Origin of the sequence: Nonomuraea sp. NPDC049758 (genome assembly GCF_040674635.1) — a bacterium.
Classification (GTDB): domain Bacteria; phylum Actinomycetota; class Actinomycetes; order Streptosporangiales; family Streptosporangiaceae; genus Nonomuraea.
This window is the reverse complement of sequence record NZ_JBFAMZ010000014.1, coordinates 170,809-278,674: the sequence shown is the minus strand read 5'-3', so window position 1 is coordinate 278,674 and position 107,866 is coordinate 170,809. Positions and strand designations below refer to the sequence as shown.

At 71.9% G+C, this 107,866-nt stretch carries 117 protein-coding genes and 11 tRNA genes (2 of these 128 running past the window's edge); 67 read left to right on the top strand and 61 right to left on the bottom strand.

Annotated features, from left to right (window positions below; all coding sequences use genetic code 11):
• Window positions 1-129 carry the start of a LysR family transcriptional regulator gene (locus AB0J46_RS33300; RefSeq protein ID WP_364338113.1) on the bottom strand. It extends 789 nt beyond the left edge of the window, so the window shows 129 of its 918 coding nt (coding positions 1-129); its start codon is at window positions 127-129; its stop codon lies off the left edge, out of view.
• 21 nt (window positions 130-150) lie between these two features.
• Between AB0J46_RS33300 and AB0J46_RS33295 the strand changes: the two genes are divergently transcribed.
• Complete coding sequence (locus tag AB0J46_RS33295; protein ID WP_364338112.1) at window positions 151-1,344, top strand: Rid family hydrolase; 1,194 nt, start codon at window positions 151-153, stop codon at window positions 1,342-1,344.
• Window positions 1,345-1,354: 10 nt separating this feature from the next.
• Here AB0J46_RS33295 and hutH read toward each other — a convergent pair whose 3' ends face one another.
• Genes hutH through AB0J46_RS33280 form a run of 3 tightly spaced genes read right to left on the bottom strand, consistent with a single transcriptional unit; the run spans window position 1,355 to window position 4,224 of the window.
• Window positions 1,355-2,905 (bottom strand): histidine ammonia-lyase, encoded by a 1,551-nt coding sequence (gene hutH, locus AB0J46_RS33290; RefSeq protein WP_358002038.1) that lies wholly within the window; start codon window positions 2,903-2,905, stop codon window positions 1,355-1,357.
• Window positions 2,906-2,920: 15 nt separating this feature from the next.
• Entirely contained in the window at window positions 2,921-3,628 is a 708-nt protein-coding gene (locus AB0J46_RS33285) for a helix-turn-helix transcriptional regulator (protein WP_364338111.1), read from the bottom strand.
• Between the two features lie 44 nt (window positions 3,629-3,672).
• The gene (locus AB0J46_RS33280; RefSeq protein WP_364338110.1) at window positions 3,673-4,224 is read right to left on the bottom strand and encodes a hemerythrin domain-containing protein; all 552 of its coding nucleotides are present in this window, start codon (window positions 4,222-4,224) and stop codon (window positions 3,673-3,675) included.
• 112 nt (window positions 4,225-4,336) lie between these two features.
• Here AB0J46_RS33280 and AB0J46_RS33275 point away from each other — a divergent pair, with 112 nt between their 5' ends.
• From AB0J46_RS33275 to AB0J46_RS33225, 11 genes are all read left to right on the top strand, one after another.
• A complete protein-coding gene (locus tag AB0J46_RS33275; RefSeq protein WP_364338108.1) occupies window positions 4,337-5,536 on the top strand; it encodes a hypothetical protein in 1,200 nt (399 codons plus the stop codon).
• A gap of 182 nt (window positions 5,537-5,718) precedes the next feature.
• Window positions 5,719-5,790 (top strand) — tRNA-Gly (locus AB0J46_RS33270).
• 15 nt (window positions 5,791-5,805) lie between these two features.
• Window positions 5,806-5,876, top strand: a tRNA-Cys gene (locus tag AB0J46_RS33265).
• A gap of 7 nt (window positions 5,877-5,883) precedes the next feature.
• A tRNA-Val gene (locus tag AB0J46_RS33260) sits at window positions 5,884-5,958 on the top strand.
• 246 nt (window positions 5,959-6,204) lie between these two features.
• Complete coding sequence (locus AB0J46_RS33255) at window positions 6,205-6,435, top strand: hypothetical protein (RefSeq protein WP_364338107.1); 231 nt, start codon at window positions 6,205-6,207, stop codon at window positions 6,433-6,435.
• On the top strand, window positions 6,410-6,928 hold the full coding sequence (locus AB0J46_RS33250) for a DUF6879 family protein (RefSeq protein WP_364338106.1): 519 nt from the start codon (window positions 6,410-6,412) through the stop codon (window positions 6,926-6,928). The genes AB0J46_RS33255 and AB0J46_RS33250 overlap by 26 nt, the downstream gene beginning before the upstream one ends.
• Before the next feature lie 47 nt (window positions 6,929-6,975).
• A complete protein-coding gene (locus AB0J46_RS33245) occupies window positions 6,976-7,773 on the top strand; it encodes a helix-turn-helix transcriptional regulator (RefSeq protein WP_364338105.1) in 798 nt (265 codons plus the stop codon).
• 59 nt (window positions 7,774-7,832) lie between these two features.
• Window positions 7,833-8,234 (top strand): hypothetical protein, encoded by a 402-nt coding sequence (locus AB0J46_RS33240; protein WP_364338104.1) that lies wholly within the window; start codon window positions 7,833-7,835, stop codon window positions 8,232-8,234.
• Window positions 8,231-8,863 (top strand): hypothetical protein, encoded by a 633-nt coding sequence (locus AB0J46_RS33235; RefSeq protein ID WP_364338102.1) that lies wholly within the window; start codon window positions 8,231-8,233, stop codon window positions 8,861-8,863. Before AB0J46_RS33240 ends, AB0J46_RS33235 begins: the two co-directional genes overlap by 4 nt.
• Window positions 8,864-9,112: 249 nt before the next feature.
• Entirely contained in the window at window positions 9,113-9,328 is a 216-nt protein-coding gene (locus AB0J46_RS33230) for a DUF397 domain-containing protein (protein ID WP_364338101.1), read from the top strand.
• 74 nt (window positions 9,329-9,402) lie between these two features.
• Window positions 9,403-9,798, top strand: coding sequence for a hypothetical protein (locus tag AB0J46_RS33225; protein ID WP_364338100.1), 396 nt, complete (start codon window positions 9,403-9,405; stop codon window positions 9,796-9,798).
• Between the two features lie 199 nt (window positions 9,799-9,997).
• On the opposite strand, the gene AB0J46_RS33220 is transcribed toward AB0J46_RS33225, so the two are convergent.
• From AB0J46_RS33220 to AB0J46_RS33190, 7 genes are all read right to left on the bottom strand, one after another.
• A complete protein-coding gene (locus tag AB0J46_RS33220; RefSeq protein ID WP_364338099.1) occupies window positions 9,998-11,698 on the bottom strand; it encodes a DUF3987 domain-containing protein in 1,701 nt (566 codons plus the stop codon).
• A gap of 473 nt (window positions 11,699-12,171) precedes the next feature.
• Window positions 12,172-12,972, bottom strand: a complete 801-nt coding sequence (locus AB0J46_RS33215; protein ID WP_364338098.1) for a hypothetical protein — start codon at window positions 12,970-12,972, stop codon at window positions 12,172-12,174.
• Window positions 12,973-13,124: 152 nt separating this feature from the next.
• Complete coding sequence (locus AB0J46_RS33210) at window positions 13,125-13,622, bottom strand: hypothetical protein (protein ID WP_364338096.1); 498 nt, start codon at window positions 13,620-13,622, stop codon at window positions 13,125-13,127.
• A gap of 44 nt (window positions 13,623-13,666) precedes the next feature.
• Window positions 13,667-13,852 carry a hypothetical protein gene (locus AB0J46_RS33205; RefSeq protein ID WP_364338094.1) on the bottom strand — a complete coding sequence of 62 codons (186 nt, stop codon included), beginning with the start codon at window positions 13,850-13,852 and terminating at the stop codon, window positions 13,667-13,669.
• Window positions 13,853-14,318: 466 nt separating this feature from the next.
• A complete protein-coding gene (locus AB0J46_RS33200) occupies window positions 14,319-14,555 on the bottom strand; it encodes an HNH endonuclease signature motif containing protein (RefSeq protein WP_364338123.1) in 237 nt (78 codons plus the stop codon).
• 330 nt (window positions 14,556-14,885) lie between these two features.
• A complete protein-coding gene (locus AB0J46_RS33195) occupies window positions 14,886-15,419 on the bottom strand; it encodes a hypothetical protein (protein WP_364338093.1) in 534 nt (177 codons plus the stop codon).
• 52 nt (window positions 15,420-15,471) lie between these two features.
• On the bottom strand, window positions 15,472-15,630 hold the full coding sequence (locus AB0J46_RS33190; protein WP_364338092.1) for a helix-turn-helix domain-containing protein: 159 nt from the start codon (window positions 15,628-15,630) through the stop codon (window positions 15,472-15,474).
• Window positions 15,631-15,822: 192 nt separating this feature from the next.
• On the opposite strand from AB0J46_RS33190, the gene AB0J46_RS33185 reads away from it, so the two are divergent.
• From AB0J46_RS33185 to AB0J46_RS33175, 3 genes are all read left to right on the top strand, one after another.
• Window positions 15,823-16,434, top strand: coding sequence for a hypothetical protein (locus AB0J46_RS33185; protein WP_364338091.1), 612 nt, complete (start codon window positions 15,823-15,825; stop codon window positions 16,432-16,434).
• A 1-nt stretch (window position 16,435) separates the two neighbouring features.
• The gene (locus AB0J46_RS33180; RefSeq protein WP_364338090.1) at window positions 16,436-17,623 is read left to right on the top strand and encodes a tyrosine-type recombinase/integrase; all 1,188 of its coding nucleotides are present in this window, start codon (window positions 16,436-16,438) and stop codon (window positions 17,621-17,623) included.
• A 197-nt stretch (window positions 17,624-17,820) separates the two neighbouring features.
• Window positions 17,821-18,252: a nuclear transport factor 2 family protein gene (locus AB0J46_RS33175; protein ID WP_364338089.1), complete on the top strand. Its 432-nt coding sequence runs from the start codon at window positions 17,821-17,823 to the stop codon at window positions 18,250-18,252.
• 158 nt (window positions 18,253-18,410) lie between these two features.
• Here the strand turns inward: AB0J46_RS33175 and AB0J46_RS33170 are convergent, their stop codons facing one another.
• The 3 genes from AB0J46_RS33170 to AB0J46_RS33160 all read right to left on the bottom strand — a co-directional run bounded on the left by AB0J46_RS33170 (window position 18,411) and on the right by AB0J46_RS33160 (window position 20,313).
• Window positions 18,411-19,244 carry an alpha/beta hydrolase gene (locus AB0J46_RS33170; RefSeq protein ID WP_364338088.1) on the bottom strand — a complete coding sequence of 278 codons (834 nt, stop codon included), beginning with the start codon at window positions 19,242-19,244 and terminating at the stop codon, window positions 18,411-18,413.
• A gap of 67 nt (window positions 19,245-19,311) precedes the next feature.
• Window positions 19,312-19,635: a hypothetical protein gene (locus AB0J46_RS33165; protein WP_364338087.1), complete on the bottom strand. Its 324-nt coding sequence runs from the start codon at window positions 19,633-19,635 to the stop codon at window positions 19,312-19,314.
• 69 nt (window positions 19,636-19,704) lie between these two features.
• Window positions 19,705-20,313 carry a TetR/AcrR family transcriptional regulator gene (locus AB0J46_RS33160; protein WP_364338086.1) on the bottom strand — a complete coding sequence of 203 codons (609 nt, stop codon included), beginning with the start codon at window positions 20,311-20,313 and terminating at the stop codon, window positions 19,705-19,707.
• A gap of 103 nt (window positions 20,314-20,416) precedes the next feature.
• On the opposite strand from AB0J46_RS33160, the gene AB0J46_RS33155 reads away from it, so the two are divergent.
• Together AB0J46_RS33155 and AB0J46_RS33150 are read left to right on the top strand one after the other, a co-directional pair.
• Window positions 20,417-21,790, top strand: a complete 1,374-nt coding sequence (locus tag AB0J46_RS33155) for an APC family permease (protein WP_364338085.1) — start codon at window positions 20,417-20,419, stop codon at window positions 21,788-21,790.
• Entirely contained in the window at window positions 21,787-22,437 is a 651-nt protein-coding gene (locus AB0J46_RS33150) for an NAD(P)H-binding protein (RefSeq protein WP_364338084.1), read from the top strand. Before AB0J46_RS33155 ends, AB0J46_RS33150 begins: the two co-directional genes overlap by 4 nt.
• Here AB0J46_RS33150 and AB0J46_RS33145 read toward each other — a convergent pair.
• The gene (locus AB0J46_RS33145; RefSeq protein ID WP_364338083.1) at window positions 22,424-23,668 is read right to left on the bottom strand and encodes an MFS transporter; all 1,245 of its coding nucleotides are present in this window, start codon (window positions 23,666-23,668) and stop codon (window positions 22,424-22,426) included. The two genes, AB0J46_RS33150 and AB0J46_RS33145, sit on opposite strands and share 14 nt — an antisense overlap.
• Window positions 23,669-23,752: 84 nt before the next feature.
• On the opposite strand from AB0J46_RS33145, the gene AB0J46_RS33140 reads away from it, so the two are divergent.
• The 9 genes from AB0J46_RS33140 to AB0J46_RS33100 all read left to right on the top strand — a co-directional run bounded on the left by AB0J46_RS33140 (window position 23,753) and on the right by AB0J46_RS33100 (window position 30,473).
• The gene (locus AB0J46_RS33140) at window positions 23,753-24,289 is read left to right on the top strand and encodes a CGNR zinc finger domain-containing protein (protein WP_364338082.1); all 537 of its coding nucleotides are present in this window, start codon (window positions 23,753-23,755) and stop codon (window positions 24,287-24,289) included.
• Between the two features lie 79 nt (window positions 24,290-24,368).
• Entirely contained in the window at window positions 24,369-25,460 is a 1,092-nt protein-coding gene (locus tag AB0J46_RS33135) for an LLM class flavin-dependent oxidoreductase (protein WP_358285574.1), read from the top strand.
• Window positions 25,461-25,485: 25 nt separating this feature from the next.
• Window positions 25,486-26,121, top strand: coding sequence for an FMN reductase (locus AB0J46_RS33130; RefSeq protein ID WP_364338081.1), 636 nt, complete (start codon window positions 25,486-25,488; stop codon window positions 26,119-26,121).
• 9 nt (window positions 26,122-26,130) lie between these two features.
• Complete coding sequence (locus AB0J46_RS33125; protein WP_364338080.1) at window positions 26,131-26,895, top strand: chitosanase; 765 nt, start codon at window positions 26,131-26,133, stop codon at window positions 26,893-26,895.
• Window positions 26,896-26,945: 50 nt separating this feature from the next.
• Window positions 26,946-27,458, top strand: coding sequence for a hypothetical protein (locus AB0J46_RS33120; RefSeq protein WP_364338079.1), 513 nt, complete (start codon window positions 26,946-26,948; stop codon window positions 27,456-27,458).
• A 28-nt stretch (window positions 27,459-27,486) separates the two neighbouring features.
• Window positions 27,487-28,092 (top strand): cyclodeaminase/cyclohydrolase family protein, encoded by a 606-nt coding sequence (locus AB0J46_RS33115; protein WP_364338078.1) that lies wholly within the window; start codon window positions 27,487-27,489, stop codon window positions 28,090-28,092.
• Window positions 28,089-28,916, top strand: coding sequence for a bifunctional 5,10-methylenetetrahydrofolate dehydrogenase/5,10-methenyltetrahydrofolate cyclohydrolase (locus tag AB0J46_RS33110; protein WP_358285564.1), 828 nt, complete (start codon window positions 28,089-28,091; stop codon window positions 28,914-28,916). Before AB0J46_RS33115 ends, AB0J46_RS33110 begins: the two co-directional genes overlap by 4 nt.
• 29 nt (window positions 28,917-28,945) lie before the next feature.
• On the top strand, window positions 28,946-29,632 hold the full coding sequence (locus AB0J46_RS33105) for a type 1 glutamine amidotransferase (protein ID WP_364338077.1): 687 nt from the start codon (window positions 28,946-28,948) through the stop codon (window positions 29,630-29,632).
• A 175-nt stretch (window positions 29,633-29,807) separates the two neighbouring features.
• Complete coding sequence (locus AB0J46_RS33100; RefSeq protein ID WP_364338076.1) at window positions 29,808-30,473, top strand: endonuclease V; 666 nt, start codon at window positions 29,808-29,810, stop codon at window positions 30,471-30,473.
• A gap of 40 nt (window positions 30,474-30,513) precedes the next feature.
• Here AB0J46_RS33100 and AB0J46_RS33095 read toward each other — a convergent pair whose 3' ends face one another.
• Together AB0J46_RS33095 and AB0J46_RS33090 are read right to left on the bottom strand one after the other, a co-directional pair.
• Window positions 30,514-30,885 carry a hypothetical protein gene (locus AB0J46_RS33095; RefSeq protein WP_364338075.1) on the bottom strand — a complete coding sequence of 124 codons (372 nt, stop codon included), beginning with the start codon at window positions 30,883-30,885 and terminating at the stop codon, window positions 30,514-30,516.
• Between the two features lie 123 nt (window positions 30,886-31,008).
• Window positions 31,009-31,662 (bottom strand): NAD(P)-binding domain-containing protein, encoded by a 654-nt coding sequence (locus tag AB0J46_RS33090; RefSeq protein WP_352361254.1) that lies wholly within the window; start codon window positions 31,660-31,662, stop codon window positions 31,009-31,011.
• 89 nt (window positions 31,663-31,751) lie between these two features.
• On the opposite strand from AB0J46_RS33090, the gene AB0J46_RS33085 reads away from it, so the two are divergent.
• The 4 genes from AB0J46_RS33085 (at window position 31,752) to AB0J46_RS33070 (ending at window position 33,566) form a co-directional block, all read left to right on the top strand.
• Complete coding sequence (locus AB0J46_RS33085; protein ID WP_364338074.1) at window positions 31,752-32,108, top strand: helix-turn-helix domain-containing protein; 357 nt, start codon at window positions 31,752-31,754, stop codon at window positions 32,106-32,108.
• Between the two features lie 81 nt (window positions 32,109-32,189).
• Entirely contained in the window at window positions 32,190-32,408 is a 219-nt protein-coding gene (locus AB0J46_RS33080; protein WP_364338073.1) for a hypothetical protein, read from the top strand.
• Between the two features lie 304 nt (window positions 32,409-32,712).
• Entirely contained in the window at window positions 32,713-33,321 is a 609-nt protein-coding gene (locus AB0J46_RS33075) for a TIGR00645 family protein (protein ID WP_364338072.1), read from the top strand.
• A 110-nt stretch (window positions 33,322-33,431) separates the two neighbouring features.
• On the top strand, window positions 33,432-33,566 hold the full coding sequence (locus AB0J46_RS33070; RefSeq protein ID WP_352361246.1) for a hypothetical protein: 135 nt from the start codon (window positions 33,432-33,434) through the stop codon (window positions 33,564-33,566).
• 121 nt (window positions 33,567-33,687) lie between these two features.
• Here AB0J46_RS33070 and AB0J46_RS33065 read toward each other — a convergent pair whose 3' ends face one another.
• Window positions 33,688-34,491 (bottom strand): HAD-IIB family hydrolase, encoded by an 804-nt coding sequence (locus AB0J46_RS33065; RefSeq protein ID WP_364338071.1) that lies wholly within the window; start codon window positions 34,489-34,491, stop codon window positions 33,688-33,690.
• Between the two features lie 50 nt (window positions 34,492-34,541).
• Here AB0J46_RS33065 and AB0J46_RS33060 point away from each other — a divergent pair, with 50 nt between their 5' ends.
• Entirely contained in the window at window positions 34,542-34,925 is a 384-nt protein-coding gene (locus tag AB0J46_RS33060) for a hypothetical protein (RefSeq protein ID WP_364338070.1), read from the top strand.
• Between the two features lie 24 nt (window positions 34,926-34,949).
• Here AB0J46_RS33060 and AB0J46_RS33055 read toward each other — a convergent pair whose 3' ends face one another.
• Window positions 34,950-35,426: a DUF2283 domain-containing protein gene (locus tag AB0J46_RS33055; protein WP_364338069.1), complete on the bottom strand. Its 477-nt coding sequence runs from the start codon at window positions 35,424-35,426 to the stop codon at window positions 34,950-34,952.
• 127 nt (window positions 35,427-35,553) lie between these two features.
• Between AB0J46_RS33055 and pyrF the strand changes: the two genes are divergently transcribed.
• Entirely contained in the window at window positions 35,554-36,360 is an 807-nt protein-coding gene (pyrF, locus tag AB0J46_RS33050; protein ID WP_364338068.1) for an orotidine-5'-phosphate decarboxylase, read from the top strand.
• Here the strand turns inward: pyrF and AB0J46_RS33045 are convergent.
• The gene (locus tag AB0J46_RS33045; RefSeq protein ID WP_364338122.1) at window positions 36,341-38,017 is read right to left on the bottom strand and encodes a 2-isopropylmalate synthase; all 1,677 of its coding nucleotides are present in this window, start codon (window positions 38,015-38,017) and stop codon (window positions 36,341-36,343) included. The two genes, pyrF and AB0J46_RS33045, sit on opposite strands and share 20 nt — an antisense overlap.
• A gap of 202 nt (window positions 38,018-38,219) precedes the next feature.
• Here AB0J46_RS33045 and AB0J46_RS33040 point away from each other — a divergent pair, with 202 nt between their 5' ends.
• Complete coding sequence (locus AB0J46_RS33040; RefSeq protein ID WP_364338067.1) at window positions 38,220-38,918, top strand: FCD domain-containing protein; 699 nt, start codon at window positions 38,220-38,222, stop codon at window positions 38,916-38,918.
• 85 nt (window positions 38,919-39,003) lie between these two features.
• On the opposite strand, the gene AB0J46_RS33035 is transcribed toward AB0J46_RS33040, so the two are convergent.
• The 11 genes from AB0J46_RS33035 to AB0J46_RS32985 all read right to left on the bottom strand — a co-directional run bounded on the left by AB0J46_RS33035 (window position 39,004) and on the right by AB0J46_RS32985 (window position 50,173).
• Complete coding sequence (locus tag AB0J46_RS33035) at window positions 39,004-39,222, bottom strand: hypothetical protein (protein ID WP_352361234.1); 219 nt, start codon at window positions 39,220-39,222, stop codon at window positions 39,004-39,006.
• A 58-nt stretch (window positions 39,223-39,280) separates the two neighbouring features.
• Window positions 39,281-40,174, bottom strand: a complete 894-nt coding sequence (gene rbsK, locus AB0J46_RS33030; RefSeq protein WP_364338065.1) for a ribokinase — start codon at window positions 40,172-40,174, stop codon at window positions 39,281-39,283.
• Entirely contained in the window at window positions 40,171-41,511 is a 1,341-nt protein-coding gene (locus tag AB0J46_RS33025; RefSeq protein ID WP_364338064.1) for an ADP-ribosylglycohydrolase family protein, read from the bottom strand. The genes rbsK and AB0J46_RS33025 overlap by 4 nt, the downstream gene beginning before the upstream one ends.
• Window positions 41,508-42,647, bottom strand: a complete 1,140-nt coding sequence (locus AB0J46_RS33020; RefSeq protein ID WP_352328141.1) for an ADP-ribosylglycohydrolase family protein — start codon at window positions 42,645-42,647, stop codon at window positions 41,508-41,510. Before AB0J46_RS33020 ends, AB0J46_RS33025 begins: the two co-directional genes overlap by 4 nt.
• A complete protein-coding gene (locus AB0J46_RS33015) occupies window positions 42,644-43,603 on the bottom strand; it encodes an ADP-ribosylglycohydrolase family protein (protein ID WP_364338063.1) in 960 nt (319 codons plus the stop codon). Before AB0J46_RS33015 ends, AB0J46_RS33020 begins: the two co-directional genes overlap by 4 nt.
• A 6-nt stretch (window positions 43,604-43,609) precedes the next feature.
• Window positions 43,610-44,575, bottom strand: coding sequence for an ADP-ribosylglycohydrolase family protein (locus AB0J46_RS33010; protein WP_358285530.1), 966 nt, complete (start codon window positions 44,573-44,575; stop codon window positions 43,610-43,612).
• Window positions 44,572-45,882, bottom strand: coding sequence for a sugar ABC transporter substrate-binding protein (locus tag AB0J46_RS33005; RefSeq protein WP_352361224.1), 1,311 nt, complete (start codon window positions 45,880-45,882; stop codon window positions 44,572-44,574). The genes AB0J46_RS33010 and AB0J46_RS33005 overlap by 4 nt, the downstream gene beginning before the upstream one ends.
• 12 nt (window positions 45,883-45,894) lie before the next feature.
• Complete coding sequence (locus tag AB0J46_RS33000; protein ID WP_357706637.1) at window positions 45,895-46,713, bottom strand: carbohydrate ABC transporter permease; 819 nt, start codon at window positions 46,711-46,713, stop codon at window positions 45,895-45,897.
• Window positions 46,710-47,624 carry a sugar ABC transporter permease gene (locus AB0J46_RS32995; RefSeq protein ID WP_364338062.1) on the bottom strand — a complete coding sequence of 305 codons (915 nt, stop codon included), beginning with the start codon at window positions 47,622-47,624 and terminating at the stop codon, window positions 46,710-46,712. Before AB0J46_RS32995 ends, AB0J46_RS33000 begins: the two co-directional genes overlap by 4 nt.
• Complete coding sequence (locus AB0J46_RS32990) at window positions 47,621-48,652, bottom strand: LacI family DNA-binding transcriptional regulator (RefSeq protein ID WP_352361218.1); 1,032 nt, start codon at window positions 48,650-48,652, stop codon at window positions 47,621-47,623. The genes AB0J46_RS32995 and AB0J46_RS32990 overlap by 4 nt, the downstream gene beginning before the upstream one ends.
• Window positions 48,653-48,946: 294 nt before the next feature.
• Window positions 48,947-50,173 carry an MFS transporter gene (locus AB0J46_RS32985; RefSeq protein ID WP_364338061.1) on the bottom strand — a complete coding sequence of 409 codons (1,227 nt, stop codon included), beginning with the start codon at window positions 50,171-50,173 and terminating at the stop codon, window positions 48,947-48,949.
• 23 nt (window positions 50,174-50,196) lie between these two features.
• Between AB0J46_RS32985 and AB0J46_RS32980 the strand changes: the two genes are divergently transcribed.
• The 3 genes from AB0J46_RS32980 (at window position 50,197) to mihF (ending at window position 52,352) form a co-directional block, all read left to right on the top strand.
• Window positions 50,197-51,432: an ROK family protein gene (locus AB0J46_RS32980; RefSeq protein ID WP_364338060.1), complete on the top strand. Its 1,236-nt coding sequence runs from the start codon at window positions 50,197-50,199 to the stop codon at window positions 51,430-51,432.
• 107 nt (window positions 51,433-51,539) lie between these two features.
• Window positions 51,540-51,944 carry a heme-binding protein gene (locus AB0J46_RS32975; protein WP_358285520.1) on the top strand — a complete coding sequence of 135 codons (405 nt, stop codon included), beginning with the start codon at window positions 51,540-51,542 and terminating at the stop codon, window positions 51,942-51,944.
• Between the two features lie 102 nt (window positions 51,945-52,046).
• Window positions 52,047-52,352, top strand: a complete 306-nt coding sequence (gene mihF / locus AB0J46_RS32970; protein ID WP_043641121.1) for an integration host factor, actinobacterial type — start codon at window positions 52,047-52,049, stop codon at window positions 52,350-52,352.
• 143 nt (window positions 52,353-52,495) lie between these two features.
• Here mihF and AB0J46_RS32965 read toward each other — a convergent pair whose 3' ends face one another.
• Together AB0J46_RS32965 and AB0J46_RS32960 are read right to left on the bottom strand one after the other, a co-directional pair.
• Entirely contained in the window at window positions 52,496-53,143 is a 648-nt protein-coding gene (locus AB0J46_RS32965) for a response regulator transcription factor (protein WP_358285518.1), read from the bottom strand.
• The gene (locus tag AB0J46_RS32960; RefSeq protein WP_364338059.1) at window positions 53,134-54,369 is read right to left on the bottom strand and encodes a sensor domain-containing protein; all 1,236 of its coding nucleotides are present in this window, start codon (window positions 54,367-54,369) and stop codon (window positions 53,134-53,136) included. The genes AB0J46_RS32965 and AB0J46_RS32960 overlap by 10 nt, the downstream gene beginning before the upstream one ends.
• Before the next feature lie 199 nt (window positions 54,370-54,568).
• Between AB0J46_RS32960 and AB0J46_RS32955 the strand changes: the two genes are divergently transcribed.
• The 3 genes from AB0J46_RS32955 to AB0J46_RS32945 are packed head-to-tail and all read left to right on the top strand — an operon-like array spanning window position 54,569 to window position 58,913.
• A complete protein-coding gene (locus AB0J46_RS32955; RefSeq protein ID WP_364338058.1) occupies window positions 54,569-55,822 on the top strand; it encodes an acyltransferase in 1,254 nt (417 codons plus the stop codon).
• Window positions 55,823-55,858: 36 nt separating this feature from the next.
• Window positions 55,859-56,368, top strand: a complete 510-nt coding sequence (locus tag AB0J46_RS32950; RefSeq protein ID WP_364338057.1) for an N-acetyltransferase family protein — start codon at window positions 55,859-55,861, stop codon at window positions 56,366-56,368.
• Between the two features lie 46 nt (window positions 56,369-56,414).
• A complete protein-coding gene (locus tag AB0J46_RS32945; RefSeq protein WP_358285510.1) occupies window positions 56,415-58,913 on the top strand; it encodes a DUF3516 domain-containing protein in 2,499 nt (832 codons plus the stop codon).
• A gap of 131 nt (window positions 58,914-59,044) precedes the next feature.
• Here AB0J46_RS32945 and AB0J46_RS32940 read toward each other — a convergent pair whose 3' ends face one another.
• Complete coding sequence (locus AB0J46_RS32940; RefSeq protein ID WP_364338056.1) at window positions 59,045-59,608, bottom strand: hypothetical protein; 564 nt, start codon at window positions 59,606-59,608, stop codon at window positions 59,045-59,047.
• An 8-nt stretch (window positions 59,609-59,616) separates the two neighbouring features.
• Here AB0J46_RS32940 and AB0J46_RS32935 point away from each other — a divergent pair, with 8 nt between their 5' ends.
• Complete coding sequence (locus tag AB0J46_RS32935) at window positions 59,617-60,120, top strand: DUF2087 domain-containing protein (RefSeq protein ID WP_352361199.1); 504 nt, start codon at window positions 59,617-59,619, stop codon at window positions 60,118-60,120.
• A 38-nt stretch (window positions 60,121-60,158) separates the two neighbouring features.
• On the opposite strand, the gene AB0J46_RS32930 is transcribed toward AB0J46_RS32935, so the two are convergent.
• Window positions 60,159-61,055, bottom strand: coding sequence for a helix-turn-helix domain-containing protein (locus tag AB0J46_RS32930; RefSeq protein WP_364338055.1), 897 nt, complete (start codon window positions 61,053-61,055; stop codon window positions 60,159-60,161).
• Between the two features lie 41 nt (window positions 61,056-61,096).
• On the opposite strand from AB0J46_RS32930, the gene AB0J46_RS32925 reads away from it, so the two are divergent.
• Complete coding sequence (locus tag AB0J46_RS32925) at window positions 61,097-61,876, top strand: phytanoyl-CoA dioxygenase family protein (RefSeq protein ID WP_358285503.1); 780 nt, start codon at window positions 61,097-61,099, stop codon at window positions 61,874-61,876.
• A 116-nt stretch (window positions 61,877-61,992) separates the two neighbouring features.
• On the opposite strand, the gene dusB is transcribed toward AB0J46_RS32925, so the two are convergent.
• The gene (gene dusB / locus AB0J46_RS32920) at window positions 61,993-63,102 is read right to left on the bottom strand and encodes a tRNA dihydrouridine synthase DusB (RefSeq protein WP_364338054.1); all 1,110 of its coding nucleotides are present in this window, start codon (window positions 63,100-63,102) and stop codon (window positions 61,993-61,995) included.
• 78 nt (window positions 63,103-63,180) lie between these two features.
• Here dusB and AB0J46_RS32915 point away from each other — a divergent pair, with 78 nt between their 5' ends.
• The 5 genes from AB0J46_RS32915 to AB0J46_RS32895 all read left to right on the top strand — a co-directional run bounded on the left by AB0J46_RS32915 (window position 63,181) and on the right by AB0J46_RS32895 (window position 65,146).
• Entirely contained in the window at window positions 63,181-63,816 is a 636-nt protein-coding gene (locus AB0J46_RS32915) for an ACT domain-containing protein (protein ID WP_364338053.1), read from the top strand.
• A gap of 48 nt (window positions 63,817-63,864) precedes the next feature.
• Window positions 63,865-63,936 (top strand) — tRNA-Gly (locus tag AB0J46_RS32910).
• Between the two features lie 16 nt (window positions 63,937-63,952).
• Window positions 63,953-64,026 (top strand) — tRNA-Cys (locus AB0J46_RS32905).
• Between the two features lies 1 nt (window position 64,027).
• Window positions 64,028-64,102 (top strand) — tRNA-Val (locus tag AB0J46_RS32900).
• Between the two features lie 402 nt (window positions 64,103-64,504).
• Complete coding sequence (locus AB0J46_RS32895; protein ID WP_364338052.1) at window positions 64,505-65,146, top strand: maleylpyruvate isomerase N-terminal domain-containing protein; 642 nt, start codon at window positions 64,505-64,507, stop codon at window positions 65,144-65,146.
• A 38-nt stretch (window positions 65,147-65,184) separates the two neighbouring features.
• On the opposite strand, the gene AB0J46_RS32890 is transcribed toward AB0J46_RS32895, so the two are convergent.
• The 6 genes from AB0J46_RS32890 to AB0J46_RS32865 form a co-directional block, all read right to left on the bottom strand.
• Window positions 65,185-65,397, bottom strand: coding sequence for a hypothetical protein (locus tag AB0J46_RS32890; protein ID WP_364338051.1), 213 nt, complete (start codon window positions 65,395-65,397; stop codon window positions 65,185-65,187).
• Window positions 65,398-65,441: 44 nt separating this feature from the next.
• Window positions 65,442-67,349: a DUF5107 domain-containing protein gene (locus tag AB0J46_RS32885; protein WP_364338050.1), complete on the bottom strand. Its 1,908-nt coding sequence runs from the start codon at window positions 67,347-67,349 to the stop codon at window positions 65,442-65,444.
• A complete protein-coding gene (locus tag AB0J46_RS32880) occupies window positions 67,346-68,173 on the bottom strand; it encodes a carbohydrate ABC transporter permease (protein ID WP_364338049.1) in 828 nt (275 codons plus the stop codon). Before AB0J46_RS32880 ends, AB0J46_RS32885 begins: the two co-directional genes overlap by 4 nt.
• 13 nt (window positions 68,174-68,186) lie before the next feature.
• Window positions 68,187-69,107: a sugar ABC transporter permease gene (locus tag AB0J46_RS32875; protein ID WP_364338048.1), complete on the bottom strand. Its 921-nt coding sequence runs from the start codon at window positions 69,105-69,107 to the stop codon at window positions 68,187-68,189.
• Window positions 69,107-70,426 (bottom strand): ABC transporter substrate-binding protein, encoded by a 1,320-nt coding sequence (locus tag AB0J46_RS32870; RefSeq protein WP_364338047.1) that lies wholly within the window; start codon window positions 70,424-70,426, stop codon window positions 69,107-69,109. Before AB0J46_RS32870 ends, AB0J46_RS32875 begins: the two co-directional genes overlap by 1 nt.
• Window positions 70,427-70,501: 75 nt before the next feature.
• Window positions 70,502-72,709 carry an RICIN domain-containing protein gene (locus tag AB0J46_RS32865; RefSeq protein WP_364338046.1) on the bottom strand — a complete coding sequence of 736 codons (2,208 nt, stop codon included), beginning with the start codon at window positions 72,707-72,709 and terminating at the stop codon, window positions 70,502-70,504.
• Between the two features lie 248 nt (window positions 72,710-72,957).
• On the opposite strand from AB0J46_RS32865, the gene AB0J46_RS32860 reads away from it, so the two are divergent.
• Complete coding sequence (locus AB0J46_RS32860; protein ID WP_352361449.1) at window positions 72,958-73,944, top strand: LacI family DNA-binding transcriptional regulator; 987 nt, start codon at window positions 72,958-72,960, stop codon at window positions 73,942-73,944.
• On the opposite strand, the gene AB0J46_RS32855 is transcribed toward AB0J46_RS32860, so the two are convergent.
• Window positions 73,883-74,527: a phosphatase PAP2 family protein gene (locus AB0J46_RS32855; protein WP_364338045.1), complete on the bottom strand. Its 645-nt coding sequence runs from the start codon at window positions 74,525-74,527 to the stop codon at window positions 73,883-73,885. The two genes, AB0J46_RS32860 and AB0J46_RS32855, sit on opposite strands and share 62 nt — an antisense overlap.
• 39 nt (window positions 74,528-74,566) lie before the next feature.
• On the bottom strand, window positions 74,567-75,553 hold the full coding sequence (locus AB0J46_RS32850) for a LacI family DNA-binding transcriptional regulator (RefSeq protein ID WP_357965838.1): 987 nt from the start codon (window positions 75,551-75,553) through the stop codon (window positions 74,567-74,569).
• Between the two features lie 192 nt (window positions 75,554-75,745).
• Here AB0J46_RS32850 and AB0J46_RS32845 point away from each other — a divergent pair, with 192 nt between their 5' ends.
• From AB0J46_RS32845 to AB0J46_RS32830, 4 genes are all read left to right on the top strand, one after another.
• On the top strand, window positions 75,746-76,591 hold the full coding sequence (locus tag AB0J46_RS32845; protein ID WP_364338044.1) for a sulfotransferase: 846 nt from the start codon (window positions 75,746-75,748) through the stop codon (window positions 76,589-76,591).
• Complete coding sequence (locus tag AB0J46_RS32840; RefSeq protein WP_364338043.1) at window positions 76,588-77,766, top strand: glycosyltransferase family 4 protein; 1,179 nt, start codon at window positions 76,588-76,590, stop codon at window positions 77,764-77,766. The genes AB0J46_RS32845 and AB0J46_RS32840 overlap by 4 nt, the downstream gene beginning before the upstream one ends.
• Window positions 77,767-77,890: 124 nt before the next feature.
• Window positions 77,891-78,790, top strand: coding sequence for a D-alanyl-D-alanine carboxypeptidase family protein (locus tag AB0J46_RS32835; RefSeq protein WP_364338042.1), 900 nt, complete (start codon window positions 77,891-77,893; stop codon window positions 78,788-78,790).
• Window positions 78,791-78,982: 192 nt separating this feature from the next.
• Window positions 78,983-80,050 (top strand): oxidoreductase, encoded by a 1,068-nt coding sequence (locus AB0J46_RS32830; protein WP_364338041.1) that lies wholly within the window; start codon window positions 78,983-78,985, stop codon window positions 80,048-80,050.
• Between the two features lie 70 nt (window positions 80,051-80,120).
• On the opposite strand, the gene AB0J46_RS32825 is transcribed toward AB0J46_RS32830, so the two are convergent.
• A complete protein-coding gene (locus AB0J46_RS32825; protein WP_364338040.1) occupies window positions 80,121-80,750 on the bottom strand; it encodes an alpha-ketoglutarate-dependent dioxygenase AlkB in 630 nt (209 codons plus the stop codon).
• A gap of 191 nt (window positions 80,751-80,941) precedes the next feature.
• Between AB0J46_RS32825 and AB0J46_RS32820 the strand changes: the two genes are divergently transcribed.
• The gene (locus tag AB0J46_RS32820; RefSeq protein ID WP_364338039.1) at window positions 80,942-82,333 is read left to right on the top strand and encodes an MFS transporter; all 1,392 of its coding nucleotides are present in this window, start codon (window positions 80,942-80,944) and stop codon (window positions 82,331-82,333) included.
• 105 nt (window positions 82,334-82,438) lie between these two features.
• On the opposite strand, the gene AB0J46_RS32815 is transcribed toward AB0J46_RS32820, so the two are convergent.
• From AB0J46_RS32815 to AB0J46_RS32795, 5 genes are all read right to left on the bottom strand, one after another.
• On the bottom strand, window positions 82,439-82,978 hold the full coding sequence (locus tag AB0J46_RS32815; RefSeq protein ID WP_364338038.1) for a CGNR zinc finger domain-containing protein: 540 nt from the start codon (window positions 82,976-82,978) through the stop codon (window positions 82,439-82,441).
• 67 nt (window positions 82,979-83,045) lie between these two features.
• Complete coding sequence (locus AB0J46_RS32810; protein WP_364338037.1) at window positions 83,046-84,005, bottom strand: hypothetical protein; 960 nt, start codon at window positions 84,003-84,005, stop codon at window positions 83,046-83,048.
• A 5-nt stretch (window positions 84,006-84,010) separates the two neighbouring features.
• The gene (locus tag AB0J46_RS32805) at window positions 84,011-84,961 is read right to left on the bottom strand and encodes a hypothetical protein (protein ID WP_364338036.1); all 951 of its coding nucleotides are present in this window, start codon (window positions 84,959-84,961) and stop codon (window positions 84,011-84,013) included.
• A gap of 73 nt (window positions 84,962-85,034) precedes the next feature.
• Window positions 85,035-85,397 (bottom strand): DUF2203 domain-containing protein, encoded by a 363-nt coding sequence (locus AB0J46_RS32800; protein ID WP_352361155.1) that lies wholly within the window; start codon window positions 85,395-85,397, stop codon window positions 85,035-85,037.
• A gap of 10 nt (window positions 85,398-85,407) precedes the next feature.
• Entirely contained in the window at window positions 85,408-86,088 is a 681-nt protein-coding gene (locus AB0J46_RS32795) for a GntR family transcriptional regulator (RefSeq protein ID WP_358285458.1), read from the bottom strand.
• 91 nt (window positions 86,089-86,179) lie between these two features.
• Here AB0J46_RS32795 and AB0J46_RS32790 point away from each other — a divergent pair, with 91 nt between their 5' ends.
• Entirely contained in the window at window positions 86,180-87,511 is a 1,332-nt protein-coding gene (locus AB0J46_RS32790; protein WP_364338035.1) for an MFS transporter, read from the top strand.
• Between the two features lie 89 nt (window positions 87,512-87,600).
• Here AB0J46_RS32790 and AB0J46_RS32785 read toward each other — a convergent pair whose 3' ends face one another.
• Window positions 87,601-88,899 (bottom strand): MFS transporter, encoded by a 1,299-nt coding sequence (locus tag AB0J46_RS32785; protein WP_364338034.1) that lies wholly within the window; start codon window positions 88,897-88,899, stop codon window positions 87,601-87,603.
• A gap of 195 nt (window positions 88,900-89,094) precedes the next feature.
• Here AB0J46_RS32785 and AB0J46_RS32780 point away from each other — a divergent pair, with 195 nt between their 5' ends.
• The 4 genes from AB0J46_RS32780 to AB0J46_RS32765 all read left to right on the top strand — a co-directional run bounded on the left by AB0J46_RS32780 (window position 89,095) and on the right by AB0J46_RS32765 (window position 91,425).
• The gene (locus tag AB0J46_RS32780; protein ID WP_364338033.1) at window positions 89,095-89,862 is read left to right on the top strand and encodes a hypothetical protein; all 768 of its coding nucleotides are present in this window, start codon (window positions 89,095-89,097) and stop codon (window positions 89,860-89,862) included.
• A gap of 41 nt (window positions 89,863-89,903) precedes the next feature.
• A complete protein-coding gene (locus AB0J46_RS32775; protein ID WP_364338032.1) occupies window positions 89,904-90,452 on the top strand; it encodes a GNAT family protein in 549 nt (182 codons plus the stop codon).
• Between the two features lie 97 nt (window positions 90,453-90,549).
• The gene (locus AB0J46_RS32770; protein ID WP_364338031.1) at window positions 90,550-90,990 is read left to right on the top strand and encodes a hypothetical protein; all 441 of its coding nucleotides are present in this window, start codon (window positions 90,550-90,552) and stop codon (window positions 90,988-90,990) included.
• 30 nt (window positions 90,991-91,020) lie between these two features.
• The gene (locus AB0J46_RS32765) at window positions 91,021-91,425 is read left to right on the top strand and encodes a nitroreductase family deazaflavin-dependent oxidoreductase (protein WP_358285448.1); all 405 of its coding nucleotides are present in this window, start codon (window positions 91,021-91,023) and stop codon (window positions 91,423-91,425) included.
• A gap of 2 nt (window positions 91,426-91,427) precedes the next feature.
• Here AB0J46_RS32765 and AB0J46_RS32760 read toward each other — a convergent pair whose 3' ends face one another.
• On the bottom strand, window positions 91,428-92,381 hold the full coding sequence (locus tag AB0J46_RS32760; RefSeq protein WP_364338030.1) for a LysR family transcriptional regulator: 954 nt from the start codon (window positions 92,379-92,381) through the stop codon (window positions 91,428-91,430).
• Window positions 92,382-92,465: 84 nt separating this feature from the next.
• Between AB0J46_RS32760 and AB0J46_RS32755 the strand changes: the two genes are divergently transcribed.
• The 3 genes from AB0J46_RS32755 to AB0J46_RS32745 all read left to right on the top strand — a co-directional run bounded on the left by AB0J46_RS32755 (window position 92,466) and on the right by AB0J46_RS32745 (window position 94,249).
• On the top strand, window positions 92,466-92,618 hold the full coding sequence (locus AB0J46_RS32755) for a hypothetical protein (RefSeq protein WP_352361139.1): 153 nt from the start codon (window positions 92,466-92,468) through the stop codon (window positions 92,616-92,618).
• A gap of 44 nt (window positions 92,619-92,662) precedes the next feature.
• Window positions 92,663-93,031 carry a PH domain-containing protein gene (locus tag AB0J46_RS32750; protein WP_352361137.1) on the top strand — a complete coding sequence of 123 codons (369 nt, stop codon included), beginning with the start codon at window positions 92,663-92,665 and terminating at the stop codon, window positions 93,029-93,031.
• A 66-nt stretch (window positions 93,032-93,097) separates the two neighbouring features.
• Window positions 93,098-94,249 (top strand): hypothetical protein, encoded by a 1,152-nt coding sequence (locus tag AB0J46_RS32745; protein WP_364338029.1) that lies wholly within the window; start codon window positions 93,098-93,100, stop codon window positions 94,247-94,249.
• A gap of 13 nt (window positions 94,250-94,262) precedes the next feature.
• Here AB0J46_RS32745 and AB0J46_RS32740 read toward each other — a convergent pair whose 3' ends face one another.
• A complete protein-coding gene (locus AB0J46_RS32740) occupies window positions 94,263-94,631 on the bottom strand; it encodes a hypothetical protein (RefSeq protein ID WP_364338028.1) in 369 nt (122 codons plus the stop codon).
• Between the two features lie 5 nt (window positions 94,632-94,636).
• Window positions 94,637-95,812 carry a glycogen synthase gene (gene glgA / locus AB0J46_RS32735; protein WP_364338027.1) on the bottom strand — a complete coding sequence of 392 codons (1,176 nt, stop codon included), beginning with the start codon at window positions 95,810-95,812 and terminating at the stop codon, window positions 94,637-94,639.
• A gap of 235 nt (window positions 95,813-96,047) precedes the next feature.
• Between glgA and glgC the strand changes: the two genes are divergently transcribed.
• On the top strand, window positions 96,048-97,283 hold the full coding sequence (glgC, locus tag AB0J46_RS32730; RefSeq protein ID WP_352329862.1) for a glucose-1-phosphate adenylyltransferase: 1,236 nt from the start codon (window positions 96,048-96,050) through the stop codon (window positions 97,281-97,283).
• Between the two features lie 219 nt (window positions 97,284-97,502).
• Here the strand turns inward: glgC and AB0J46_RS32725 are convergent, their stop codons facing one another.
• A complete protein-coding gene (locus AB0J46_RS32725; RefSeq protein ID WP_364338026.1) occupies window positions 97,503-97,802 on the bottom strand; it encodes a hypothetical protein in 300 nt (99 codons plus the stop codon).
• 297 nt (window positions 97,803-98,099) lie between these two features.
• On the opposite strand from AB0J46_RS32725, the gene AB0J46_RS32720 reads away from it, so the two are divergent.
• Window positions 98,100-99,440, top strand: coding sequence for an amidase (locus AB0J46_RS32720; protein WP_364338025.1), 1,341 nt, complete (start codon window positions 98,100-98,102; stop codon window positions 99,438-99,440).
• A 127-nt stretch (window positions 99,441-99,567) separates the two neighbouring features.
• Here AB0J46_RS32720 and AB0J46_RS32715 read toward each other — a convergent pair.
• From AB0J46_RS32715 to AB0J46_RS32690, 6 genes are all read right to left on the bottom strand, one after another.
• Window positions 99,568-99,643 (bottom strand) — tRNA-Pro (locus tag AB0J46_RS32715).
• Between the two features lie 224 nt (window positions 99,644-99,867).
• Window positions 99,868-100,956, bottom strand: a complete 1,089-nt coding sequence (locus AB0J46_RS32710) for a mechanosensitive ion channel domain-containing protein (RefSeq protein ID WP_364338024.1) — start codon at window positions 100,954-100,956, stop codon at window positions 99,868-99,870.
• A gap of 87 nt (window positions 100,957-101,043) precedes the next feature.
• On the bottom strand, window positions 101,044-101,994 hold the full coding sequence (locus AB0J46_RS32705; RefSeq protein WP_364338023.1) for a tripartite tricarboxylate transporter substrate-binding protein: 951 nt from the start codon (window positions 101,992-101,994) through the stop codon (window positions 101,044-101,046).
• A gap of 109 nt (window positions 101,995-102,103) precedes the next feature.
• Window positions 102,104-102,877 (bottom strand): SAM-dependent methyltransferase, encoded by a 774-nt coding sequence (locus AB0J46_RS32700; protein WP_364338022.1) that lies wholly within the window; start codon window positions 102,875-102,877, stop codon window positions 102,104-102,106.
• Between the two features lie 61 nt (window positions 102,878-102,938).
• Window positions 102,939-104,759: a glutamine--fructose-6-phosphate transaminase (isomerizing) gene (glmS, locus tag AB0J46_RS32695; protein ID WP_364338021.1), complete on the bottom strand. Its 1,821-nt coding sequence runs from the start codon at window positions 104,757-104,759 to the stop codon at window positions 102,939-102,941.
• Between the two features lie 12 nt (window positions 104,760-104,771).
• A complete protein-coding gene (locus AB0J46_RS32690) occupies window positions 104,772-105,059 on the bottom strand; it encodes a hypothetical protein (protein ID WP_364338020.1) in 288 nt (95 codons plus the stop codon).
• Window positions 105,060-105,270: 211 nt separating this feature from the next.
• Between AB0J46_RS32690 and AB0J46_RS32685 the strand changes: the two genes are divergently transcribed.
• From AB0J46_RS32685 to AB0J46_RS32665, 5 genes are all read left to right on the top strand, one after another.
• Window positions 105,271-107,445 carry a peptidoglycan recognition family protein gene (locus AB0J46_RS32685; RefSeq protein WP_364338019.1) on the top strand — a complete coding sequence of 725 codons (2,175 nt, stop codon included), beginning with the start codon at window positions 105,271-105,273 and terminating at the stop codon, window positions 107,443-107,445.
• A gap of 90 nt (window positions 107,446-107,535) precedes the next feature.
• Window positions 107,536-107,607, top strand: a tRNA-Gly gene (locus tag AB0J46_RS32680).
• Window positions 107,608-107,622: 15 nt separating this feature from the next.
• Window positions 107,623-107,693: transfer RNA gene (locus AB0J46_RS32675), tRNA-Cys, on the top strand.
• A gap of 48 nt (window positions 107,694-107,741) precedes the next feature.
• A tRNA-Gly gene (locus AB0J46_RS32670) sits at window positions 107,742-107,813 on the top strand.
• A 19-nt stretch (window positions 107,814-107,832) separates the two neighbouring features.
• Window positions 107,833-107,866: transfer RNA gene (locus AB0J46_RS32665), tRNA-Val, on the top strand (it continues 38 nt past the right edge of the window).

Here is a 107,866-nt window from a genome sequence, read left to right as displayed (position 1 = left end):
GGCGATGCGCCGGGAGACCGCGGACTGGGTGTAGCCGAGCAGCTCGGCGGCGGCGGTGAAGGAACCGCTCCTGGCCACCTCGTCGAAGAGGCGGAGGGCTTGGAGGTCAAAGGCATTCGTCTCGTGCATGGCTGCCATGCAATCTAGTCGGTGGTGGAATACCTCGCATCCCTGTTCACTGTTCCCGTGATTGCATTTCTCGGACAGGGACGCATGGGCGTCCCCATGGCTCGGCGACTCGTGGAGGCCGGGCACAAGGTGACGACGTGGCGGCGTGGGACCGGCGTGCCGGTCGCCGAGGCGGTGGACGGCGCCGAGCTGGTGATCAGCATGCTCAGCGATCCGGCGGCGGTGCGCGAGGTGCTGACGGCAGCGCTGCCCGGTCTGCGGCCCGGCGCGACGGTGGTGGAGATGTCCACGATCGGCCCGGAGGCGGTGCGCGAGCTGCGTGAGCTGCTGCCCGCGTCGGTCGCGCTGGTGGACGCGCCGGTGCTGGGCAGTGTGGGCCCGGCGGCGGACGGCTCGCTGGTGGTGCTGGCCGGCGGCGACGTGTCGGGCTGCCGCGAGGTGCTGTCGGTGTTCGGCGGCGTGCGCGAGACCGGGCCGCTGGGGTCCGGCGCGGCGATGAAGATCGCCGTCATGAGCGCGATCGTGCCCGCGCAGGTGCTGGTCGCCGAGACGCTGGCGTACGGGGCGGCGCACGGCGTGGACCGGGACGCGCTGCTCGACGTGCTGGCCGGCACGCCGCTCGGCCAGGTCGCCGAACGGCTGCGCACGCCCGCCACCGAGACCCGGTACTCGCTCGGCCTGGCCGCCAAGGACCTGGAGCTGGCGGCGTGGGAGGGCGCGTCGATGGCCACGGCCGCCCGGCGACGCCTGCAGGAGGCGCGGGCGGCCGGGCTGGGCGAACGCGACCTGACGGCGGTGGCCGAGCACGTCGGCGGCGCCCCGGCCGCGCGCGCGGTGCCGCTGAACCTGTCCACGATCCCGGCCACGAACGGCGCGTACTCGCACGCCGTCCGGGTCGGCGACATGCTCTACGTCTCCGGCCAGGCCGCCTTCGACGAGCAGGGGCACGTGGTCGCCCCCGGCTCGCTGAAGGACCAGGCCGAACACATCTTCGCGGTCACCACGCGCATCCTGGCCGACCAGGGCGCGACCTGGCAGGACGTCGCCTTCATCCGCACGTACCTGACGGACATGGACGACATCCTCCAGCTCAGGGACGTGCGCAACCGGTACGTCACCGGCACGCCCCCGGCCAGCACGACCGTCGAGGTGTCGAAGCTGTTCCGGCCGGGGCTGGTGATGGAGATGGACCTGATCGTCGCCCTCCCCCGCTGAGCGGGAGAGGCTAGTCGAGCGGCCCGGTGACCGACTCCGCCGCGGCCACGACGCCGCCCTCGGCCACCAGCCGCACGGCGGACTCGATCTCCGGCGCGAGGAAGCGGTCGGGGCCCGGCGCGGGCACGTTCTCGCGCAGCGCCCTGACCACGGCCGCGGTCGCCGGCGCGGGCTCCAGGGGGGCGCGCAGGTCGAGCGCGCGGGCCGCGGTGAGCACCTCGACGGCCAGCACCCGCGTCAGCCCGTCGACCGACCTGCGCAGCTTGCGCGCCGCCGACCAGCCCATGGAGACGTGGTCCTCCTGCATGGCCGAGCTGGGGATGGAGTCGACGCTGGCGGGCACGGCCAGCCGCTTCAGCTCCGAGACGATCGCGGCCTGGGTGTACTGGGCGATCATGTGGCCGGAGTCGACGCCGGGGTCGTCGGCCAGGAACGCGGGCAGGCCGTGGTTGCGGGCCACGTCGAGGAAGCGGTCGGTGCGGCGTTCGGACATCGAGGCCAGGTCGGCGGCCACGACGGCGAGGAAGTCGAGCACGTAGCCCACGGGCGCGCCGTGGAAGTTGCCGTTGGACTCCACCCGGCCGTCGTCGAGCACGGCCGGGTTGTCCACGGCGCTGGCCAGCTCCCAGCCGGCCACGGTGGCGGCGTGCGCGATCGTGTCACGGGCGGCGCCGGCGACCTGCGGGGCGCAGCGCAGCGAGTACGCGTCCTGGACGCGGGTGCACGCCTGCGGGTCGCGGTGGCTGGCCATGACGCCGGAGCCGGCCAGGATCCTGGTCATGTTGGCGGCGGACCTGGCCAGGCCGGGGTGGGGGCGCAGAGCCTGGAGCTCCGGCATGAAGACGCGGTCGGTGCCGAGCAGCGCCTCGACGCTCATCGCCGCGCTGATGTCGGCGGTCCTGACCAGCCTGGTGAGGTCGGAGATGGCCAGGATGAGCATGCCGAGCATGCCGTCGGTGCCGTTGATCAGGGCCAGGCCCTCCTTGGCGGCCAGCTCGACCGGCTCGATGCCGGCCTGCTTGAGCGCCTCCCCGGCGGGCTGGAGCTCCCCCGCGGCGTCGCGGACGACGCCCTCGCCCATCAGCGTCAGCGCCACGTGGGCCAGCGGCGCGAGGTCGCCGGAGCAGCCGAGGCTGCCGTACTCGTGCACGACCGGCGTGATGCCGGCGGTGAGCAGCGCGGCCAGGGTCTTGGCGGTGCCCGGCCTGATGCCGGTGTGGCCGGTGGCCAGGGTGTGCAGGCGCAGCAGCATGAGCGCGCGCACCACCTCGGTCTCGACCTCGGGGCCGCTGCCCGCCGCGTGCGAGCGCACCAGCGAGCGCTGGAGCTGGGCGCGCAGCGCGGGGTCGATGTGCCGGGTGGCCAGGGCGCCGAACCCGGTGGAGACGCCGTAGGCGGGCACGGGGCTCTCGGCAAGTTCGTCCACCCGCTGGCGGGCGGCCGCCATGGCGGCCACCGCGTCGTCGGTGAGCTGCACGGCGGCGCCGTGGCGGGCCACCTTGATGACGTCGTCGAAGCTCAAAGGCTCGGGGCCGACGTTCACGACTCCGTTGTCGCGCATGATCGTCTCTCTCGCTTAGGTAACCGGCGTACCCGATGTTAGCTCCTTACTCGGGAAGATCGCCGCCAGCCCCTCCCTGCCCTCGTCGGTGAGGACCACCGCGCGCGGCACCGATCCGCGCCGGTACCAGCCGCGTTCCAGGAGGACGTCGGTGATCGCGGCACCCAGGGCGCCGCCGAGATGCGACCGGCGTTCGGTCCAGTCGAGGCATTCCGGGGCGAAGCGCCGCCTGGTCCTGCGGGCGCCCTCGACGTCCACACCCAGGCCCGTCAGCAGCCGTTCGCCGTCGGAGGTGAGGTCCTGGCGGTCGTAAAAGCCGCCGTCCCTGAGCCGGTCGAGCAGGGCGACGCCGGCGCGTCCGGCCAGATGGTCGTAGCAGGTGCGGGCCTCCTCCAGCAGGCGCGCCTGCCGGGACTGGCGCAGGGAGCGCACCGGCGGGCGGGCGCTCACCCTGGCCAGGGTCTCCAGCACCTCGGCGATCTCGTGCCCGGCCAGCCGGTAGTAGCGGTGGCGGCCCTGCCGGACGACGTCGACCAGGCTCCCGTCGAGCAGCCGGGACAGATGGGCGCTGGCGGTCGCGGCGCTCACCCCGGCGACCCTGGCCAGCTCGCCGGCGGCCAGGGCCCGGCCGCCGAGCAGCGCGGTCAGCATGGCGGCCCTGGTGGGGTCGGCGATGAGCGCGGCGACGGGCGCGATGTCGGCGTCACGGGCGATGTGCTCCATGCCCACGACGCTAACGCACCGACATTTCGTCCTGGGACGAAGTGTCAGCCGCTCCCCAGGGCCTTCCTGATGATCTCGCGGGCCCGGTCCATCAGCGCGAGGGGCGTGCCGATCAGCACGTTCTTCGTCGCCGACTCCACGCCGGGACGCGGCCGCAGCGGCCCGACCGCCTCGGCCGCCCGCACCGCCGCCGCCATGGCCCGGCGTTCCACGACGGAGGTGCTGTTGCGCAGCTGGGCGAACTCGTAGCGCTCCTCGCTGCGGGCGTGCATGGTGACCGCCGTGCGCAGCTCGGCCAGCTTCTCCCAGAACGCCGGGTCGTCCACGCCCGCCCGGTCGATCTCGACGAGCAGGCGCTTGGCCCGGTTCTCCTCGGCCAGCCGGTCGGCCACCACGCCTGGACCGCCGTCCACCTTCCTGCGCGCATAGGGGTGGACGATCTCCTCCTCGGCGGTCTCGTGCACGGCCAGCAGGCGGATCAGCCGCTCGAACGCCTCCGCCACCCGTTCCGGCGGCGCCTGCTCCACCTCGTCGAACAGGTCCCTGATCTGGCCGTGCTGGGCCATCAGCACGTCGATGACATCGTGTTCAGCCACGTCCAGCGGCCTACCCGGGCGCCGGTCGGGCACGCGCCTCCTTACCGAACGCGGATCGTTCGGCGACGCAACGCGGAGGTTGCCCCACCAGGCCGCGGGTAGGCGCAGCGACATGGCCTTCGACCCACTTCAGGAGCGGGGCATCCCGCTGGACGAGCAGTTGCGCGACTGGCGGGAGCTCAACGTCTCGCCCATCGATCCCGACCACGCCGACCCGTACACCCGCTGCCGGATCATCACGATGAACGGCATCGAGACCGAGGCGGTCCTGTTCAGCCACCAGCTCGCCCGCCACTGCACCGACCTGGAGCTGAGGCGGCAGCTCGCCCGGGTGCGCTACATCGAGGCGCAGCAGCAGAAGGCGGTCAACTGGCTGCTGCCCGGCGTCGCGTCGGTGCTGGAGACCACCATCGCCTACGAGCAGGTCGCGGTGGACCTGACGGCGTGGGTGGCGCGCATGGAGCCGGACCCGTACCTGACGCAGGCGTACCAGTTCGGGGTGCTGGAGGACTTCGACCACCTCTACCGGTACGCCAACCTCTACGAGATGATCGAGCACCGCAAGGCCGAGAAGATCGTGGACGGGGTCACCGAGGTCATGCCGGGGCGGCCGACGTACCTGCACCACCGGGACCCGGTCGACAACGTGCGCGAGCCGTACGACCGGCACCACACCGAACCGCTGTCGAAACTGCACGCCCTGACCGTCATGGCGGCCGAGCAGCAGACCATGAACTTCTACATGAACGTCGGGCCGCTGGCCATGGAGCCGATCGCCCGGCAGCTCTACCAGGAGATCGCCATGGTGGAGGAGGAGCACGTCACCCACTACGAGTCGCTGGTCGACCCGGGCGAGAGCTGGTGGGAGATGCTGCTCAACCACGAGTACAACGAGTGCTACCTCTACCACTCCTTCATGGAGACCGAGTCCGACCCCAGGGTGAAGGCCGTCTGGGAGCTGCACCTGAACATGGAGATCGAGCACCTGCGGCTGGCCTGCGAGCTGTTCAAGCGGTTCGACGGGCGGGATCCCGACCAGGTGCTGGCTCCCGAGCTGCCGCCGCCGGTGACGTTCGAGCCGAACAAGGCGTACCTGCGGGAGCTGCTGGCCACCCAGATCGACTGCACCACGCTGGGCACCGGGTACGTCCAGGAGGCCCACCAGCGCTTCACGCGCATGCAGGAGGCGGTCCTGGGCGGGGAGAAGCCGCCGTCGGAGCGGGTCATCGACGACAACCGGGCGGTGTCGGGGCGGGAGTACCGGCTTGAGACCGAGGGGCCGCATCCGGCGGGCATGCAACTGGGCCGCTGACCCCGCCGCTGACCGGGGCGCTGACCGGGGCGCCCCGGCTCGCGCCGTGCCCCGTGTTCCGCCCCGGGGCGGTGGGCGCGGCCGGGCCGCACCTGGGACGACCTGCGCGGAAGCGCTCCGGTTTGGGGACTCGGCGAGGATTCGCTAGAGTTCTCTCGTCGCCCGGCACGAGCGGGGCGCACGCGGAAGTGGCTCAGTGGTAGAGCATCACCTTGCCAAGGTGAGGGTCGCGGGTTCGAATCCCGTCTTCCGCTCGGAGCTTCCGGCTCGGTGGCGTGGCCGAGAGGCGAGGCAGCGGCCTGCAAAGCCGTCCACACGGGTTCAAATCCCGTCGCCACCTCTACGAAGGACGATTAGCTCAGCGGGAGAGCGCTTCCCTGACACGGAAGAGGTCACTGGTTCAATCCCAGTATCGTCCACCAGGTTCCATAGCAGATCAGGTCTAACCTGGTCAAACAGGAGCTATAGCCCCAGCTCACGGCACACGCCGGGAGTCTGGGGCTTCTTGTTGTTCCGGGTTGATCAGGGTTGTTGTCAGCACCGGTGCTGACGTTGTGCTGACCCCATGACAGACGCTTCTCCGAGTGAGGGGTTGACGTAGCTCCGACCTGGGCTGACGATCGCGGAGTCGAGCAAAGTGCGGCAAAGCTCCAGCGGAGGTAGCGATCATGAAGTTGACGTTCCTGGGCAAGGAGACGACCGGGGATCAGTCCCCAACCCTGTACGCCACCGACCGGGGCACCATCGTGGTGCAAGGATGGAAGATCACAGACTCCGAAGCCCTCGAAACCCTCAAGGACGTACCCGACCACGAGACGTTCTTGGAGGTTCCCAGGGAACTGATGCGGCACCTACCCAAGGAGTGGCTCGACCATGGAGACGCAGCGCCTAACCCGTGACGACTTCCGGGCGCTGTGGCTCAGGCGTCGGCGAGCCTTCCATCTGGAGATGAGGGACTCCTACGGCGTCGAGGACGAAGAGGGACCGTTCCGCAGGTGGCTTCTGGGCGAAACGGATGACTACCAGTGGCACCAGTCCTGGTTGTCCTTCGCCCGGATGTCCACCCGCCGAGGCACGATCATCCAGCGGGCCCGGATCGTGACCGAGCCCTTGAGCGACTACATCAAATGGGCCATGACCATCGATCCCCAGAACATCGAGGCAGGCGAGGACATCCGCTATCTGCCCCGACATCAGGCCGCCGACATCCACCTGCCCGAAGAGGACTACTGGCTGCTCGACGAGGACACCTTGGTCCTCAGCTTGTTCATGCCGGACGGCTCCTCAGGAGGCTTCGGCCTGGTCTCTGATCCCGGCCTGCTTGAGGAATGCCGCACGGTGCGAGACCAGGTGTGGGCGAGGGCGATTCCCTACGCCCAGTACGTCGCGTAGCCGCTCCAGTGTCTACGCCAGCACAGAAGGCACGCGAGGCACTCGGCGTGCGCCTGAGGGACATCCGCAGGGATGCCGGGCTGTCAGGCGTCGCGCTGGCGACCATGGCAGGCTGGCACTCCTCCAAGGTCTCCCGTATCGAGTACGGCAAGCGCAACGCTTCCGAGGACGATCTACGGGTGTGGTGCGAGCACTGCCACGCGGAAGATCAGCTAGCCGACTTGGTGGCCACGCTCCGCTCCATCGAGACCATGTACGTGGAATGGCGGAGGCAACTCGGCATCGGAACGCGTAAGCGTCAGCGTGACCGGCTGACGATGGAAGCCGAGACGAGTTTGTTTCGTATGTTCGAGACGTTCTACATACCCGGGCTCTTCCAAACCCCCGAATACGCCGGCTCGGTGATGACCAGCGTCGTGGAGCTACTGCGTGTACCCAACGACGTGGCCCAAGGCGTCCAAGCACGGATGGAGCGTCGCCACATCCTCTTTCGGAAGAAGCATCGCTTCCACGCGGTGATCTGCGAGGTGGCCCTCAGCGCAGGCGTCGTGCCCCCCGACGTGATCCCGGGCCAACTCGATCAACTCCTTCACGACATGGAGTTGCCTACGGTCAGGTTGGGCATCATCCCCACCGCAGCTCGCCATAAAGCACTGCCCTTGACGGGCTTCTGGATCCTCGATCGCCGCGTGGTCCAGATCGAGACCCTTGCCGCCAGCCTGGCCCTGAGCCAGTCTCATGAGGTCGCACTGTACGAGCGAGCCTTTGAGCAGCTCGCGGCGTCCGCCGTGTACGGAGCCAAAGCCAAGACGCTTATCCGCGAGGCACGGGCACGGCTGAGTTAGTGCGGCAAAGAGCGGCAAACGCCTTGGATGCCGAGATCCTTCACTCCTAGCGTCGAGGCATGACCCTCACGCACACAACCGCAACCGCTGAGGACGTGCTCGGGGAACCCGTGTCCGAGGAAGTAGCCGAAGCCCAGAGCGCCGCCCTGGACCGCGTTCTTGCTCTGCTGGAGGCCGATGGCGTCAACGCCCACTTGATCAAGCGAATTTGGATCGAGGCGAAGACGAACGGCTCGGGCGTGCAGAAGCAGTGGCATCCCCCTCAGCTCGTCATCTTCGCAGATGGCGGGTGGAGAATCGCCACGGTCACCATCGGCCCTCGCTCCGGCAGCTACGCCGTCGAGTTGGCCCGCGTCGGCCCGGACAACGAAGCTCGGCACGACCGAATCGAGATGGTGCCAAGCGACCACCCGAACCGTGTCGGCCTACTGGTCGCACAGAACGCCGGAGCGTTGGCATGACCATGGCCACGGCCACGGCAAGCAAGCGAGCGTTCCGCTATCCGTACGTGATCGGCTGGACAGGAGAGGCTCAGAACCCTCCGCTGAAGTGGGTACCGCGCCATGGCGGGTTGCGACTGAGCTACGCCGTGCCCCAACGGGGCGACTTCCGCAACGGTGCCCTCCTCCTGCGACAGGGCCAGAATCGCACGGGCCGACCCGACTTCACGACGGTCAACACGCTCAGGCAGTGGCGCTGCATGGAAAAACGGCTGTGCCAGGTGTGCGCGCGGTCCGCTGTAGATCGGGACACGGGCCGGATCTGGTGGCTGTTGTCCGGTGACGGGGACGAGGGCGACGGCTACACCAACGCGCCGCCGACTTGCCGGGCTTGCATTCCGGAAGCGATCTCGCAGTGTTCGCACCTGCGGCGTAACGCTGCTGTCTTCACCGTGGCCGATTGCTCGCCGCATGGGGTGCGGGCGGATGTGTTTGTTCCTTACTTACCGCCGCTAGTGCCGTTCGAGAGAAACGCCGTCGTCAGGTTCGACGAGTACGACATGCATCACGTGGTGGCTCGTGAGCTGCTGATGCGGCTACATGACGTGCAGCCGGCCGTAACGGACCGTGAAACCCAGCGGGCCGCATAGGGGCCCGCCTCCAGACAACCCCGGCTGAGAAACATTGACCGACCCGTCAAGCCTCAGCCGGGGTGCAGTACCCCCGGCACTCGTTCTTCCCCGCCGGGGTGGGGGCCCTGGCAGTCCTTCCGCAGACACAGACCCCAGGTTGTACGGCCAGGGCTCCCCGCAGACACACGGCCGGTGGCTGTCGAATCCCGCCACCAGCCGTGCAACCACCTCGGGCCATCCGGCCCGAGTGTGAAGGAGGGCAGACAGATGGACCTGTACGCCAAGAACCTCGGCCACCTGGAGTTCCGCCGCCTGTGCGGCGGCAACAACAACGAGGACGGCGAGGGCGAATCCTGCGTCGAGATCGCGCCGATTCCCGACGTGGCCGACACGTTCGCCCTGCGGGACTCGAAGAACCCGGATGCCGGGACACTCCGGTTCACGGGTGCCGAGCTTCGCGCCGCTGGGGTGCGCACCATCTAGTACCGCCACCAAGAGGCGGCCCCTGCCCGCCTGAATCAGGCAGGGGCCGCCTCCTTCGACTTTACGGGGAAGCTATGCACTGGCACGCCTACACCTGGTTCGGGAACGGGCAGGACCTCAAGCACGAGGCCGAGCGACGTCCCACCTCACCGGACTTTCCCACCTCCGCCTTGCCGCCGATGCGGACAGGCGATTGGCTGATCAAGCCACGATCGAGGATCGCCGAGACGTTCGCTGACGCGGTCAAGGCCGGGGAGTGGATGGCAGCGGCGTACGCGGCACAGCGGCCGGACAGCGACCGGATACCCGTGGTGGAGCGTCTGGTGACATCGGTCGATCTGCTGCCCCGTGGGGTGGATGTCCAGTGGGGCGAGTGGCTGCCCGGAGGACGGTTCATCACGATTGGCGTGATCTGCTGCCCGAACCGGCACGTAGACCATCCGTGCCCTCAGCCTCCGGTGACGGCGTGATGCGTAGACGCGATCTCTACGTCCTGGCTCCGTTCCTATTGCTCGCGGGGGCGCTCGGCTGGTGGCTGGCCGTCGCCGACTTCTGAGTCAGCCGCCCCGGCCGGTGGCCCTGTACGTCTGCGATTTCACGTACGGGGCTGACGTACACATGGAACAGGCCCCCGGTCGTGAAGCCGGGGGCCTGTTCGTGTCAGGACTACTACGCGGCCACCTCAGGAGCCTGGAACAGGGCCTCGGGGGTGCCCTTGGCCCGACTCCGGCGAGAAGCCTTGGTCACCGTGGCCGCCTGAGGGAGGCTGGCGGCGGCCTGCTTGGCCATCATGGACATGAGGATCTCCTGGAGCATGTCAGCCCCCGCAGGGGAGGACAGGAACGCCTTGACGGCCTCCTCCGAGACGGCAGGCTCCTCGGTGGTCTCCTCCACTGGCTCGGGCTCAGGAGCCGTCTCAGGCTCGGGCGTGACGGGCTGGGCGGCGTCGATCTCGTCCCACTCGTCATCGCTCAGGAAGGGCAGGAAGGCGGGAGTCTCGGCGACCGGAACAGGCTCCTCCTCCGGAACCGTCTCCTCGGTGGCGGTCGACTCGGCGGGCTCCTGCTCAATCTCGGCGGTGTCCTCCATGAAGATCTCGGGAAGCTCCTCCGAGTCGAGATCAGTAAGTTCATTCGAGCGCTCCGAAGTCTCTTCCGGGGCTTCGTAGCGGTAGACCAGGGCGGGCCTGCCTCCACCCTGGGGCTGCACCTTGCTCATGGTCACGCTGGGGAGTTCGGCGATGATCTCGTTCATCTCGGCGGCCTTGCGGCCGAACTTGCGGAACAGGGCCGTGCTGTTGACCCCCTCAGGCCCAGCGGCCTTGATGAACTGCTCCACGCGCGTGGCGAGCGTCTCCTCAGACGAACCGGCACCGTTCGCGACCTCAGGCGACAGGTAGGTCACTGAGTCGCACATGTAGGAGACCAGGCCCACGGCGGCCTCCAGGTCCCGAGTCGTGATCTCGTCTCTCCGGTCGGCCAGCGCGTACAGGGCGCTGAGCCGCCACACGTAGTCAGCCGCCCGTGCGGCGAACTGCTCCATGGCCTCACGGCCCAGCGTGAGAGCGTCGATCATCTCCGACAGCTTGTCATCCCACAGCGCCATGGCGCTGCGCGAGACGGTGACCTCCTCCACGTCCCTGGCATAGGCAACGGCGTTGCGGAACTCTCTGACGAGTGGCCGCATCAGGTCCGACCAGGCGCTTGCGCTGATCTGCTCCGAGAGCTTGATCTTCTTGGACCTCTCCACGTACAGGCACAGGAAGCGGTTCAGGGTGCCCCCGGCGCGGTCAGCCTTGCCGATGCTGGCCGCGAACTCAGCGGGAGTCACGTTCCCGATGATGGACACGTGGGGAGCGTCCACGTGGATCACGGCTTCCTTGGTGCGGTTGCTGATCGACGCACCTTCCCAGCTACGCCGGATGGCCTTGCCGAAGCTCTTGTACCGGGCAGACACCTTGAGCAGGTCGGCGAACTCCTCCTCGATCATGAGAGCGTTGCCGTTCATGTCCGCCAGGGTGGAGACGTAGGCAGGCCCAGACTGGGGGCAACCTTCCAAGACGGTGGACTTGGCCCAGTCGGGAAGCGCGCCCTTGAACACCTGAAGGGCGGCACGGGTGGCCGTGCCCTTGCGGCCCATGCCGGTGTTGCCGATGAGCACGATCCACGTGCTGAGGGTCTGGCTCTGCGTGCCGTAGACCACCTGAGGGAGGTTGGTGATCGCTGAGCTGAAGGCGCTCAGCAGAGCGCCCAGGATGCCCACAGGGTCAGCCTCGCTGTGCGGGGTGATGGTCTGCACGATCCTGCCCAGAAGCCCGGAGTAGACCACTGGGGAGACCTGGGGACGGGCAGCGGTGGTGTTGGACTGCATGAGCTACGCTCCCTGATTGGTGGCCCCAGAGCGCAAGCGACGACCAATCTCTGTCGCTCTGGGGCTGTCTTGTGTCTGACGCTGGTTCGTCGATCCCGAGTTTGTTTGTTCCATTTCTCGGTTGATCAAGTCCAGCGATCAGCAAAGTGTCATAGGCGCGAATCTCATGTCAATACTTTTGCTCGAATAAACTCCGAGAAAGTTAGTTAGAGCAGGTCGACGACCAGGGGTGTCGGCATGGTTAGCTAGAGGGCCGCCCAGGGGGTATGCACTTTTTGAAGGCGGATTAGACCCCGCGGGGGGAGGTTCCTCCGACCAAGTACGGGTCTCGAATTTTCCAGGAAGGACGCCATCTGCGCGCCGACCTGGAGTAACGCCCTCACGTGAGGGTGGAAGAACTAACAAACTCGCAGCCCTGAAAACAAAGAAATCCCCGAACCCAGGTGATGGGTTCGGGGATAGTCGAAATGAATTTAAGCGGCCCACTTCACAGCGGCCTTAACCAGGCCCTCGGAATCCTTCACGGCGACGTTTGGTGCGGTGGGCTGCTTACCGCCAGGGAAAGACAGTACCCGCGCGCCGTAAAGGTGCAGGGCATCAATCTGGTCACGTCGATACTTCTCTACCGGCTGGCTACGGAAGTCGGTGAACTGGCTGGCGTAAGTGGTGAACGACTTGTGCCCGGCCAGGATGTCAACGCCAGTCGGCATCGCTGTGGTGGACAGCAGCGTGAACCCGGCCAGGCGGGCAACCACGCCATTGGCCGTGGCCCCAGCCTCACCCAGAGCGGCAGCGTTGGCCACGTCGGGGGCGCGCATCAGGTAGCGCTTGGCCGTCGGCGAGACGACCACATATCGGCCTGTGGGCACGTCGCTGCCGTCGAGCTTCTCCATCATGTCGAAGATGGCTTCCAGCAGCGCCTCACCCTTCGCGACGCTCGTGGACAGGCCGCCCACGTCCACCTGAGGCAGGCTGGACGCAGAGGCCGCGATGGTGACACCAACGAACGTGTCTGTCGAGGCCGCGAGAGCGCGGACGGACTCCAAAGTGGCCGGCGCCGCCAAAGCGCCGGCTACCTGAACCGTCTCGATGTTGCGCACGTAGAAGGCCACGTAATCGGCCTCGGTGATGTCGACGTACTGCTCAACGGTCTTCAGGTCTTCGATCGTCATTCCGGCCACGTCGTTGTACTTACCGACATTAGGCCGGATGAGGCCGTTGACCACCATTCGGTCGCCCTGGGCGGTGATGTCGCCCTCATAGTCGGTGTTCACCACCAGAGGCGAGGCCCAGACCAGCAGAGGGTCAAACTGGGTGAGGAGCTCGCTACTCCACTCGGTGGGTACAAAAGTATGAGTCCCCGCATGTGCGTACGGAGGGATGGGGTTGATTGCCAATTAACTAAAAACCTTTCTTGTGGGAACGTCTACCGGCGTGCCCGTGCGTCCAAGGGCACGGACTTGGGACCTTCTGGCGGTCCGCTGCCCTGCGGGCCGATACCCACGTTCTGAGGAAACCTAGGCTGGCTTTGGGCTGGCACGAGGGTGGTGATGAAATCGGTGATGGCGGCCGAATCAACCTGTCCGCCCGCGTCGATGAACGACGATACGTTGAGTCGGCCGATAGCCTCAGGGCCAAGCTCTAAGCCACGCTCCTTGGCCGCATAGTCGAGCTGGATCACAGCAAGCTGGTGCACGTGCTCAGCCTGGCTGTCGGCAATGGCCTGTTCCAGTTCCGCGTTCTTAGCGGTCACGGCCTCCAGTTCGGCGCTGGCGGCCTTCCAGCGAGCTTCGTTGGTCCGACTCAGGCTCTTCCACTTATCGGCCTCAGAATCGAACTGAGCGCCTTCTGGGGGTGCTTCGGCCACCTGACCCGTTTCGATGTCGGTGATGACCTCAGCGGAGTTGCTAGGCGAGTCATCCATTTCGGTTACTCCCTTCGATGGTCAATCGTCTGGTCCCGTCGGGCCTACCACGTACGCATACGTAGCTCGTCATGTTCTGGCGTTGTCTGCCACGCGTAGGTAAGCGACTTCGGGTTATCCAGGTCGCCGCTCACAGACACGATGCGGATAGTGGGGTCCAAATCGCCGTCCCGCCAGGCGGCGAGGATTTCCAGGGCGCTCATATTCTCAAGCTGGGCATGGCTGATCATCAGTGTCCTCTCAAATGGTGTAGGGGTATGAAGAAGGCCCTCGGCACGAGGTCACCGGGGGCCTACAACAGGCTTCACAAGGGGAGAGAACCGAGGTATCTCTCTCCACACCCTGTATTAGAGGGGGAAGCTTGTTATTTTGGCGAGAAAGCTCACCTCACTAGGGTTCGTAGCTCCCAAAGGACTTCATCACAACGCGTCGAGCAGTACGGATGAAACTGCTCGGCTTCGATCCATGTGCCGCACGACAGGCATAAGCCTTTGGCAAGGCGGTAGCGCTCCCGCGCTTGCTCACGATCACGTACGCGCTTGGCGGCCTGACGACACCCGGCCGAGCAGTACCGACGCCACGGGCCGGGGCGGCCCGCGCCGAGCTGGCGTGTCTCCTGCACCCGCTCGCCGCAGTGCCCGCAGCGGAAAACCTGGGTGAGATAGTCACCGGCCTTACGATGCCACAGTTCATTTCTCATGCCTTGGACCGCCGGTAGCGGTCCTGCAACGACTTGGCCGTATGGCACGCCCGATGGGCGCTACGAAGGTTGTCGTAATCCCAGCTACCGCCGTCGGCCACGGCGGTGACGTGATCCACCTCGTTGGCACCGGCCAGGCCACACAAGTAGCAAACTCCGGCATCACGCTTGAGAACCGCCCTGCGGCGGCGGTTCCAATCCTTCGGCCGAAACAAGTTCCTCTCGGATGTCACCGCCCACGGCTTGCGGCGGTGGGCGGAACACTTTCCTTCGCCGCGTACGGCGATCTGATGACAACCACTCTCATTACAAATCTTGTTAGCCAGGGCCAACGACCCTCCAATCGTCTAAATAATCATCAATTCAATGGCAGCCCTCAAAGGCTGCCGTGTATACGTTTCAATGAGGGATGCTACAAGTAAGGCTGGCTCTCTTGCCGGGAGCCAGCACTTAACCTTCTACTCGGACTCTCGCTAGAGCTACAGCTAAGGCTGAAGCTCTCTCTATCACTTAATCTGTTACTGGTGCTGCTTCTACTACTTGGTCACCGCTATACGGTGCCCTCAGGGCTGTTCCGTTTCCTCAAAAGGGTCATGAAATCCCTCTGGCTTCTGCCGCTGCTGCCCAGGCTGCGGCACCTTGGCAGGCTCCTTCAGGTCGGTAACAAGGATGACCTCTTCCTCAAGGGATTCGAGGAGATCACCGAAGCCGTTGTTCGTAATCTGGCCGTAGGGCTCGACCAGCTCCACGGGCATCGACAGCATCAGCCGGGGAATCTTGCCACCCTTCCCGCCTTCCCCGTCCTTGGTCAGGAAGCCTCGGGCAAGCAAGTGACGGAGTTGGCCGTACATGTCGTGGCCATTACCGGCATACCCAGCCATCTTCGCGATGTACTTCACTCCCACCTGTGAAACTCTCGTCCGGCCGTTGACAGACATGGCCACGCCGAAAGCCAACTCCAAGGCATCTCTGCCAATGTCTCGATCCCGGAGCATGCCCTTCGTCTCACCGAACTCCCGATACATCATGCGAAGCCATTGCAGAATCGAGGCGCTGTCTGGCCGCACGATGCGGCGAGGTTTCACGTCGGTCAACACAGTCGGTGTCCTGCGGCCAAGTTCATGTCATTCATCCGATTCTCCTTAATGATTAAACGATGATCTGGCGATCAATCCAGGTCTCCACATCGCGTTCCCTGAACATCAGGAAGCGGCCTATCCGGTGCCCCTTCAGTCCCCAGGGCCTCCATCGGTCGTAGAGCGTGCTCTTGGACACGCCCAAGTAGGCGGCCACTTCGTCCACGCCCATCAGTCGGTTGCTTCCTCCGCTGGCCAATCGCTCTCCACGTGTGTCGTCGCTGTTCAGTTGTCGAGTGGCAGGCCCGAGCCGCCGTGGTGCGACGGCTGGGCGTCTATCCATCGTCCCGTGTATAGGTGCAGACAGTCAAGCTATACATGAACAGAGTTCCGGCGTGACCGTGAATGCTGTAACGTTGTTGCTGTGACCGAACAACAGCAACCGCGCAGAAGCGCAGCGGAAGAGACGGCTCCCACCAGGCCGGGCTACCACCTCCAGCAGTGGTACGACGGCTGGCAAGTGGACATGTGGTGGTCCCCCAACAGCACAGGAGGCCCCACCGAACTACGCATCACCACCAACGACCCCGAACTGATGGCCCGAGGCATCACCACCGGCACGCTGCGGTCCATCCCCCTGGCCGACATCGCACGAGAGTTGAAGGGCGACCTTCAGCGCCTCAGCCGCGAGCAAGGCGTCTTCCACGTGCTCGAACCGCACACCAATTGGGCGATGCGGCACGTCCGGCAGACCGTCGAGGACAACCCCAAGCCAGGCCGCACCGGGCGGCCAGAATCCTTCCATCTCGCCGTAGCCGTCCTCTACGCCTGGTACGTGCTCATGCGTGAGCCCAACCCCGTACAGGACGTAGCCGAGATCGTGGGCGCAGAGCGCAGAGCAGCAGCCAACTGGATCTCCCTGGCCCGCAAGAACGGCATGCTCACCGAAGCCGCCGAACGCCAGTCCGGCGGCACCCTCACCGACAAGGCCATCTCTCTACTGAAGGCGATGAACGAGAGCGAGGAAACAAACTAACGTGGCCAGCCTGATCAAGAAATGCGAATGCGCCGACACCAAGGCCGGGCGCAGACTCGACCTCCGCAAGGCGGACGACCGCAAGACCGCCGAACGCGTGTGGGGCAAGTGCGGCCACTCCTGGACCGTCCGCTACCGACTCGGCGGACGAGGCACCAAGCAGACCGAAGCGTCCTACCCCCACACCATGAAGAAGGACGCCGAAGAGTTCGCCCGCCGCGTGGAGTCCTCCAAGGTCTCTCACCTCAAACTCACCGTGGACCGTAAGGCCGGGGCCGTCCCGTTCGGCGACTTCGCCGAGACCTGGTACGCCGACCTGAACGGCAAGCCGTTAACCAAGGACAAGTACCGCACCTACCTGTCCAAGCACATCAAGCCCGCCATCGGCGGCATCCGCCTCGACGGCATCGAGGCCAGCCACATCGAGGGACTCCGGGACAAGCTGATCGCAGCCGGATACGCCCCCTCCACCGTCCGGGGCGTCTTATCGGTGGTCAAGCAGGTGCTCGCACGAGCCGTCAAGGACAAGAAGATCACCGCCACGCCGTACGTCGGCATCAAGCCACCCAAGAAGGCCCCACGCAAGGAACGCGTCGTGGCCACCTGGGAACAGGTCATGCTGCTGGTCGAAGCCATGCCGGAACACCTCCGACTGGCCAGCCTGATCATGGGCTACACCGGAGCCCGCATCGGCGAAGTCCTCGGCCTCACCACGGCCTGCCTCACCGACGACGCCAACGTCCTGATCTTCACCGGCTCCTACACACGCAAGCATGGCGGCCAGAGAGGTTCGCTCAAGCACCGTCAGGACGGCGAAGACCGGCCCGTCCCCCTCCCCGGCTTCCTCCGCACGGCCATCGAGAACCACATCACCGACCACCAGATCCCCGAAGGCGGCTACCTCTTCCCCGGCAAGAAGGCGAAGGTCATCAACGATGACACCTACCGGAAGCGCTTCAAGGCCGCCCTGCAGAAAGCCGGACTCCCGGCCGACTTCCGCACCCACGACCTACGCCACAGCTTCACCTCGAACCGGCTCGCCGATGGCGTCGCCCTCACCGACGTGGCGCTGATGGTCGGACACAGCGACTTCCGTACCACCGCCAATTACACCCACCGGGTCAAGGACAGGTGGGCCGAGCACGCCAAGTCGATGGAGGCCACCTATGCGGCTGCCACGAACCCGTGATGACTTTGTGCTGATGCCACAACCACCCAATAGCCCATCTACCAGGCACTTTTGCCCTCAACTGGAACATTCCCAGTATCGTCCACCATCTCTCATCAGCCAGGTCGGCGGGTCGCCGGCCTGGCTGTCGCCTTTTCGCGGCCCTTCCCCGGCGCGGGGGCCTGGCGCCTGTAGCAAGCGTTTGGTTCGATCAGGGCATGGACGTTCAGGAGATCGCCGACCGCCTGGAGATCACCGACCTGCTGGCCCGGTACTCGCGGGCCGTCGACTCCGGCGAGTGGGACCTGCTCGACGAGGTGTTCAGCCCGGAGGCGGTCATCGACTACCGGTCCGCGGGCGGGATCAGGGGCGGGCTGGCGGAGGTCAAGAGCTGGCTCGCCGAGGTGCTGCCGCACTGGCCCGGACGCCTGCACCTGATCGGGGCCCCGCGGATCGTCCTCACCGGGGACGAGGCGCGGGTCAGCGCGCCGTTCACCGACACCCTCGCCCCGACGCGCGACATGGCCGCGGCCGACGCCAAGGGGTACCTGCACGGCGGCGGCTGGTACCACCACCGCATGCGGCGCACTTCCGGCGGCTGGCGCAGCCAGGAACTGGTGGAGGAACAGAGCTGGCGCACAGCCCGGTGACCCCACCCCCGCCCCTCCGGCCGTGACGGCTCCCTGCCCCAGCCGCTTCCCGACCGGCCCGCCTCCCGGCTCGGCCGCTTCCCGACGGGACCGTTCCCTGGCCGACGGCGTCCCGACCGGGCCGCCTCCCAACCGGGCGGCTTCCTGGCCCGGCGGGCTCAGTGTGGCTGGTTGGGGTGGGTTGTGGTGAAGGCGAGGAGGGGGATGGCGGTCTGCTGGGGGTCCTCCAGGATGGGGGTGTGGCCGAGGCCGGGCAGGAGCTCGATCTCGGCCCCCGGCACGACGCGGTAGCCGGACGCGGACGAGGAGCGCCACCGGCGGTCGTCCGCGCCGAAGATCACCAGCAGCGGCTTGCCCAGGGGCGCCAACCGGTCAGGGAGCGGCCGTTCGTGCAGGTAGTCCCGGGTGCCCTGCATGGTCGCGGCGAGCGTGTGGAGGGTCATGCATCGCACCTCGTCCAGCAGCTCGTCCGGGGGCCGGTAGCCGGGACGGCTGAAGCCCGGGCTCGCGAACAGGCGGATCTGCTCGTCGGTCGGCGGCCACTGCGTGGGGGCGAACGCGGCCGACGCCGGGGCGATGAAGGCGTCCAGGTCAGGGCCGGTGTTGATGAGGACGAGCGCCGTCACCAGGCCGGGACGCCGTTCGGCCAGGGCGGTGGCGACCGCGCCGCCGCTGGAGTGGCCCGCGACCACGGCCTCCCGCACGCCGAGCCGGTCCAGCGCCTCGCCGACCCGGCGCGCCTGGTCGGGGGTGGTGTAGCCGCGGTCGTCCGGTTTGGCGGAGCGGCCGTGGCCGAGCAGGTCGATCCGGATGACGCGATGGGAGCCCGTGAGCAGGGGGACCATCTGGTCCCAGGAGCGGGCCGAGGACGCCGAGCCGTGGATGAGGAGGAGGGCGGGGGCCTCGCGGGGGCCGTCCTGGAAGACGTGGAGGTCGCCGTCGTCCAGGGAGAGGATCGTGCTCTCGGTGGTGTCGCCGTGGGAACTGGTCATGAGGCCACTGTGGCGGCCGTCCCGCGCCGGGGGATTGGACGAATGTTCCCTCGGGTTGCTGCCGGGGCTACACGTTCGCCGACATCGAGAACCAGATGTAGCCGACAGTGGCCAGGAGCAGGCACGCTGCTCCGATCGCCGCGCCCGCCGAAACCGCGAAGATCCGTACGGACCTGGGCCGCCGTGCCGTGAACGCGTACCCGAGGGCGAGGCCGGTGCCGGGGAACACCGCGGCCGCGATGCCGCACTTGGCCAGGAGCTCTGTGGGCATCCAGTCCAACTGCCAGATGCTCCAGGCCACCAGTCCGTAGCCGGTGAGGGCCGCCGCGCAGAGCACGGCCAGCCCGAGGGCGGCGTACTTGCGCGTGCTGGGATCAGGGAGGGACGTCACGGGCCGATGATCGCACGGCGTCGCAGCCGCTGGTAGACGCACCGGAGGCGGGTGGGGAAGGGGGTGGGGTCACGTGCGGGTCAGGGGGCAGTGGGTGGCGTCTGTGGCGTAGGAGAGGAGGAGGTCGCGGGCCGTCTCCGTGTCGAACGGTTGCACCGCGTCCAGCAGGTGCAACCCCAGCCCGTCCTCCAGCGCCACCAGGTTCCGGGCGATCGTCATGGCGTCCCGGGTCAGCGCGAAGACGCCGGTCGCCGCCCCCGCCTCCAGGATCGCGGCGTACAGGGCCACCTGCCGCTCGTACAGCCTGATGTGCTGGGCCGCGTACGCCGGGTCGCGCCGGGCGTGCGCCCCCAGCTCGTACAGCAGCACGCACAGCTCGTCGCCCGGACCGGCGGGCAGGCCGCTGCCGATGGTGATGACCAGGCGCCGCCGCAGGTCGGGTTCACGGGCGGCGGCGGCCTCGCGGGCGGCGCAGAACCGGTCGACCGCCTCGCGCTGCACCTCCTGCAGCAGGCCGGCCATGCTCGGGAAGTAGTACAGCACCGACCCCGCCGACATGCCGGCGACTTCGGCGACGTCGCGCAGCCGCAGGTCGAGGATGCCGCGTTCGAGCACCGCCCGGCGGGCGGCGGAGACGAGTTCGGCCCGCTTCTCCCGGGCCCGGCTGGGTCGCGCCATGGCCGCGATTCTTCATAGACGCTTCAAGAAACGCAAGCCATCCTTGACGAACGCCCCCGATAGTTCTTTGATACTCGCTCAAGGAACCCCCCAAGGAGGCGTCGTGGCATCAACGGCCGCCCATCCACACCTGCACCGGGGACTCAAGCTCCTCGGCACCCTCCTCCTCACCCTGTCCGCCATCACCCCCGCGTCCTCGGTCTTCATCATCGCCCCCGGCGTGATCTCCCAGGCCGGCAGCGGCGCGATCCTCAGCTACCTGGCCGGCGCCGTCGTGGGCGTGTTCATGGCCTTCGTCTACGCCGAGCTGGGCTCGGCGTTCCCGCTCACCGGCGGCGAGTACGCCATCACCGCCCGGACGCTCGGCCGGCTGCCCGGCTTCGTGGTGCTCGGGCTGATCCTCATCACGCAGCTGCTCATCATCGCCGTCATCGCGCTGGGCGTGGGCGCGTACCTGTCGGTCGTCCTCCCGGGGCTGGACGGGCCGCTGGTGGCGGCCGTGACGTGCCTGCTCACCACCGTCGTGGCGGTCTTCGACATCAAGCTGAACGCCTGGGTGACCGGGGTGTTCCTGGCCATCGAGATGATCGCGCTGGTGGTCGTGGCGGCGCTCGGCCTGTTCAGTCCGCAGCGCTCGCCGGTCGAGCTGATCACCCATCCGGTGGTGGCCGGGGACGGCGGCGCGCTGGTGCCCGCCTCGCTGGGCCTGATCGGCGCGGCGACCGCGGTGGCGATCTTCTCCTACAACGGGTACGGCTCGGCGGTCTACTTCGGCGAGGAGGTGCACGACGCGCCGAAGAGCATCGCCAAGACCGTGCTGTGGGCGCTGGGCGTCACCGTGGCGGCCGAGCTGGTGCCGGTGACGGCGGTGCTGGTGGGCGCGCCGTCGCTGGAGGGCCTGTTCGGCGCGGAGAACATGATGCAGTACTTCGTCACCGCCCGCGCCGGGTCCGTGGCCAACACGGTGATCTCCCTGGCCGTCGCGCTGGCCATCCTCAACGCCGTGCTGGCCATCATCCTCATCACCTCGCGCATGTTGTTCAGCACCGGGCGGGACCGCGCCTGGCCCGCGCCGGTCAGCCGCCTGCTGTCGTCGATCCACGCCCGGTACGGCTCGCCGTGGGTGGCCACGGTGCTGACCGGCGTGGTCAGCGCGGCCTGCTGCTTCATCGACGAGCGCTTCCTGCTGGTGGTGACCGGCACCTCGATCGTGGCCGTGTACGCGGCGCTGTGCCTGGGCGCGATCGCCGGGCGGCGCAACGGCAGGACCGGCCACGCGGCGTACCGGATGCCGTGGTTCCCGCTCGCACCGGTCCTGGCGCTGGCCGCGCTGGCGTACGTGATCTACCTCAACGCGCTGGACCCGGTGATCGGCCGGCCCAGCCTGTACGTCACCGCCGGGATCGCGGTGGTGTCGGCGGCGTACTATCTGGGGGTGCTGCGGCGGCGCGGCGGGTGGGATCTGGCTGAACCATGAGAGTGATCATCTTCGGGGCGACCGGCATGGTCGGGCGCGGCGTGCTCAGGGAGTGCCTGCTCGACGAGCGCGTGACGGCCGTGCTCACGGTCGGCCGGTCGCCCACGGGGACGGTCCATCCCAAGCTGCGCGAGCTGCTCCATGCCGACCTGTCGGACCTGTCGGCCGTCGAGGGCGAGCTGGCCGGCTACGACGCCTGCTTCTTCTGCCTCGGCGTGTCCGCGGCGGGCATGAGCGAGCAGGACTACCGGCGGATCACCTACGACTACACGCTGGCGGCCGGCACCACGCTGGCCCGGCTCAGCCCGTCCTCGACCTTCGTCTACGTCTCGGGGGCCGGCACCGACGCGCACGGCCGCGCGATGTGGGCCAGGGTGAAGGGCGCGACGGAGAACGCGCTGCTCGCGCTGCCGTTCCACGCCTACATGTTCCGTCCCGGCTACATCCAGCCGATGCACGGCGTGACCTCGCGCACCCGCTGGTACCGGCTGGCCTACGTCGTGGCCGCGCCGCTCTACCCGCTGCTGCGGCGGCTCTTCCCGGCGGCGGTGACGACGACCGAGCGCATCGGCCAGGCGATGATCACCGTGGCCGAGCGCGGCGCGCCCGAGCGGATCCTCGGCCCGGCGGCGATCAACGCCCTGTGACGGCGGCCCGCGGCACCGGCCGCACGGCCCCCGGCATCAGCGGCACGGCCAGCAGCGAGGCGAGCGCGGCCAGCCCCCACACCGCCTCCCACGAGGCGAGGCCGAGCACCACGGGGACGAGCAGCGGGGTCACGAAGCCCGAGGCGAAGCAGGCGGTGCCCTCCAGGCCGAGCGCGGTGCCCGCCCTGGCCGCGCCCGCCATGGCGGCGATCTCGGTGTAGGCGATGCCGTGCCAGGAGTTGGCCAGCAGGCCGCCGATCGCCAGGGCGGCGACGGTGAGCGGGGTGGGCGCCGAGGTGAGCACCGCGGCGGCGGCCATCACGACGCCGGACAGCGTCCCGATGGCGCGGATCCAGGTGCGCCGACCGCCGCGGCGGTCGGTGCGCCGGCCGGTCCAGATGCGCGCCGCGCCACCGCCGAGCTGGGCGACGAGCACGGTGACGGCGGCCAGGCCGGCGCCGGCCCCCTTGACGTCGTGCAGGAAGATCGCGGTGAAGGACAGCACGGCGAACTGCGGCACGGTGAGCAGCCCGCTGGCCAGCGCCACCCGCCACACGTCCCAGCGGCGCAGCGGGGAGGGGCCGGGCTCCGGGGCGGCGGCCGCGGCGGCGGGCGCCGGCTCGTGCAGCCAGCGCCAGGTGGCCGCCGCCGCCAGCAGGCAGAACACCGCCGGTACGGCGTAGACGGCGCGGAACCCGTACCGCTCGGCGAGCCAGGGCAGCAGGGCGACCCCGACCGCGCCGCCGACGGGGATGGCCGTCTGGCGGACGCTCATGGCCAGCCCCCGCTCGCCGTCGGCGAACCAGGTCATGACGGCCCGCCCGGAGGCGCCGTTCACGCTGCCGCCCAGCGCCCCGGCGGCCAGCAGGCACGCCGCCAGCAGGGCCACCCCGGCGTGCTCGGCCGGCGTGACGGCGGCGGCCATCACCGCCAGCAGCGCGCCCGTGGCGGTCAGCCCGGCCAGCAGCACGCGGCGGTCGCCCCACCGGTCGGTGAGCATGCCCCACGCGATGTCGGAGACGGCCACCCCCAGCCCCAGGCAGGACAGGACCAGGCCGAGCGAGCCCAGCGACAGGTGGTAGCCCGAGCGCATGGAGACCGCGGTCAGCGGGATGCCGGAGAACATGGCCGAGAAGCTGGCCTGGGCGCCGACGCCCACGGACAGCACGACCCATCGGTGCCGCGCGCCGAACCGGCGCGTCCCGCCGCCGACGGTGATGAGTGTCGCCACGATGCCCCCAAAGTAACCGGATTCAATGGTTAGAAACCATGGCAGCGCCGGAAGTAACTTGTCAACGCGGTTACGATGGGAGCCGTGGACTTCACCTTCGTCAGCGGCAACCTCGCCCTCGACCTCGCCGGCACCATCGGCCACCGCCGGGGCGCGCGCATCGACCTGCTGGCCTCCCCCGCCGACCTGGCCCGCTGGACGGTCGCCGCCGGGCTCCTCGACGAGCCGCCCGAGACCGGCGACGACGACCTGGCGCGGGCGACGGCCCTGCGGGAGGCGATCTACCGGCTGGCCACGGCCGCCCGCGAGGGCAGCCCGTACGGCCGGGCCGACCGCGACCTGCTCAACGAGACCGCCCGGCGCCCGCCCGCGGACGTCGCGCTCGAAGAGCGCGGCCTGCGGCGCGGCGGCGGCCTGCCCGGCGCGCTGTCCACGACCGCGCGCGCGGCGATCGAGCTGCTCGGCGGCCCCCAGGCGGAGCTGATCCGCGAGTGCGAGGCCGCCCCCTGCACCCGCCTGTACGTCGACGCCTCCCACCGCCGCACCCGCCGCTGGTGCGACATGCGCGGCTGCGGCAACCGCGCCAAGGCCGCGGCCTTCCGCGCCCGTGCGGGCGCCTGACCGGGATGATGGAATAACGGCGGAGGCCGGGACGCTACGGTACCTGTCAAAGATTCAACAGTCATGGATGGTGACTAAAGTGCAGTTCGGAATCTTCAGCGTGGGCGACGTGACCACCGACCCCACCACCGGCAGGACCCCGACCGAGCACGAGCGGATCAAGGCGATGGTGGCGATCGCGCTCAAGGCCGAGGAGGTCGGCCTCGACGTGTTCGCGACGGGCGAGCACCACAACCCGCCGTTCGTGCCGTCCTCGCCGACCACCATGCTCGGCTACATCGCGGCCAGGACCGAGCGGCTGATCCTGTCCACCGCCACGACGTTGATCACGACCAACGACCCGGTCAAGATCGCCGAGGACTTCGCCATGCTCCAGCACCTGGCCGACGGCCGGGTGGACCTCATGCTGGGCCGTGGCAACACCGGGCCGGTCTACCCGTGGTTCGGGCAGGATATCCGCCAGGGCATCCCGCTGGCCGTGGAGAACTACGCGCTGCTGCACCAGCTCTGGCGCGAGGACGTCGTCGACTGGGAGGGCCGCTTCCGCACCCCGCTGCAGGGGTTCACCAGCACGCCGCGCCCGCTCGACGGGGTGCCGCCGTTCGTGTGGCACGGCTCGATCCGCAGCCCGGAGATCGCCGAGCAGGCCGCCTACTACGGTGACGGCTTCTTCGCCAACAACATCTTCTGGCCCAAGGAGCACTTCATCCGCCTGATCAACCTCTACCGCCGGCGCTACGCCCACTACGGGCACGGCACGCCCGAGCAGGCGATCGTCGGCCTGGGCGGCCAGGTGTTCATGCGCAAGAACTCCCAGGACGCGGTCCGCGAGTTCCGCCCCTACTTCGACAACGCCCCCGTGTACGGCCACGGGCCGTCGCTGGAGGAGTTCACCGCCGAGACCCCGCTCACCGTGGGCAGCCCGCAGCAGGTCATCGACCGGACGCTGGAGTTCCGCGAGTTCTTCGGCGACTACCAGCGCCAGCTGTTCCTCATGGACCACGCCGGCCTGCCGCTGAAGACCGTGCTGGAGCAGCTCGACATCCTGGGCGAGGAGGTCGTGCCGGTGCTGCGCAAGGAGATGGCCAAGGACCGCCCGGCCGGCGTCCCGGACGCGCCGGCGCACGCCTCGCTGCTCCAGGCCCGTACGTCCCAGGCCGTCGAGGTCTGACCCCTCCAGGGAAGGAGATCCCCCCATGAAGCTCGTCGTCGTCACGGCCGGCCTGACCCAGCCGTCCTCCACCCGCCTGCTCGCCGACCGGCTGGCCGAGGCCACCCGGCGGCGGCTGGACGGCGCGGCCGAGGTGCGCGTGGTCGAGCTGCGCGACCTGGCCGTGGACATCGCCAACAACCTGGTGACCGGCTTCCCCGGCGCCCGGCTGCGCGAGGTGGTCGAGGCCGTGACGGAGGCCGACGGGCTCATCGCGGTCACGCCGACCTTCAGCGGCTCCTACAGCGGGCTGTTCAAGTCGTTCTTCGACGTCCTGGACAACACGGCCCTGGCGGGCACGCCCGTGCTGATCGCCGCCACGGGCGGCACCGCCCGCCACTCGCTCGTGCTGGAGCACGCGCTGCGCCCGCTGTTCGCCTACCTGCGGGCCGTCGTCGCGCCGACCGCCGTCTACGCCGCCTCGGAGGACTGGGGCGGCGGCGGCGACTCCTTCACCGACGGGCTCGGCGAGCGCATCGACCGGGCCGCCGGCGAGCTGGCCGGCCTGCTGGCGGGCCGCGCTCCCCGCCCGGCCGCGGCCGCGAACGAAGGCGGGGCCGGGGCGGACGAGGAAGTCGTCCCGTTCGCGGAGCAGCTCGCGGCATTGCGCCCACTGCGCTAGTTTGCAGCGGTGCTGACCGCTATGTGCCTCTCGCTGTCCCTTGCCGTGACCTGCGTCTCCCCCGCAGACCTCAACAACCCACACAAGAAGGACATCGCCATGCAGCTGGTGTCCAGCGCGGAGAACTCCTCGCTGGACTGGAAGGCCCAGTACGGCTACATCGAGGACATCAAGGACGAACGCGGCTACACCGCGGGCATCATCGGCTTCTGCTCCGGCACCGGCGACATGCTGGAGCTGGTCGAGCTCTACACCAGGCGCAAGCCCTCGAACGTGCTGGCCAAGTACCTGCCCGCGCTGCGCAGGGTCAACGGCACCGACTCCCACAAGGGCCTCGGCAAGCCGTTCGTCAAGGACTGGAAGAAGGCCGCGGCCGACCCCGTCTTCCAGCGGGCCCAGGACCACGAGCGCGACCGCGTCTACTTCGACCCGGCCGTCCGCCGGGCCAAGAAGGACGGCCTGCGGGCGCTCGGCCAGTTCGCCTACTACGACGCCATGGTCATGCACGGCCCCGGCTCCGACAAGCTCAGCTTCGGCGGCATCAGGAAGGCCGCGCTGGCCAAGGCCGCCTCCCCCGCCCGCGGCGGCGACGAGGTGACCTACCTCAACGCGTTCCTCGACGCCAGGAAGGCGGCAATGAAGGCCGAGGACGCCCACGACGACACCACCCGGGTCGACACCATGCAGCGCGTCTTCCTCAGGAAGGGCAACCTCGACCTCAGGCCGCCGCTGACCTGGAAGGTGTACGGCGACAAGTACACGATCAAGCACTGATTCGGCGATCAGGGTAGGTTGATGCACAAGCCGAACAAACGGGGTTAATCATGTCCAACGGTGCCCGTCATGGTCTGGGAGTGGTCGCGGGGCTGCTTCTTCCGCCGCTGATCGCCGCCTGCCTCATGTACGGCATCGGCGAGCTCGGCCTGACCATGGCCACGCGGTTCAGGGTCTCCTGGATCGGGCTGGCCGTGATCGCGGCGGCGGGGGCCGGTCTGGCGTTCCTGGCCGGCTCGCGCCTGTCACCGATCGCCTCGCTGCTCGGCGGACTGGCCTACACCGCGCTCGGCCTGGTGCCCGCGGTGGAGCTGGGCGCCGGGTTCCGCGTCCTCCCCGACGGGCTGGTCACCGGCAGCCTGGGAGCGGGCCTGCAGACCATGATCTACACCGGGGTCATGCTGTTCCTCGGCGTGGCGCTGCTGGTCGTGTCGGCCTTCCCGTCGCGGTGGCGGTCCCCGGCGCGGCCGTCGGCCTACGCCTCCGACTACGGCTCGGCGGGCTCGCCGTACCTGCCGCAGGGCACGCCGCACGACGTCACCAGGCCGATGCACCGCGAGTGAGCCCGGCAGGGCCTGGCAGAATGCGGCCATGCGCGACTCGAAGATCGTCGACTTCCTGGCCGAGCTGGCCGACAAGGTGCCCGCCCCCGGCGGCGGGGCCACCGCCGCCCTGCACGCGGCCCAGTCCGCGGCGCTGCTCGGCATGGTGGCCCGCTACACCACCGGCGAGCGGTACGCCGAACACGCCGATACGGTCGCCGCGGTGATCGAGGAGACCGACACCCTCCGCGCGCGGACGCTGCGGCTGGCCGAGGAGGACGCGGCCGCCTTCACCGCGGTCTCCGACGCCTACCGGCTGCCCAAGGGCGAGGAGCGCGGCGTCTCCATCGCCCGCGCCCTGGCCGGCGCGGCCGAGCCCCCGGCCCTGGTGGTGGCGGCCGCCACGCGCCTGGTCGAGCTGTGCGAGCTGCTGCTGCCGATCGGCAACCGCAACGTCGTCACCGACGTCGCCGCCGCGGCCGAGGCCGCCCGCGCCGCGCTCACCACCGCCCGGGTGAACGTCGAGGTCAACCTGCGGGGCATCAAGGACGAGCAGGTCCGCGAGGAGCTGACGGCCCGCCTGGCGGGCGTCGAGGCGGCCGTCGCCACGGCCGACCGGATCACCGCCGGGGTACGCGAGGAGATCGCCCGATGAGGACGCTGACCGGCCGCGACCTGGCCACCGCGATCAAGGCTCAGACGCAGGCCGAGGCCGCCGCCGGGCCGCAGCCCAGGCTGGCCGTCGTGGTGGCCACGGCCGACGAGGCCAGCCTGTGGTACGTCCGCTCGATCGCCAAGGCCGCCGCGGGCGTCGGCGTCGCCTGCGACATCGTCGACCTCGGCGCCGACGCCGACCCCGGCAGGATCCACGAGACGCTGGCCGGACTCAGCGCCGACGACGCCGTCCACGGGGTCATGCTCCAGACTCCGCTGCCCGCCGGGGCCTCGGCGCAGGAGCTGGCCGCCGCCATCGACCCGCGCAAGGACGTCGACGGCGCGAACCCGCTCTCGCTCGGCCGCCTGGCCGCCGGGCTGCCCGCGTTCCCGCCTGCCACGGCGGCGGCCGTCATGGCCCTGCTCGACCACTACGAGGTGCCGCTCGAAGGACGGCGGGCGGTGGTCGTCGGCCGCTCGACCGTGGTCGGCAAGCCGCTGGCCCACCTGCTGCTCGACCGGCACGCCACGGTCACCGTCTGCCATTCGCGCACCCGCGACCTGGCCGCCGTCACCGCCGGGGCCGAGGTGCTCGTGGCCGCCGTCGGCCGCGCCGGGCTGATCGGCGCCGCGCACGTCGCGCCCGGCGCGGTGGTCATCGACGTGGGCACCAACCCGACCGACGACGGCGGGCTCACCGGCGACGTCGACTTCGCGGCGGTCGCGGAGGTGGCCGGCGCGCTGACCCCGGTGCCCGGCGGCGTCGGCCCGGTGACGACCGCGCTGCTGCTGCGCCACACCGCCCGCGCGGCGAACCTGCCCTGAGCCCCGACATCCGAGAGTGGAGACCATCGATGGGTGACGTCCTGATCGTGCAGAACAGCAGGAGCGGCGGCCCGAGCCGGCTCGGCGACTGGCTGGAGGAGGCCGGGTTGCGGCTCGACGTGGTGCTCGCGCACGAGGGCGCCCCGCTGCCCGACCGGCTGGACCGGCACGACGCCATGATCATGCTCGGCGGCGGCTACCTGCCCTCCGAGGACGACCGGGCCCCGTGGCTGGCCGACGCCCGCCGGCTGGTGGGCCAGGCGCTGGCGGACGGCGTGCCGCTGTTCGGCATCTGCCTGGGCGGCCAGATGCTGGCCGAGGTGGCCGGCGGCGAGGTGACCGGCGACACCGGCGCGCCGGAGAACGGCAGCCTGCCGGTCACGATCCGGCCCGAGGCGGAAGGCGACCCGCTGTTCCAGGGCCTGCCGCCGGTGGTGCCCGCGATCGAGCACCACAAGGACGCCGTCACCCGGCTGCCCGCCGGCGCGGTGTGGCTGGCCGAGACGCGTGCCTGCCCCTACCAGGCGTTCCGGGTGGGCGAGCGGGCGTGGGGGGTGCAGTTCCATCCCGAGGTGCTGCCCGCGCGCGTGCGCGAGTGGACGCCCGACGGCTTCGACCCCGCGGAGGTCTACGCGGGCGCAGTGGCCGACGAGCCGGTCTCCACGCCGATCTGGCGCGAGGTGGCGACCCGCTTCGCCAAGATCGTCAACGCCTGACCTCCCGCCTTCGCAGTCCGTCAGCGCCTGACCTCCCGCCTTCGCAGTCGGAGTCGCTCTGCGGCCCGGCGTGCCCGACGGCCGGGGCAGCCGAACAGCCGGGCAGCCGGGCAGCCGGGGTGGCCGGGGCGGGCGGTGGCCGGGGCGTGGGACGAATGGCCCTAACGTGGGGGGAATGCGGGTAGACAGACTTCACGCCTGGCCGGCCGACGCGGCCGAGGCCGAGGCCGTCCAGGACCGGTTGCGCAGCCGCGTGGAGCTCGCCGGGCCCACGGCCTTCCCCCTGGTGGCCGGCCTCGACGTGCACTACCACGGCGACGACGAGGTGACGGCGGCGGTGGTCGTCCTGGACGCGGCGACGCTGGAACCGGTCGAGCGGGCGGTGGCCCACGGCTGGGCCGCCTTCCCCTACGTGCCCGGCCTGTTCGCCTTCCGCGAGCTGCCCACCCTGGTGGAGGCGCTCGAACGTCTCGCCGTCACCCCCGACCTGCTGGTCTGCGACGGCCACGGGCTGGCCCACCCGCGCGGTTTCGGCCTGGCCTGCCATCTGGGCGTGCTGACCGGCCTGCCCGCGCTCGGCGTGGCCAAGACGCCCTTCGTGGGCGAGCACGAGCCGCCCGGCCGGGAGCGCGGGGACTGGACGCCGATCGTCCACGAGGGCGTCACGGTGGGCAGGGCGCTGCGCACGCGGCGGGACACGAAACCGGTCTACGTCTCCCAGGGCCACCGGATCGGCCTGGACACCGCCACGTCCCAGACCCTGCTGCTCACGCCGCGCTACCGCCTCCCCGAGCCGGTGCGCCAGGCCGACCACCTGGCCCGTCACCCCGCCGGAACCTGACCGCCCCTCGGCCGGCCCCGCCGGTAGGGCCGGCGCGGGGTCAGCGGCGCCAGGCCCAGACGACGAGCCAAACACTGAGTCCGAAGATCGTCATGCCCAGCGGCACGTGCGCGGCCACCGCCCCCGACCCGCCGAGCATCGACTGCAGGAACCCGAGCAGCAGCACCCCCAGGCTGACCAGCGCGGGCCAGCCCGCGCCGCGCCCCGGCCGCCACAGCAGCACGGCCGCGACGAGCTGGAGCAGCCCGAGCAGGTGGACGGCGCCCGCCCCGGCCCCGTGCAGGCCCGCGCCGGCCCCGCTCATGAGCTGCCCCGCCGTGACGGCCTGCAGGAGCACCGCCAGCATGCTGAGCGTGGCGAGGGCCTTGAACGCGGTCAGGTACCCGCTTCCCTTGACGACCTGGGTGACCACTGGACTCTCCTTCGACCTCGGGTGGACGCCCCCCAGGATCGCGCCGCCGCCGGAGCCGGGCATCCGCCGCCCGTCGTCATCCTCGCTACGCCCAGCGTCGTACGCCCACGCCGGGTCCTACGCTCACGCCGGGTCGTGCGCCCCCGAGGAGGCCAGCGGGGGCAGGATCGCCTGGGCGTCCGCGCCGCCGAACCAGAGCCCGATCACGAACGCGGCCGTCGCCTCCAGCTGCACGGCCCGGTCGAGGCCGCCGCCGTCCAGCGGGGTGCAGCCCAGGTCGCGGACCAGGCCCCGGACCAGGTCGAGCGCCCGGACGTCGTCGCCGCACAGGGGCACCGCCAGCGGGCGGCCGCCGAACACGGGCGGCGTCATCCGCCACACGTCCACGTGGCACAGGTTGAACGCCTTCACCACGTGCCCGCCCGTGAGGTCGGCGATCCGGCGGGCGAGCGGACGCGTGACGTCGTACCTGTCGGGGGCGGCGGCGTTCGTCACGTCGATGATCGGCTTGCCGCGCAGGGCCGGGCCGGCGGCGGCCAGCACGTCGCCCAGCCCCGCCTCCCGGACGCCCACCATCACGACCTCGCCGGACGCGGCCGCCTCCGCCCAGCTCCCCCAGCGCGCTCCAGGGCGGCCGGCCTGGGCGTTCATGCTCTCCGCGCGGGCACGGGCGCGCTCGGGGTCGCGTCCGCTGACCGTCACCTCGTGCCCGGCCCTGATCCACTGTGTGCCGAGGGCGTCGGCCATGCCGCCGGCGCCCAGGATCCCGATCTTCATGTCGTCCTCCGTGCTGCGAAAGGGCTTTACTAGGACAAGGACTCTAGAAATCCCGTCACGCACCGATCGGTGCCTATCGGAGGCGTTACGTGTTTCTCGCCGACTGCCAGGCCAGACTGGCCTTCGACCTGATCGCCAACACCTGGAACGCGGTCGTCGTCTGGTCGCTGCGCCACGGCCCGTGCCGTCCAGGGGAGCTGCGTGCGCAGATCGGCGGGATCAGCCCCAAGGTGCTCACGGAGACGCTGCGCCGCCTGGAGTTCAACGGGCTGGTCACCCGCCGGGCCTACGCCGAGGCCCCGCCCCGGGTCGAGTACGCGCTGACCGACCTGGGCCGCTCCCTGCTCGGCCCGATCGAGGCGTTCGGCGTGTGGGCCCACGACCACGCCGAGGACGTCATGGACGCCCAGGACCGCTGGACGGGCTCGCAGTCCCCCGCTTCATGAGGATTCTTTAACGCAGCGTTACTGAGTAATTACTCTGGGTAGCAAGTCGGTGGTTGATTCCACCATCCCCAGGAGGTACTCATGCCTGACGTCCAACGCCGCCGCGCCGCCGTCATCGGGGGCGCGCTCACCGCGGCCCTGACCGCCGCGCTCTTCGCGGCGCCCGCGTACGCCGTCGTCGATCCCGCCACCGCGGTCCCGTGCGCGGCCGAGGCCGCCGCGGGCCTGGCCGCCCTGGTGGACCCGGCGGCCCCCCAGGCGCCGACCGAGATCCCCGCGGCGGGCTGCCTGCATCCCTGACCGGCCGGCCACCGCGCGGGCGGTGCGGCGAGCCACGCCGCACCCCCGCCACCGGCCCTGCCCCCTCCCAGCTCCGACAGCTCCGACAGCGCAATCCCCGTGCCCGACCAGCAGCAGTCGAGGAGTCCCCATTGAAGTTCCGAATCCTGACCAGCGCAGCGGTCCTCGCTCTGGCGGCGGCGGCCGCCGTTCCCCCAATCGCCCTCGGGTCAGGGGGCCGAAACGATCCGGGGAACATCAATGTCCAGGCCATCGTCGACCGGGTCAACATCTTCACGTCGTAGTGAGGCCACCACAGTTGACCGTGGCCGAGTCCGAGTCCGCTCCCCGGCCGCGGAGCACGCTGGAGCGCATCGGCTACGTCATGTTCCTCAGCCGGTGGATACAGGCGCCGCTCTACCTCGGGCTGATCGTCGCCCAGGTCGTCTACGTGTGGCGGTTCATGGTCGAACTCGCCCACCTGGTCGAACTCGGGTTCGGCGGCAACCCCCCGGAGACCACGATCATGCTGATCGTCCTCGGGCTCGTCGACGTCGTGATGGTCTCGAACCTGCTGATCATGGTCATCATCGGCGGCTACGAGACCTTCGTCTCACGGCTGCGCATCGACGGCCATCCCGATCAGCCGGAGTGGTTGTCCCATGTCAACGCAAACGTCCTCAAAGTCAAGCTGGCCATGGCGATCATCGGGATCTCGGGGGTGCACCTCCTGCAGATCTTCATCAACGCCGCGCGGCCGGCCATCACCGACAGGGAACTCGTATGGAAAACATTGATCCATCTCACCTTCGTGGTCTCGGCGCTGGCGCTGGCCGTGATGGATCGGATCATGGCGGGCGGGCGGCACGTCCAGCAGGCGCACCGGGACCAGCAGCCCGGCGGCGTCGCGCAGGAGCGGGTCGCCGCCGCCTAGCGATCGCACTGGCGGCCGGCGCGGGGCTGCTGGCCGGCGCGGGCTGGGCGGCGCCGGCGTACGCCTCGGCCGCGGCGCCTGCCCAGGGGCCGCGGCCGCTCATCGGTGACGTGGTCGTCTTCAACGACGAGATCGTCGAGCCGGTGTCGCTCCCGGTGAGCACCTGCGGCGGCCTGCTGCCGGTGCTGAGCGGCGCCCCCACCGGGTGCGAGGGCACGTCCAGGGTGTCGGACGACGACGCCTGAGATCCCCGGCGCCCGCCCGCGGGGGCGGGCGGGCGCCGGACCCCGGCGGGGCCAGCCGTAAAGAGGCGTTCGAGAACCTCGCCCAGGTCAGCGGTAGAGGCGTTCGAGAACCTCGGCCGGGTCAGCCGTAGAGGCGTTCGAGGACCTCGGCCACGCCGTCCTCGTCGTTGGAGGACGTGCGGTGCCCGGCCGTGGCCAGCACCAGCGGGTGGGCGTTGGCCATCGCGTAACCGGCCCCGGCGAAGGCCAGCACGGCCAGGTCGTTGGGCATGTCACCGAACGCCACCACTTCGGCGGGCTCGATCCCGCGTGCCAGGCACAGCTCGGCCAGCATGCCCGCCTTGGTCACGCCCAGCGCGCTGACCTCCAGGAGCCCCGGCACCCCGGAGTGGGTGACCTCGGCCAGCTCCCCCACGGCCGCCGCGGCCAGGGCCGACATCTCGTCGAGGGTGTGCGCGGGCGAGAGCACCAGCAGCTTGACGATCGGCTCGCCCGCCTCGCACGCCGAGGCCACCTCCCGGTAGTGCGCCACGTCGTGCTCGACCCGTCGGTTGTAGCCGGCCTCGGTGAGCACGCCCGTGCCGGTCTCGACGGCGAAGGCCGCCCCGGGCAGGGCCGCGGCCAGGCTGTCGGCCACCTTCCTGGCGGCCTGCGGCTCGATCGTGCGGCTGGCGACGATCCGCGCGGCGGCCAGGTCGTACAGGAGGGCGCCGTTGCTGCAGATCGCGAGGCCCGTCAGGCCCGCCTGGCCGGCGATGGCGTGGATGGAGCGCGGCGGGCGGGCGGTCACGAAGACGATCTCCGCTCCGGCGGCGCGGGCCAGGCCCAGGGCCTGCCGGGTGCGCGGGGAGACGACGCCGGCGGAGGTCAGGAGGGTGCCGTCGAGATCGGTGGCCACGATGCGGGGCGGGGTGGCGGAGGTCACGTCCCCACCGTAGATCCCGGCCGGAAGGGGCTCAGGGGTAGGGTGCCCTCGTGTCTTCCAATCCGGGGCGTTTCGCTCGGTCCGGGCCGCGTCCGGACGACCGGGTCGCCTCCGTCTTCCGGTTCGCGTCGGAGCTGGTCGCCTGGGTCGCCGCGCCGTGGGCGCTGCTTCCCGGGTCGGTGTGGCAGGCCGTGTTGTCGGTCGTGGTGCTGATCGGGCTGCCGACGGTGTTCGCCACGCCCGGTGACAAGCGGGGCGTGCTGGTCGCCGTGCCCGGGTTCGTGACCGTCGGGCTGGTCGCCCTGCAGCTCGTGGTGGCGGTGGCGGCGGCGTGGGTGGCCTGGCACGCGGTCGTGGCGGCGGTGGTCACGGTGCTGGCGGTGGTCACCGTGGTGCTGGAACTGCCGCGCTGGCGCTGGCTGCTGACGGGCTGAGCGGCCGCGCGTCCGGAGGGTCTGTCAGAGGCGCATCTCGGCGGGGAGGCGGGTGGCGGCGTTGAGCAGCTCCAGGCCGAGCAGGTCGCCCGAGGCGCCGTAGTCGAGGACGACGTCCTCCGAGACGGTCTGCCGTACCGCCTCGCCTGGCACGATTTCGTGCTTCATCGCGATATAGGCGATGTCCTGTTCCTTGTTCCAGCTGACGTACACGGTCCGGGTGAGCTGGCGGTCCGGCGGGGCGTCGTCCGGCTGGAGCAGGCCCTCCTTGGCCTCGTGCGAGCCGGCCAGCGCCGCGCGTACCATGGCCAGCGCCACCTCGACCGCCTCCAGCGAGTCGCGCCCGGTCGCCCGGCGCTCGTGCTCCCACCCGGCCAGCCCGTCGATCCGGTACGGGCACGCCCACTCCCCCGCCTCCTCGTACGGCATGCCGACGGCGACGGTCACCTCGCGCGGCGGGACGGTCTCCAGCACCAGCACCCGCTGGGCGATCTCGTACATGCCGCATCATCTACCCAGCCGCCCGCTTCCGGAAGACCCACGGCCCGAGCCATATCATCCGGGGCCGATGCGTTCCGGCTTCCGGCGGCGGCGGGTTAGTGTGCGTTAGGGTCGCAAGGGGGCCTAGATGAACGAGTCGTTCGGCACACGTCTGCGTGCCAGGCTGGACAAATTCGGCCCGCTCTGTGTGGGCATCGATCCGAGCCCGGCGTTGCTCGACGCCTGGGGCCTCGACGACTCACCGGGCGGCCTTGAGCGCTTCAGCCGCACGGTGGCCGACACGATCAGCGACGTGGCCGCCGTGGTCAAGCCGCAGTCGGCCTTCTACGAGCGCTGGGGCAGCCGCGGCGTCGCCGTCCTGGAACGCACCATCGCCGATCTGCGCGAGGCCGGCACGCTGGTGCTGCTCGACGCCAAGCGCGGCGACGTCGACACCACCATGGCCGCCTACGCCGAGGCCTACCTCGACCAGGGCAGCCCGCTGGCCGCCGACGCTGTGACGCTCAGCCCCTACCTGGGGTTCGGCTCGCTGGAGGTGGCGATCACCTCGGCGGTGGCCAACGACGCCGGCGTCTTCGTGCTGGCCCGCACCTCCAACCCGGCGGCGGCCGGGCTGCAGCAGCGGGTGGCCGACCTGGTGCTCGCCGGGGCCGCCGCGGCCAACGCGGGCCACGAGCCGTTCGGGCCGGTGGGAGTGGTCATGGGCGCCACGCTGCCCGCGCTCGACCACTCCCTGGCCGACCTCAACGGCCCGATCCTGGCTCCGGGGCTCGGCGCGCAGGGCGCCTCACCCGCCGACGTGGCCCGGCTGTTCGCCCCGGTACGCGGCTCCGTCGTGCCGTCGGTCTCCCGGGCCGTGCTGGCCGACCCGCGCCGGCTGCGGTCGAGGACTCTGCAGTACCGGGACGAGTGCGTCACGTACCTGACGTACTGAGCCGTTCGACGGCGGCCAGCACCGCCCGTACCGACGCGGTGAGCACGGAGGTGTCCTGACCGGCGCCCCAGCCGATCACGCCCCCGACCCGGGCCTCCACGTACGCGACGGCGCTGCTGCCCGTCCCCGGGTCCACGGCGTGCTCGGCGTAGTGCAGGACGTCGACCTCGACGCCGTCCCCGGCCAGCGCGGCGGTCAGCGCGGACAGCGGCCCGTTGCCGGTGCCGCGCAGCACCCGCCCCGACTCCAGGACGCCCTCGAACTCGTGCGTCCCCGGCGCGGTCTCGGCCGTGCGCCAGGAGGCGAACCCGGAGCGCTCGCCGGGCGCGATGTAGGTGGCGTGGAAGAGCGCCCGCAACTGGTCGGCGGTGATCTCCTCGCCGCTGTCGTCCGTGGCCCGCTGCACCGTCGCGGCGAAGTCGATCTGCAGGCGGCGCGGCAGGTCGAGGCCGTGGCGGGCGCCCAGCAGGTACGCGATGCCGCCCTTGCCCGACTGGCTGTTGACCCGGATCACCGCCTGGTAGCCGCGTCCCACGTCGGCCGGGTCGATGGGCAGGTAGGGCACCTCCCACGGCGCCTGCTCCGGCGGCACGCCCAGCTCGGCGGCCCGCGCGGCGTGGTGGGCCAGGCCCTTGCCGATGGCGTCCTGGTGGGTGCCGGAGAAGGCGGTGTAGACCAGGTCGCCCGCGTAGGGGTGGCGGTCGTGCACGGGCAGGCGGTTGCAGTGCTCGACGACGCGCCGGATCTCGTCGATGGCGGAGAAGTCGATCATCGGGTCGACGCCCTGGGAGTGCAGGTTGAGCGCGAGGGTCACCAGGTCGACGTTGCCGGTGCGCTCGCCGTTGCCGAACAGGCAGCCCTCCACCCGCTGCGCCCCGGCGAGCACGGCCAGCTCGGCGCAGGCCACGCCGGTGCCGCGGTCGTTGTGCGGGTGCACCGACAGGATCACCGAGTCGCGGCGGTCGAGGTGGCGGTGCATGTACTCGATCTGGTCGGCGTACACGTTGGGGGTGGCGATCTCGACGGTCGCGGGCAGGTTGTGGATCACCGGGCGGTCCGGGGAGGCGTCCCAGAGGGCGGTCAGCTCGTTGCAGATCTCCAGCACGTAGTCGGGCTCGGTGAGGTTGAACACCTCGGGGGAGAACTCGAAGCGCACCGGGAGCCCGTCGGCCAGGCGGGCGACCTGGCCGGCCGCGTCCAGGACGAGCTTGCGCAGGGCGTCGCGGTCGTGGCCGAGCACCACGTTCCGCCAGGTGGGCGCGGTCGCGGTGTAGAGGTGCACGACCACGTCGGGCAGGCCGCGGATCGACTCGAAGGTGCGCTCGATCAGGTCCTGCCGGGCGGCGGTGAAGGCCACCACCGTCACGTCGTCGGGCACCGCGCCGGGCTCGGCCAGCTCCCTGAGGAAGTCGAAGTCGAGCCTGCTGGCCGACGGGTAGCCGACCTCGATCTCCTTGAAGCCCATGCGCACCTGGAGGTCGAACAGGCGGCGCTTGCGCGCCGGGTCCATCGGCTCGGCCAGCGCCTGGTTGCCGTCGCGCAGGTCGACCGGGACCCAGAGGGGGGCGGCGGTGATGCGGCGCGAGGGCCAGGCGCGCTCGCCGGTCAGGGGCACCTCGACCCGCTCGTGGGCGGGCCGGTAGCGGTGAGAGGGCATCGCGCTGGGGCGCTGCCGGTTCCATGCGTACACGTCTTCGTTCCTTCTTCGGCGGTCGGACGACCGGCAGCACCTCGCACGCCGCGGCGGGGTGCCGGTCCGGTCAGGCCCCGCCGCGGCGGCCGAGAAGAAGGAGACCGTACGACGACATGGCGGCTACACTAACCACAACACAGGTCCTCAGACAACCTGAGAGGTTTATATGCCGCTCGGCGCCCTCCGCCGCAGCCCCCTGGTCGACCAGGCCGTCCAGCACCTGCGCGAGCAGATCACCGGGGGCCACTGGCCGGTCGGCACCCGGCTGCCCGGCGAGAACGCGCTGGCCAAGACGCTCGGGGTGGGCCGGTCCACGGTCCGCGAGGCGCTGCGGGCGCTGGCCGGGGCGGGGCTGGTGCGGGCGCGTCAGGGTTCGGGGGTGTTCGTCATCGCCTCGGAGCCGGCCGAGGACTGGCCGGCGCGGCTGCGCCGGGCCGCGATCACCGACGTGTACGAGGTCCGCATGATGGTCGAGACCCAGGCGGCCAGGCTGGCGGCGGCCCGGCGTACCGACGAGGACGTCGCGGCGATGGAGGCCGCGCTCCAGGCCCGCGAACGGGCGGCGGGCGAGGACGACGCGGCGTTCGTCGACGCCGACATCGCGCTGCACGCGGCGGTCGTGGCGGCGGCGGGCAACCCGGTGCTCACGGACCTGTTCGCCGAGTTCGCGCCGGCGTTGCGGGAGGGGCTGATCGACATGGTGGGGCTGCTGGAGCTGCGCGGCCACGACCGCAACCCGGGGCACGACGCGCACGCCGCGCTGGTGGCCGCGGTCCGCGACGGAGACGCGGCGGCGGCCGGCGACCTGCTGCAGGCCGAGCTGGAGCAGACCCTCGCCCGGCTGCACACGCAACCCGGCGCCTGACAGAGCGCCGGGGCAGGCGGTCCCGGCAGGCGGTCCCGGCGGGTGGAGCAGGCGGCAGGTCAGGCGGGTGCGCCAGGCGGGTGCGTCAGGCGGTGGGGCCGGCGTCGGGGCGGATGACGTCCTCGCCTTCGTCGTCCTCCTCGGGCGGCTCCTCCGGGACGGGCTCCTCCAGCTCGTCGGGCGGGTCCGCGGACAGCGGGCGGCGGGTCCTGGGCGATCCGGAGGCGGACCGCTCGGCGACCACGTCGCTCTCCCCCTCCACGCCTCCCACCGCCGCGGGCAGGTCGTCGGGCTTTCGGTTCATGGCCCCCACCTGCCCGTGACGGCGTCCCTTGACGCCCGGCCGGACGTCAAGGGACGGGCTAGGACAGCTCCCGCAACGCGTCCTCGATCTCGGCCCTGACCGGCATCGACGTGCTGGCGCCCGCCCGCTGCACCGACAGCGCCGCCGCCACCGAGGCGAAGCGCAGCGCCTCGGCCGGGGCCAGGCCGTCGGCCCGCGCGACCGCCAGTGCGCCGACGAACGTGTCACCGGCGGCCGTGGTGTCCACGGCCTTGACCTCGATCGCGGGCACCCGCAGCCGCTCGCCCGAGCGCGCGCCGTAGAGCGCGCCGCGCGAGCCCAGCGTGATGACGGCCTCCTCGACGCGTTCGAGGAGCGCGTCGAGGGCGGCGTCGGGGTCGGACTGGCCGGTGATGTCGGCGGCCTCGTGCTCGTTCGGGACGATCATGGTGACCGCGTCGAGCAGCTCGTCGGGCAGCGGCTGCGCGGGCGCCGGGGTCAGGACGGCGGGCACCCCGGAGACCCGGGCCGCCTCCGCGGCGGCCACGACGGCCTCCATGGGCAGTTCGAGCTGGAGCAGCAGGGCCCGCGACCCGGCGATCGTGGCCAGGTCGCCGCCGGACGGCCCGGTCACGGTGCCGTTCGCGCCGGGGACGACGATGATCGAGTTGCCGCCGGCGTCGTCGACCACGATGTGCGCGATGCCGCTGGGGCCGGGCACCTGGCGCAGGCCGCGGACGTCCACGCCGGCCTCGGCCAGGGTGGAGCGCATCTCGGCCCCGAAGGCGTCGTCGCCGACCGCGCCGAGGAAGGCCACCTGCGCGCCGGCGCGGGCCGCGGCGATGGCCTGGTTGGCGCCCTTGCCGCCGGGCACGGTCCGGAACCGGTGACCGGTGACCGTCTCGCCCCGCTTGGGGGCCTGGGACACGTACGCGACGAGGTCCATGTTGGCGCTGCCGAAAACCGAGATCATGGGGCCATCATCTCCTGTGTACGTCGCGCCAGCTCACCGAGCCCCACCCCGTCGAAGCCGGTCAGGCTGCTGGCCAGGCTGTCGCGCATGAGCCAGCGGTCCGGCACGCCGCCGTTCAGCGCGCCCGCCACGGACCCCGCCGTGGCCCCGGCCGAGTCGGTGTCCCAGCCGCCGGCGACCGCGCCCGCGACCGTGGCGGTGAAGTCGCCCGCGCCGTGGATCAGCGTGGCGGCCACCAGCGCGGCGTTGTTGATCGTGTGCACCCAGTGCAGCGTGCCATGCCGCTGGTGCAGCAGGTCGATGACACGCTCGAAGTCCGGCTCGCGGGCGGCGTCGGCGACGGCCAGGCTGACCGCCTCGTGCAGGCGGGAGCCGCGCGGCACGACCGACAGGCCCGCCTCGACGGCCTCCCGCGCCGAGCCGGCGACCAGCGAGGCGGCACACATGGCCGCGACGAACATCGCGCCGTAGATCCCGTTGGCGGTGTGGGTCAGCCGGGCGTCGCGCCAGGCCAGCTCGGCGGCCGTGGCGGGGTCGCCGGGGTTGGCCCAGCCGTAGACGTCCGTCCTGATGAAGGCGCCGATCCACTCGCGGAACGGGTTGCGGCGGGTGGCCGTCCCCGGCGGCTCGAAGCCGTCGAGCAGGTTGCGGTAGGCGACCCGCTCGGCGGTGAACGTGCGGCCGGCCGGCAGCTCGTCCAGCCACAGCTTGGCGACGTCCTCGGTGGTGAAGCCGCGGCCATGGCGCTCCAGGACGGACAGCGCCAGCAGCGGGTAGTTGAGGTCGTCGTCCTCGGGGATGCCGTCGATGTTCTCGGCCAGCGAGTTGACCGCGCTGCGCCGGTTCCACGGCCACCTGCGCGCGATCTCCTCCGGCAGGCCCTCGGCGGTGAACCAGCCGGTGATCGGCCAGTTGCCGGTGGCCTCGGCGATCTGCCTGATGCCCGCGCGCGGGATCTTCTCCACCGGCTTGCCCAGCACGCAGCCGGCCGCCCGTCCCTGCCAGGCGCCCAGCAGCCGCGCCGGGTCCGCCTTCGCCGCGGTCCCGGCCGAGGGCCAGTCGGGGCAGGCGGCGACGATGGCGTCCAGGTCGGAGGGCTCATCCAGCGGCGACGGGATCGCGGCCAGCTCGTCCAGCAGGCTCTCGGCCAGCGGGCGCAGCCGGGCCGCGGCGGCCTCGGAGGCGCCGGCGCGCGGCGGGGCGTCGTGGCCGCCCGCCGCGTGCCACCGTCCGGCCAGCTCGCGCACCTGCGGCAGGCCGCCCCTGCCGTCCTCGCCGGCCTGGCGCAGCTCGTGGCCGACCAGATCCTCCGGCTGGACCCAGGTGAGCCTGATCATCGAGCGTCCAGCTCGGCGAAGGCGGCCTCGTGGGCGCGCCGCCGCGCCAGGTCGTCGGCGTGCACCCGGCGCGCCACCTCGGCGATCGCCAGGCCCGGCGCGACCAGGTCGGTACGGCTGGCCGCCCCCACCTGCTCCACCCACTGCGCGGGCACCGCGGACAGCCCCCCGAGGGCGCCCGCGATCGCTCCGCCCATGGAGGCGATCGAGTCGGCGTCGCGGCCGTAGTTCACGCCGCCGAGCACGGTGTCGCGGACGTCGCCCTTGGCCGCGACCAGGAAGCCCAGCGCCAGCGGCAGCTCCTCGATGCTGTGCACCCGGCTCGGCCGGCGCGCGCCGAGCCCCTGGTCGCGGTAGGTGTCGGCGACCGTGTCGAAGGGCCGTACGGCCGCGCGCAGCACCTCGAAGGAGCCGTCCCAGTGGCCGACGCCGGCCGCGGCCTCGCAGACCGCCTCGATGGCGGCGCGGGTTCCGTCCTTGGCCAGGCGCAGGCAGGCGGCGACCACGGAGTCGACCGTGGCGCCCGGCCGCATGGCCTCGGCGACGGCGGCGGCCATCACGCCGGCGGCCTCGCGTCCGTAGCTGGACTGGTGGGCCCCGGTCAGGTCGACGGCCTCGGCGTAGGCGGCGTCGGGGTCGGCGGCGTTGACGATGCCGACGGGCGCGACGTACATGGCCGCGCCGCAGTTGACGATGTTGCCGACGCCGGCCTCGCGCGGGTCGACGTGCCCGTAGTGCAGGCGGGCCACGATCCACTTCTCGGCCAGGAAGATCCGCTGCAGCGGCAGCGCCTCGGCCTCCAGCTCGGGGATCCACCGCCGCTCGCCCATCAGCTCCGGCACGAAGTGGTCGGCCATCGCGTACGCGCCGAGGTGCCCGCCGACCTTCTCGTACACGCGGATCAGGGCGTGCGTCATCAGGGTGTCGTCGGTGATGTGCCCGTCGCCCTTGTGGTACGGCGCGATCGGCCGGGCGTTGCGCCAGTCCTCGTTGTACGGCGGCACGATGCCCTCGACCCGGCCCCCGTACCGCTCCACGATCTGTTCGGGAGTCCAGCCCTCGGTGGCGCCGCCCAGCGCGTCACCGACCGCCGCCCCCGCCACGCAGCCAGTGGCCCTGTCCTCAAGCGGCGTCATGCGATTCCCTTCGTCAGTTCGATCAGATCCTTGCCCGCCAGCTCCGGCAGGCAGCAGCCCGCCAGCGTGCGGGCCGGCGCGAGCCACCCCTCCGGGATCGCGCCGTACCCACTGGCGGCCCCCGCCAGTGCGCCGGTCAGCGCGGGCGCCGAGTCGGCGAGCGCCGACAGGCAGGCGGCGGCCGGGACGGCGCGGGCCAGGTCGCCCCCCGCCGCCTCGGCCAGCGCCAAGGCGACGGGCACCGTCTGGGCGGCGCCCACGCCGTAGCTGTAGACGTGGTCGAGCAGTGCGGCGTCCAGCGCGGGCACCGCGCCGAACGGGTCGCCCGCCTTCCGCGCCGCGGCCAGCGCCACCCGGGCGTTGTGCCCGATGGCGGTGTCGCCGGGCAGGACGGCGAGCGCCGCCTCCACGGCCTGGCCCACCGAGCCCGACGCGACCGCGGCGGCCACGGCGGCGGCCATGGCCTGGGCCCCGAGCAGGCCGTCGCCGGCGTTGGTCACCTGGGCGTCCTCGGTCGGGTCCTTGCCCAGGGCTCCGAACGCGACCGCCCGTACGGCGGCGGCGTCGTCGAAGTGGTGGGGATTGTCGTGCCCGGAGGCCGGCGGCTCGACGCCCCTGGCCAGGTTGTCCAGCGCGGTGGCCACCGAGATGCGCGCCCGGACGCCGGTCAGCTCCCGGAACGCCGCGGCCCGCGGCCGGTCGATCGTCAGCAGCGTCCAGGCCAGCCATTCGGCGTCGTCGGACGGCCCGACGGCCAGCGGCGCGATCGGCTGGTTGAGCGCGAACGGCACCGGCAGCGTGGTGACGCGGTGCTCCTCGGCGAAGGCGTCCAGCTCGCGGTGCAGGCGCCGGCTCCAGGGCGCGTGCAGGGCGGCGCGGTGCCTGGCCGCGGGCCAGCCGGCGGCGTCGCCCACGGCGAGCCCGATGAAGGCCCCCCTGATTCTGTCCCCCGACATGATGATCTACAGTCCTTCCGCCAGTTCGTCGGCGACGTCCAGCACGTGTCTTCCGGCCACGACGGGCAGGCATTTGCCGCTCACCGGGCCGATCCGGGCGGCCCATCGTCCGGGCACGCCCTGTTCTCCCTGGATCGCGCCGGCGACCGCGCCGGCGATGGCGCCGATCGTGTCGGCGTCCCGGCCCAGGCTGACCCCGAACGTCACCGTGGCCTCCACCTCGCCGCCGCCCGCCAGGACAGCGCCCAGCGCCAGCGCGACGGCCTCGGGCGCGAGGTCGGTCCAGGGGTAGTGCCGGACCACGACGGCCTCGTGCAGCGCCTCGATCAGGGCCAGGTCGTCGTCCGCGCCCGTCGCGAGCACGTCGCGCGCCCTGACGATCGCGCGGGCCGTCCAGGAGTCGGCGGGGATCACCGAAAGGGCGGCCGCCACTGCCTCGGCGGGCGTGCCGCCCGCCATGGCGGCGGCCACGGCCCCGGCGACCGCGCGGCCGCCGAGAATGCCCTCGCCCGACCCGCTGACCAGCCCGTCCTGCTCGATCAGGCGGGCCGCCTCGGCCGGGTCGCCGGGGCAGAAGATCCCGTACGGCGCCGCCCGCATGGCCAGCCCGTCGGACCAGCCGTGCTGGTGGACGCGCCCGGTCAGCGGCGGCTCCAGCCCCCGGCGGAGCGCTTCGATCGTGCCCAGCTCGGAGAACCCGGCGCCGCGCATCGGCCCGGTCACCGACGGGATGATCTCCTGCCGGTACGCCCGCGCGACGTCGGCCGCGGTCAGGGCGTGCCCGTGCCGGACGAGCAGCGAGGCGGCGAAGATGGCGTACTCGGTGTCGTCGGTGCCGCCGCCCTCGATCTCGGTGAGCCGGCCCCACCGCCGCCGGATCTCCGACGGCGACAGGTTCTCGGCGGGGGCGCCGAGGGCGTCGCCGGCCGCCAGGCCGAGCAGACACCCCCGGGCCCTCAGGCGATGAGTCACTGCTGGTACCGCTCCAAGACCTGGTTGCCGTCCTCGACGAGCCGCTTGGCCGCGTCGTCGATGGTGATCTTATTGGCGAAGTACTCCTGGAGGACCGGCGTGGCGACTTTGCTCTTCCACTCGTCGAAGCCGTTCACCTTCAGGAACGGGGCCACGACCAGGTTCTTGGCGGAGGCGGTGGCGACGTCCCAGCCGTTGTCCTGGGTGGTCATCGCCGGGTCGGCGGCGGCCGTCTGCGAGGTCGGCAGCAGCCAGTCGCCCTTGGCGAGCTTGGCCTGGTTGGCGCCGTTGAGGAAGAACGAGATGAACTTCATGGCCTCGTCCGGGTGCTTGCTGTCCTGGGCGATCGACAGCGTCTGCGAGACCGCGCCCTGCTGGGCGCTGGTGCCCTTCGGCGCGGGCAGGGTCACCCAGTCGAAGTCGTCCGGGGCCTGCTCGGCGACCTGCTGACGCAGGTAGACGCCGGCCGGCAGCAGCGCGAACTTGCCCTTGTAGAAGGCGGGCAGCGGGTCGGCGGTGCCCTGGCCGAGCGCGGCCGGGTCGGCGGACTTGTCCTTGTAGAGCTGGTCGTGGATGCGCTGGAGCACCTCGCGCTCCTCCGGCCCGACCTTGACCGTGGTCTTGCCGTCGGCGGTCTGGAAGAACGTGCCGCCGAAGTTGAGCGCCAGGTTGAGCGTCTTGTTGACCGGCGACTTCATCGGCCAGGCCACGCCGAACGTGCCGCCCTTGGTCATCTTCTTGGCGGCCTCGGAGAACTCGTCCCAGGTCCACGGGTTGTCCGCGGTGGGGACGCGCACCTTGGAGGCGTCCAGGAGCTTCTTGTTGGCGATGATGACCTGCGACTCCTGCAGGAACGGCACGCCGTAGATGCCCTGCTCGCCCTTGCCGCCGTTGAAGGTGACGGTGTCCCAGGCGGACTGCGGGATGTCGCCCTTGAGGTCGGCGGGCAGCTTGCTCGTCAGGTCGAGCAGGTAGCCGTCGGAGGCGAACCCGGCCAGCGCCGGCGAGTCGTTGTGGATCACGTCCGGCGCGGTGCCGCCGGCGAACTGGGTGACGAGCTGGTCGTTGACGTTGTCCCAGCTGCCCTGCACGTAGGTGACCTGGGTCTTGGGGTTGGCCTTGTTCCACTCGTCGACGATCTGCTTGTTGGCCGCGACGGACTCCTTCTGCCAGGCCAGGCTGAGGAAGTTGAGCTTCACCGGCTCGCCGGACGAGGCGGCCTCTCCACCGCCCCCTCCTCCGCTGCCGCCACACGCGGCGGCGAACGCGACGACGGCCGCCGCCGCCAATGCGGACTTGATTCGCATATGAGCCTCCTACTAGCCCTTCACGGCGCCGGCCATCAGGCCGGACTTCAGTCGCCGCTGAATGATTGCGAAGAAGATCAGGCTCGGGATCGTCGCCATGAGCGACGCCGCGGCCAGCGGGCCGAGCCTGGCCACCCCCTCGGGGCCGGTGAACCGCACCAGCGTGAGCGGGAGTGTCATCACGTCGGGGTCCTGGAGGATCACGAGCGCGAACAGGAACTCGTTCCACGACGAGATGAAAGAGAACAGCAGCGTGGCCACCACACCGGGCGCGAGCAGCGGCGCCACCACGCTGGCGATCGAGCGCAGCCGGGTCGCGCCGTCGACGGCCGCGGCCTCCTCCAGCTCGCGCGGCACGGCCCGCACGTAGCCCTGGAGCATCCACAGCGCGAACGGCAGCGTGAACGTCACGTGCACGACGACGAGCCCCGGCAGGGTGTTCACCAGCTCCAGATCCCGCAGGATCATGAAGAGCGGGATGATGATCAGGATGAACGGGAAGACCTGGCTGACCAGCACCCACCCGATCGCGACCTTGTTGAGCAGGCTGCGGTAGCGGGCCATGGCGTACGAGGCCGGCAGCGAGATCAGCACGGTGATCACGCTGCTGAACAGCGCCACGACCAGGCTGCGGCCGGCCGCGCCGATCAGGTCCTGCTCGCCGAAGGCGTCGGAGAAGTTGGACAGGGTCGGCTCGCGCGGGATCCACGTCGGGTCGGCCAGCGCCATCTCCTGGGGCGTCTTCAGCGCCGTCGAGAGCAGCCAGAACAGCGGGAACGCCAGGAAGACGATGTACGCGACCAGCGCGACGTACTGCGGGGCGCGTCTCATCGGGTCTCCCTCATCTGGCGCCACAGGTACAGGCCGAGCACCGTGAGCACGACGATCGCCATGGCCAGGCCGAGCATCGAGGCGTATCCGGCCATCCGGTAGCGGAACGCCTCCTCGTAGGCGAACAGCATCGGCAGCCGGGTCTGGCCGCCGGGGCCGCCCTGGGTGAGCACGTAGACCAGGCCGAACTGGTTGATGTTCCACACGAAGTCGAGCGAGGTGATCGACACGATCACCGGCCGCAGCTGCGGGAGCGTGATGCTCCAGAACCGCCGCCAGCGGCTCGCGCCGTCGACCTCGCCGGCCTCGTAGAGCTCCTTCGGGATGCCCTGGAGTCCGGCGAGCAGGACCACGGTGGTCTGCGGCATGCCGGTCCAGACGCCCACCACGATGATCGCGGGCAGCGCGAGCGAGAAGTCGGCCAGCCAGTTGACGTGCGTGCCGAGCAGGCTGTTCAGGATGCCCGCGTCGGGGTGGTAGACGAGCTTCCACATCAGGCCGATGACCACCGGCGGCATCGCCCACGGCACCACCGCGAGCACCCGGGCCAGGGTCCTGAAGCGCAGGTTCTGGTTGAGCAGCACCGCCAGGCCGAGCGCGGCCAGGAACTGCAGCACGGTCACCGAGACCGACCAGATCGCGCCGATCCGGAAGGAGGCCCAGAAGTCGTCGTCGGTGAGCAGCCGGCCGAAGTTCTCCAGGCCGACGAAGCTGGTCTCGTGGACGCGCGTGTTGCGGGCGTCGGTGAAGGCCAGGCCGATGCCGTACAGCAGCGGGCCGACGCTGAACAGCGCGACGGGCACCAGCGCGGGCAGCATGAGCAGCCACATCTCGCGGTTCCCGCGCGACTTGGGACGCCGCCGGGAAGGCGGGCGCCGGGGCGGTGCCGCCGTCGTCACGGTCGCGGTCACGTCCTGCCTCCCTCATGTCCGTAGGTCTCGCCCGCCGTCGAGGCCCGCACCACCAGGCGCGGCGGAACGGTGATCACGCGCGGCGCGGCGTCGTCGCCGTTCAGGCGGTCGAGCAGCAGCTCCGCGGCGGCCTTGCCGCGTTCGGCCGAGCCGAGCGAGACGCTCGACAGCGACGGCCAGGACGCGGCGGCCAGGTCGGTGTCGTCCATGCCGACCACCGCCACGTCCTCGGGCACCCGGCGGCCGGCGGCGCGCAGCACGTCGAGCGCGCCGAGCGCGATCAGGTCGTTGGCGCACATCAGCGCGTCGACGTCGGGCGCCCGGTCCAGCAGCTCGGCCACCGCGCGGCCCCCTTGCGCGCGGTAGAAGTCGCCGATCTGGACCAGGTCGTCGTCGTAGGGCAGGCCGAGCTGCTCCAGCGCCTCGCGGTAGGCCGCGCCGCGCGAGGCGCCGGGCCAGGTGTCGGGCGGGCCGTTGACCAGCGCGATGCGCCGGCGTCCGAGCGCGTGCAGGTGGTCGACGGCGAGCTTGACGCCGGTGCGCGAGTCGGCCCGTACGTTGTCCACCGGCGTGCCCTCCGGCACCGTGCCGATGATCACGACGGGCGCCCTGGCCGCGGCCAGCATCTGCAGGTGGGCGTCGGTGACCCGGAGCGGGCTCATGATCAGCCCGTCCACGTACCGCTCGCCCAGGCTGTGCAGCACGTCGATCTCGTCGGCCACGACGGCGTCGGTCGAGTGCAGGACGAGCCGGTAGCCGGCCGCCTTGAGCACCGGCTGGATCTGGCGCAGCATCGCCAGGTAGGCGGGGTTGCCGACGTCGGCCATGGCGAAGGCGACCTGGTGGGTGCGCCGGGACTTGAGCGACCTGGCCACGGCGTTGCGCACGTAGCCCAGCTCGTCGGCGGCGGCCATCACCTTGCGCACGGTCTCCTGCCTGGTCGGCAGGCCGTTGAGGACCCGCGAGACGGAGGCGATCGAGACACCGGCGCGCTCGGCGATCGTGGTGATCGTGGGTCCGTCGGCCAAGGCTGTCCTTCCAGGAAGGTAAACGTTTACGGGAAAGTGTCTGTAAACGTTTACCGTGTTTCGCACATGAAACCGGGCCCTCACTTCCGGGTCAAGTCACGATCCCATAACGCCAGGTCAGCGGGCATATGGGCGAAAGAAGAGCGCCCGCTCCCCCCGGTTCGGGGAAGCGGGCGCGTCAGAAGCGGCTCAGGGCATCCCAGGGAACGCCCGGCGGCCGCGCGGCGCGTTCGGGGCCGCGCGGCGCGTTCGGGGCCGCGCGGGACATTCGGGGCCGCGCGGGGCATTCGGGCGCTACACGGGACGTTCGGCGGGGACGGGGGCGGGCGGCGACTGCCGGGTGAGCAGGCGGATCCCCGGGGCACCGCTGAGCGCGACGACGGCGGCCAGGACGGCCGGGATGATCAGGGCGACGGGCAGCGACTCCGTGGCCTCGGCCACGTACCCGAGGACCGCCGGGCCGAGCAGCAGCCCGCTGTAGCCGAAGGCCGTCACCATGGCCAGCGCGCGCCCCACCGGTCCGCCCGCCGCGCCGACCGCGCTGAACAGCACCGGAACGACGGTGGCCAGCCCCACGCCCGCCAGCGCCCAGCCGGTCCACGCGCACACCACGCGCAGCGGCCCGCCGAGCGCCGGGGCGGCGAGCACCAGGACGTACCCCAAGGTGGCGAAGCCGCCGGCGAGCTGGATCGTGCGCACCGAGCCCAGCCTGGCCCTGATCGGGTCGCCGAGCAGGCGGACGGTCGTCATCGCGACCGAGAAGATCGTGTAGGCCAGCGGCGCGTCGGCCGGGTCGGTGTGCAGCACCCAGCGGGCGTGCAGGGCGGCCCAGTCGATGGCCGCGCCCTCGCTCAGGTGCCCGGCGAAGGCCGCCACCCCGAGCAGCGCGATCAGCGCCCACTTCAGCGTGCCGCCGCCCTCGCCGCCGTCCGCCTGCCCGCCGGCCTGCCGGGCGGCGTCGGGCAGCAGCAGGCGGCAGGCCAGCAGGTACAGGAACGGGACGACGACCGCCCCCGCCACCAGCAGCGCCTGCGGGTCGACCGACACCCGCAGCGCCAGGGACGTCAGCACGCCGCCGGCCGCCCCGCCCAGGCTCCACGTGCCGTGGAAGGCCGAGATGATGGGCCGGCCGTAGACCCGCTCGACCTCGACGGAGTGGGCGTTGATGGCGACCTCGACCACCCCCAGCCCCATCCCGAACGCCAGCGCGAGCGCCATCAGCGGCCCGTACGAGGGGGCCAGCGCGGGCCCGAGGAGCAGCACGGCGGACAGCGGCCCGCCGATCCAGGACACCCGCCGGCTCGACCACCTGTCCACCAGCCGCCCGGCCACCAGCATCGACACCAGCGCGCCGCCGGAGATCAGCAACAGGACGGTGCCCAGCCTGGCGGCGCCGAGGCCGAGGCGGTCGTTCAACGAGGGCAGGCCGGCCGCCCACAGACCCATCACGAATCCGCTCAGGGAGAAGAGACCGAAGACTCCGACACGTGCCCGTCTGGCATCAATGAGGCTTTTGTTCACGCCTAGAGCATAAGCTGGGAGTTGTGAAAAGTGCTACGACGAGCGGCGAACTTCGCGCGCACAACCGGGTCCGGCTGCTGCGCGCGGTGCACGACTGCGCGGCGACCCGTACCAGGTCGCAGCTCACCCGCGACCTCAACCTGGCCAGGGGCACGGCGTCGGTGCTGGTCGCCGGCCTGGCCGAGGACGCCCTGCTGCACGAGGAGCCCGCCGCCGGGCACGCCAGGGGACGGCCCACCCAGGTGCCCGGCCCTCACCCGCTGGGCCCGCTGGCCCTGGCCGCCGACGTGCGCGAGGACGCCTGGGAGCTGGCGGCGTGCGAGCTGGGCGGACGGGTGAGCGTGCTGGAGGTCCAGCCGCACGACGGCACCCCGGAGGGCGCCCTGGCCTCGCTCGGCCAGGCGGTGGCCGACCACCTGTCGCGGCGGGTGGTCGGGCTCGGGGTGGCCCTCGCCGGCCCGGTCCGGCACGACGGGCTGGTGGACATCGCCCACCTGGGCTGGCGGTCGGTGGACGTGCCCCGGCTGCTGGGCCTCGCGTGGCGGCCGGCCGGCCCGGACCCGGTCCTGGTGGGCAACGACACGGGCCTGGCCGCCCTGGCCGAGGCCCGGCGCGGACGGCTGCGCGGCGTGCGGGTGGGCCTGCACCTGCACGTGGACTTCGACCTCGGCGGCGTCCTCGTCGTGGACGGCCGGCCGCTGGACGGCGCGAGCGGCCCCGGCGCCGAGTTCGGCCACATGCCGCTGGGCGGCGGCGACCGGCCGTGCGCGTGCGGCGCGACCGGCTGCTGGGGCCAGGAGGTGGGCGCGAACGCGCTGCTGCGCCACGTGGGCCTGGCACATGGCGGCGGCCGGGGCCGCGCGCAGGCGGAGGAGGTGCTGGCGAGCAGCCCGGCGGCGGTCGAGGCCGGGGCCCGCGCGCTCGGCCGGGGCATCGCCGCCCTGGTCAACGCGCACGACCCCGAGGTCGTCACACTCTCCGGGCACGGCGTCGCGCTGCTGGAGCGCGCGGGCGAGGCCCTGACGGACTCCTGCCGGCCCGCGCTGATGGCCATCCGGCGGGAGCGTCCGCCCCGGATCGAGGCCGCCGCGCTGGGCTGGCGCGCGGCCCTGCTGGGGGCCATGGAGTCGGTGTTCGACGTCTTCCTGACCCCCGAAGGGCTGGAGAGATGGCGCGAAAGGGGCCCCGACCAGGGCGCCGACACGCCCGGATCACGAAATGTGACGCATTCCACCCTCAAGAGGAAAATCTTGCAATAACTTCCGGCGGCACGAGCCCCGACCAGGCGATCTTGCGCCCCCTCCCCCGGCGCTGTACGGATGGAAGGGCCCGGCGCGCTCATGATCATCGACGGGGGTGTGAACGCGTGGATCTCGAACTCGCGCTCCGCATGACCGAGGCCGCCCTGAAGCAGGCCGTCCGGGAGGGCGCGCTGGTCTCGGTGGCGGTCGTGGACGCGGGCGGACATCTGGTGTCTTTCCAGCGTATGGCGGGTGCGGAGATCGCCGGGCCGGTGCTCGCGCCGGGCAAGGCGTACACGTCGGTGGCCCTTCGCGCGGCCACCGCGGACCTCGCTCCGCTGGTGGCGCCGGGCGGCGAGCTCTTCGGTCTGACTGGTGACAGATTCGTCTGTTTCGGGGGTGGCATCCCCCTCTGGGCGGACAACGGCGAAGGGGAACGGGTGGCCGGCGGCGTGGGGGTCAGCGGCGGGACGATCAGCCAGGACGTGGCGTGCGCCGAAGCGGCCGCCCTGGTGTGGCGGACTCGTTGAGCGGGCGCTTTCCGCAACACGAACCGCTGGTATCCGCCATGATTAGCCACTGCACCACGGGAAACAGTTTCCCGAACCCAACTCCCCGAGGAGAAGAACGAGATGGCACTTCCCACTCTCACCCCCGAGCAGCGTCAGGCGGCTCTGGCGAAGGCGGCCGAGGCCCGCGCGGCCCGCACGGCCCTGCTCGCCAAGGTCAAGGCGGGCGAGCTGACCTTCGCCCAGCTCCTGGAGCGCGACGACGACATCGCCAAGAAGATCAAGGTGTCCCAGGCCCTGCGCGCCGTCAAGGGCGTCGGCCCGGCCAAGGCCACCGCGCTGATGGAGGAGGCCGGCGTCGACGAGAAGCGCCGTCTCGGCGGCCTCGGCGCCCAGCAGCGCAAGAAGCTGGTCGACGCGCTCGGCTAGGACCGGGCGGCCGGGTCCGCGCGCCACGTCGCGCGGACCGGCCGGCGACCCCTCGTAGGGCCAGGAGGGGCCGGAGAGCGGCGCACGCTCCACGGCGGGCCCGGCCGAGGGGTCAACCTCAGGCGGTCGATGTCAGGCTGAGGTCAGGACCTCAGGTAGGCCAGCACGGCGAGCACGCGGCGATGCTGGTCGCTGTCGTCGGCGTAGAGGCCCAGCTTGTTGAAGATGCTCCTGATGTGCTTCTCCACGGCGCCGTCGCTGATGACGAGCTGCCGCCCGATGGCCGGGTTGGACTTGCCCTCGGCCATCAGCCCGAGCACCTCGCGCTCGCGCGGCGTGAGCTGCGCCAGCGGGTCGTCCTTGCGTCTGCGGACCATCAACTGGGACACCACCTGCGGATCGAACACGGTGCCTCCCGCCGCCACCCGCCGTAGGCCCTCCAGGAACTCGTCGACGTCGACGACCCGGTCCTTCAGCAGGTAGCCCACCGCGCCACGGGCGTCGGCGAGCAGGTCGTCGGCGTAGGAGACCTCGACGTACTGCGACAGGATGAGCACCGGGGCGCCGGACACCCGGCGCCGGGCCTCGACCGCCGCCCGCAGCCCCTCGTCGGTGAACGACGGCGGCATGCGCACGTCGACCACCGACACGTCGGGTCTGTGCTCGACGATCGCCTCCACGAGGGCGTCGCCGTCCCCCACGGTGGCGACCACCTCGCAGCCGAACTCCTCCAGCAGCCTGACCAGGCCCTCCCTGATCAGAACCGCGTCATCGGCCACGACTACGCGCACGGCACCTCCGCCACGATCACCGTCGGCCCGCCGTCCGGCGACCTGACGGTGAGCTCCCCGTCGACGGCCCGGAGCCGGTCGGCCAGACCGGCCAGGCCGTGTCCCTTGGCGACGTGTGCGCCGCCCACACCATCATCCCCGATCGTGAGCATGAGGACGTCACCGATGCGGAGCAGCTGAACCGTGCAGATGGTCGCGCGGCTGTGTTTGGCCACGTTGGTCATGGTTTCCGCGCAGACGAAGTAGATCGCGTTCTCGGTCGCCGCCTGGAAGCGGCCCACGATCTGCACGTCGAGGTCGACCGGCACCGTGCAGCGGCCGGCGAGGGCGGCCAGCGCCGGCGCGAGGCCGCGGTCGGACAGGATGGGCGGCGCGATGCCGCGCGACAGGGCCCGCAGCTCGTCGAGCGTCTCGCGGGTGGCGCTGATCGCCGAGCTGATCGTGGCCGAGGCGGCCTCGGGGTCCTTGGCGAGCTGCCGCTGCGCCCTGGACAGCTCCATGGCCAGGGAGACCAGGCGCTGCTGCGGGCCGTCGTGGATGTCCCGCTCCAGCTTGCGCAGCGCGTTGGCCTCGGCCGACACGGCCGCCGCCCGGCCCTCGGCCAGGTCGTCGATGCGCTCCTGCAACTCGGCGACGCCGGTCAGCAGCGCCCGGCCGAGCCCGGCCCTGACCAGCGCGGCCCCGCGCACCATGAACGGCATGACGAACGTGAAGACCAGGCCGAGCGAGACGTAGAAGATCGTGTTCACCAGGTAGCCGGAGCCCAGCCCGAGCAGCTCGGGCAGCTCCGCGTTGCCGGGGATGCGTGAGGTGACCACGCCGTAGAGCGGATAGGTCAGCCCGAGGATGGGGATCGCCCAGAACACCACGGTCAGCACGAACGCCAGGATGGCGAAGGGGAAGTTCAGGATGCCGTGCAGCAGGTCGAGCCACGACTGGCCGTTGGTCAGCGGGTTGACGATGCGGCGGAAGCGGCCCGCCCCCTCGGGCGCCGGACGGTAGCGCGGCCGCACCGGCGGGCGCTTGAGCACGTCGGAGAGCCAGCCGCGCTCGGCGTCGGCGAAGCCCCTCGCGACCAGGAGCGTGCCGGCCAGCAGCGGCACGCCGATCCACACGACCGCGGTGCCGACGCCCGCGGCGAAACCGGCGACCATGGTCACGAAGCCGATGACGGCCGTCGGGAAACCGACCAGCGTGTAGCGGGTGTCGAGAAGGACACGCCTCATCAGGGAGCGCATGCAATGAAGGCTAAGTCCCCCGGCGGAGCGGTACGAGCCGGTACGCAGGCGTCCGGGGGTAGGGCTGGCCCTACCCCCCATGGTGGTGTGATCTTGACCTGAAGACGGCGGTCCGCGGCAATGTGCCCGAGCGTCCGGGACGGAAGCCTTGAGTCATCCGCTCCCCCGCTCGAAACGAGGCTCCCCCATGACCGTCCTGCTCGATCGTCCCGCCCCGGTACGGGCGCCGCGCGCGACGGCCAGGGACCCGTTCATCGACCTGCTGCGCGTGCTCGGCATGGCGCTCATCGTGCTGCAGCACTGGACGATCCCCGTCCTGTCCTACGAGGGCGGCCGGCTGACCACGGGCAACGCGCTGTCCACGCCGGGGGTGTGGGTGGTGACGTGGCTGAGCCAGGTCATGCCGCTGGTGTTCTTCGCCGGCGGCGCGGCCAACGCCATCAGCCGCGGCCGGTCGGTCAAGAGCGACCAGGAGTGGCTGGCCGGACGGTTGCGCAGGCTGGCCTGGCCGTTGCTGCCGCTGGCGGCGGTGTGGATCCCGCTGCCCCACGTGCTGCTCACGCTGGGGGTGCCGGAGCAGCCGCTGGCGGTGGGCGCCAAGCTGACCGGGCAGCTGCTGTGGTTCCTGGCCGTGTACCTGATCGCGGTCACGGTCACCCCGTACGCGCTGCGCCTGCACCGCAGGTTCGGCGTGCTGGTCCCCGTCGCGCTGGCGGCCGGGGCGGTGCTGACGGACGTCGCGCGCTTCTCGACCGGCCTGGAGGCGGCCGGTTATGTGAACATCGTCTTCGTGTGGCTGGCCGTCCACCAGATCGGCTTCTTCTACGCCGAGGGCCGGGTGCGGCTGCCCGCGTTGCTGGCGGCCGGCGGGTTCGGCGTGGCGGCGCTGCTGGTCGGGTTCGGCCCCTACCCCGGCAGCATGATCGGCCTGCCCGGCGCCGAGGTGTCCAACATGGCCCCGCCCACGCTGGCCATCATGGCCGTCGGCATCGGCCAGATCGGCCTGGCCGTGCTGCTGCGCCCGTGGCTGGTCCGGCTGCCCCTGCTCCGCGTCCTGGACTGGGCCGGCCCGCGGATCATGACGGTCTACCTGTGGCACATGCCCGCGCTGTTCGCCGTGACCGGTGTGGTCGTGGTCCTGCTGGGCGTGGAGACGCCGGAGCCGGGCAGCCTGTTCTGGTTCGCCGGCTGGCCGGTGTGGTTCGGGATGTTGTGCCTGGTCATGTGGGGGCTGGTGCGGGCGTTCGCGAGGTTCGAGACGCCGCCGTCGCTGCCGTACGGGACCGCCGGCCGCGGGGTCATGCTGGTGGCCGCGGGGCTGGTCGGGGCCGGGATCCTGACGCTGACCGTGGGCGGCTTCGTGCCGGGCGGCGGCCCGTTCCTGGCGGTGCTCGCGGTGCTCGGCGGCCTGCTGCTGACGGCGCCGAAGGCCCGCGCGTAACACCGGCGAAACGTGTCCCGGCCACAATCGGGCGGCATGACGACGATCCGCGACCTGACCGAGGCCGACCTGCCCGCCGTGACCGCCATCTACGCCCACTACGTCACCGGCGGCGTGGCCACGTTCGACGAGACGCCGCCGGGGGCCGGCGAGTGGCGGGCCAAGGCGGCGGCGCTCGCGGCGGCGGGGCTGCCGTTCCTGGTCGCCGAGGACAGCGGCGCGGTCACCGACGCGGTCACCGGCTACGCCTACCTCAGCCAGTACCGGCCCAAGCCCGCCTACCGGCACAGCCTGGAGGTCTCGATCTACCTGGCGCCCGGCGCGACCGGCCGCGGGCTCGGCCGCCTGCTGCTCGGCGAGCTGATCCGGCGGGCGTCGGCGACCGACGCCCGCTCGCTGATCGCGGTGATCGCCGACGGCGGCGACCCCGCCTCGCTGCGGCTGCACGCCGCCTTCGGGTTCCAGGAGGCGGGACGGCTGAGCAACGTGGGGTTCAAGCACGGCCGCTGGATCGACACCGTGCTGATGCAACTCGACCTCCGGTAGGGGGCCGCGGGTTCGACCACCCGGCAAACTTCGGCAGGATAGATACGTGAGCCTTCTCGTTGACCGCCTGCCGGAAGACATCGACGCCGACCCCGACGTCATATTCGACGCGTTCGTCGCCTGGAACGCCGAACGGGGGCTCACGCTCTATCCCGCCCAGGAGGAGGCCCTCATCGAGGTCGTCTCCGGCAGCAACCTGATCCTGGCCACGCCGACCGGCTCGGGCAAGTCGCTGGTCGCCGCCGGGGCCCACTTCGCCGCGCTGACCCGTGACATGCGCACGTTCTACACCGCGCCGATCAAGGCGCTGGTGTCGGAGAAGTTCTTCGACCTGTGCGCCGTCTTCGGCACCGCCAACGTCGGCATGATGACCGGCGACGCCAGCGTCAACCCGGGCGCGCCCATCATCTGCTGCACGGCCGAGATCCTGGCCAACGTGGCCCTGCGCGACGGCGCGGCGGCCGACATCGGCCAGGTCGTGATGGACGAGTTCCACTTCTACGCCGAGCCCGACCGCGGGTGGGCCTGGCAGGTGCCGCTGCTGGAGCTGCCCAATGTGCAGTTCGTACTGATGTCGGCCACGCTCGGCGACGTGTCGATGTTCGAGCGCGACCTGACCAGGCGCACCGGGCGGCCCACGGCGGTGGTCAAGCACGCCGAGCGGCCGGTGCCGCTGGTGTACTCCTACCGGATGACGCCGCTGCACGAGACGCTGGAGGAGATGCTCACCACCGGGCAGGCCCCCGTCTACGTCGTGCACTTCACGCAGGCCGCGGCCATGGAGCGGGCCCAGGCGCTCATGTCGATCAACATGGCGACCAAGGCCGAGAAGGAGGCCATCGCCGCGATGATCGGCGGCTTCCGGTTCACCACCCGGTTCGGCCGGGCGCTGTCGCGGCTGGTCAAGCACGGCATCGGCGTCCACCACGCCGGCATGCTGCCCAAATACCGGCGGCTGGTGGAGCGGCTGGCCCAGGCGGGGCTGCTGAAGGTCATCTGCGGCACCGACACGCTCGGCGTCGGCGTCAACGTGCCCATCCGCACGGTCCTGTTCACCGCCCTGTCCAAGTACGACGGCAACAAGGTCCGCCGGCTGCGCGCCCGCGAGTTCCACCAGATCGCCGGACGGGCCGGGCGCGCGGGCTTCGACACCATCGGCTACGTCGCCTGCCAGGCCCCCGAGCACGACATCGAGAACGCCAAGGCGCTGGCCAAGATCGGCGACGACCCCAAGCGGCGGCGCGGCTACGCGCGCAAGAAGCCGCCGGAGGGGTTCGTCGGCTGGAGCGAGGAGACGTTCGAGAAGTTGCAGCAGGCCGAGCCCGAGCCGCTCAACTCCCGCTTCAAGGTGAGCAACGCGATGCTGCTGGCCGTGATCAACCGGCCGGGCGACTGCTTCCAGGCGATGAGACACCTGCTCACCGACAACCACGAAGACCGCAAGTGGCAGCGGCGGCACATCAGCCAGGCCATCGCCATCTACCGGTCGCTGCTGGCCGGCGGCATCGTCGAGCAGTTCGCCGAGCCCGACGAGCAGGGCCGGCGGGCCCGGCTGACGATCGAGCTGCAGGAGGACTTCGCGCTCAACCAGGCGCTGTCCACGTTCGCGCTGGCCGCCTTCGACCTGCTCGACCGCGAGTCGCCCTCGTACGCACTGGACATGGTCTCGATCGTCGAGTCCATCCTCGACGACCCCCGCCAGATCCTGTCGGCGCAGCTGAAGAAGGCGCGCGGCGAGGCGGTCGCCCAGATGAAGGCCGACGGCATGGAGTACGAGGAGCGCATGGAGGCGCTCGCCGAGGTCATGTACCCGATGCCGCTCGACGACCTGCTGCTCGGGGCGTACGAGACCTACCGGCGCGGCCACCCGTGGGTCGGCGACTACACGGTCAGCCCGAAGTCGGTGGTGCGCGACATGTTCGAGCGCGCGATGACGTTCGGCGAGTACATCCAGTTCTACGAGCTGGCCCGCTCCGAGGGCACGGTGCTGCGCTACCTGGCCGACGCCTACCGCACGCTGTCGCGCACGGTCCCTGAGCACCTGAAGACCGAGGACCTGGTCGATCTCATCGAGTGGCTGGGCGAGCTGGTCCGGCAGGTCGACTCCTCGCTGATCGACGAGTGGGAGAAGCTGACCAACCCCGAGGAGGCGCTGGAGCGCCAGGCGCAGCTGGAGACCAAGGTGCGGCCGGTCACGGCCAACCCGCGGGCCTTCCGGGTGCTGGTGCGCAACGCCATGTTCCGGCTGGTCGAGCTGTGCGCCATCGAGAAGGAGGACGAGCTGGAGGAGCTGGCCCCCGACGTCGACTGGGGCGCGGCGCTCGACGCGTACTACGCCGACCACGAGGAGATCTTCACCGACGCCGACGCGCGCGGGCCCGCGCTGCTGCGGATCGAGGAGGAGAGCGGCCTGTGGCGGGTGCGCCAGACGATCAAGGACCCGGCCGGCGACGGCGACTGGGGCATCGACGCCCAGGTCGACCTGACCTCCTCCGACGAGGAGGGCCGGGCCGTGCTGCACGTGCTCGGCCTCAACCGGCTCTGAGCGACTGCGGAAAGAGAACAAGCCGTGTGCCGGAACGGACTGGCAAGGGCGTTCCGGCACCGGCTTGTCGCTTCATTGTCGGACGGCGAAAGTAGGCGTCCGGTCATGGCGACGTCTCAAGATCGAGACATTCAGCACTCCGCGAGCGTGCAGATCTTGGCGAGCATCGCGCCCGCGTCCTTCCGCTGCCGGCTGAAGTCGGCCTTGGCGGGCTTGCCCCACTCGCCCCCGGCCGTGTAGACGATCAGGGCGTTGGCGCGGCGGGTCACGACGGCCCGCTCGCCGCCGACGGCCGGCTTGCCGTGGTCGTAGGCCTGGCCGGTGACCAGCAGGCCCTCGTCGCCGAGCGCGATCTTTGATGCGCCGTACCGGTACGCCGCGGTGCCACAGGCCCGTACGGCCGCCCTGAGGTCGCCGACCGCCTTGCCGGCCGCCTCCGGCGAGGAGTAGAGGATCACCTGCTCGGACTTGGAGTAGTCGGGCACCGACGTGTAGACGATCGTCCTGGCCGCCGTGCGGCCGGCCTGGCCCAGCCCTGCCTTCTGGCACGGGTTCACGACGAGCTGAGCGCTCTTCTTGCCCGACACCGTCCAGCTGTGCTCGGGGTTGGGGTCCTTCTTGGCGGCGGCCTTCTCGTACAGCAGGAAGTTGCCCGGGATGGCCAGGCCGACGGCGACGAACAGTGCTGCGATCATGGGACAAAATGGTAGGGGTGAGCGACGAAGACCTCAGACGCGTGCTCGGGTTGCTCTGCCAGGACGACACCCTGCGCGCACTCGCGTCCCTGGTGCTCGGTGACACCGGCGACCTGCCCCCCAAGGCCCTCGACCGCCTGGCCAGCGGCGGCCTGGCCGAACGCGACGACGACGGCAAGTGGCGGGCCCGGCCGGAGCGCTTCCGCGAGCTGCTGCGGGAGCGGGCCGAGCCCCCCGCCGAGCTGAGCGCCGAGGAGCGGGTGCTGCGCACGTTCCTGGTCGACGGCCGGCTGACCACCATGGGCATGCGCCGCGACAAGCGGCTGATCGTGCTGCGTTACGTCTCCCGGGTGTTCGAGCCGGGTGTGCGCTACCCCGAGGCCGACGTCAACGTGGCCCTGCGGGCCTTCCACGACGACTTCGCGGCGCTGCGCCGCTACCTGGTGGACGAGGGGCTGCTGTCCAGGGAGGGCAACGTCTACTGGCGCAGCGGCGGCCCGGTCGAGGTGTGAGCCGGTCGAGGTCTGAGCCGGGCCGGGGCTGACGGGGGTCAGGGGCGGCGCAGGCGGGCGCGGTAGTCGCGGGGCGGCAGGCCGTACTCGCGCCTGAAGGCGCGGCTGAAGTGGAACGGGCTGACGAACCCCGAGGCGGCGGCCACCTGGCCGACGTCCAGGTCGGTCACCTCCAGCAGGCTCGCGGCGTGCCGCACCCGCGCCCGGCGCACGGCGCCCATCGGGGTCTGGCCGGTCTCGGCCGCGAACAGGTGCGCGAACCTGGACGGCGACAGCGCCACGGCGCGGGCCAGCGAGGCGACCGAGTGCTGGGCCCCGGGCTCGGCGGCGATGAGGTCGAGCACCCGGCGCACCCGCTCGTCCCCGCCCTCGATCCCAGGGGCGGGAACGGCCCCCGCCGAGGCCGTGGCCAGCACCAGCACCTCCTCCACCGCCCCGAGCACCAGCTCCCGCGCGGGACTCGCCATGACGACCACCGGCGCGGGCTGCGCGGCGGACGGCGGCCCGGCGGGGGCGGGGTGGCCGGGGATCCAGCGGGCGTCCTGGAACGCGCGCTCGAAGGCCCGGTCGACGCGGTCGCGCACCCCGGCGGGCACACCCTCGACCAGGTGGCAGCCGGTGGCCGGCGCGTACGGCGCGAGCCAGGCCGTCCAGGACGGGCGCGGCTGGAAGTGCACCCACCAGAACCGCCACCTCCCCGCCCCCGGCGCGACCCGGTAACGCTGCGCCGAGCCGGGCCCGAGCACCGCCAGGTCCCCCTCGCGCACGGTGAACGCCGCCCCCGCCTGCTCGACCCGCCCCTCCCCCGCCTGGGTCCACAGCAGCAGCCAGCTCGGCGAACCGTGGGGGCGGCGGGTGCCGTACCCGGCCGGCTTGTCGTAGTGGCCGACGATCATCAGCTCGGCAGCAGGAACAGACAGGTTCTCAGCGGTCACGGTCATACCGTCCCACGAGCCGGGTCCCTACGGTGAAGGGCATGAGGCTGAACGACTTCCACGACCGGGGGTACGTGCTCGTCCCCGCGCTGCTGGCTCCCGAGGAGGTGGCCGAGCTGCGCGAGGAGTTCATGGCCCTGCACGCGGCCGGCCCGATACCCGGGCATTTCTCCCCCGTCCCTCAGGAGCCGGGCGCGCCCTACGACGCCCTGCGCGACTATCCCCGGATCATGCACCCCCACCAGGTGAACGACGTCGCCCTGCGCTACCTGCTCGACGCCCGCTTCGCCGCGATCCTGCGCGAGCTGCTGGGCGAGGAGCCGATAGCAGCCCAGAGCATGTTCTACTTCAAGCCGCCGGGCGCCCGCGGGCAGGCGCTGCACCAGGACAACTTCTACCTGCGCGTCGAGCCGGGCACGTGCGTGGCCGCCTGGGTGGCGCTGGACCGCGTCGACCGCGCCAACGGCGGCCTGGAAGTGGTCCCCGGCACCCATCTGATGGACCTGTTCTGCCCGGAGGAGGCCGACCAGGACCTCTCCTTCACCCGCGAGTACGTCCCGCCGCCCCCGGGCCTGGAGCGGGTGCCCGTGGACATGCAGCCCGGCGACGTGCTCTTCTTCAACGGCAGCCTGGTGCACGGGTCGGAGCCGAACAGCACGGCCGACCGGTTCAGGCGCAGCTTCATCTGCCACTACACCGGCCGCTCGGCCGAGCGCATCTCGTCCTGGTACGAGACGCTGACGATGGACGGCGAGCGCGTGCTCCTGGAGCCGTCGGCCGGCGGCGGCCCCTGCGGCACCGAGGCCACCGGCCCCCACTGATCGCGGTCGGTCAGCCGCCGGACATGTCCGACGGCTGGCCTGACGCCCACTGCGCCCCCGCCGTCAACCGCCGGACACGTCCGACGGCCGGCCGGACGCCCACTGCGCCCCCGCCGTCAGCCGCCGGATATGTCCGACTCCGCCTCGTCCGGGACCACGCAGTCCCACGGGTCGTCGAGCCACCCGTCAGGCAGTTGCACCTTCTGACGCTCGCCCGACTTGCCCCGGGGCGTGTCGGTGTTCGGCGGCCACGGCTGGTCGTGGTCGAGCTTGGCCAGCCCCTCACGGAGCCCGTCGAGCGACTCGGCCGTGGCCAGCTCCCGCCGCAGCGCGCTCCCGACCTCGAACCCCTTGAGGTACCACCCGACGTGCTTGCGGAAGTCCGCGATCGCGTACCGCTCGGTGTCGAAGCACTCGGTGAGGCCGGCCGCGTGGCGCTCCATCGTCGCGGCCACCTCGCCGAGCGTCGGCCGGACCCGCTCGGGGCTGCCGTTGAACGCGTTCTCCAGGTCCTTGAACAGCCACGGGCGCCCGAGGCAGCCGCGCCCGACCACGACGCCGTCGCAGCCGGTGCGCGCCACCATGCGCAACGCGTCGTCGGCCGACCAGATGTCGCCGTTGCCCAGCACCGGGATCTCGGGCACGGCCTCCTTCAGGCGCGCGATCGCCGCCCAGTCGGCCACGCCGCCGTAGTGCTGCTTCGCCGTGCGGGCGTGCAGGGCGATCGCCGCGACGCCCTCCTCGGCCGCGATGCGGCCGGCGTCGAGGTAGGTCAGGTGGTCGTCGTCGATGCCCTTGCGCATCTTCATCGTCACCGGCAGCGCCCCCGCGTTCGCCACCGCCGCCCGCAGGATCCGCCGCAGCAGGTTCCTCTTGTACGGCAGCGCCGACCCGCCCCCGCGCCTGGTCACCTTGGGCACCGGGCAGCCGAAGTTGAGATCGACGTGGTCGGCGAGGTCCTCCTCGGCGATCATCCGGACCGCCCGCCCGACTATGTCGGGGTCGACGCCGTAGAGCTGCAGGCTCCTCGGCCGCTCCGACTCGGCGAACCTGATCATCCTGAGCGTCTTGGGATTGCGCTCGACCAGCGCCCGCGTCGTGATCATCTCGCACACGAACAGCCCGGCGCCCTGTTCCCGGCACAACACCCGGAACGGCGCGTTCGTGATGCCCGCCATGGGCGCCAGCACCACGGGCGGCCATGCCCCAATCGGCCCAATCTTCACTCCGTCAGTTGTAGCGCAGCTCAGGCCGGAAGCGGTATTCGCCTATAGGCTGTGGACGGCATCACCAGGGAGGGATCGATGCTTCTTCGCGTGCGCGTGGCGCTGCCCGATCGTCCGGGGTCTCTGGCCCAGGTCACCAAGGCCCTGGGCACGGCGGGGGCCGACATCACCCAGGTCACCGTCCTCGACCGGGGGGCCGGCTCGGCGGTCGACGACATCACCGTCTTCTGCCCCGAGAGCACCCCGCGGGAGCTGCTGGTCAAGAGCCTGGAGAGCGTCGACGACGTCCGGGTGGAAGGCATCTGGACCACCCGCGAGACCGCCGGCACCTACCCCGAGCTGGAAATACTCAAGTACATCACCACGGCGGGCGACCGCGCGCTGACCACGCTCGTCGACTCGCTGCCGGTGCTGTTCAGCGCCGACTGGGCCGCCACCGCCGCCGACCACGGCGTGGTCTACGCGAGCTGGCGCGCCCCGCAGGACCTGACCGTCCCCAGCCCGGCCCCGCCACGCCCGGCGGCCCTCACGCTCGACGGCGGCGTGCACGCCATCCACGCCCCGCTCCCGCCGCTCGCCCTGACGTTGCTGCTGGCCCGCTCCGAGGGCCCGGCCTTCCACCGCATCGAGGTCCACCGGCTCACCCGGATCCTGGAGATCTTCCTGAGCCTGCCGGCCACCGAACGCGGCGTCGCCCGCCGGCTCCGCAAGTAGCGGGAGGCATCTGGTCGGAAAAGGCGCTAGAGTTAGGCACGCAACAGCGCGGAAGTGGCTCAGTGGTAGAGCATCACCTTGCCAAGGTGAGGGTCGCGGGTTCGAATCCCGTCTTCCGCTCGGAGTGGTTCGACTCGGTGGAGTGGCCGAGAGGCGAGGCAGCGGCCTGCAAAGCCGTCCACACGGGTTCAAATCCCGTCTCCACCTCCAAGGACGATTAGCTCAGCGGGAGAGCGCTTCCCTGACACGGAAGAGGTCACTGGTTCAATCCCAGTATCGTCCACCACACTCCAAGGCCAGACCCGGAACGACGGGTCTGGCCTTTCGGCTGTCCAGGCCCGGCCTCCCTCGATGACGGGATCCCACCCGCCGCCCTCACTGTGACCGGCTCCGGCCTGCCGTCGTGGAACGGACGAAGGTTCGCGGCGCCCGGCACGTCCTGATCGGGGTGGCCGGCGACTCCATATCTCTCGTGACCAGTAACGTGATCTTGAGAGGCTCCGCTGGAGGGAACGTTGGGCCGTCGAGAGCAGCCGCTGGCCCCGGCCGCCTCGGCCGCCGTCCTGTGCCGGCGGGCCGGGGAGTTGACGTCCGCGGAGTGGCGGACGCACTTCCCGCAGCGTCCGTACCGGCGGGGTTGCCCGTCCGGCCGGCCGGACGCGGCGGGCCGCGGGAAAGAATCGTCCCCATGGACATCGAACGTGCCCGCACCGCCCTCGCCGCCGCCTACCGCGAGTTCACGGCCGCGGTGACCGAGACCGACCCGCTCAGCCCCACCCGGTGCGCCGGTTGGGCCGGGGTGGATCTGCTCTTCCACGTGCTGTGCGACGCCCAGAGAGCCCTCGTCGCGTTCGCCACCCCGGCCGACGGGCCGCCGGACGTGGACCACGTCACCTATTGGAGCTCCTTCCAGCCGGTCCCGGACGCCCCCGAGGGCGCCGGGGGCGGTGCGGACGCCCACGCCTGGTGGGTGCGCAGGTCCGCCTCCGCCTTCACCCGGCCCTCCGGGGTGCTGCGGGTGTGGCAGGACACCGCCCCCGCCGCCGTGCGGGCGGCGCTGGCGGCCGACCCGGCGGGGCACGTCGCCACGCAGGGCCACGTGATCGCCGTGCCCGACTTCCTGGCCACGCTGGCGACCGAGGCCGCCGTCCACCATCTCGACCTGCAGGCCGCGCGGCCGCCCGCCCCGGAGGCGCTGGAACTGGCCGGCGAGACCCTCGACGGGCTGCTCGGCGCGGACCGCCCGGCCCATCTGGACCTGACGACGTACGTGCTCGAAGCCACCGGACGGCTCCCGTCCGCCGACGACCGCTTCCCCCTGCTGGGCTGACCGCCGCGGAGCCGAGGACGGCCGTGCTCCGGCCGTGATCATCCTGCGGCAGGATCTCGGCTCGCGAAGAAGACGATGATCACCGCCCTGGCGGCCTGCGCCTGCGTGCTGACGGCGACCGCGCCCGCCCAGGCGCCCCACATGCCGCCGGAGGTGTAGCTGACGTCGCCGATGCTGATCGTCCGCTCGCGGGGCCGGCCCACGGGGGTGGCGGTGATGTCGGAGGCCGCCAAAGCGGTGACCACCGACACCGGCGAGTGACCGCCCCTCCCGGGCGCCGGCCGCGCCCACGGGGTCAGGCGTCGTCCGGGTGCATGCGGAAGTCGTAGCGTCCGGGCAGCGGGTCGGCGGTCAGGCGTGACCACGTGTCGTGCAGGACGGCCTCGCCCTCCCGCAGGTCATCGACGTCGAAGCCGGCGTCGAACAGCGCGCGGGCGCCGTCCCGGTCCCCGGCGGCGAGCAGGGCGCGGGCGCGGAGCAGGACGGCCCGGCCGGTCGCGGGCAGGGTGTCCAGGACGGCCAGGCACTCGGCGGCCCTGCCGGCCTCCAGCAGCGCGACGGCCGCCTCCGCCGCCAGGCGCTCCCGGACGAGTCCGGCCGTCTGGCTGAGGGCCGCGAGGTACAGGGTGGCCTGTTCGTCCGGGTTCGCGGTGGTGCGGGCCAGGCAGCGGGTCGCCCAGGGGTTCCGGAGCAGCTCGGCGGAGCGCCGCCACGCGCGTACGGCCTCCGCGCGGTCCCCCGCGTGCCAGGCTGCCACGCCCAGGTGGTAGGCCGTCACCCAGGTCTCCGGCGCCCGCTCCAGCAGCCGCCGCCACGGCGCGGACACGAGGCTGTGCCCGGGATCCGCGCCGGGAGAGGGCTCGGGACCGGGAAAGGCGCCGGTGGTGAGGAGAGTCAGCCAGGGCGACTGGTCGGCGCCGAGGGTGGCCCCGGGGAACGGGGTGCCGGGCGTGGCGACGCCGGCGCGCGCCACCTCCAGGGCACCCCAGCCGGACCCCTCCGCCAGGATCCGGACGGGCTCCTGGTCGGCGTGCGCCCGCCACTTGCGCCAGGCGGCGGACACCTCGGCGGCCGGCAGCCGGGCCGCCAGCTCCTCCTCGGCCGCCCGCACCGCCTCCGTCCAGTCCGCGCCGTGCACGGCGGCGGGGTCGGCGCGCAGCGGCCCGTACGCCTCCAGCCAGGAGAACTCGCCCCCGCCGGGCAGCGGCACGTGTTCGAGCTGGGTACGGGCCAGCCCCGCCTGGATCTCCAGGTAGCCGCCGGTGCCGGGCTCGGTGAGCCAGTCCTGCCAGCGGCGCCCGCCCGGCCCGCGTCCCCACAGGAAGAGCTTGCGCCCGCGCAGCGTCCGGGTGGAGGTGTGCACGAGGCCCGCGCCGGAGCCGTCGAGCGCGGCGATCCACGGACGGCGGTCGCCGAGCTCGAAGAAGTAGTCGGCGGCGTGGTCCGCGCGGGCCGGGTAGCTACGGTCCAGGCCGTCCCAGACCGGGATCGGGACCTGTTCGAGCCGCCCGGCGTAGCCGAAGTGCCAGGCCGTGCCGGCCGGGGCGAGCACGCGCGTCCGCCCGGTCTCGGGGACGGCGATGTTCGACCACCAGTACGCCGGCACCTCGTGCGGGTGCGGGTTGCGCATGCGCACGCCCACGTACAGGAAGTCCGACCCGCGCGGCAGCCAGAAGTCCACCTGGTACGGCAGGTCCCGGGTGCGTTCCCACTCCCACACCCGGACCATCGGCGTGCCGTCGGGCCCCTCGGCCTCCCCGGCGAAGACCGGGCGGCAGGTCAGCGTGGTGTGCCCGGTCGAGCCGGAGTTCCACTCCACGCCGCCGGAGAACCAGGCGCCGGTCAGCCCGAAGTTCGCCGGCTGCAGCACCGGGTTCCGGTAGAGCAGCTCGCCGTGGTCGCGGTGGACCAGCGAGTACAGCCGTCCGCCCCAGCCGGGCAGCACGGTCGCGGTCAGCCGGTCGTTGGCGAGCTGGATCGCCTCGACCCGGCGGGGCCGGCGCGCCCGGTCGTAGCCGTCCTGGACGCGGCAGGGCAGCACGGAGGCGAGCCTGCCGTAGGAGAGCTGGAACGCCATGTCGGGCGGCGCGCCGGCGACCGCGGCCGCGGGCCCGGCGGCCTCGCCGAGGGGCGGCAGCGGGTTGTCCGGGCCGGGCAGGGCGACCGGCAGAGTGATCATGGTGCGGCGGACGGTCGTCGTCATTTCCCCATCCCCAGGGTGATGCCTTCGGTGACGCGGCGTCCCACCCAGGCGAACAGGACCACCATGGGCAGCACGACCACGCAGACGCCGGCGAACATACCGCCCCAGTTGGTGCCGGTGTACTGCTGCTGCTGGGCGAAGCCGATCAGCGCCACCGGCAGCGTCTCCTTCTCGTCGTCCTGCATCAGCACCAGGGCGAGCATGGTCTCGTTCCAGGAGACGATGAGCTGCAGCACGAACACGGTGACCAGCCCCGGCCGGGCGACCGGCACCACGATGCGCAGGAACGTCCGCCACACCCCGGCGCCGTCCAGCGCGGCGGCCTCCTCCAGCTCGCCGGGCAGCGACCGGAAGAAGCCGGTCAGCAGGAAGACGGTGAACGGCATGGCCGTGCCGACGTAGGCCAGGATGAGGCCGGTCAGGGTGGAGGTGAGCTCCAGGCTGCTCAGCATGAGGAAGATCGGCAGCAGGATGACCTGCGTGGGCACGCCGGTCCCGAGCGCGAACAGCAGCGTCAGCGGCCGTCCCGCGCGGTTCGCGGTCCGGGTCAGCGCGTACGCGGCCGGCGCGGCGACCACGACGGCCAGCACCGAGGACAGCACGCCCACGACCGCGCTGTTGACCGCGGCCCGGCCGAAGTTCCCGATCTCCAGCGCGGTCAGGTAGTTGTCCAGCGTCGGCGGGATCGGCAGCCGCCACGGATGGTCGAACACGTCGCGGGTGCTCTTCAGCGATGTGATCAGCACCCACGCCAGCAGCGCCACGTCGGCGGCGACGACCGCCCACACGGCCGCCTTCATGGGCGCGAGCCTCGTCGGTCTCATGGTCGGCCCCCTTTCAGAACCGGACGGCTTCACGGTCGAGCGCCCGCCGTAGCAGGAGCACCACGGCCGCCGCGATCAGCAGGCTGAACAGCGCGCTGGCCGCGGTCATCCCCAGCTCGGGCGGCGAGCCGGAGCCGCCGTACGTGGCCGCGTAGCTGTAGAGGGCGACGGTCCAGGTGCTGCTCGGCGGGGTGCCCGCGGTGCCGCCGCCGAACACCAGCACCAGCTCGAACACCTTGATCGAGCTGATGGTCCACAGCAGCGCGCAGACGCTGAGCACGTCCCAGGTCAGCGGGATCGTGACGTGCCGCAGCCGCTGCCAGGACGTGGCCCCGAGCAGCGCGCAGTCCTCGTGGAAGGAGGCGGGGATGCGGTCGACGGCGGCCATGATGATCGTGGTGTAGTACCCGACGGCCGCCCAGATCGCCACGATCATGATGAGCGTGAACGTGTTGTCCACGGCCAGCCACTTGGGCGGGTCGCTCACCCCGAACACGCCCTTCAGCACGGTGTTGACCAGCCCGTCGGGGTTGAACAGGAATCCCGCCACGATGGCCGGCACCAGCGCGCTGACGATGTTGGGGAAGAACAGGATGTTGCGGGCGATCAGCCGCCCGCGCATCTCCCTGAGCACCATCGTGAGCGCGAACCCGGCGGCGAACGTCACGCCGCCGCCGACGACCAGCAGCTTCAGGGTGTTGAGCAGCGCGGTGTGGAAGACCGGGTCGCCCAGCAGGCGGGCGTAGTTGCGCAGGCCGACGAAGCGCGAGTCGCCGTACCCGGCGGTCTGCTGGAGGCTGATCCACACCGCGTAGCAGGCCGGGCCGAGGACGAAGACGCCCAGCAGCGCCAGGGCCGGCCCGACCATGGGGACGAAGGCCCGCTGCCGGGCCCGCACGGCCGGGCCGGGCCGCGTCTCGGGTTCGGCCGCCATCAGCTGCCCTGGTTCTTCCAGAAGCCGGCCTGGACCGCGGTGATCTTGTCCACGAACCCCTGCGCGGTGAGCCTGCCGTTGAACAGCTCGCCCACCGTCGGGTAGTAGACCTTGTCGGTCCAGCCCGGCACGCTCAGCCCGGCCGCGAACGGGTAGGTCTCGGGCACGCTGTCGAGCTGCCGCTTCACCCCGGCCAGCGCCTCGGGCACGAACGCGTCCGCGCGCGGCGAGAGCACGGAGGCCGTCCTGGCCAGGTCGTCGGCGAACTCCTTGGTCGTCAGGTACGCGATGAACCGCTCGCCGGCCTCGACGTTCCTGGCCTTGGCGGGCATCGCGAAGCCGAACTGCACGACCTCCTCGCCCTTGGCCGGCCCGCCGACCTCGGGGAAGGGCATGGAGGCGGGCTTGAACCCGGCCCTGGCGTACGAGCCGACCTCGCTGGGCAGCCAGGAACCCATGATCATGAACGCGGCCCGGCCCTGGGCCCAGTTCTTCTGCTGCTCGGGGTATTTGCTGGCGTCGTACCCCTTGAGCAGGTAGCCCTCCTTGGCGAACCGCTCGATCTGCCGGGCGGCGGCCAGCACCTCGGGCTTCTTCCACGACTGCCCGGTCCGGTCCTCGGCGATGGCCTTGAGGCCGTCCGCGCCGATCGTCCGGTAGAGGTAGTAGTTCATCCAGTACGAGTCGGACCAGTACTGTTCGCCGTCGGCGGTGAGCGGGGCCGTCCGCCCGCCGGCCTTGAGGGTGCCGAGCAGCGCCAGGAACGCCGTCCAGTCCTTCGGCGGCGCCTCGGTGAGGGTGGCGGCGTCGTAGAACAGGCCGATGCCGGCCACGCTGTAGGGCACCATGTACGGCTGGCCGTCCGGCAGCCGCAACGCCGGGCTCTGCGAGTACTTGGCCGGGATGACGTCCTTGACCTTCTTGCCCGCCTCGCCGGGGACGTCGGCCTCGTACACTTTCGCCAGCCCCCGGGCCACGCCCGGGGTCACCATGAACGGCCGGATCGTGTCGTCGGACTGGTCGACCACGTCCGGCACCTTGGACGTGGTGAGCGCGGCGGGCAGTTTCTGCTTGACCACGTCGCGGCCGGCCCACTCGACCTTGACCTGGATGCCGGTGGCCCGGGTGAAGCGGGTGATCGCGGCCTGCAGGGCCACCTGCTGCGGTTCGCCCTGCTTCCACATCGACCAGTAGACGAGCTCCTTGCCGGACGCGTCCTGGGCGTCGCCGCCGCAGGCGGTGACCAGGCCGAGGGCCAGCGCGCCGGCGGCGAGCCCGGCGAACGTCCTGCGGATGGGGAGGGATCGGGATGAGCTCATCGAGCGGCACCGCCTGTCCTGTGAGATTCGGGGGGTGGCCCGGCGGGGCCCGGACGGGGCCCCGCCGGAGGAGGGTCAGCCGACGGTCCAGCGCTGCAGCGCCGAGCCGGTGTCGGCCTGCTGGGTGACGAGCGCGCCGTCGGCGGTGGAGGCCGTGGTGAGCAGCAGCCCGCTCTTCTGCGAGGCGATCCGGTAGCCGCCGGCGGGAGCTGGGGTGACCTGCCAGCGCTGGTTCGCGGCGCCGGTGCACGTCCACTGGATGATCTTGGCGCCGGCGGCGGTGGAGCCGCCGCCGACGTCCGCGCAGAGCTTCGACAGGCCGTTGGCGATCTGGTAGGAGCCGTCGGGCCGGCGGGTGAAGACCCAGCGCTGGTTGGCGCCGGAGTTGGGGGTCCAGGTGATGAGCTGGGTGCCCGGGGTGGTGGAGTGGTCGGGGTCGTCCAGGGCCTTGCCGGCGGCGGTCAGGGTGTGGGTGCCGCTCAGGTCGCCGCCCGAGGCGCCGGTGTCGGTCAGCGTCAGGGTCTGCTCGGCGGCCGTGCGGCGACCGCCGACCGTCCCGCCGGAGGTGTCGCTCCAGTGGCGTACGGGGGTGGTCTCGGCCGGTCGGGACGCGTCCGCCGTCAGGGCGAGCGCGAGGCCGCTGTAGCGGTTGACCAGCCGGTGGCCGTTCCCGCCCGGCACCACGAACCACTGCTGGCCCGCGGTGGGCCCGCCGGCGCCGGGCGCGGTGACGACCGGTCTGGCCCCCCAGGCGCGGCCGGCCGTCGTGGCCGCGTCCACGCCGAGCAGCCCGCCGGTGGAGGCGTTGGCGATGCGGTAGGAGCCGTCGCCGTTGGGGGTGAACGTCCAGTTCTCCAGGGGCGAGCCGGTCGGGGCGGCGGCGGAGGTGGTCGCCGGGCCGCCGGAGACCTGGGCCAGGACGCGGCCCGCCCCGGTGCCGATCCGGTAGGTCCTGGCCGGGTCCGCCGGGGCGGGGGCGGGGGCGGGCGCGGTGGAGGTGACGGTGAGGTTCGCGTACTCGCCGCTGGAGGTCGCGCACTCGATCGAGCAGTACGAGCGGAACGTCCTGCCGACGATGGCCGAGCCGGTCCTGCTGACGTCGTCGAGGAACCAGCGGTACCAGGAGCCGGAGACGTAGCTCCCGGTGTCGCCGATCAGGCGCCACCGCTGGGTCGACAGGTCGTCGGTGACGTAGAGACGCTGCGGCTGACGGCCGGAGACGACCTCCGGCTCGCCGAGGTAGAGGCCGAGGTGCGCGTCGTAGGCGATGTTCATGATGAACAGGTCGGACTTCGGCGGCAGCTCCCCGGCGGCGATCTGCTGGTCGACCGTGCCGGTGTTGGCCGGGTCGTAGTCGCCGCCCACGGGCGTGTAGCCCCGGGGGTTCGCGGCGGTGACCGGGACCATGTTGCTCTCCTTGCCGCCCACGCCGGGCTGCGACCAGGAGCCGTCGTACCACTTGGTCCACGAGCCGGTCGCCATCTTGGCCGACATCGGCGCCCGCGCCACGTGCGCCAGGCCGCCGTTGCCGCCGCCCACGCCGCCCTTCGGGATGATCCGCGAGCCGTAGTAGACGTAGAAGTAGCCCGAGACCGGGTCGGCGAACAGGCGCGGGTCGCCGTCGCCGTAGTCGTAGGTCTGGTTGGGGAAGGCCGCGGCGTCGTTGCGCTTCGTGCTGTACGGCGAGGTGATCGCGTGGCCGAGGATGGTCCACACCCGGCCCTGGTTCCGGGAGACGGCGTAGTCGAGCGAGTCGTAGTGCAGGCCGTCGCCGAAGGGCTGGGGGGTGAACTCGTTGTGCACCAGGCCGTACCAGTCGCCGGTGTCGGGGTCCACCCAGACGCCGACCAGGTCGCAGTAGTTCTTGTGGGCGTACCCCGAGCCCGCGCCGGCGGGGGTCGCCTCGAGGCCGGTCGGGCTGTTGTTGCAGCGCCAGGTCGTGTCGTTGTTGCGGTCGGCGGAGTTGGCCGGGTTCACCGCGTCGCTGATCGCGGCCGAGCGGGTGGCGGTCTCGAAGTTCGCGCCGGTGAAGAAGTCCCAGTAGCGGGGGTCGGAGGCGCCGTAGAGGGCGGCCGACTGCTGGAAGTAGAAGGTGCCGTCCTTGTCGATGTAGGTGGCGGCCGGGGTGTCGGTGGGATGGGCGTAGCGGCCGGTGGAGCCGACGGTGATCGTGTAGGTGGCGTCGGGCGGTGCGGCCGCCGCGGCCGGGACGGTCAGGGAGCCGCCCAGGACCAGCGTCAGGGCCGCGGCGGTGGCGGTGAGCACGTTGCGATGGGGGGACACGGGTGCTCCTTTCTGTCGGGCACGCCACGCCTGGCGCGCCCTTGGGGGAACCACGAGCCGGAACCGCGTGGCCGGACCATACGCCAGATTTGACCGCTCAAACAAGGCCCGAATTCGCGTTCTTGCTCTCTTGTCCGGTCAAAAGGCACGTAATGCGCACGATGGTTGACGAGATCCGAGCCGGGCGGCTACCTTTCGGCACGACGTCATTGGACCGGTCAAACCCCCTTGGAGGCCGTGTGGTCACGATGCAGGACGTGGCCGAGCGGGCCGGGGTCACCAAACAGACGGTCTCCAACGTGGTCACCGGCCGCGTACGCGTCCGCCCCGAGACCGAGGCCAGGGTGCGCGCGGCCATCGCCGAGCTTGGCTACACGCCCAACCTGGTCGCCCGCTCCCTGGCCACCGGCACCACCATGACCGTCGGGCTGTTCGTGCCGACGGTGGCCAGCTCGTTCTACTCGGCCGTGGTCGAGGAGGCCGAGAACGTCCTGGAGGAGCACGGCTACCACCTGCTGCTGTGCACCACCCGCCTCGACGGCGACCGGGCCCGCCGGCACATCACCGGCCTGACCAGCCGCTCGGTCGACGCCCTGCTGATCGCCGGCGACAACGGCCTCACCGAGCACCTGCCGCTCCTGGCCGACGCGCGTTTCCCCGTGGCCCTGTGCGCGTGGGAGAGCGAGGTGCCCGACACCCTGCCCGTCGTCACGATCGACTACGAGCAGGCCGGCTACCTGGCCGGGCGGCATCTGCGCGAGCTGGGCCACGAGCGGGTCGCGGTGCTGAGCAGCGCGCCGCACGCGCTGCGCGTGCAGGGGTTCCGGCGCGCGTTCGCCCGTGACGGCCTCGACGTCCCGGCCGCGGCCGTCTTCACCGCGCCGGAGCCGACCGCGATGGGCGGCTTCACCGCCGCCACCGCGGCCCTGACCGCCGACCCCGGCGTGACCGCGCTGTTCTGCACGCACGACATCCTCGCGCTGGGCGCGCTGGAGGCGGCCCGGCTCGGCGGCCGCTCGGTGCCCGGCGACCTGTCGGTGGTCGGCCACGACGACATCGACGAGGTACGGGTGACGCATCCCGCCCTCACCACGGTCGCCGTCCCGAGCAGGGAGATGACCAGGCAGGCCATCGAGCTCCTGCTGCGCGCCCTGGACGAGGGCCGCCCGCCGGTCAACTCCCTGCAATTACTGCGCTCGACCCTGATCGTCCGGGCCAGCAGCGGTCCCGCCTGACCTCCTGCGGCGCGGCGCAGGCGGCCAGCGTGCGGCGCAGCCAGCGTCCGCAGCCCCGGGCGCTCCAGCCCGCCGCCGCCCCGACGGCGACCCCGGCCAGCACGTCGCCCGGGTAGTGGGCGCCCACGTACACGCGGGAGGCGGCCACCGCGGCGGCGAGCAGCGTGACCGAGGTGGCGACCGGCAGCGGCGCGTCCCTGGCGACCGCCACCGCGAAGGCGACCGCGGACGCGCTGTGCCCCGACGGCAGCGACGAGGACGCCGGCACCCGGCGGCGCCGGATCACCGGGATGAGGTCCGTCAGCGGGCGCGGCCTGCGGATCGCCTGCTTGACGACCATGCTGGTCAGCGGGCTGGCCAGCGAGATCGCCAGCAGCCCGCGGACGCCCGCCCGCTGCAGGCGCGGCCGGCCTGTCATCATCAGGACGCCCGCCACCAGCCCCCACAGCACCGAGTTGTCGGCCGCCGACGACAGATGCGGCAGCAGGGCGTCGAGCACGGGCAGGTCGGAGCGCGCGACCCGGTCGAAGGCCCGTTTGTCCCAGGCGTCGAAACGTTCGAGCAGCATCATCCAGCCGATCACCTCCGCGACGGCCCTACACCTGCCCGCCGATCATGCCGGTCATGCCCGGGACGGCCTGGCTCCCGTGCTCTCCCTGACCACGAGCTCGGGCTCGACCAGCCGCCGCGCCTCCGGCTCGTGCCCGGCCATGAAGTCGAGCAGCAGGTGGAAGGCGTGCCTGCCGACCTCGCCGAAGTCCTGGCGCACGGTGGTCAGCGGCGGCCAGAAGTAGGCCGACTCGGGGATGTCGTCGAACCCGGCCACGCTGACGTCCTCGGGCACCCGGCGGCCGGCCTCGCGCAGCGCGCGCAGCACGCCGAGCGCCATCTGGTCGTTGGCCACGAACACGGCGGTGACGTCGGGATTCTCGCAGAGGCGGCGGCCGAGCTGGTAGCCCGAGCGGGCGCTCCAGTCGCCGCGCAGCACCTCGGGCACCTCCCGGCCGGCGGCCTCCAGGACGCCGCGCCAGCCCTCGATGCGGCCGTTGGCGTCGAGCCAGTCGGCCGGGCCGGCGACGTGCCAGACCGTCTCGTGGCCGAGGCTGAGCAGGTGACGGGTGACCCGCCTGGCGCCCGCCTGCTGGTCGACCTTGGCCACCGGCACGGGGATGTCGTCGCCGGCGTCCACGGCCACCACCGGCATCTCCGGCGGCAGGTGGCGCAGGCCGTCGGCGGCCGACTCGTGCGGCGCCACGATGATCACGCCGTCGACCGCCTGGGCGCGCAGCCGCTGCACGCCCTCCTCCATCGACCTGCGGCTGAGCGAGGGCAGGCTGGCGATGCTGACGTTGTAGCCGGCCCGCCTGGCCGCCTGCTCGATGCAGTAGAGCGTGGAGGCCGGGCCGTAGAGGGTGGTGTCGATGCTGACCACGCCGAGCACCCCGGACCTGCCGGTGACGAGCTGGCGTGCGGCCTGGTTGGGCCGGTAGTCGAGCTCGCGCACCGCGGCCATGACGCGGGCCCTGGTCTCCGCGCGGACCCGGTCGGGCGCGTTGAGCACGCGCGAGACGGTCATGGCCGAGACCCCGGCGAGCACGGCCACGTCCATGAGCACCGCCGGCCTGTCGCCCTTCGCTTTCACCGCCGCTCACCTCCTGTCAGCGGTAACGCTAACAGGCCCGGGGCGCTCCCGCGCGACCGCGCGGCGGCCGCGAACAGCCCCCGCGAACCCGCGGCACGCCTGGTCGGCGGCCTGACGCTGCCAGGTAACTGCCAGGAAGGGTAGGTAGTCTGCCTCGCCATGAACTGGCAGCGGCACGTCAACAAAGCGCTGGTCAGGTTCACCGGATTCCAGATCGAGCGAGTCGGGAACACGCCTTCTCCCCCGCCCGCTCCCGAGATCAGACCGCCCGCGGATCCGCAAACCGACCGGCTGCTCGAATCCCCCGTCTTCCTCCTGTCCCCCGTACGGTCCGGCTCCACGCTCCTGCGCGCGATCCTCAACGCCCACCCGGACCTGCACGCCCCGCACGAGCTGCACGTACGCCGGTTGCGGGTGCAGTTCGGCACGCCGCTGGCGGCCAAGGCGATGGCCGCGCTCGGGCACAACCAGGCCGACCTGGAACACCTGCTGTGGGACCGGGTGCTGCACCGCGAGCTGGTCCGCAGCGGCAAGCGGTACGTCGTGGACAAGACCCCCGCCAACGCCTTCGCCCACCAGCGCATCGCCGCCTGCTGGCCGGACGCCCGCTTCGTCTTCCTGCTGCGCCATCCCGCCTCCATCGCCACGTCCTGGCACGAGGCCGCCCCCGACCGGCGCACCCCCGACGAGGCCGCCCTCGACGCCCTGCGGTACATGAAGGCCGTGCAGCGGGCCAGGGCCGCGCTGCCGGGACTGACCGTCAGGTACGAGGAGCTGAGCGCCGAGCCCGAGCGCGTCACCCGCGAGATCTGCGCGTTCCTCGGCCTGGAGTGGGAGCCGCGGATGCTCTCCTACGGCGAGCAGCAGGTGCTGGAGAAGGGGCTCGGCGACTGGCGGGACAAGATCAGGACCGGGACCGTCCAGCCCGCCCGCGAGCTGCCCTCCCCCGAGCAGATCCCCGAACCCCTCAAGCCCATCGCCCGGACCTGGGGGTACCTCGCGTGAAGATCCGCTACCTGATGCTGCACGCCTACGGCATGGGCGGCACGATCCGCACGGTGGTCAACCAGGCGAACGCGATGACCGCGGCCGGGCACGACGTCGAGCTGGTCAGCCTGGTACGGCGGCGCGAGGCCCCGCAGTTCGCGATCGACCCCCGCGTCACCGTCACCACGCTGGTGGACCAGCGCGGGGGCAGACAGCCCGACTCCGTCGGCCGCAGGGCGTGGCGGCGGATCCGCGGCAAGATCGTGCCGCGCGGGGAGTTCGCCGCCGACTACTTCACCGAGCGGGTGGAACGGGCCGCGATGGACTACGTCTCCGGCCTGTCCGGCGGCGTCCTGGTGACGACCAGGCCCGCGCTGAACCTGATCTCCGCCCGCCGCACCCCCGCCGACGTCGTCAGGATCGCGCAGGAGCACATGAACCTGTCCGCCTACCCCGACACGATCCGCAGGGAGATCGCCCGCCACTACGGCAGGTTCGCCGCGGTCACCGTGCTGACCAGGACCAACAAGCTCGAATACCAGCGCCTGCTGCCGGACACGCCGGTGGTGGTGATCCCGAACGCCGTCCACCGCGTGGAGCAGGCACCGTCCCGGCAGGTCAACCCGGTCGTGGTGGCGGCCGGGCGGCTGGTGCCGCAAAAGGGGTTCGACCTGCTCATCGAGGCGTTCGCACAGGTCGTGCGGGTGCATCCGGAGTGGCGGCTGCGCGTCTTCGGCACGGGCCCGCGCCGCAGCCAGCTCGCCGGGCTGGTCGCGCGGCACGGGCTGGCGGAGCACGTGACGCTGCCCGGCCGTACCGAGCGGCTGGAGAAGGAGCTGGCCGAGGCGTCGGTGTACGCGCTCAGTTCCCGCTTCGAGGGCCTGCCCATGGTGATGATCGAGGCCATGACGCACGCGCTGCCCGTGGTCGCCTTCGACTGCCCCACCGGGCCGCGGGACGTGCTGACCGACGGCGTGGACGGCGTCCTGGTGCCGCCCAGGGACGTGGACGCGCTGGCCGCGGCGCTGATCCGGGTGATCGGCGACCGGGAGCTGCGGGTGCGGATGGGCGAGGCGGCGGCGGCGACGTCGCGGGCGTACGGGCCGGAGGTGGTGATGCCGATGTGGGAGGAGCTGTTCACCGGGCTGGCGCGGGGGCAACGGGTGGCGGACACCCTCTGGACGGGCCACTGAGGGGCCCGGCACGAAAGATCTACCTGACGGATTCTTCGGCGCCGACGGGGTTTCTAACGATTCAGTCACAGATTTGGCCGCAAATCGTTAAACGCATGCCAAATCGGGCGGCAGCCTGGGGTGCATGCGTAACCGGAAAGCTCGACTCACCGCGTTCGCAGGCGCCTTCGCCCTGGTCACGGGGCTGGGCGTGCCCGCGTACGCGCAGACCGCGACCCCATCCGCCGCGGCCCCTTCCCTCGTCGCCTCCTCCGCCGACGCCGGGGCGCCCGCCGTGTACGGCCGGGCCGCTTACCTGATGGACGCCCGGTCCGGCGCCGCCCTGTTCGGCAAGGCCGCCGACACCCGTATGCCGATCGCCAGCCTCACCAAGACGATGACGGCGTACGTCGTCCTGCAGTCGGCCAAGCCCACGGACATGGTGGAGATCGCCCCCCAGGACGCGCGGTACGCCGAGGAGGGCGGCGGCACCACCGCCGACCTGCGGCCCGGCGACCGGCTGCCGGTCGGTGAGCTGCTCTACGCGCTCATGCTGCCCTCGGGCGCCGACGCCGCCCACGCGCTGGCCCGTACGTACGGGCCGGGCGTTCCCGGGTTCGTCGACAAGATGAACGCCACCGCCCGCTCGCTCGGCATGAACGACACCCGGTACGTCAACGCCGACGGGCTGCCCACGCCGGCGGGCGACGGCTGGTCCACCGCCCGCGACCAGGCCGTGCTGGCCGCCAAGGCCCTCCAGGTGCCGCTGATCGAAGGCGTGGCCGGGACCCGGTACCACGAGGTCGCCGCGACCGAGGAGCACGGCGCGTACGGCTGGCGCAACACCAACCGCCTGCTCGCCGAGCCGGGGGTGATCGGGCTGAAGACGGGGTTCACCCGCGCGGCGGGGTACAGCCTGGCCTTCGCCGGCGAGCGGGACGGGCACCGGCTGGTGGGCGTGATCCTGGGCGAGTCGGTCTCCAGCCGCCGCTTCGACACCGCCCAGTCCCTCCTCACCTGGGCCCCCACCCGCACCGCCGCCTGACCCTCCCAAACCCCCACCGGCACCGCCGCCTGACCTCTTCACACCCCCCACCCACACCGCCCCGCACCCCCTCTTGCCCCCACTCGCAGCGCCGCCTGCCCCTCCCAAACCCGCGCACCCGCCCCGCCGCCTGCCCGTCGCCGTCTGTCCGCATGATGGACGCTCGTGATCTCTTGGGTTAGTTTGCCCGGCATGAACGTTCGCATCGCGATGAGCGTGTTGTCTGCGGCGCTGGTGCTCGCCGCCCCGCTCCCCGCCCACGCCGCCACCCCCGGCCCCGGCCCCGGCCTCGGCTGGGAGCTGAAGGAGACCGGCGTGACCGCCCGCTTCCGCGGTCTCGCGCCCGTGAGCAGGGACGTGGTGTGGGCCGCCGGCACCGGCGGAACCGTCCTGCGGACCGTGGACGGCGGACGCACGTGGCAGAACGTCTCCCCGCCCGGCACCGAGTCCCTCCAGTTCCGCGACGTGGAGGCGTTCGACGCCCGCCGCGCCTTGGTCCTGTCGATCGGCACGGGCACGGACGGCCGCGTCTACCGCACCGAGGACGGCGGCCGCACCTGGACCGAGTCCTTCAGGAACGACGAGCCGAACGCCTTCTACGACTGCATGGCCTTCTTCGACCGCCGCCACGGCCTGGCCATGAGCGACCCGGTGAACGGCAGGTTCCGCCTCCTGGCCACCGAGGACGGCGGCCGGAGCTGGCAGGTGCTCCCGTCCACCGGCATGCCGGACGCGCTGCCCGGCGAGGCCGGTTTCGCGGCGAGCGGCCAGTGCCTGGTGACCGCGGGCGGACGGGACGCCTGGATCGCCACCGGCGGCGGCGAGCGGTCACGCGTGTTCCGTTCGGCCGACCGCGGGCGTACGTGGACCGTCTCCGACACCCCGATCCCGGCCGCCGACCCGGCGAAGGGCGTCTTCGCGCTGGCCTTCCGCGACCGGCACCGCGGGATCGCGGTCGGCGGCGACTACCAGCCCGGCCTCCCCTCCCCCAACGCCGCCGCGGTCACCGGGGACGGCGGCGCCACCTGGCGGACCGCCACGACCCCGCCGCCCGCGTACCGGTCGGGGGTGACGTGGCTGCCGCACCTGCCGTTCGCGGCGATCGCGGTCGGGCCCACGGGTAGCGACGTGACGTACACCGGCGGGACCCGCTGGGAGACCTTCGACGGCGGCTCGTTCGACACGGTCTCGTGCACCCCCGACCTGTCCTGCTGGGCCTCCGGCGAGCAGGGCCGCATAGCCCGTCTCCGCCTCCGCTAGCACGAGGGGCTCGCGGGGCGCACGGCGTCCGCGGCGGGCGTGGAGGACATGGAGGGCGTGGAGGGCCGGGTCAGCGGACGCCGCGCGGCCTGAACTGGATGCTGATGCGCGGCCCCGCGGGCCGGGCGGTCTTGGGGATGGCGTGCTCCCACGTCCGCTGGCAGCTGCCGCCCATGACGATCAGGTCGCCGTGCCCGAGGTCGCGGCGGATCGAGGGGCCGCCGCCGCGCGGGCGCAGCAGGAGCGGGCGCGGGCTGCCCACCGAGACGATCGCGACCATGGTGTCCTCGCTGCTGCCCCGGCCGATGGTGTCGCCGTGCCAGGCCACGCTGTCGCGGCCGTCGCGGTAGAAGCACAGGCCCGCGGTGCGGAAGGGCTCGCCCAGCTCCTCGCCGTAGTGGGCGTCGAGCGCCGCTCTGGCCTGGTCGAGGACGGGGTCGGGCAGCCTCTCGCCCTCGTCGTAGAACTTGAGCAGGCGCGGGACGTCGAGGACCCGGTCGTACATGCGGCGGCGCTCGGCACGCCACGGCACCGTCTCGGCCAGCCGCGCGAACAGGGTGTCGGCCCCCGTCAGCCAGCCGGGCCGCAGGTCGATCCAGGCTCCGTGGTCGAGGTACGTCCGGCGGACCGTGGCGCCCAGCCGCCCGACGCCGAGCTCCTCGTCGAGACCCAGCAGAGATGCTTGGAACGCGGCTTTCATGAGGCCGAGTCTACGTCATTGTTCGTACACACATTCGACTCGGGGGCTGGATGGCGCCCGGCCTGTGCGGTACGCAGTCCGTACAGGCCGGGCGGGTCGCCGCCGGCGGACGCGAGGCCCGCGCGGGACGATCACCCGAGCCCTTCCCCGCCCGGACCATCTCTTAACGCGGATCCTGTAACGTCTTGCTGGTGCTGACGCGTTACATGGCTGGTGTGGTCGCGGCCCGGACCGGCGACGAGATGTCCGGGCCCGCTCTCCTGGTGGCCGGGCTCGCCGCCACCGGCTCTCCGCTGCTCGGGGCGTCGCTGCTGGCTGGGCTGACCGTCTCGGCGGCCGTCGGCGGGCCGCTGCTCGGCGTGCTGCTGGACCGCGCCCGCCGTCCGGGCCGGTTGCTGGCGTGTTGCCTGCTCGGGTACGCGACCGGCCTGCTGCTGGTGGCGGGCGGCGTCGGACGGGTGCCCGGGACGGCGCTGGTGGCGCTGGCCGTGGTGACCGGCCTGGCGGGCCCCGCACTGACCGGCGGCTGGACGGGACAGCTCCCCCTGGTCTCCGGACCCGACCGGGGCCGGCTGGCACGAGCCACCGCATTGGATGCCATGACGTACAACGTGGCAGGTCTGGCCGGTCCGGCAGCGGTCGGCGTGATCGCGGCCGCGACAGACGGGACGGCCGCGGTCCTCGTCTCAGTAGCCCTCCTCCTGACCGCCCTCCCCACCGCCTGGACCCTCCCCACCCGCACCCCCCAAAACCGCCCCACCCGCGCCCACCCCCCAAGCGCCCGGCCGCACGACCAGCCCGCCCTTGCCCACCCCACGAGCGACAGGCCCGCAGACAACCGGCCGATCGGCGGTGACCTGCCCGCAGGGGGCAGGCCGGACGGCGAGCGGCGGCGCTTCGGCGGCCTCAGCTCGCCCGTACGGGCTGCGGGAGCGGTCGCGCGGGAGATGGCGGCCGGGGTTCGGGCGGTGCTCGGGAACCGGGTCCTGGGACGAGCCACCGCCGGGTCGATGGTCTCGTGCGCCGGGGCGGGCATGTTCGTGGTGTCGGCGCCGGTGCTGGGGCTGGAGCTCATGGGCGACAGCAGCCGCGGCACGCTGCTGCTCGCCGTCACGGCAGCAGCCGGCCTGGCCGCGAACGGACTCCTGGCCTGGCACGGCGGCCCCCGTCGACGGAACCCGACACCGGCGTGGGACGCGACCCTGGCCTGGTCCACCGCGCTGGTCGGCGCGGGCATGGCGTTGGCCGCCACAGCAGGAACAGGCCTGGTGGGGACGTACTGGATCGCGGTGGTCGCGGCGGTGTTGGTGGGCATGGGCGAGGGGCCGCAGTTGACGGCGCTGTTCGCGGTGCGGCAACGCGAGGCCCCCGCCGGGCTGCGCAGTCAGGTGTTCACGACCGGCGCCAGCCTCAAGATCACCTCTTTCGCCGTCGGATCGGCGCTGGCGGGCCCGCTGAGCACCCACTCGGCCACTGCCGCCCTGCTGACCGGCGCGGCCTTACAGGCCGTGGCCGTCTGCGTCCTCCTCCGCCGCCGCGGTTGGCGAGCGTCAGCGGGCGGCGCGGGCACCGGCAGGCGGTGAGCAGGCGCGGGCTGGCTGGGACGGGCCGGCTGGGACGGGCGCGTGGCGTCAGGGGGCGGCGCGGTGGGCGGCGACGGCGGCGCGGGTAGGGGCGGGCGCGTGGTGTCAGGGGGTTGGCTGGGGGCGGGCGCGGTGGGCGGCGACGCGGGCGCGGGTGGCGCAGCGGGTGCCGCAGTAGCGGCGGGGGCTGCCGCCGCCCAGGTCGAGGTACGGCCGTCCGCACCCCGCGGCCGCGCACAATCCGCCCGGAACGCGCTGATGGTCGGCGACCAGCACGGCCAGGGCCATCGCCGACGAGGCCAGGAACCACTCGGCCCACGGCGCGTCGTCGCCGCTGTCGACATGCAGATGCCAGGACGTCGTGCCCCGGTGGCTGGTCAGCCTGGGCGGCCGGGCGGTGTCGGCGAGCAGGCGGTTGAGCAGGCCCGCCGCCTCCTCGGCGTCGCGCGCGCCCAGCACGTCGCGCAGCCGGGCCGCCGCCGCGCGCATCGCGGCCACGTCGGAGTCGTCGAGGCCGAGGTCTCCCTGCTCGCCGTGGCGGCGCAGGACGTCCGTCACCGAGGCGGGCGTCGGCTCTTCGTGCAGCAGCGCCACGCACAGCTCGACGGCTCTGACGGCCATCGCCCTGGTCGAGTGAACCTCCACGCGGCAAGCGTATCCACGGCGGGACTCCCCCGCCCCGCCGTGGACGCCGGCCCGCCGTGGCGGGGGCTCAGCCGCCGCAGGCGGCGAAGACGAAGCTGTCCTTGAGGACGGTGTACCGGTCCCTGCCCCGTACGGCGCCCGTCCCCGTGTCGACCTGGACGATGGTCATCCTGGACGAGCCGGACACCAGGTGCAGCGTGACCTGCGTGTCGCCGGTCCAGTCGATCATGTTGAGCTCGCCGTCCGGCAGCTTGATCTTCCTGCGTCCGGTGACCTCGTCGGTGGCGAGGTCGTAGGTGAGCAGCTCGGTCTTCCTGCCGCGGATCACGACCGCCGCCGTGTGCCCGTCGCCGGCCAGCGCCTGCGGGCCGTTGGCGGCCACGACCTGCGGCGGCGTGACGCGTACGAGATGCTCCCCCGTCTGGTCGCGCACGACCAGATCGGTGACGGAGTCGTCGGACTCGATCGAGGACAGCACCTCGTCGCCGTCGCCGCTGAACCCGAGGAGGGTCTCGTCGGCGGGCACGGTGCCGAGCAGGGCGCCGGTCGCGGTGTCGAAGATCTTCGTGGCGGCGGGCCGGTCGCTCTGGACCACGACGGCCAGCCGCGCGCCGTCGCCGGAGAGCAGCAGCGTCACCTCGTTCTGGGCGACCCGCGGCAGCGCGTCCTCGGGCAGCAGCGTGACGCCGCCGCCGAGCACGCGTACGGCCAGCCGCCCGGCCTTGGTGAGGTACGCCACGCGCTGCCCGTCGCCGCTGACCGCGATCGGCGCCGGCGAGGTGACGGTGGACCTGCGCCTGGCGTCGAGCGCGACGACCTGGGCGTCGGGCAGCGTCCTGCGCCCGCCGTCGTGCATGACCAGCCGCCACTGCCCGCAGGGCCGGGACGTGCCGTCCTTGTCCGGGCAGCCCTTGACGGAGGCGTACCGGATGCTGTCGTGGCCGTGGTGCGGCGCGGCCTGGGCGGCGGCGGCCGGCACGGCGGTGAGGGTGAGCAGGGCTGCGGTCAGCAAAGGGACGATTCTCACGATGGTCACTCCCCCGGGAACACGATGGTGTGAGGGTCGGGGCCCACCTTGTAGGTGTCGGTACGGCGGGCCTGGCCGGAAGCGGGGTCGACGGTGAGCACCCGTACCACCGTCGACTTCGTGGTGCTGCTGTCGTAGGAGTAGGCGGCGAGCCGTCCGTCAGGGGTCCAGCGGGCGTGGTCGGGCGAGGCGTCGCCGGCGAGCGGCAGGTTCACTCCGTCGGCGAGCCGGGCGGTCTCCAGGTCGTACGTGCGCATCCGGGGCGGGCCGCCACGGCTGCCGCCGGAGCTGAACGCGGCGACGGTGTGCCCGTCGGGGGACAGCGCGAGGGTGACGGCGTTGGCGACGAACTGGGGGGCCTGGCTCCTGAGCGCGTGGCCGTCGAGCCCGTAGGAGTACAGCCATCTGGTGCCGTCGCTCAGGTCGCGGGTGGTGAGCACCTCGTCCCCGTCGCCGCTGAAGCCGGCCGGTTCGCCCTTGACGGTCAGGCCGGTGATCCTGCCGGTGGCCAGGGTGAGCACCTCGGCGTGACCTTGGCGGCCGACGAGGAGCCGGTCGCCGGCCGTTGACAGGTAGAGGGCGTCGTCCGCGCCGGGCCGCAGGGACCTGGGCAGTTCCCTGACCGGGCCGCCGGCCGCCGCCCGTACGACCAGGCGGTGGTCGCGGGCCCGCTGGTAGACGATGGTCCGGCCGTCGCCGCTGAGGGCGAACAGGGAGGTCGCGCGGGCCTTGGCGCGGGCGGCGGAGTCGCCGACGGTGACCTTGCGGCCGTCACGGAGAAGCAGGTGCCAGGGGCCGCACGGGGACGTGCCCTCGTCGGGCAGCTCGCAGGCGGTGACCCAGGCCGCGCGGGCCTGCGGCGGCCCGGTGTGCGCGGATGCGGCGGCGGCCGGGAGCCCAAGCCCGCCGGCGACCGCCGGCGCCAGGAGCGCGGCGGCCGCTGAGGATAGCCTCATGAGTGGTGATCCTTTCGCTCACCTGGTTAGACCCATGGGCACGGTGGCGAGTTGGTCACATGTAGGCCACGCTTCAGGGCAGCGGGCGCCGCCCCGCGAAGCCCAGATCCGTACGGTGGTACCAGGCGAGCTCGGGCTCGCCCTCGATCCAGCACAGCCGCACCGACGCCCCGCCGAGCACCGAGGGGAAGTCGATCAGCAGCGGCGCGACGCCCTTGACCTCGATCCCCTGCTCGCTCCACCGGGTCAGCGTCTCCTCGATGCGCGCCTCGATCGCCTTGATCTCGGGCAGCCCGCCGAGCCGCGACCCGCCGGCGGCCTCCCGGTCGAAGGCGATCTCGGCCAGGTCGGCGCGGCCCGCGACGATCTCCCGCGCCTCGGCGATGATGCCGGGCAGCAGGGCGCGCGCCTCGTCCAGGGTGAAGATCCGGTCCATGCGGAAAACGCTACCCGTTCGGCTGGTAGGCGTGGATGAGAAGCCGCTCGGCCTCGTCGAAGTAGTCGTCGAGGTAGGCCGCCGCCTCCTCGGCGCGGCCGGCCGCCAGCAGGGCGAGCAGCGCGCGGTTGCGGTCGATGAACGGCTCGTGGAAGGCGCGCGGGTTGTCCATCACGTGGAAGACCAGGCGCAGCTCGGCCAGCAGCTGTCGCATGGCCTCGTCGAGGCGGGGGCTGCCGTGCAGGCCGACCAGGGCCTGGTGGTAGCGGATGTTGGCGGTGCCGACGCCCTGCCAGTCGCCCTGGGCGGCGGCCCGCTCGGCGTCGCGCACGGCCTCCTCGATGAGCGCCAGCGCCTGCCGCGACGCCTTGCGCCGGACGGCGGCCCCTTCGAGCACCCGCCGCATCGTGTAGAGGTCGGAGACGTCCTCCACGGACGGGAGCCGGACGAAGACGCCCCGGTTGAGCCGGTGGTCGAGCAGGCGTTCGTGGCCGAGCAGGCGGAACGCCTCGCGCAGCGTGTTGCGCGAGACGCCGAGCCCTTCGGAGATGGCCTCCTCCGACAGCCGCGCACCCGGCGGGAAGGCGCCTTCGATGATGTTGTCGCGGAGGATGTCGGCCACGCGCTCGGCCGTGCTGCTGCGGCTCAGTCTCGACCGGTGCCGGGCGAGGTCCGCGACCACGTCTTCCACGTTCGCCAGGGAATCATGGAGCAAATCCCTTGTCGAATTGTTCAACAATCCTTACGTTGAAACTGTCCCCTCGACCATCTGGGAGCCTTCGATGTCAAGCTCCGCGCACCAGACCCGCCGGGTGATCATCGCCGCCCTCGTCGGCACGTCCCTGGAGTGGTACGACTTCTTCCTCTACACCACGGCCGCGACGCTGGTCTTCGGCAAGCTGTTCTTCCCGTCGCTCGACCCGCTCAACGCGACGCTGGCGGCCCTGACCACCAACGCCGTCGCGTTCGTCGCCAGGCCGCTCGGCGGCGTGGTGTTCGGGCACTTCGGCGACCGGGCCGGCCGCAAGACCGTGCTGGTCGTGACGCTGCTGCTGATGGGCCTGTCGACGTTCCTCATCGGCGTGCTTCCCGGCTACGCGAGCGTGGGGGTGGCCGCGCCCGTCCTGCTGGCCGTGCTCCGCTTCGTCCAGGGCTTCGGGCTCGGCGGCGAGTGGGGCGGCGCGGTGATCATGTCGCTGGAGCACGGCGACAGCAGGCGGCGCGGCTTCAACGCGAGCTGGCCGCAGGTCGGCGTGCCCGCCGGGTACGTGCTGGCCACCGGCCTGCTCGCGGTCCTGTCCTTCGCCCTGCCGGACGCGGCCTTCCAGGCGTGGGGATGGCGGGTGCCGTTCCTGCTGTCGGGCGTGCTGGTGCTCGTCGGGCTGTGGGTGCGGACGCGGGTCGCCGAGTCGCCGCTGTTCTCCCGCGTCGAGAAGCACGGCGCCACGGCCAGGATGCCGCTGGTCGAGGTGCTGCGCACGCATCCGCGGGCGCTGCTGTCGGCGTTCACCGCGCGCATCGGGGTGGACGTGGCCTTCTACACCTTCACCGCGTACATCATCGTCTACCTCACCGGACAGCTGAAGCTGGACCGGTCGGTGGCGCTGTACGCGGTGCTGATCGGCTCGGTGCTGCAGCTCGGCCTGATCCCGCTGTTCGGCGCGCTGTCGGACCGGCTGGGCCGGCGACCGGTCTACTTCGCGGGCGTGCTGGCGGCGGCCGTGTGGGTGTTCGCGTTCTTCCCGCTGCTGGACACGAAGTCGTTCCCGCTGATCGTGCTGGCGGCGGTGGTCGCGCTGGCCGCCCACGCGGCCATGTACGGCCCGCAGGCCGCCTTCATCGCCGAGCTGTTCAGCACCCGCCTGCGCTACAGCGGCGCGTCCATGGGCTACCAGCTGGCCGGGATCGTCGGCGGCGCGCTGGCCCCGATCATCGCGCTCAAGCTCTTCGACCTGTACGGCACCACGGTCGCCGTGTCCCTGTACGTGGTTGTCGCACTGGCCGTCACCGCCGTAGGTTTGGCCATCGCCCCGGAAACCCGCGACCTGGACATCGCCGCCGGCGAGAGCGGCATCGCCAGGAGGCTGCCCGGCCAGGTGGGTCCCTTCGCCTGAGGGCGGGGGAAGACGGGAACGCCGCGAAGGCGTGGGCGGCGGCTGCCACCGCCGCCCACGCGCGCCGCTCGAAGGACTTCCGGGACGGCTCAGACTGCGGTCTCGGGCTCGGTGACCCGCGGGCGCCTGCGCCAGTCGCCCTTGAACGCCGCCATCGAGGCCAGGAACACGACCTGCCCGGCCAGCGCCACGGCGAGCCAGGTGCCCCAGCCGCCCGCGGAGACCACCATGGGCGAGACGACCAGCAGCACCACGATCATGACGCGGACGACCATGCCCCAGATGCCCAGCGCCGAGCCCTGCAGGCGCGACTCGACGTCCTCGGCGTTCTCGGAGAAGTTGGCCATCCACGGCACGTACGCGACGCCCATGAACAGGAAGAGCAGCGCGTAGACGGCGGTGACGTGCCCCGGGGAGACGCCGGGGCCGACCATGCTGATGAAGTAGGCCAGGGTGAGGACGGTCAGCGCGGTGCCGGCGGCCGTGAACGGCTTGCGCAGCCGCAGCCGGTCGGAGACCCGGCCGACGACGACCACGGCCACCGCGTTGAGCACGATGCCGAGCGCCACCACCCGGTTGGCCCCCGCGGGCTCCAGGCCGAACGCCTCCACCAGGATCGTCTGCCCGAAGATCGCGAACGTCCAGTAGAGCACCTGCCAGCCGGTGTTGCCCAGGACGTGGGCCCACAGGTGGGGATGCCGGAACAGCTCGCGCACCCGTCCGGCGTCGATCTTCTCCTCCGCCGCGACGGCCTCCTCGGCGTCGAGCACCTGGGCCCGCAGCGCCGCCGACGGCTCGGCGATCTTCCAGACGATGACCGCGCACATGGCCAGCGAGACGACGCCCATGATGATCGCCTGCGACTGCCAGGCGTTGTCGAACAGCGGCAGCGTGAACCCGGCGATGAACGAGGCCAGGAAGGACGCCCCGACCGGCCCCCACGTCCAGAACGCGAACGCCTGGGCGCGGCCGAGACGCGGGGAGAAGTCGCGGACGAGGGAGGCGGTGATGGTGATCCCGGCGCCCTCGATGAACAGCATCAGGCAGCGCACCCAGAACAGGCCGGCCACGGTGTCCACGGTGGCGAGCAAGAAGTTGCAGGCCGCCGTGACGGTGAGGGTGGGCACCAGGAGCGTGACCCGTCCCCAGCGGTCGGACAGGATGCCGCCGACGCCCGCCGACAGGCCGCCGATCAGGACCGATCCCGCGGCGAGCAGGCCGTAGACCGTGAGCGACATGCCCAGGTCCTTCATCAGCAGCGGCAGGATCGTGGCGAGCGTGGTCTCGAAGTTGGCCACCAGGCTCGCCAGCACGGCTATCGCCAGCAGGAAGATCCGCCGGCGACCGACCGGGTACACGCTCAGCTCGCGGACATAGAACGGCTTCATTCCCATCCTCCGGGGACGGTGTGTGACGGTCGCTCTAGAACGCGTTTCTAGTTGCCTCAGAGTTGCCCTTCTCAGGGGTGTTCGTCAACGGCGACGGCGGTCACGATGTGATCTCGATCACAGCATTCCCGTTGTGACGGAATCGCTCCCGATTCACAGAACAACCACCCGCGAATAGGCATAAACTGCGCGCCTGTGAGCCTGCCTGTACGTGAACGTTCCCCCCGGCCCGGCGGCGGCCGGCACCGCCGCCCCGTGCCCACGTCCCTGCCGCCGGACGCGCCCATGCTCGTGCTGGCCACCCCCGGCGGCACCGGCGGCGTGGCCGAAGAGATCGCGGCCGTGGTGCGGGTCGACAACCCGCAGATCGAGGTGCGGCTGACCGCCGTCGCCGATCTGGCGGACGCGCTGCCCGCGGGCCGCGACGCCGTCGTGGTGCCCCTGCTCACCTGGGACGACCCGGTCGTCATGGCCGAGATCGGCAAGGCCATCGCGACCGCCGGCTCCGGCGCGGTCGCCACCGAGGCGCTCGGCCCCCACCCGCTGCTCGCCGAGGCCCTGCACATCAGGCTGGCCGAGCGTGGCCTGGCCAGGGCCGACCGGGTCCGCCTGCTCAACGTCTCCAGCCCCGTCGACGCCGTCATCCTGGGCACGGTGGGCGGCGAGCGCGCGGTGCACGCCGTCCAGGCCACGGCCGTGCTGCTGGCCTCCAGGCTCACGCTGCCGGTCGTCGCCGCCTCGCTGGACAGCGAGCCCGGCGTGGACGTCGCCGCCCAGCGCCTGCGCGCCGCCGGGGCCGAGCGGCTGGCCATCGCGCCCTGCCTGATCGGTCACGAGGCCCCGGCGGAGATCGTCGAGCGCGCCGCCGCCGCCGCCGAGGCCGGTCACGCCGAGCCGCTCGGCGCGCACAGCGCCGTCGCCGAACTTGTCGCGCGAGCTTACGGCAGTCAGCTGGCGACTTGACACCCTTGTAAAGATCGCTACAGTCGCGTTACCTTCTGCGCATGCGGCGCGTGATGGTCATCGGCGAGCGAATCGGACTTCGTGACCTCACCGACGCCGACGTCGTCCCGCTGCACTCCGTCTACGGCGATCCGGCGGCCACGCAGCACATGCCGTTCGCGCCGCGCAGCGTGCAGGAGGTCGCCGCCCTGGTCGGCCAGGCCATGGAGGCGGCCGCCGCCGAGCCGCGCCGCCTCTACGTGCTGGCCGTCGTGGACGCCGACCGGCGGCACGTGATCGGCGTGGCCCGCCTGAAGATCGACCCCGACCTGCCCCACAGCGCCGAGATCGGCTTCGGCCTCCATCCCGACCAGTGGGGCCGCGGCATCGGCACCGACCTGGCACGCCTGCTGCTGTCGTTCGGCTTCAAGCAGCTCGGGCTGCACCGCGTCTGGGGCGCGAGGTCGCCGGCCAACCTGCCCGCCCAGCTCGCCATGCTGACGGCCGGGATGGTCGAGGAGGGACGGATCCGGCACCACGTGCACACCCCGCACGGCTGGCGCGACTCCATCGTGCACGCGGCGATCCAGGACGAATGGACCGAGCGCTAGCGGCGACGAGCGGCCCGGCCGGTGGACGGTGAGTGGCGCGCCGCGGAATTGTCGGTGGCAGGTCCTACGATGAGCCTCCTCACGGAGGGATAGCCGCATGCCTGACTCGCTGATCGTGCCCCTGTTCGTCACCACCGACCTCCCGCCGCACGCGGACCTGGCCGAGTTCGGTGAGCTGCTGGCCCGCACGGCGCGGGTGCTCGGCCCCGACGGCCCCGACGGCTCCGCGGCGGTCCTGTCCGGCAAGGTGTTCTGGCTCGACCGGCCGGTGCTGCCGGCGCAGCGGCCCGCCGCCGACGACGAGCTGCGCTTCGCCGGGATGCTCGGGCACCTCGTCACGTCCGGGCCCGGCGTCCGCGAGGTGGTGGCCGGCGTGCGGCGGGCGATCGGCGCGGCGGTGACCGAGCGCTACGGCGACGTGGGCGCGGCGCCCGCCGTGTTCGCGATCCGCGACCGCGACGTGCGCGAGCGCACCCCCGACTCGGCCCTCCCGCTCGACAGCCGCCGGGCCGCCGAGCTGGTCGGCGCGGCCCGGTGAGGACACCCCCGCGCGGGGTAGTCCAGAGGCATGCTCTATGGCAAGGAACACGTGCAGCGCTATCAGGCCACCGACGGCGCGGAGGGGCACGACTGGAACAACACCACCGTCCTCCTCCTGACCACCAAGGGGCGTAACTCCGGCAGGCCGTACACCACGCCGCTGATCTACCAGCGGTTCGGCGACGACTTCCTCGTGGTCGCGTCCAAGGGCGGCGACCCCGAAGATCCCCAGTGGTACAAGAACCTGCTGGCCCATCCCGACGTCGAGGTGCAGGTCAAGGGCGACAGGTTCAAGGCGCGCGCCCGCACCGCCTCGGAGGAGGAGAAGCCCGAGATGTGGCGGACGATGACCCGCACCTGGCCCCAGTACGACGAATACCAGGAGAAGACCGACCGCCAGATCCCGGTGGTCGTGCTCGAACGCACCACCTAGCGTCAGGCCCTCACCAGGGCCTCGTCGGCCTCGGGGAGCCAGGAGCCCGGCGGGCGGCGCAGCCAGTGGCGGGCCCGTCCCAGCTCGGCGACGGCGGCCAGGAGCGCGGTGAGGCCCGGGTGCCGCAGGCCCTTGGGATGCACCAGGTTCTGCAGGCCGAGCGGCACGGGCTCGGCCAGCGGCCGGTTCACCGCGCCCGGGATCCCGCCGATCCCCACGCCGGCCAGCACGGGCTCGCGATGCCGGCGCAGGTAGTGCCCCATCTCGGCGGCCCCCTCGGGCGCGGCGTGCGGCCGGGCCAGCCGCAGCCCGAACGCCTCGGCCAGCCGCTCCCCCAGGTCGCTCCACTCCCGCGTGCCGGCGTTCCCGGCCATGACGTCCAGTGGGAAGGCGGCCAGCGCGGCGAGCGGCACGGCGTCCAGCTCCGCCAGCGGGTGGTCCGCCGGCAGGAGCACGGCCAGGGGCTGCAGGCGCACCGGGACCTGGGCCAGCCGGGCGCGCACGTCCGCGGGCAGCCCGGCGAAGCGCCCGAACGACACGTCGAGCCGTCCGTCCAGCATGGCCGCCGCCCCGGCGGCCAGGCCGCCGTGGAAGCGGGCCAGCATCTCGGCCCCGGGGGCCAGTTCCCGGGCTCTGACCAGCGGCTCGGGCAGGTCGGGGCCCTGCATGGTGACGTCCACGAGCAGCGGGCGATCGGCGCCGAGCACGTCGGCGACGACCTCGTCGTGCAGCGCCAGCAGCCGTCGCGCCCCGGGCAGCAGCCGGGCGCCGGCAGGGGTCAGCTCCACCCGGCGGGTGGACCGGACGAACAGCGGCGTCCCGAGCCGGGTCTCCAGCGTGCGCACGTCCCGGCTGAGCGCCTGCTGGGCCAGGAAGAGCCGCGCGGCGGCGCGCCCGAAGTGCAGTTCCTCGGCGACGGCGACGAAGACGCGCAGCAGCCGGGGGTGCAGATCCACGACGCCACATTAACCACAAAAGCGCGTCAATCGCGATATTTCGGTGTTGGACCGGGCGCAGACGTCACCGCGACGCTGGGAAGCATGATCCGCCGTCTCCTGACCCGCCTCCTCCGTCCAGCGCCACCCGCTCCGGCCCAGGTCCGCGCACTGTTCGGGCTGCCACGGCCGCCCGGCACGTGCGGCTGCCTGCTCGACCTCCCGCACGACCCGTCCGCCCATCCGGCGGGCCCCTGAGCCCGGCGCGGAACGCGGGAGCACGTCCCGTTCGTTGACCGGGCATGGCTGACATCCCCTACGACCGCAAAGAGCAGTTCAAGCAGATCGAGAGCGGCCTGCTCCCCGGCGAGCAGATCATCGCCGTCTACGACGCGATCGGGGCGGGCACCGGGTTCCTGGGGCTCACGGACCGGCGGGTGATCGTGCAGGACAAGTCGTTCGTGGGCAAGCGCATCGCGATCACCAGCATCCCCTACGCCAAGATCTCGGCGGTGAGCGTCGTGAGCAACAAGTCGCTGGCCGGCGGGTTCTTCTCCTCGGGCGCCATCGCCATCCACGTCGGCACGCACACCTACGAGGTGGACTTCCGCGGCGACAACAAGGCCCACCACGTGCACAACGTCATCCTCCACTACATTTCGCAGGGCTGATCGGCGTCACGCGTGGTCTCCTGGGCAGGGTGAGCGTATTCTGCCGATGATCACGAAGGGGGCGAGGTGCGGCGTTCCGTACGTGCCCGCGTGGCCGGTCTCGGCGTGCTGCTGGCGCTCCCGGCCTGCGCCGGGCCTCCCGGGCGGGAGGTCCCGTCCGCTCCGGCGGTGAGCCTCACGGTCCAGGCCCGCTGCCCCCGGCCCGGCGGCGACGACCTGCGCGCCGAGCCCGTACGGTCCCCGTGGCGGACGGTCCCGGCGGGCGACGGGCACGGCACGCTCGACCGGCTCGCGGTCGCCCCCGACGGGGCGGTGTGGGCGGTGCGTTCCGTCCAGCGCGAGACGTCCGCCGGGATGGAGACGACGTCCGGCGGGCTGGGCCGGTGGGACGGCGCTCGCTGGCGCACGTACGCGCTGCCGTCCCGGATGACGGTCGCCGCGGTCGGGGCGGTCTCGGGCGAGCGGGCGTGGGCCTTCGGGACCGGCGACGACGAACGTCCCGGCCTGGTCGCCGGCGTCGCGGACGGCGCCGTGAGCGCCTCCACGCCGCTCAAGGAGCGCGCCTCGGCCATCGGCCTGCACGGCACCGCGGCGAGCGGCCCGTGGGCCGTGTCCGGGCGCGACGCGCTGCGCTGGGACGGCTCGGCCTGGCGCGCGTACCGGCTGCCCGCCCCGGCGCGGGCCCTCGGCGGCGAGGGCGCGGACGTGTGGACGGTCGGCCGGACCGCGCACGATCCCGCCGCCCGCTGGAACGGCGTCGCGTGGCAGGCGGTGCACCTGCCCGAGCCGGGCGCGCCCGAAGGCGCGCGGCCGGCCCGCACGGAGCTCGGCGACGTGGCCGTGCTCGGACCGGACGACGTGTGGGTGGTCGGCGGGGTGTCCTGGTTCCCGCCCGACGAGTACGACGAGCAGGGCGAGCCCCTGGAACGCCGCCGCCCGCTGGCGCTGCACTGGGACGGGTCGGCCTGGCGGTGCCGCTGGGGCCCGGAGGGCGCGGCCTTCACCGAGGCCGAGCCCGACGGCCGGGCGGGCCTGTGGGTGCTCGACTCGACCCGCTCCCGGCTGCACCACTACACGGCCGGCCGCTGGACGACGACGACCGTGCGCGGCACGGTCACCGCCCTGGCCCGCCGCCCCGGCACGACCGAGGTGTACGCGGCGGGCTGGACCGGCCCCGAGGGCGACCTGACCAGGCCCGCCCTCTGGCTCACCCGCTGACCCGCCGCCACCCTTACATGCAGGTGAAGCCGTTGGGGGCCGCCCGGCAGAAGTCGCGCAGGTCGCGCAGCCAGGAGGCGGTGGCCGAGTAGTTGAGCGCCAGGTCGTCGCGGTGGAGGCGGTGGTCGTCGGGCTCCTCGGTCACCTCGCCGTCGAGCCGGACCCGCCCGTGCTCGGGCAGGCCGCCCAGGTAGTCGTCGAGGAAGGCCGCGATGCGGCCCGCGTCGGCGCCGGTGAGCGTCATGCGGCCGTTGAAGCCGAGCAGGCACGCGGTCTCGGGGTCGAGCACCCGGGCCTCCTCCAGCAGGGACAGGGTCGGACGCCAGTTCCAGGCGTTGACGCTCAGGCAGCCGCCCTCGGGGGTCTCCAGATCCCAGCTCAATACGTTCAGTCCCGGCGCAGCGAGGCGTAGAGGTCGAGGGTGCGCCGGGCGATGCGCTCCCAGGAGAAGTGCTCGACGGCCCTGGCCCGCCCGGCGCGGCCCATCTCGGCGGCCCGCGCCGGGTCGGCCAGCAGCGCGTTGACCCGCTCGGCCAGGTCGGCGGCGAACGCCTCGGGGGCGTGCGGGGTGCCGTCGGGGCCCTGGTCGATCGGCACCAGCAGGCCCGTCTCGCCGTCGGCGACGACCTCGGGGATGCCGCCGGTCGCGGTGGCCACCACCGGCGTCTCGCAGGCCATGGCCTCCAGGTTGACGATGCCCATCGGCTCGTAGACCGACGGGCAGACGAAGACCGAGGCGTGCGTGAGGAGCTGGATGACCTCCGGCTTGGGCAGCATCTCCGAGATCCACAGCACGCCGTCGCGGTCGAGGCCGCGCACCAGCCCGGTCACCTCGGCGGCGATCTCCGGCGTGTCCGGCGCGCCCGCGCACAGGACGAGCTGGGCCGCCGGGTCGAAGGAGCGGGCGGCGCGCAGGAGGTGCACCAGGCCCTTCTGCCGGGTGATGCGGCCGACGAAGATCACGTAGGGCCGGTCGGGGTCGACGCCGTGCTTCTTCAGCACGTCGAGGCCGGGGTCGGGGGCGTACTGGGCGGTGTCGATGCCGTTGTGGATGACGGTGACCCGGCCGGGCGGGATCTCGGGGTAGGCGGCCAGGACGTCGCGGCGCATGCCCTCGCTGACCGCGATCACCGCGTCGGCGGCGGCCAGCGCGGTGCGCTCGGCCCACGACGAGACCGTGTAGCCGCCGCCGAGCTGCTCGGCCTTCCACGGGCGCAGCGGCTCCAGGCTGTGGGTGGTGACGACGTGCGGCACGCCGTGGAGCATCTTGGCGACATGCCCGGCGAAGTTGGCGTACCAGGTATGGGAGTGGACGACGTCCGCGCCCTCGCAGGCGGCGGCCATCTCCAGGTCGACGCCGAGCACCTGGAGGGCGGCGTTGGCCCGCTCCAGGCCGCCGGGCACCCGGTAGGCCGACACGCCGGGCTCCTCACGATCGGCCCCGAAGCAGCGCACCCGGACGTCGGCCAGCTTGCGCAGCTCCCTGGCCAGGTACTCCATGTGCACCCCGGCGCCGCCGTAGACGTCCGGCGGGTACTCCCTGCTGAGCAGATCAACACGCATGCCCACGACCTTACGACGCGCCGGGCCCGGCGCCCTCCAGCGAGCGGCATGTTTTGCGCCGACCATCAACTCCGGCACCGCACTTGTGAACCGTCGCAAGCATAGGGAACACATCGATACAGCCCAATGTCGGTAAGTCCGGCCCCTGCTCAACGCGGATAAGTCAGGACACGACGGCACAGCACAGTGCGCGGTTTCGTCGATAGATCGGCCATTTACGGGTAGCGTCCTGGACATGAGGTCCCGGAGGGTGCTTGCGGTTGTGCTGGCAGGTGGAGAGGGCAAGAGGCTCATGCCGCTCACGGCGGATCGGGCCAAACCGGCGGTGCCGTTCGGGGGGATGTATCGGCTGATCGACTTCGTGCTGTCGAACCTCGCGAACGGCGGCTTCCTGAAGATCGTGGTGTTGACCCAGTACAAGAACCACAGCCTCGACAGGCACGTCTCCCGTACCTGGCGGCTGTCGGCGATGCTGGGCAACTACGTGACGCCCGTGCCCGCCCAGCAGCGGCTCGGGCCGCGCTGGTTCTCCGGTTCTGCGGACGCGCTGTTCCAGAACCTGAACCTGATCTACGACGAGATGCCCGAGCACGTGATCGTGTTCGGCGCCGACCACATCTACCGCATGGATCCGCGGCAGATGGTCGAGCAGCACGAGGACTCGGGCGCGGACGTGACGGTGGCGGCGATCCGCCAGCCGCTGTCGCTGGCCGACCAGTTCGGCGTGATCGAGACCGATCCCGAGGGCCGCCGCATCGTGGCCTTCAGGGAGAAGCCGAAGGACGCCGTGGGCCTGGCCGACTCCCCCGACGAGGTCTACGCCTCGATGGGCAACTACGTCTTCAAGACCCAGGCCATGATCGACGCGCTGCGCGAGGACGCGCTCGACCCGACCAGCAAGCACGACCTGGGCGGCAACATCATCCCGATGCTGGTCAAGTCCGGCGGCGCGGACGTCTACGACTTCAAGAACAACATCGTGCCCGGCTCCAGCGAGCGCGACCGCGGCTACTGGCGCGACGTGGGGACCCTCGACGCCTACTACGAGGCCCACATGGACCTCATCTCCGCCCACCCGATCTTCAACCTGTACAACGACAAGTGGCCGATCTTCACCGGGCACGACCCGCTGCCCCCGGCCAAGTTCGTGCACAACGACGGCGACCGGGTGGGCCGGGCGATCGACTCGCTGGTCTCCCCCGGCGTGATCGTCTCGGGCGGCATGGCGATGCGCTCGATCCTGTCGCCGAAGGTCGTGCTCCACTCGCACTCGCTGGTGGAGGACTCCGTGCTGATGGAGAACGTCAAGGTGGGCCGGGGCGCGATCGTGCGCAAGGCGATCATCGACAAGAACGTGGTGATCCCCGACGGCGCGCGCATCGGCTTCGACCTCGACTACGACCGCACCCGCTTCGCGCTGACCCGCGGCGGGGTCGTGGTCATCGGCAAGAACGAGATCGTCGACCGTTAGGGTCCGGGCGGGCCGGTCCCCCGCTCGGGGCCGGCCGCGTACCGGGCGGCGGCCCGGATCGGCTCCGGCGGCCCGCGAGGGTGCTCATCGCGTGGGCGGACGGGTCCGGGGCTCGGCCGGTCGGCGGCGGGGGATATTGGAACACCGGGCGCCGCGGGCGCCCGGCAACGCAGGATCCCGGGCCACGCACGGCGCGGCCCGGGCTCAGGTGATGCGACCTCAGATGCCGGCGCCCGCGCCCAGGCCGCCGTACGCCCAGCCGCCGGGCCAGTAGCCGCGGCCGCCCCAGTAGCCCCAGTTGTAGCCGTCGTAGGGACGCCCGTAGTCCCTGCGGTGCTCGCAGGCGTCGGCGTCACGGTGTCCGGCGGACACGCCCCACGGCGTGATGCGGAGCGCGGTCGAGTCGTCGGACGTGCTCAGGTCGCACTTCTCGTGGTGGACGTTGGCGTTGGCCGCCCCCGCCATGCCGAACAGCGCGGCGACGGCGAAGCCGCCGGCCACGATGAGGTTGGCTTTCATGAATCCCCCTGGATCACGAAGTGACATCGCTGCTCACTGTACGTAATCGCCTCCGTATCGCCGTGTAACGCCACGCCAGGAAAGGACTCGGCGCTTTCCGGTGCCACCCCGGCGAAGTCCGGCCTTCTCCGGCCACTCCGGAAACCCCGCCACGCCCCCAGAAGCCCGGCCTTCTGCGGCCACTCCGGAAGCGCCGCCGCGCCTCGGAACGCCGGTCGGCGGGCCGGGACGCGTAGTCTGCTCCGGACGCCCGTCCGTTCACGGCGGGGTCGCCGTGAACCGTCCGGAGAGGACCTCATGCCGCCCACACCGCCCGGCCCCTTCACCGGCCGTTCCGTCACCGACCTGGCCCGTGACCTGCGCGCCGGCCGGACCACCGCCGCCGAGCTGGCCCGGCTGGCGCTCGACGCGGCCGTCACCCTGGATCCCGCGCTCGGCGCCTTCGTCACCGTGGACCCGGTGGGCGCGGCGGCCGCCGCCCGGCGGGCGGACCAGGAGCTGGCCGCGGGCGCCGACCGCGGCCCGCTGCACGGCGTGCCGGTCGCCGTGAAGGACCTCATCGACGTCGCGGGGCTCCCCTGCACGATGGGGTCGCGGCACTTCGCCGGCCACGTCGCCGAGTCCGACGCCGCCTGCGTGACGCTGCTGCGCCAGGCCGGAGCGGTGATCGTCGGCAAGACCACGACGCACGAGTTCGCGTACGGCCCCACCGGCGACCGCTCGGCCAACGGCCCCTCGCGCAACCCGCGCGACCCGGCGCGCATGTCCGGCGGGTCGAGCGGCGGCAGCGCGGCGGCCGTGGCGGCGGGCATGGTGCCGCTGGCGATCGGCACCGACACGGGCGGGTCGGTGCGCATCCCGGCCGCTCTGTGCGGGATCGCCGGGTTCAAGCCCGCCTACGACGCGATCCCGGCCGCCGGGGTGTTCCCCCTGTCCCGGACGTTCGACCACGTCGGCGTGCTGGCCGCCGGTCCGCTGGACTGCCTGATCGCCTACCGGCAGCTCGCGACCGGGGGGCCGCCGCCCGCCCGGGACAGCGCCGGTGAGGCGGCGGCGGTGCGGGTGGGGTGGCTGGACCCCGCCGTCCTGTCGCCCTGCGATCCGCGTGTCGTGGCGGTCGTGCGGGCGGCGGCGGGCGCGGGGCTGGCGGAGGTCCGGCTGCCCGGGGAGCTGGCCGAGGAGCTGCGGGAGACGTACGCGACGGTGCAGGGCGCGGAGGCGTCCGCGGTGCACGCCGACCGGATGGCCAGGGCGCCCGAGCTGTTCGACCCCGAGGTGCTCGACCGGCTGCGCGCGGCCATGGACCTGCCCGCCTGGGTCTACGTCAAGGCGCTGGACGAGCGGCCCGCGCTGGCCGCCGCGGCGGAGTCGCTGTTCGACGAGCACGACGTGCTCGCGCTGCCGGCCGTGCCGCTCGTCGCGCCGCCGCTGGAGCAGCGCCAGACCGAGCTGGACGGGCGGGCCGTCGCCGTCCAGGCCGCGCTGCTGGCCCTGACCAGCCCGTGGAACGTGCTCGGCCTGCCCGCGCTGACCGTGCCGGCCGGCTCGGTGGACGGCCTGCCGGTCGGGCTGCAGCTCGTCTGCCGGCCCGGCCGGGAGGAGCTGCTGTTCCGGGTGGCCTGCTCACCGGGCGGCTGAGGGAAGATGGGCCCCGGGCCGGCCCGGCGCAGGCCGGACCCGGGGGCGGGGGCTCGTGTCCGGCCGGGGGGCGCCATTCCCGCCGGCCAGGCCGAAGCCCACGGCCCTTTTCTTTCAGGGCCGTACGTCCGAGTGGCAGGATTCGAACCTGCGGTGCTCCTGCTCCCAAGGCAGGCGGGCTGACCGAACTGCCCCACACTCGGTCCTGAAAATCAACGAAGCCGCCCCGGCGGAGGCCCGGGACGGCTTTCCTGGTCGATTCTCCGCGGAATCACCGGGAAAGCCTTGGCCGCAGCTCAGGCCGGTTGCCGGACGGCCTGAAGGGTCGAGGTCCGCACATGGCCGCCGCCTTTCTCGTCGTTCTCCGTGAATGTCGTTCCGGAACGAGATCAACGGTAGACCGGGGGCCGCCGGAAATGCCACGGATTTATCGCCGGTCGCGGTCCTGGTCGTTGGTCCAGGCCACTCCGGCGCGCGTTTCCGGGGCCTCGACGCGGAACCGGGGAAGGGCGTCCGGGTAGTTGTCGCGGACGAAATTGACCAGGAATTCGCGGACGTCGCACTTCAGGTCCCAGGAGGAGGGCGAGTCGGCGGCGCTCATCAGGGCGCGCAGCTCGACCAGGCCGTTGGGCAGCACGTCGGTGACCTGGAGCGTCCAGTCCTTCTGGTCCCACAGCGGGTTGCCCTGGAGGAACTCGTACAGGGCGTCGCGCAGTTTGGGCACCGGCACCGCCCAGTCGACCCGCAGGAACACCACGGCGAGCACCCGGCTGCCGTGCCTGGTCCAGTTCTCGAACGGGTTCTGGGTGAAGTAGGAGACGGGCAGCACCAGCCGCCGCTCGTCCCACAGGCGCAGCACCACGTACGTGAGCGTGAGCTCCTCGATCCTGCCCCACTCCTTCTCCACCACGACCACGTCGTCCAGCCGCAGCGCGTCGCTGAAGGCCAGTTGCAGCCCGGCCAGCATGTTGCCGATGGTCGGCTGGGCCGCGATGCCGACGATGGCGCCGGCGATGCCGGCCGAGGCCAGCAGCCCGGCGCCGAGCGCCCGCACCTGCGGGAAGGAGAACAGCATGGCGCCGAGCGCGATGACGATGATGACCGCGGCGGCGATGCGGCGCACCAGCGCGATCTGCGTCCTGATCCGCCGCGCCCGGCGGTTGCGCTCGCCCTCGACGAGCACCAGCCGGTCGAGCACGACGTCCGTCAGCGCGTACGTCGCCTGGATGATCAGCCAGGTCACCGTGCCGATGGTGGCCAGGCCGATGACCCGGTCCACCGACTGGGCCAGGCCGCGCTCGTCGGCCGTGTCGCCGAAGATGCCGGGGGCGAAGACCAGGTTGCAGGCCACCGTGGCGGCCACGCAGAACGCCGGCCACGTGCAGTGCTCGACCAGGTGGCGGGCCAGGGCCCATTTTCGTCCGACCCGGATCAGCACCCGGCGGACCACCTCCACCAGGAGCACCGCTCCGACCACCGAGATGACGAGGATCGGCCAGGCTGCCGGCGACTGCACGCTTCGCGCCCCCTATGTTGTAGAACGTCGCTTCAAGGTCACATTGCCCTCAAGCGCCACTCCATACGCACGAACACGCCGTTTCGGCTAGTGGCCGTTCCCGCAACTGCCCCAGCACGTCGTGGCTCTGGTGCTGGCCAGCAGCCCGAGATCGCGCAGCACGGCCTGGGTGCGCTCGACCTCGGAGGTCAGCCAGAGCCGGAAGTCGTCCCCGCTGAGCGGGATCGAGATCCACCCCGCCTTCCGGCACGCCCGCCGCCACGCGGCCGACGAGGTCACCTCGTCGCACATGCGCACGGCCGACTCCCTGCTGTCCTCCGGCATGTTCTCGGGCCCGACGGCCGCGGCCCAGTCCGCGAAGTCCACCCGTACGCCGGACTCCAGCAGGGTCGGCACGTCGAGTCCCGGCACCCGGCGGGCGCAGGAGACGGCCAGGGCCCTGACCCGGCCGCCGTCGATGGCCGCGCGCCAGTCGCCGAGCAGGCCCGCCGCGGCCGCCGCCTTGCCGCCGAGCAGCGCCGAGACGGCCTCGTGGCTGCTGGGGTAGCCGGTGTAGTCCATCTGCCTGGTGTCGGCGCCGAGCCCCTTGGCGATCAGGCCGAACAGCAGGTGGTCGGGCTCGCCCTGCGGCCCGCCGGCCAGCATCGTCCCGCTCGGGTCGGCCCGCAGGTGGGCGCCGAAGTCGTCGAAGTCGGTGAACCGGGAGTTGCCGGGCACGACGACGACCTCGACGTCGCCGGTCAGCCTGGACAGCGGGGTCGAGGTGTCGAGCAGCGTCTGCCCGTTGTTCAGCTCGGAGGCCGCCAGCGCGGGCAGACCGGTCACGGTGATCCGCGTGCCGGTGGGCGACGCGCCGATGCCCGAGGCGCGCGCGGCGGCGGCGAACGCCTCGCCGACCCGGGCCCAGCGGTCGCCGCCCGCGACGATCGAGAACCGCCCCCTCGCGTCGGCGGGGCCGCCGACGACGTGTTCCGTCCCGCATCCGGCCGCGCACGCCGCCGCGCCCAGGGTCCATGCCAAGAACCGCCGACGACGCATCCGCCCTCCCCCGACCTTCGCGAGTACCGCTATTACCTAAAGTTATTGACAGTTCACTCGCTGTTACACATCGGGATACGGTTAACCGAAATTTCGGCGTATGCCGGAGTCAGTCCTGCTTCGTGGCAACCCCGGCCATCAGGGACGACGGCAGCGACCAGTCGCCCACCAGCTTGGGCCGGTCCGGCCGCCAGTCCACGGCCTGCACCAGGCCGGGCGGGTCGAGCGCGAAGCCGCCGAAGAACGCGCGGATCTCGGCCGGGCTGCGGTCGGCCCCGCCCGAGCCGGACGAGCCGCGGCGGCCCCCGCGCGGGTTCTCCTCGTCCGACAGGCGTCCCATCGAGGTGGCGTGCGAGATCACCAGACGGCTGCCGGGCGCGATCGCCTCGCGCAGCGCCGCCACCGCGCCCTGCGGATCGGCCGCGTCGGGCAGGAAGTGCAGGATCGACACCAGCACGATCGCGACCGGCCGCGACAGGTCCAGGAACCGGCCCGCGCGGGCCAGCACCTCCTCGTGGTCGAGCAGGTCGGCTTCCAGGAAGGCGGCCCGGTCCGCCCCGGCGAGCAGGGCCCTGGCGTGCGCGGCGACGACCGGGTCGTCGTCGACGTAGACGACCCTGGCCGCCGGCGCGACCTCGTGCACGCTGCCCTGCGTCGGCAGCCCGCTGCCCAGGTCGATGAACTGGGTGATCCCCGCGGCGGCGACGTAGCGCACGGCACGCTGGAGGAAGGCCCGGTTCGCGCGGGCCAGCGGGACCGCCTCCGGGACCAGCTCGGCGAGCTGGTCGATCGCCAGGCGGTCGACCGCGAAGTTGTCCGTCCCGCCGAGCATGTAGTCGTACATGCGTGCGAGATTCGGAGTGTGGGGGTCGAACTGCCGCACAGTAATGAATTTATGTGGTGCGCAGCCGGATAACACTACCCTGCGAGGATTGTGGCTGAATTTATTCCACAGTCACGCTCTTGGCGAGATTGCGAGGCTTGTCCACGTCCCTGCCGAGGGCGACCGCCGCGTGGTAGGCCAGCAGCTGGAGCGGGATCGTCAGCAGCATCGGGTCGAGCTCGATCTCGTTCTTCGGGATCACGATCACGTCGTCGGCCAGCTTGGCGTCGGGCTCGCGGTGGCCGACCATGAGCACCTGGCCGCCGCGGGCGCGGATCTCGCCGAGCGTGGTGAGGTTCTTGTCGAGCAGCTCGTCGTCGGGGACGATCGCGACCGTCGGCATGTCCGGGCCGATCAGCGCGAGCGGGCCGTGCTTGAGCTCGCTGGCCGGGTACGCCTCGGCGTGCACGTACGAGATCTCCTTGAGCTTCTGCGCACCCTCGCGGGCCACCGGGTAGCCCCTGACCCGGCCGACGAACATCATGCTCGGGTGCTTGGCGTACTTCTGCGCCAGCTCGGCGATCTTGTCGCCCTGGGCGAGGATCTCCTCGATCTGGCCGGGCAGCCGGCGCAGGCCCTCCACGATGCGCCGCCCGTCGGCCGGCGACAGGTCGCGCACCCTGCCCAGGTGCAGCGCGAGCAGCGCGAAGGCGACCGAGGTCGAGGTGAACGCCTTGGTCGAGGCGACCGACACCTCGGGCCCGGCGTGCAGGTAGATACCGCCGTCGACCTCGCGGGCGATGGCGCTGCCCACGGCGTTGACGATGCCGATCACCCGGCCGCCCTTGCGCTTGAGCTCCTGGACGGCGGCCAGCGTGTCGTAGGTCTCGCCCGACTGGCTGATCGCGACGTAGAGGGTGTCGGGGTCGACGACGGGGTTGCGGTAGCGGAACTCGCTGGCCGGCTCGGCGTCGGCCGGGATGCGCGCCAGCTCCTCGATGAGCTGCGCGCCGATCTGCCCGGAGTAGTACGCCGACCCGCAGCCGATGATCTTCACCCGGCGGAACGAGCGCGTCTCGCGGGCGTCCATGTTGAGGCCACCGAGGTGGGCGACGTGGAAGCGCTCGTCGAGGCGGCCGCTCATCGTGCGGGTCATCGTCTCGGGCTGCTCGGAGATCTCCTTGAGCAGGTAGTGCTCGTAGCCGCCGGTGTCGTAGTGGCCGGCGTCCCAGTCGACGGTCAGCGGCTCCTTGGCGGTCTCGCGGGCGTCGCTGGCGAAGGTGTGGAAGCCGTCGGCCTTGAGCACGGCCAGCTCGCCGTCCTCCAGGTGCACGACCTGGCGGGTGTAGCGGACCAGGGCGGCGACGTCGGAGGCGGCGAACATCTCCTTCTCGCCGATGCCGAGCACGATCGGGCTGCCGTTGCGCGCCACGACCACCTCGCCCGGCCGCTCGGCGTCGATCACCGCGATGCCGTACGTGCCGACGATGTTCTTGAGCGTCTTCCTGACCGCCTCCTCCAGGGAGTCGTTCTCGTCGGCGGCGCGGGCGATCAGGTGGGCCAGGACCTCGGTGTCGGTCTCGGACAGGAACTGGACGCCGTCGGCCTCCAGCTTGGCGCGCAGCTCGCCGGCGTTCTCGATGATGCCGTTGTGCACGACGGCGATGCGCTGGTCGGCCGACAGGTGCGGGTGGGCGTTCTCGTCGCTGGGCACGCCGTGGGTGGCCCAGCGGGTGTGGCCGATGCCGTGGTTGCCCTTGAACCGCACCGGCACGACCTTGGCCAGGTCGGCGACCCGGCCCTTGACCTTGCGTACCTTGAGTCCCTTGTTCGACACCACGACCCCGGCGGAGTCGTAGCCCCGGTACTCAAGCCGCTGCAGCCCTTCCAGCAGGATGGGCGCCGCGTCCTTGGGGCCCACGTAGGCCACGATTCCGCACATCGAGGTCTCCTCTTATCCGTAGACGATCCTGCGGAGCTGCCGCAGCGACAGCTCTGGTGCCGCTACCCGGCGTGCGGGTAACTCGGCGGCGATCCGGGGGAAGATCTCGTCGTTGGTCAGGCCGCGGGTCTTGAGCTCGCCGTGACGGCGGCGTACGAACTCCTCGACCGGCTCGGAGAAGTACGACAGCACGTCGGCGACCACGCGGGCCGCCTCTCCTGGGCCGAGCGCGCTCGTCCGGGTGAGATGGGCGATGAGGTCTTCGTAGGGATGCCGCGCCGTGGACACAGACGAGGACATTACGCATCTGGAGCGAGACACGCCAACATCCTGCCCGGAATCGGGCAGGATTTAACTCCAGAGCGCTATCACTTCTCTCCAACCGGTCGTCGAGGGGTCGGCGTGGCGGGTCCCGCGGTTCTCATCCGTATCATCCGACCCGTCTGACACATCCCTTTCTGGGAATGGTTACGGACGGTGATCGAGCAGTGCCGTTCCGTGGGGAGATGTCATGCAGTTTCGGCTTGCCGCCGTCCTGGCCACCAGCTTGTCCGCCGGCGTGTGCGCCGTCGTCGGCGGCCCGGCCGTCCCGGCCGCGCCCGCCGTCACGGGCGCCTCGGGCGTCCGGGAGCAGGGACGGCAGGCCGACTTCGCGGCCGCCGCGGCGGAGTTCGGGGTGCCGGTGAGCGTGCTGCTCGGGGTGTCGTACCTGGAGTCGCGGTGGGACGCCAACGGCGGCCGTCCCAGCACGGCGGGTGGGTACGGCCCGATGCATTTGGTGGACGTCGTGCCCGCCGGGCAGGCGGGCCCGGCCGCGGAAGGCTTCGCGCCGGGCGACGCCAGGGGCGACGACAGCCGCCCGCTCCCCCGGGCAGCGATGCGGCCGGTCGGCCAGCGGATTTCCCGGTCACCCCAGTCGGCCTCCCGGTCAGCTTCGCAGTCGGCCTCGCAGTCGGGGTCCCGGTCGGCGGCGCGGTTGATGGCGGGGGCCGGCACGTCGGCGGCCGCGGCGCCGGATGCGGTGCCGGATGCGACGCTCGCCCTGGCCGGGCGGCTGGCCGGGGTCGCGCCGCGGGCGCTGCGCGCGGACCCGCGCGCCAACATCAGGGGCGGCGCCGCCCTGCTCGCCTCCTACCAGCGCCACCCCAGCCCCGACCCGGCCGACTGGTACGCGGCCGTCGCCCGCTACTCGGGCACCCGCGACCCGCTCGCCGCGCGGTCGTTCGCCGACGAGGTGTTCGCGGTGCTGCGCGAGGGCGTCGCACGGCGCACGGACGACGGCTTCGACGTGCGGCTGGACGCCGTGCCCGGCCTGCGCCCGCCCGCGGCCCCGGCGAAGAGCGCGACCGGCGACGACTCCGACGAGGACGACGACCCGTTCTTCTTCTCCGACATGGAGCCCGAGGGCGACGACGACTCGGAGTCGGCCGACGAGTCCGACTGGGACGTGCCCGCGCAGGACGAGCTGCCGCTGACCGCCGCCGACTCCTCCGCCGGTTCGCCCGCCGAGTGCCCGAGCCGCCTCAGGTGCGAGTGGATGCCGGCCGCGTACGAGAGATACGGCAGGAAGAAGGACCGCGGCTACGGCAACCACGACCGGGTCGAGGGCCGACGCCAGATCGACTACATCGTCATCCACGACACCGAGGGCGGCTACCAGGGCATCCCGTCGATGATCGGCAACCCGAAGTACGTGAGCTGGCACTACACGATCCGCTCCCGCGACGGGCACGTCGCCCAGCACGTCCCGACGAAGGACATCGCCTGGCACGCCGGCAACTGGGACTTCAACGCCCGCTCGATCGGCATCGAGCACGAGGGCTACCTGGCCAGGGGCTCCTGGTACACCGAGGCGATGTACCGGTCGTCGGCCCGGCTGGTGCGCTACCTCGCCGGCCGGTACGGCATCCCGCTCGACCGCGCCCACATCCTCGGCCACGACAACGTGCCGGGCGCCACGGCGCAGGCGGTCGCCGGCATGCACGAGGACCCCGGCCCCTACTGGGACTGGGCCCACTACTTCGAGCTGATGAACCACCCGTTCAAGGGCGACGGGACGGGCTCGTCGGTGATCATCCGGCCGTCCTACGACGACAACCGGCCGTACTACACCGGCTGCGCCAGCACCAAGCCCGGCCGCCGGTGCCCGGAGCACGGCGCGGCCAGCGTGTGGCTGCACACCCGGCCGAGCGAGAGCGCCCCGCTGGTCACCGACGCCGGCAAGCACCCCGGGAAGCCGAGCACGTACAGCGTGTACGACCACAGCGCCCGCGCCTCGACCGGGCAGCGGTTCGCGGTGGCCGGACGGCAGGGCGACTGGACGGCGATCTGGTACCTGGGACAGCGGGCCTGGTTCCTCAACCCGTCCTCCGCGCCCACGGCCGTCCCGGCGAAGGGCCCGCTGGTCACGCCGCTGGCCGCGGGCACCAAGGTGTACGGCCGCGCCTACCCGGAGCGGTCGGCGTACCACGGCGGCGGGGTCCAGCCGCTGACGCCCTTGCAGTACCGGATCGGGCCGGGGCAGTCGTACTCGCTGGGCGGCACAGTGACCGGCTCCTTCTACTCGGCCGGCGCCTTCAACCCGGCCAGGCACGTGCGGGTGGCGGGGTCCGTCCGGTACCACCAGATCCAGCTCGGGCATCGTGTCATGTTCGTCCAGGCCAAGGATGTGCGCGTCATCCGCTGAATTTCGCCCCACGGGGCTCGGGCTGCGCACGGGCACTCCGCGAAGACGATATGGTTTTCCCGTGGCCCCGCGAGTTCGCGGGGGATTCACGCGGAAGTGGCTCAGTGGTAGAGCATCACCTTGCCAAGGTGAGGGTCGCGGGTTCGAATCCCGTCTTCCGCTCGGAGTCAAACTCCTGGTGGAGTGGCCGAGAGGCGAGGCAGCGGCCTGCAAAGCCGTCTACACGGGTTCAAATCCCGTCTCCACCTCGGTGGTACAACGGACTCTCCTGGGTCCGGTAAAGTTAAGTGCGCCATGCGGAAGTGGCTCAGTGGTAGAGCATCACCTTGCCAAGGTGAGGGTCGCGGGTTCGAATCCCGTCTTCCGCTCTGAGTGACAACTCAACAAGGACGATTAGCTCAGCGGGAGAGCGCTTCCCTGA

What these genes read in the sequence shown, in the direction of transcription:
- hutH (WP_358002038.1), bottom strand. Translation starts at nt 2,905, where the DNA reads ATGCGCGACAACGGAGTCGTGAACGTCGGCCCCGAGCCTTTGAGCTTC.
- AB0J46_RS33285 (WP_364338111.1), bottom strand. Translation starts at nt 3,628, where the DNA reads ATGGAGCACATCGCCCGTGACGCCGACATCGCGCCCGTCGCCGCGCTC.
- AB0J46_RS33275 (WP_364338108.1), top strand. Translation starts at nt 4,337, where the DNA reads ATGGCCTTCGACCCACTTCAGGAGCGGGGCATCCCGCTGGACGAGCAG.
- AB0J46_RS33255 (WP_364338107.1), top strand. Translation starts at nt 6,205, where the DNA reads ATGAAGTTGACGTTCCTGGGCAAGGAGACGACCGGGGATCAGTCCCCA.
- AB0J46_RS33250 (WP_364338106.1), top strand. Translation starts at nt 6,410, where the DNA reads ATGGAGACGCAGCGCCTAACCCGTGACGACTTCCGGGCGCTGTGGCTC.
- AB0J46_RS33240 (WP_364338104.1), top strand. Translation starts at nt 7,833, where the DNA reads ATGACCCTCACGCACACAACCGCAACCGCTGAGGACGTGCTCGGGGAA.
- AB0J46_RS33235 (WP_364338102.1), top strand. Translation starts at nt 8,231, where the DNA reads ATGACCATGGCCACGGCCACGGCAAGCAAGCGAGCGTTCCGCTATCCG.
- AB0J46_RS33230 (WP_364338101.1), top strand. Translation starts at nt 9,113, where the DNA reads ATGGACCTGTACGCCAAGAACCTCGGCCACCTGGAGTTCCGCCGCCTG.
- AB0J46_RS33225 (WP_364338100.1), top strand. Translation starts at nt 9,403, where the DNA reads ATGCACTGGCACGCCTACACCTGGTTCGGGAACGGGCAGGACCTCAAG.
- AB0J46_RS33220 (WP_364338099.1), bottom strand. Translation starts at nt 11,698, where the DNA reads ATGCAGTCCAACACCACCGCTGCCCGTCCCCAGGTCTCCCCAGTGGTC.
- AB0J46_RS33210 (WP_364338096.1), bottom strand. Translation starts at nt 13,622, where the DNA reads ATGGATGACTCGCCTAGCAACTCCGCTGAGGTCATCACCGACATCGAA.
- AB0J46_RS33205 (WP_364338094.1), bottom strand. Translation starts at nt 13,852, where the DNA reads ATGATCAGCCATGCCCAGCTTGAGAATATGAGCGCCCTGGAAATCCTC.
- AB0J46_RS33190 (WP_364338092.1), bottom strand. Translation starts at nt 15,630, where the DNA reads ATGGGCGTGGACGAAGTGGCCGCCTACTTGGGCGTGTCCAAGAGCACG.
- AB0J46_RS33175 (WP_364338089.1), top strand. Translation starts at nt 17,821, where the DNA reads ATGGACGTTCAGGAGATCGCCGACCGCCTGGAGATCACCGACCTGCTG.
- AB0J46_RS33170 (WP_364338088.1), bottom strand. Translation starts at nt 19,244, where the DNA reads ATGACCAGTTCCCACGGCGACACCACCGAGAGCACGATCCTCTCCCTG.
- AB0J46_RS33160 (WP_364338086.1), bottom strand. Translation starts at nt 20,313, where the DNA reads ATGGCGCGACCCAGCCGGGCCCGGGAGAAGCGGGCCGAACTCGTCTCC.
- AB0J46_RS33150 (WP_364338084.1), top strand. Translation starts at nt 21,787, where the DNA reads ATGAGAGTGATCATCTTCGGGGCGACCGGCATGGTCGGGCGCGGCGTG.
- AB0J46_RS33130 (WP_364338081.1), top strand. Translation starts at nt 25,486, where the DNA reads ATGAAGCTCGTCGTCGTCACGGCCGGCCTGACCCAGCCGTCCTCCACC.
- AB0J46_RS33120 (WP_364338079.1), top strand. Translation starts at nt 26,946, where the DNA reads ATGTCCAACGGTGCCCGTCATGGTCTGGGAGTGGTCGCGGGGCTGCTT.
- AB0J46_RS33115 (WP_364338078.1), top strand. Translation starts at nt 27,487, where the DNA reads ATGCGCGACTCGAAGATCGTCGACTTCCTGGCCGAGCTGGCCGACAAG.
- AB0J46_RS33110 (WP_358285564.1), top strand. Translation starts at nt 28,089, where the DNA reads ATGAGGACGCTGACCGGCCGCGACCTGGCCACCGCGATCAAGGCTCAG.
- AB0J46_RS33105 (WP_364338077.1), top strand. Translation starts at nt 28,946, where the DNA reads ATGGGTGACGTCCTGATCGTGCAGAACAGCAGGAGCGGCGGCCCGAGC.
- AB0J46_RS33100 (WP_364338076.1), top strand. Translation starts at nt 29,808, where the DNA reads ATGCGGGTAGACAGACTTCACGCCTGGCCGGCCGACGCGGCCGAGGCC.
- AB0J46_RS33090 (WP_352361254.1), bottom strand. Translation starts at nt 31,662, where the DNA reads ATGAAGATCGGGATCCTGGGCGCCGGCGGCATGGCCGACGCCCTCGGC.
- AB0J46_RS33080 (WP_364338073.1), top strand. Translation starts at nt 32,190, where the DNA reads ATGCCTGACGTCCAACGCCGCCGCGCCGCCGTCATCGGGGGCGCGCTC.
- AB0J46_RS33055 (WP_364338069.1), bottom strand. Translation starts at nt 35,426, where the DNA reads ATGTACGAGATCGCCCAGCGGGTGCTGGTGCTGGAGACCGTCCCGCCG.
- pyrF (WP_364338068.1), top strand. Translation starts at nt 35,554, where the DNA reads ATGAACGAGTCGTTCGGCACACGTCTGCGTGCCAGGCTGGACAAATTC.
- AB0J46_RS33045 (WP_364338122.1), bottom strand. Translation starts at nt 38,017, where the DNA reads ATGCCCTCTCACCGCTACCGGCCCGCCCACGAGCGGGTCGAGGTGCCC.
- AB0J46_RS33040 (WP_364338067.1), top strand. Translation starts at nt 38,220, where the DNA reads ATGCCGCTCGGCGCCCTCCGCCGCAGCCCCCTGGTCGACCAGGCCGTC.
- AB0J46_RS33035 (WP_352361234.1), bottom strand. Translation starts at nt 39,222, where the DNA reads ATGAACCGAAAGCCCGACGACCTGCCCGCGGCGGTGGGAGGCGTGGAG.
- rbsK (WP_364338065.1), bottom strand. Translation starts at nt 40,174, where the DNA reads ATGATCTCGGTTTTCGGCAGCGCCAACATGGACCTCGTCGCGTACGTG.
- AB0J46_RS33025 (WP_364338064.1), bottom strand. Translation starts at nt 41,511, where the DNA reads ATGATCAGGCTCACCTGGGTCCAGCCGGAGGATCTGGTCGGCCACGAG.
- AB0J46_RS33020 (WP_352328141.1), bottom strand. Translation starts at nt 42,647, where the DNA reads ATGACGCCGCTTGAGGACAGGGCCACTGGCTGCGTGGCGGGGGCGGCG.
- AB0J46_RS33015 (WP_364338063.1), bottom strand. Translation starts at nt 43,603, where the DNA reads ATGTCGGGGGACAGAATCAGGGGGGCCTTCATCGGGCTCGCCGTGGGC.
- AB0J46_RS33005 (WP_352361224.1), bottom strand. Translation starts at nt 45,882, where the DNA reads ATGCGAATCAAGTCCGCATTGGCGGCGGCGGCCGTCGTCGCGTTCGCC.
- AB0J46_RS33000 (WP_357706637.1), bottom strand. Translation starts at nt 46,713, where the DNA reads ATGAGACGCGCCCCGCAGTACGTCGCGCTGGTCGCGTACATCGTCTTC.
- mihF (WP_043641121.1), top strand. Translation starts at nt 52,047, where the DNA reads ATGGCACTTCCCACTCTCACCCCCGAGCAGCGTCAGGCGGCTCTGGCG.
- AB0J46_RS32960 (WP_364338059.1), bottom strand. Translation starts at nt 54,369, where the DNA reads ATGAGGCGTGTCCTTCTCGACACCCGCTACACGCTGGTCGGTTTCCCG.
- AB0J46_RS32955 (WP_364338058.1), top strand. Translation starts at nt 54,569, where the DNA reads ATGACCGTCCTGCTCGATCGTCCCGCCCCGGTACGGGCGCCGCGCGCG.
- AB0J46_RS32950 (WP_364338057.1), top strand. Translation starts at nt 55,859, where the DNA reads ATGACGACGATCCGCGACCTGACCGAGGCCGACCTGCCCGCCGTGACC.
- AB0J46_RS32940 (WP_364338056.1), bottom strand. Translation starts at nt 59,608, where the DNA reads ATGATCGCAGCACTGTTCGTCGCCGTCGGCCTGGCCATCCCGGGCAAC.
- AB0J46_RS32935 (WP_352361199.1), top strand. Translation starts at nt 59,617, where the DNA reads ATGGTAGGGGTGAGCGACGAAGACCTCAGACGCGTGCTCGGGTTGCTC.
- AB0J46_RS32925 (WP_358285503.1), top strand. Translation starts at nt 61,097, where the DNA reads ATGAGGCTGAACGACTTCCACGACCGGGGGTACGTGCTCGTCCCCGCG.
- AB0J46_RS32915 (WP_364338053.1), top strand. Translation starts at nt 63,181, where the DNA reads ATGCTTCTTCGCGTGCGCGTGGCGCTGCCCGATCGTCCGGGGTCTCTG.
- AB0J46_RS32895 (WP_364338052.1), top strand. Translation starts at nt 64,505, where the DNA reads ATGGACATCGAACGTGCCCGCACCGCCCTCGCCGCCGCCTACCGCGAG.
- AB0J46_RS32885 (WP_364338050.1), bottom strand. Translation starts at nt 67,349, where the DNA reads ATGACGACGACCGTCCGCCGCACCATGATCACTCTGCCGGTCGCCCTG.
- AB0J46_RS32880 (WP_364338049.1), bottom strand. Translation starts at nt 68,173, where the DNA reads ATGAGACCGACGAGGCTCGCGCCCATGAAGGCGGCCGTGTGGGCGGTC.
- AB0J46_RS32875 (WP_364338048.1), bottom strand. Translation starts at nt 69,107, where the DNA reads ATGGCGGCCGAACCCGAGACGCGGCCCGGCCCGGCCGTGCGGGCCCGG.
- AB0J46_RS32870 (WP_364338047.1), bottom strand. Translation starts at nt 70,426, where the DNA reads ATGAGCTCATCCCGATCCCTCCCCATCCGCAGGACGTTCGCCGGGCTC.
- AB0J46_RS32860 (WP_352361449.1), top strand. Translation starts at nt 72,958, where the DNA reads ATGCAGGACGTGGCCGAGCGGGCCGGGGTCACCAAACAGACGGTCTCC.
- AB0J46_RS32850 (WP_357965838.1), bottom strand. Translation starts at nt 75,553, where the DNA reads ATGGACGTGGCCGTGCTCGCCGGGGTCTCGGCCATGACCGTCTCGCGC.
- AB0J46_RS32845 (WP_364338044.1), top strand. Translation starts at nt 75,746, where the DNA reads ATGAACTGGCAGCGGCACGTCAACAAAGCGCTGGTCAGGTTCACCGGA.
- AB0J46_RS32835 (WP_364338042.1), top strand. Translation starts at nt 77,891, where the DNA reads ATGCGTAACCGGAAAGCTCGACTCACCGCGTTCGCAGGCGCCTTCGCC.
- AB0J46_RS32830 (WP_364338041.1), top strand. Translation starts at nt 78,983, where the DNA reads ATGAACGTTCGCATCGCGATGAGCGTGTTGTCTGCGGCGCTGGTGCTC.
- AB0J46_RS32825 (WP_364338040.1), bottom strand. Translation starts at nt 80,750, where the DNA reads ATGAAAGCCGCGTTCCAAGCATCTCTGCTGGGTCTCGACGAGGAGCTC.
- AB0J46_RS32805 (WP_364338036.1), bottom strand. Translation starts at nt 84,961, where the DNA reads ATGAGGCTATCCTCAGCGGCCGCCGCGCTCCTGGCGCCGGCGGTCGCC.
- AB0J46_RS32800 (WP_352361155.1), bottom strand. Translation starts at nt 85,397, where the DNA reads ATGGACCGGATCTTCACCCTGGACGAGGCGCGCGCCCTGCTGCCCGGC.
- AB0J46_RS32790 (WP_364338035.1), top strand. Translation starts at nt 86,180, where the DNA reads ATGTCAAGCTCCGCGCACCAGACCCGCCGGGTGATCATCGCCGCCCTC.
- AB0J46_RS32785 (WP_364338034.1), bottom strand. Translation starts at nt 88,899, where the DNA reads ATGAAGCCGTTCTATGTCCGCGAGCTGAGCGTGTACCCGGTCGGTCGC.
- AB0J46_RS32775 (WP_364338032.1), top strand. Translation starts at nt 89,904, where the DNA reads ATGCGGCGCGTGATGGTCATCGGCGAGCGAATCGGACTTCGTGACCTC.
- AB0J46_RS32770 (WP_364338031.1), top strand. Translation starts at nt 90,550, where the DNA reads ATGCCTGACTCGCTGATCGTGCCCCTGTTCGTCACCACCGACCTCCCG.
- AB0J46_RS32765 (WP_358285448.1), top strand. Translation starts at nt 91,021, where the DNA reads ATGCTCTATGGCAAGGAACACGTGCAGCGCTATCAGGCCACCGACGGC.
- AB0J46_RS32755 (WP_352361139.1), top strand. Translation starts at nt 92,466, where the DNA reads ATGATCCGCCGTCTCCTGACCCGCCTCCTCCGTCCAGCGCCACCCGCT.
- AB0J46_RS32750 (WP_352361137.1), top strand. Translation starts at nt 92,663, where the DNA reads ATGGCTGACATCCCCTACGACCGCAAAGAGCAGTTCAAGCAGATCGAG.
- glgA (WP_364338027.1), bottom strand. Translation starts at nt 95,812, where the DNA reads ATGCGTGTTGATCTGCTCAGCAGGGAGTACCCGCCGGACGTCTACGGC.
- glgC (WP_352329862.1), top strand. Translation starts at nt 96,048, where the DNA reads ATGAGGTCCCGGAGGGTGCTTGCGGTTGTGCTGGCAGGTGGAGAGGGC.
- AB0J46_RS32725 (WP_364338026.1), bottom strand. Translation starts at nt 97,802, where the DNA reads ATGAAAGCCAACCTCATCGTGGCCGGCGGCTTCGCCGTCGCCGCGCTG.
- AB0J46_RS32720 (WP_364338025.1), top strand. Translation starts at nt 98,100, where the DNA reads ATGCCGCCCACACCGCCCGGCCCCTTCACCGGCCGTTCCGTCACCGAC.
- AB0J46_RS32705 (WP_364338023.1), bottom strand. Translation starts at nt 101,994, where the DNA reads ATGCGTCGTCGGCGGTTCTTGGCATGGACCCTGGGCGCGGCGGCGTGC.
- glmS (WP_364338021.1), bottom strand. Translation starts at nt 104,759, where the DNA reads ATGTGCGGAATCGTGGCCTACGTGGGCCCCAAGGACGCGGCGCCCATC.
- AB0J46_RS32690 (WP_364338020.1), bottom strand. Translation starts at nt 105,059, where the DNA reads ATGTCCTCGTCTGTGTCCACGGCGCGGCATCCCTACGAAGACCTCATC.
- AB0J46_RS32685 (WP_364338019.1), top strand. Translation starts at nt 105,271, where the DNA reads ATGCAGTTTCGGCTTGCCGCCGTCCTGGCCACCAGCTTGTCCGCCGGC.